101 protein-coding genes, 4 tRNA genes and 3 pseudogenes are annotated in these 111,371 nt (G+C 73.6%); 42 read left to right on the plus strand and 66 right to left on the minus strand.

Annotation, left to right across the window (positions count from 1 at the left end; translation table 11 throughout):
• The coding region (locus MA879_RS06995; protein ID WP_141843713.1) for an integrase core domain-containing protein at positions 1-132 on the plus strand (132 nt) is incomplete at its 5' end.
• Here the strand turns inward: MA879_RS06995 and MA879_RS07000 are convergent.
• Together MA879_RS07000 and MA879_RS07005 are read right to left on the minus strand one after the other, a co-directional pair.
• Positions 129-786, minus strand: a pseudogene (locus MA879_RS07000) (helix-turn-helix domain-containing protein). The gene MA879_RS06995 and the pseudogene MA879_RS07000 overlap by 4 nt on opposite strands.
• A 140-nt stretch (positions 787-926) precedes the next feature.
• Positions 927-1,559: a maleylpyruvate isomerase family mycothiol-dependent enzyme gene (locus MA879_RS07005; protein ID WP_248124458.1), complete on the minus strand. Its 633-nt coding sequence runs from the start codon at positions 1,557-1,559 to the stop codon at positions 927-929.
• 62 nt (positions 1,560-1,621) lie between these two features.
• Between MA879_RS07005 and MA879_RS07010 the strand changes: the two genes are divergently transcribed.
• The gene (locus MA879_RS07010; protein ID WP_282447707.1) at positions 1,622-2,305 is read left to right on the plus strand and encodes a winged helix-turn-helix transcriptional regulator; all 684 of its coding nucleotides are present in this window, start codon (positions 1,622-1,624) and stop codon (positions 2,303-2,305) included.
• A 226-nt stretch (positions 2,306-2,531) separates the two neighbouring features.
• Here MA879_RS07010 and tuf read toward each other — a convergent pair whose 3' ends face one another.
• From tuf to rpsL, 4 genes are all read right to left on the minus strand, one after another.
• Complete coding sequence (gene tuf / locus MA879_RS07015) at positions 2,532-3,722, minus strand: elongation factor Tu (RefSeq protein ID WP_248124461.1); 1,191 nt, start codon at positions 3,720-3,722, stop codon at positions 2,532-2,534.
• Positions 3,723-3,914: 192 nt separating this feature from the next.
• A complete protein-coding gene (gene fusA, locus MA879_RS07020) occupies positions 3,915-6,029 on the minus strand; it encodes an elongation factor G (RefSeq protein ID WP_248124462.1) in 2,115 nt (704 codons plus the stop codon).
• Positions 6,030-6,149: 120 nt separating this feature from the next.
• Positions 6,150-6,620, minus strand: a complete 471-nt coding sequence (gene rpsG / locus MA879_RS07025; RefSeq protein ID WP_135028793.1) for a 30S ribosomal protein S7 — start codon at positions 6,618-6,620, stop codon at positions 6,150-6,152.
• Positions 6,620-6,994, minus strand: a complete 375-nt coding sequence (gene rpsL / locus MA879_RS07030) for a 30S ribosomal protein S12 (RefSeq protein WP_248124463.1) — start codon at positions 6,992-6,994, stop codon at positions 6,620-6,622. The genes rpsG and rpsL overlap by 1 nt, the downstream gene beginning before the upstream one ends.
• A gap of 254 nt (positions 6,995-7,248) precedes the next feature.
• Here rpsL and MA879_RS07035 point away from each other — a divergent pair, with 254 nt between their 5' ends.
• Positions 7,249-8,421, plus strand: coding sequence for a lipid II:glycine glycyltransferase FemX (locus MA879_RS07035; RefSeq protein ID WP_248124464.1), 1,173 nt, complete (start codon positions 7,249-7,251; stop codon positions 8,419-8,421).
• 78 nt (positions 8,422-8,499) lie between these two features.
• Here the strand turns inward: MA879_RS07035 and MA879_RS07040 are convergent, their stop codons facing one another.
• The 10 genes from MA879_RS07040 to MA879_RS07085 all read right to left on the minus strand — a co-directional run bounded on the left by MA879_RS07040 (position 8,500) and on the right by MA879_RS07085 (position 21,421).
• Entirely contained in the window at positions 8,500-12,396 is a 3,897-nt protein-coding gene (locus MA879_RS07040) for a DNA-directed RNA polymerase subunit beta' (protein ID WP_248124467.1), read from the minus strand.
• A gap of 59 nt (positions 12,397-12,455) precedes the next feature.
• Positions 12,456-15,962, minus strand: a complete 3,507-nt coding sequence (gene rpoB, locus MA879_RS07045; protein ID WP_248124470.1) for a DNA-directed RNA polymerase subunit beta — start codon at positions 15,960-15,962, stop codon at positions 12,456-12,458.
• Between the two features lie 164 nt (positions 15,963-16,126).
• On the minus strand, positions 16,127-17,335 hold the full coding sequence (locus tag MA879_RS07050; RefSeq protein WP_248124474.1) for an acyltransferase family protein: 1,209 nt from the start codon (positions 17,333-17,335) through the stop codon (positions 16,127-16,129).
• Between the two features lie 107 nt (positions 17,336-17,442).
• Positions 17,443-17,829: a 50S ribosomal protein L7/L12 gene (rplL, locus tag MA879_RS07055; RefSeq protein WP_248124477.1), complete on the minus strand. Its 387-nt coding sequence runs from the start codon at positions 17,827-17,829 to the stop codon at positions 17,443-17,445.
• 72 nt (positions 17,830-17,901) lie between these two features.
• Positions 17,902-18,423 (minus strand): 50S ribosomal protein L10, encoded by a 522-nt coding sequence (gene rplJ, locus MA879_RS07060; protein ID WP_248124480.1) that lies wholly within the window; start codon positions 18,421-18,423, stop codon positions 17,902-17,904.
• A gap of 329 nt (positions 18,424-18,752) precedes the next feature.
• Positions 18,753-19,460, minus strand: a complete 708-nt coding sequence (rplA, locus tag MA879_RS07065) for a 50S ribosomal protein L1 (RefSeq protein WP_248124483.1) — start codon at positions 19,458-19,460, stop codon at positions 18,753-18,755.
• 76 nt (positions 19,461-19,536) lie between these two features.
• A complete protein-coding gene (gene rplK, locus MA879_RS07070) occupies positions 19,537-19,968 on the minus strand; it encodes a 50S ribosomal protein L11 (protein WP_135028809.1) in 432 nt (143 codons plus the stop codon).
• Between the two features lie 131 nt (positions 19,969-20,099).
• On the minus strand, positions 20,100-20,930 hold the full coding sequence (gene nusG, locus MA879_RS07075; protein ID WP_248124485.1) for a transcription termination/antitermination protein NusG: 831 nt from the start codon (positions 20,928-20,930) through the stop codon (positions 20,100-20,102).
• 86 nt (positions 20,931-21,016) lie between these two features.
• Positions 21,017-21,268 carry a preprotein translocase subunit SecE gene (secE, locus tag MA879_RS07080; protein ID WP_248124720.1) on the minus strand — a complete coding sequence of 84 codons (252 nt, stop codon included), beginning with the start codon at positions 21,266-21,268 and terminating at the stop codon, positions 21,017-21,019.
• 80 nt (positions 21,269-21,348) lie between these two features.
• Positions 21,349-21,421 (minus strand) — tRNA-Trp (locus tag MA879_RS07085).
• Between the two features lie 167 nt (positions 21,422-21,588).
• On the opposite strand from MA879_RS07085, the gene MA879_RS07090 reads away from it, so the two are divergent.
• Both MA879_RS07090 and MA879_RS07095 read left to right on the plus strand, forming a co-directional pair.
• The gene (locus tag MA879_RS07090; protein ID WP_248124488.1) at positions 21,589-22,797 is read left to right on the plus strand and encodes a pyridoxal phosphate-dependent aminotransferase; all 1,209 of its coding nucleotides are present in this window, start codon (positions 21,589-21,591) and stop codon (positions 22,795-22,797) included.
• A 122-nt stretch (positions 22,798-22,919) separates the two neighbouring features.
• Positions 22,920-23,951, plus strand: coding sequence for a 6-phosphofructokinase (locus MA879_RS07095; protein ID WP_248124491.1), 1,032 nt, complete (start codon positions 22,920-22,922; stop codon positions 23,949-23,951).
• A 67-nt stretch (positions 23,952-24,018) separates the two neighbouring features.
• Here the strand turns inward: MA879_RS07095 and ygfZ are convergent, their stop codons facing one another.
• From ygfZ to MA879_RS07110, 3 genes are all read right to left on the minus strand, one after another.
• Positions 24,019-25,209: a CAF17-like 4Fe-4S cluster assembly/insertion protein YgfZ gene (gene ygfZ / locus MA879_RS07100; RefSeq protein ID WP_418001227.1), complete on the minus strand. Its 1,191-nt coding sequence runs from the start codon at positions 25,207-25,209 to the stop codon at positions 24,019-24,021.
• Positions 25,206-25,886 (minus strand): nitrobindin family protein, encoded by a 681-nt coding sequence (locus MA879_RS07105; RefSeq protein ID WP_248124494.1) that lies wholly within the window; start codon positions 25,884-25,886, stop codon positions 25,206-25,208. The genes ygfZ and MA879_RS07105 overlap by 4 nt, the downstream gene beginning before the upstream one ends.
• Before the next feature lie 185 nt (positions 25,887-26,071).
• Positions 26,072-26,878: a hypothetical protein gene (locus MA879_RS07110; protein WP_248124722.1), complete on the minus strand. Its 807-nt coding sequence runs from the start codon at positions 26,876-26,878 to the stop codon at positions 26,072-26,074.
• A gap of 94 nt (positions 26,879-26,972) precedes the next feature.
• On the opposite strand from MA879_RS07110, the gene MA879_RS07115 reads away from it, so the two are divergent.
• From MA879_RS07115 to asd, 12 genes are all read left to right on the plus strand, one after another.
• Positions 26,973-27,677 carry a winged helix-turn-helix domain-containing protein gene (locus MA879_RS07115; RefSeq protein WP_248124496.1) on the plus strand — a complete coding sequence of 235 codons (705 nt, stop codon included), beginning with the start codon at positions 26,973-26,975 and terminating at the stop codon, positions 27,675-27,677.
• A 9-nt stretch (positions 27,678-27,686) separates the two neighbouring features.
• Positions 27,687-28,622: a mycothiol synthase gene (gene mshD / locus MA879_RS07120; protein WP_248124498.1), complete on the plus strand. Its 936-nt coding sequence runs from the start codon at positions 27,687-27,689 to the stop codon at positions 28,620-28,622.
• Positions 28,623-28,723: 101 nt separating this feature from the next.
• Positions 28,724-29,737 carry an NUDIX hydrolase gene (locus MA879_RS07125; RefSeq protein ID WP_248124499.1) on the plus strand — a complete coding sequence of 338 codons (1,014 nt, stop codon included), beginning with the start codon at positions 28,724-28,726 and terminating at the stop codon, positions 29,735-29,737.
• 65 nt (positions 29,738-29,802) lie between these two features.
• Positions 29,803-30,159: a GNAT family N-acetyltransferase gene (locus MA879_RS07130; RefSeq protein WP_248124500.1), complete on the plus strand. Its 357-nt coding sequence runs from the start codon at positions 29,803-29,805 to the stop codon at positions 30,157-30,159.
• 108 nt (positions 30,160-30,267) lie between these two features.
• Positions 30,268-32,193, plus strand: coding sequence for a hypothetical protein (locus tag MA879_RS07135; protein WP_248124501.1), 1,926 nt, complete (start codon positions 30,268-30,270; stop codon positions 32,191-32,193).
• Positions 32,190-32,567 carry a GntR family transcriptional regulator gene (locus MA879_RS07140; protein ID WP_248124508.1) on the plus strand — a complete coding sequence of 126 codons (378 nt, stop codon included), beginning with the start codon at positions 32,190-32,192 and terminating at the stop codon, positions 32,565-32,567. Before MA879_RS07135 ends, MA879_RS07140 begins: the two co-directional genes overlap by 4 nt.
• Positions 32,568-32,650: 83 nt before the next feature.
• Positions 32,651-33,625 carry a hypothetical protein gene (locus tag MA879_RS07145; protein WP_248124510.1) on the plus strand — a complete coding sequence of 325 codons (975 nt, stop codon included), beginning with the start codon at positions 32,651-32,653 and terminating at the stop codon, positions 33,623-33,625.
• Positions 33,622-34,026, plus strand: a complete 405-nt coding sequence (locus MA879_RS07150) for a GntR family transcriptional regulator (protein WP_248124520.1) — start codon at positions 33,622-33,624, stop codon at positions 34,024-34,026. The genes MA879_RS07145 and MA879_RS07150 overlap by 4 nt, the downstream gene beginning before the upstream one ends.
• A 1-nt stretch (position 34,027) precedes the next feature.
• Positions 34,028-34,858 (plus strand): thymidylate synthase, encoded by an 831-nt coding sequence (locus MA879_RS07155; RefSeq protein ID WP_335342041.1) that lies wholly within the window; start codon positions 34,028-34,030, stop codon positions 34,856-34,858.
• Between the two features lie 38 nt (positions 34,859-34,896).
• Complete coding sequence (locus MA879_RS07160; RefSeq protein WP_248124522.1) at positions 34,897-35,421, plus strand: dihydrofolate reductase; 525 nt, start codon at positions 34,897-34,899, stop codon at positions 35,419-35,421.
• A complete protein-coding gene (locus tag MA879_RS07165; protein WP_248124525.1) occupies positions 35,418-35,639 on the plus strand; it encodes an NF038396 family protein in 222 nt (73 codons plus the stop codon). The genes MA879_RS07160 and MA879_RS07165 overlap by 4 nt, the downstream gene beginning before the upstream one ends.
• A 24-nt stretch (positions 35,640-35,663) precedes the next feature.
• Positions 35,664-36,839 (plus strand): aspartate-semialdehyde dehydrogenase, encoded by a 1,176-nt coding sequence (asd, locus tag MA879_RS07170; RefSeq protein WP_248124529.1) that lies wholly within the window; start codon positions 35,664-35,666, stop codon positions 36,837-36,839.
• A gap of 187 nt (positions 36,840-37,026) precedes the next feature.
• Here asd and MA879_RS07175 read toward each other — a convergent pair whose 3' ends face one another.
• The 7 genes from MA879_RS07175 to MA879_RS07205 all read right to left on the minus strand — a co-directional run bounded on the left by MA879_RS07175 (position 37,027) and on the right by MA879_RS07205 (position 41,931).
• Complete coding sequence (locus MA879_RS07175) at positions 37,027-38,175, minus strand: UDP-N-acetylmuramate dehydrogenase (protein WP_248124531.1); 1,149 nt, start codon at positions 38,173-38,175, stop codon at positions 37,027-37,029.
• Complete coding sequence (locus MA879_RS07180) at positions 38,172-38,684, minus strand: MaoC/PaaZ C-terminal domain-containing protein (protein WP_248124542.1); 513 nt, start codon at positions 38,682-38,684, stop codon at positions 38,172-38,174. Before MA879_RS07180 ends, MA879_RS07175 begins: the two co-directional genes overlap by 4 nt.
• Entirely contained in the window at positions 38,684-39,133 is a 450-nt protein-coding gene (locus MA879_RS07185; RefSeq protein ID WP_248124544.1) for an FAS1-like dehydratase domain-containing protein, read from the minus strand. The genes MA879_RS07180 and MA879_RS07185 overlap by 1 nt, the downstream gene beginning before the upstream one ends.
• A gap of 77 nt (positions 39,134-39,210) precedes the next feature.
• On the minus strand, positions 39,211-39,501 hold the full coding sequence (locus MA879_RS07190) for a DUF4337 domain-containing protein (RefSeq protein WP_248124546.1): 291 nt from the start codon (positions 39,499-39,501) through the stop codon (positions 39,211-39,213).
• An 89-nt stretch (positions 39,502-39,590) separates the two neighbouring features.
• Positions 39,591-39,664 (minus strand) — tRNA-Met (locus tag MA879_RS07195).
• Positions 39,665-39,722: 58 nt separating this feature from the next.
• A tRNA-Thr gene (locus MA879_RS07200) sits at positions 39,723-39,794 on the minus strand.
• Between the two features lie 109 nt (positions 39,795-39,903).
• Positions 39,904-41,931 (minus strand): DEAD/DEAH box helicase, encoded by a 2,028-nt coding sequence (locus MA879_RS07205; protein ID WP_248124555.1) that lies wholly within the window; start codon positions 41,929-41,931, stop codon positions 39,904-39,906.
• A 337-nt stretch (positions 41,932-42,268) separates the two neighbouring features.
• Between MA879_RS07205 and MA879_RS07210 the strand changes: the two genes are divergently transcribed.
• Positions 42,269-43,033, plus strand: a complete 765-nt coding sequence (locus MA879_RS07210; protein ID WP_248124558.1) for a hypothetical protein — start codon at positions 42,269-42,271, stop codon at positions 43,031-43,033.
• Positions 43,034-43,037: 4 nt separating this feature from the next.
• Here MA879_RS07210 and MA879_RS07215 read toward each other — a convergent pair whose 3' ends face one another.
• The 3 genes from MA879_RS07215 to MA879_RS07225 form a co-directional block, all read right to left on the minus strand.
• Positions 43,038-44,246, minus strand: a complete 1,209-nt coding sequence (locus MA879_RS07215; RefSeq protein ID WP_248124561.1) for an amidohydrolase — start codon at positions 44,244-44,246, stop codon at positions 43,038-43,040.
• Positions 44,247-44,372: 126 nt separating this feature from the next.
• Positions 44,373-45,584, minus strand: a complete 1,212-nt coding sequence (locus MA879_RS07220; RefSeq protein ID WP_248124564.1) for a cystathionine gamma-synthase — start codon at positions 45,582-45,584, stop codon at positions 44,373-44,375.
• Between the two features lie 21 nt (positions 45,585-45,605).
• On the minus strand, positions 45,606-47,102 hold the full coding sequence (locus tag MA879_RS07225) for a cystathionine beta-synthase (RefSeq protein ID WP_248124724.1): 1,497 nt from the start codon (positions 47,100-47,102) through the stop codon (positions 45,606-45,608).
• 151 nt (positions 47,103-47,253) lie between these two features.
• Between MA879_RS07225 and MA879_RS07230 the strand changes: the two genes are divergently transcribed.
• Complete coding sequence (locus tag MA879_RS07230) at positions 47,254-48,252, plus strand: DNA-3-methyladenine glycosylase family protein (RefSeq protein WP_248124567.1); 999 nt, start codon at positions 47,254-47,256, stop codon at positions 48,250-48,252.
• A 170-nt stretch (positions 48,253-48,422) separates the two neighbouring features.
• Positions 48,423-48,881, plus strand: coding sequence for a hypothetical protein (locus tag MA879_RS07235; RefSeq protein WP_248124570.1), 459 nt, complete (start codon positions 48,423-48,425; stop codon positions 48,879-48,881).
• A 43-nt stretch (positions 48,882-48,924) separates the two neighbouring features.
• Here the strand turns inward: MA879_RS07235 and MA879_RS07240 are convergent, their stop codons facing one another.
• On the minus strand, positions 48,925-49,929 hold the full coding sequence (locus MA879_RS07240) for an AMP-binding protein (protein ID WP_248124572.1): 1,005 nt from the start codon (positions 49,927-49,929) through the stop codon (positions 48,925-48,927).
• 175 nt (positions 49,930-50,104) lie between these two features.
• Positions 50,105-50,186 (minus strand) — tRNA-Tyr (locus tag MA879_RS07245).
• Positions 50,187-50,371: 185 nt separating this feature from the next.
• Here MA879_RS07245 and MA879_RS07250 point away from each other — a divergent pair.
• Together MA879_RS07250 and MA879_RS07255 are read left to right on the plus strand one after the other, a co-directional pair.
• A complete protein-coding gene (locus tag MA879_RS07250) occupies positions 50,372-50,860 on the plus strand; it encodes a YajQ family cyclic di-GMP-binding protein (protein ID WP_248124574.1) in 489 nt (162 codons plus the stop codon).
• A gap of 53 nt (positions 50,861-50,913) precedes the next feature.
• A complete protein-coding gene (locus MA879_RS07255; protein WP_248124576.1) occupies positions 50,914-51,423 on the plus strand; it encodes a hypothetical protein in 510 nt (169 codons plus the stop codon).
• Positions 51,424-51,550: 127 nt separating this feature from the next.
• Here MA879_RS07255 and MA879_RS07260 read toward each other — a convergent pair whose 3' ends face one another.
• On the minus strand, positions 51,551-52,963 hold the full coding sequence (locus MA879_RS07260) for an FAD-dependent oxidoreductase (RefSeq protein ID WP_248124586.1): 1,413 nt from the start codon (positions 52,961-52,963) through the stop codon (positions 51,551-51,553).
• 203 nt (positions 52,964-53,166) lie between these two features.
• On the opposite strand from MA879_RS07260, the gene rarD reads away from it, so the two are divergent.
• From rarD to MA879_RS07275, 3 genes are read left to right on the plus strand one after another with little or no spacing between them, the layout of a single operon-like run.
• On the plus strand, positions 53,167-54,183 hold the full coding sequence (rarD, locus tag MA879_RS07265; protein ID WP_248124589.1) for an EamA family transporter RarD: 1,017 nt from the start codon (positions 53,167-53,169) through the stop codon (positions 54,181-54,183).
• 9 nt (positions 54,184-54,192) lie between these two features.
• Positions 54,193-54,678, plus strand: a complete 486-nt coding sequence (locus tag MA879_RS07270; RefSeq protein WP_248124591.1) for a hypothetical protein — start codon at positions 54,193-54,195, stop codon at positions 54,676-54,678.
• The gene (locus tag MA879_RS07275; RefSeq protein WP_248124593.1) at positions 54,675-55,172 is read left to right on the plus strand and encodes an HIT family protein; all 498 of its coding nucleotides are present in this window, start codon (positions 54,675-54,677) and stop codon (positions 55,170-55,172) included. The genes MA879_RS07270 and MA879_RS07275 overlap by 4 nt, the downstream gene beginning before the upstream one ends.
• 23 nt (positions 55,173-55,195) lie before the next feature.
• Here the strand turns inward: MA879_RS07275 and MA879_RS07280 are convergent, their stop codons facing one another.
• From MA879_RS07280 to MA879_RS07310, 7 genes are all read right to left on the minus strand, one after another.
• Positions 55,196-56,239: an SH3 domain-containing protein gene (locus MA879_RS07280; protein WP_248124595.1), complete on the minus strand. Its 1,044-nt coding sequence runs from the start codon at positions 56,237-56,239 to the stop codon at positions 55,196-55,198.
• A gap of 28 nt (positions 56,240-56,267) precedes the next feature.
• Positions 56,268-57,332, minus strand: coding sequence for a polyprenyl synthetase family protein (locus MA879_RS07285; RefSeq protein WP_248124597.1), 1,065 nt, complete (start codon positions 57,330-57,332; stop codon positions 56,268-56,270).
• Positions 57,329-58,717: a geranylgeranyl reductase family protein gene (locus tag MA879_RS07290; protein ID WP_248124601.1), complete on the minus strand. Its 1,389-nt coding sequence runs from the start codon at positions 58,715-58,717 to the stop codon at positions 57,329-57,331. The genes MA879_RS07285 and MA879_RS07290 overlap by 4 nt, the downstream gene beginning before the upstream one ends.
• The gene (gene menD / locus MA879_RS07295; protein WP_248124604.1) at positions 58,714-60,570 is read right to left on the minus strand and encodes a 2-succinyl-5-enolpyruvyl-6-hydroxy-3-cyclohexene-1-carboxylic-acid synthase; all 1,857 of its coding nucleotides are present in this window, start codon (positions 60,568-60,570) and stop codon (positions 58,714-58,716) included. Before menD ends, MA879_RS07290 begins: the two co-directional genes overlap by 4 nt.
• A gap of 123 nt (positions 60,571-60,693) precedes the next feature.
• Positions 60,694-62,817 carry a PhoX family protein gene (locus tag MA879_RS07300; protein ID WP_248124607.1) on the minus strand — a complete coding sequence of 708 codons (2,124 nt, stop codon included), beginning with the start codon at positions 62,815-62,817 and terminating at the stop codon, positions 60,694-60,696.
• A gap of 205 nt (positions 62,818-63,022) precedes the next feature.
• On the minus strand, positions 63,023-64,102 hold the full coding sequence (locus tag MA879_RS07305; RefSeq protein WP_248124610.1) for an o-succinylbenzoate synthase: 1,080 nt from the start codon (positions 64,100-64,102) through the stop codon (positions 63,023-63,025).
• A 47-nt stretch (positions 64,103-64,149) separates the two neighbouring features.
• Entirely contained in the window at positions 64,150-64,797 is a 648-nt protein-coding gene (locus MA879_RS07310) for a hypothetical protein (RefSeq protein WP_248124612.1), read from the minus strand.
• A gap of 108 nt (positions 64,798-64,905) precedes the next feature.
• Between MA879_RS07310 and MA879_RS07315 the strand changes: the two genes are divergently transcribed.
• Positions 64,906-65,814 (plus strand): phosphatase PAP2 family protein, encoded by a 909-nt coding sequence (locus MA879_RS07315; protein ID WP_248124622.1) that lies wholly within the window; start codon positions 64,906-64,908, stop codon positions 65,812-65,814.
• 86 nt (positions 65,815-65,900) lie between these two features.
• Here MA879_RS07315 and MA879_RS07320 read toward each other — a convergent pair whose 3' ends face one another.
• The 3 genes from MA879_RS07320 to MA879_RS07330 are packed head-to-tail and all read right to left on the minus strand — an operon-like array spanning position 65,901 to position 69,695.
• Positions 65,901-67,424, minus strand: a complete 1,524-nt coding sequence (locus MA879_RS07320; RefSeq protein WP_248124623.1) for a dihydrolipoamide acetyltransferase family protein — start codon at positions 67,422-67,424, stop codon at positions 65,901-65,903.
• Entirely contained in the window at positions 67,421-68,485 is a 1,065-nt protein-coding gene (locus MA879_RS07325) for an alpha-ketoacid dehydrogenase subunit beta (protein WP_248124626.1), read from the minus strand. The genes MA879_RS07320 and MA879_RS07325 overlap by 4 nt, the downstream gene beginning before the upstream one ends.
• A gap of 1 nt (position 68,486) precedes the next feature.
• On the minus strand, positions 68,487-69,695 hold the full coding sequence (locus MA879_RS07330) for a thiamine pyrophosphate-dependent enzyme (RefSeq protein WP_248124629.1): 1,209 nt from the start codon (positions 69,693-69,695) through the stop codon (positions 68,487-68,489).
• Positions 69,696-69,907: 212 nt separating this feature from the next.
• On the opposite strand from MA879_RS07330, the gene MA879_RS07335 reads away from it, so the two are divergent.
• On the plus strand, positions 69,908-70,405 hold the full coding sequence (locus tag MA879_RS07335) for an Lrp/AsnC family transcriptional regulator (protein WP_248124632.1): 498 nt from the start codon (positions 69,908-69,910) through the stop codon (positions 70,403-70,405).
• A gap of 6 nt (positions 70,406-70,411) precedes the next feature.
• Here MA879_RS07335 and MA879_RS07340 read toward each other — a convergent pair whose 3' ends face one another.
• Positions 70,412-71,710, minus strand: coding sequence for an MFS transporter (locus MA879_RS07340; RefSeq protein ID WP_248124634.1), 1,299 nt, complete (start codon positions 71,708-71,710; stop codon positions 70,412-70,414).
• Between the two features lie 68 nt (positions 71,711-71,778).
• Between MA879_RS07340 and MA879_RS07345 the strand changes: the two genes are divergently transcribed.
• Both MA879_RS07345 and MA879_RS07350 read left to right on the plus strand, forming a co-directional pair.
• On the plus strand, positions 71,779-73,281 hold the full coding sequence (locus MA879_RS07345; RefSeq protein ID WP_248124637.1) for an NCS2 family permease: 1,503 nt from the start codon (positions 71,779-71,781) through the stop codon (positions 73,279-73,281).
• A gap of 44 nt (positions 73,282-73,325) precedes the next feature.
• Positions 73,326-75,662, plus strand: a complete 2,337-nt coding sequence (locus tag MA879_RS07350; protein WP_248124639.1) for a S9 family peptidase — start codon at positions 73,326-73,328, stop codon at positions 75,660-75,662.
• A 28-nt stretch (positions 75,663-75,690) separates the two neighbouring features.
• Here the strand turns inward: MA879_RS07350 and MA879_RS07355 are convergent, their stop codons facing one another.
• Positions 75,691-77,589 (minus strand): glycoside hydrolase family 15 protein, encoded by a 1,899-nt coding sequence (locus tag MA879_RS07355; RefSeq protein ID WP_248124641.1) that lies wholly within the window; start codon positions 77,587-77,589, stop codon positions 75,691-75,693.
• A 169-nt stretch (positions 77,590-77,758) separates the two neighbouring features.
• Between MA879_RS07355 and MA879_RS07360 the strand changes: the two genes are divergently transcribed.
• From MA879_RS07360 to MA879_RS07375, 4 genes and pseudogenes are all read left to right on the plus strand, one after another.
• Positions 77,759-79,213, plus strand: a complete 1,455-nt coding sequence (locus MA879_RS07360) for a glucose-6-phosphate dehydrogenase (protein ID WP_248124645.1) — start codon at positions 77,759-77,761, stop codon at positions 79,211-79,213.
• Positions 79,214-79,261: 48 nt separating this feature from the next.
• Positions 79,262-80,245: a 1,4-dihydroxy-2-naphthoyl-CoA synthase gene (locus tag MA879_RS07365; RefSeq protein ID WP_248124648.1), complete on the plus strand. Its 984-nt coding sequence runs from the start codon at positions 79,262-79,264 to the stop codon at positions 80,243-80,245.
• Positions 80,246-80,276: 31 nt separating this feature from the next.
• Positions 80,277-81,842, plus strand: coding sequence for an aspartate:alanine exchanger family transporter (locus MA879_RS07370; RefSeq protein WP_248124651.1), 1,566 nt, complete (start codon positions 80,277-80,279; stop codon positions 81,840-81,842).
• A gap of 95 nt (positions 81,843-81,937) precedes the next feature.
• Positions 81,938-82,495 (plus strand): annotated as a pseudogene (locus tag MA879_RS07375) (enoyl-CoA hydratase-related protein); the annotation flags it as partial.
• On the opposite strand, the gene MA879_RS07380 reads toward MA879_RS07375, so the two are convergent.
• Entirely contained in the window at positions 82,483-83,112 is a 630-nt protein-coding gene (locus MA879_RS07380; protein ID WP_248124661.1) for a GNAT family N-acetyltransferase, read from the minus strand. The pseudogene MA879_RS07375 and the gene MA879_RS07380 overlap by 13 nt on opposite strands.
• 43 nt (positions 83,113-83,155) lie before the next feature.
• On the opposite strand from MA879_RS07380, the gene MA879_RS07385 reads away from it, so the two are divergent.
• Together MA879_RS07385 and MA879_RS07390 are read left to right on the plus strand one after the other, a co-directional pair.
• Complete coding sequence (locus tag MA879_RS07385) at positions 83,156-84,337, plus strand: AMP-binding protein (protein WP_248124662.1); 1,182 nt, start codon at positions 83,156-83,158, stop codon at positions 84,335-84,337.
• A gap of 127 nt (positions 84,338-84,464) precedes the next feature.
• Complete coding sequence (locus MA879_RS07390) at positions 84,465-85,337, plus strand: 1,4-dihydroxy-2-naphthoate polyprenyltransferase (RefSeq protein ID WP_248124664.1); 873 nt, start codon at positions 84,465-84,467, stop codon at positions 85,335-85,337.
• Between the two features lie 52 nt (positions 85,338-85,389).
• On the opposite strand, the gene MA879_RS07395 is transcribed toward MA879_RS07390, so the two are convergent.
• Positions 85,390-85,665 (minus strand): DUF4229 domain-containing protein, encoded by a 276-nt coding sequence (locus tag MA879_RS07395; RefSeq protein WP_248124667.1) that lies wholly within the window; start codon positions 85,663-85,665, stop codon positions 85,390-85,392.
• A gap of 73 nt (positions 85,666-85,738) precedes the next feature.
• On the opposite strand from MA879_RS07395, the gene MA879_RS07400 reads away from it, so the two are divergent.
• Positions 85,739-86,140, plus strand: a complete 402-nt coding sequence (locus MA879_RS07400) for a PLDc N-terminal domain-containing protein (protein ID WP_248124669.1) — start codon at positions 85,739-85,741, stop codon at positions 86,138-86,140.
• 170 nt (positions 86,141-86,310) lie between these two features.
• Here MA879_RS07400 and ccsB read toward each other — a convergent pair whose 3' ends face one another.
• The 5 genes from ccsB to MA879_RS07425 all read right to left on the minus strand — a co-directional run bounded on the left by ccsB (position 86,311) and on the right by MA879_RS07425 (position 91,305).
• The gene (gene ccsB, locus MA879_RS07405; RefSeq protein ID WP_248124671.1) at positions 86,311-87,414 is read right to left on the minus strand and encodes a c-type cytochrome biogenesis protein CcsB; all 1,104 of its coding nucleotides are present in this window, start codon (positions 87,412-87,414) and stop codon (positions 86,311-86,313) included.
• A gap of 14 nt (positions 87,415-87,428) precedes the next feature.
• On the minus strand, positions 87,429-89,111 hold the full coding sequence (gene resB / locus MA879_RS07410) for a cytochrome c biogenesis protein ResB (RefSeq protein ID WP_135029727.1): 1,683 nt from the start codon (positions 89,109-89,111) through the stop codon (positions 87,429-87,431).
• Complete coding sequence (locus MA879_RS07415; RefSeq protein ID WP_248124673.1) at positions 89,093-89,851, minus strand: cytochrome c biogenesis CcdA family protein; 759 nt, start codon at positions 89,849-89,851, stop codon at positions 89,093-89,095. The genes resB and MA879_RS07415 overlap by 19 nt, the downstream gene beginning before the upstream one ends.
• An 11-nt stretch (positions 89,852-89,862) precedes the next feature.
• Complete coding sequence (locus tag MA879_RS07420) at positions 89,863-90,474, minus strand: TlpA family protein disulfide reductase (RefSeq protein WP_248124674.1); 612 nt, start codon at positions 90,472-90,474, stop codon at positions 89,863-89,865.
• 156 nt (positions 90,475-90,630) lie between these two features.
• Positions 90,631-91,305, minus strand: a complete 675-nt coding sequence (locus MA879_RS07425; RefSeq protein WP_135029733.1) for a histidine phosphatase family protein — start codon at positions 91,303-91,305, stop codon at positions 90,631-90,633.
• 65 nt (positions 91,306-91,370) lie between these two features.
• Between MA879_RS07425 and MA879_RS07430 the strand changes: the two genes are divergently transcribed.
• Positions 91,371-92,096, plus strand: coding sequence for a hypothetical protein (locus tag MA879_RS07430; protein WP_135029735.1), 726 nt, complete (start codon positions 91,371-91,373; stop codon positions 92,094-92,096).
• An 18-nt stretch (positions 92,097-92,114) separates the two neighbouring features.
• Here MA879_RS07430 and MA879_RS07435 read toward each other — a convergent pair whose 3' ends face one another.
• The 3 genes from MA879_RS07435 to MA879_RS07445 form a co-directional block, all read right to left on the minus strand.
• A complete protein-coding gene (locus MA879_RS07435) occupies positions 92,115-92,384 on the minus strand; it encodes a glutaredoxin family protein (protein ID WP_248124675.1) in 270 nt (89 codons plus the stop codon).
• Positions 92,385-92,505: 121 nt separating this feature from the next.
• A complete protein-coding gene (locus MA879_RS07440) occupies positions 92,506-92,604 on the minus strand; it encodes a 30S ribosomal protein bS22 (RefSeq protein WP_003792170.1) in 99 nt (32 codons plus the stop codon).
• 175 nt (positions 92,605-92,779) lie between these two features.
• Complete coding sequence (locus MA879_RS07445) at positions 92,780-93,940, minus strand: acetoin utilization protein AcuC (RefSeq protein ID WP_248124725.1); 1,161 nt, start codon at positions 93,938-93,940, stop codon at positions 92,780-92,782.
• A 273-nt stretch (positions 93,941-94,213) separates the two neighbouring features.
• On the opposite strand from MA879_RS07445, the gene MA879_RS07450 reads away from it, so the two are divergent.
• Positions 94,214-95,596 carry a TrkH family potassium uptake protein gene (locus tag MA879_RS07450; RefSeq protein ID WP_248124676.1) on the plus strand — a complete coding sequence of 461 codons (1,383 nt, stop codon included), beginning with the start codon at positions 94,214-94,216 and terminating at the stop codon, positions 95,594-95,596.
• On the plus strand, positions 95,589-96,263 hold the full coding sequence (locus tag MA879_RS07455; protein ID WP_248124679.1) for a potassium channel family protein: 675 nt from the start codon (positions 95,589-95,591) through the stop codon (positions 96,261-96,263). The genes MA879_RS07450 and MA879_RS07455 overlap by 8 nt, the downstream gene beginning before the upstream one ends.
• Here MA879_RS07455 and MA879_RS12660 read toward each other — a convergent pair.
• Both MA879_RS12660 and MA879_RS07460 read right to left on the minus strand, forming a co-directional pair.
• Positions 96,166-96,429 (minus strand): hypothetical protein, encoded by a 264-nt coding sequence (locus tag MA879_RS12660; RefSeq protein WP_470365345.1) that lies wholly within the window; start codon positions 96,427-96,429, stop codon positions 96,166-96,168. The genes MA879_RS07455 and MA879_RS12660 overlap by 98 nt on opposite strands.
• Positions 96,430-96,453: 24 nt before the next feature.
• Positions 96,454-96,819, minus strand: coding sequence for a hypothetical protein (locus MA879_RS07460; protein ID WP_248124681.1), 366 nt, complete (start codon positions 96,817-96,819; stop codon positions 96,454-96,456).
• A gap of 149 nt (positions 96,820-96,968) precedes the next feature.
• On the opposite strand from MA879_RS07460, the gene MA879_RS07465 reads away from it, so the two are divergent.
• Complete coding sequence (locus MA879_RS07465; RefSeq protein WP_248124689.1) at positions 96,969-97,304, plus strand: hypothetical protein; 336 nt, start codon at positions 96,969-96,971, stop codon at positions 97,302-97,304.
• A 156-nt stretch (positions 97,305-97,460) separates the two neighbouring features.
• On the opposite strand, the gene proC is transcribed toward MA879_RS07465, so the two are convergent.
• From proC to trhO, 6 genes are all read right to left on the minus strand, one after another.
• The gene (gene proC / locus MA879_RS07470) at positions 97,461-98,303 is read right to left on the minus strand and encodes a pyrroline-5-carboxylate reductase (protein ID WP_248124694.1); all 843 of its coding nucleotides are present in this window, start codon (positions 98,301-98,303) and stop codon (positions 97,461-97,463) included.
• Between the two features lie 52 nt (positions 98,304-98,355).
• Positions 98,356-99,183, minus strand: a complete 828-nt coding sequence (locus MA879_RS07475; RefSeq protein ID WP_248124727.1) for a sugar phosphate isomerase/epimerase family protein — start codon at positions 99,181-99,183, stop codon at positions 98,356-98,358.
• A gap of 70 nt (positions 99,184-99,253) precedes the next feature.
• Entirely contained in the window at positions 99,254-100,276 is a 1,023-nt protein-coding gene (locus MA879_RS07480; RefSeq protein ID WP_248124697.1) for a Ppx/GppA family phosphatase, read from the minus strand.
• Between the two features lie 4 nt (positions 100,277-100,280).
• Entirely contained in the window at positions 100,281-103,136 is a 2,856-nt protein-coding gene (topA, locus tag MA879_RS07485; RefSeq protein WP_248124703.1) for a type I DNA topoisomerase, read from the minus strand.
• Positions 103,137-103,414: 278 nt separating this feature from the next.
• The gene (locus MA879_RS07490; protein ID WP_248124706.1) at positions 103,415-105,055 is read right to left on the minus strand and encodes a DUF7059 domain-containing protein; all 1,641 of its coding nucleotides are present in this window, start codon (positions 105,053-105,055) and stop codon (positions 103,415-103,417) included.
• The gene (gene trhO / locus MA879_RS07495; protein ID WP_248124710.1) at positions 105,052-105,981 is read right to left on the minus strand and encodes an oxygen-dependent tRNA uridine(34) hydroxylase TrhO; all 930 of its coding nucleotides are present in this window, start codon (positions 105,979-105,981) and stop codon (positions 105,052-105,054) included. The genes MA879_RS07490 and trhO overlap by 4 nt, the downstream gene beginning before the upstream one ends.
• 97 nt (positions 105,982-106,078) lie before the next feature.
• On the opposite strand from trhO, the gene MA879_RS07500 reads away from it, so the two are divergent.
• Both MA879_RS07500 and MA879_RS07505 read left to right on the plus strand, forming a co-directional pair.
• Positions 106,079-106,858: a GNAT family N-acetyltransferase gene (locus MA879_RS07500; RefSeq protein WP_248124713.1), complete on the plus strand. Its 780-nt coding sequence runs from the start codon at positions 106,079-106,081 to the stop codon at positions 106,856-106,858.
• A 167-nt stretch (positions 106,859-107,025) separates the two neighbouring features.
• Positions 107,026-109,455 (plus strand): DEAD/DEAH box helicase, encoded by a 2,430-nt coding sequence (locus MA879_RS07505; protein ID WP_248124729.1) that lies wholly within the window; start codon positions 107,026-107,028, stop codon positions 109,453-109,455.
• Here the strand turns inward: MA879_RS07505 and MA879_RS07510 are convergent.
• From MA879_RS07510 to MA879_RS07525, 4 genes and pseudogenes are all read right to left on the minus strand, one after another.
• The gene (locus MA879_RS07510; protein ID WP_135029761.1) at positions 109,377-109,784 is read right to left on the minus strand and encodes an Rv3654c family TadE-like protein; all 408 of its coding nucleotides are present in this window, start codon (positions 109,782-109,784) and stop codon (positions 109,377-109,379) included. The two genes, MA879_RS07505 and MA879_RS07510, sit on opposite strands and share 79 nt — an antisense overlap.
• Positions 109,781-110,248 (minus strand): TadE family type IV pilus minor pilin, encoded by a 468-nt coding sequence (locus tag MA879_RS07515; protein ID WP_248124716.1) that lies wholly within the window; start codon positions 110,246-110,248, stop codon positions 109,781-109,783. Before MA879_RS07515 ends, MA879_RS07510 begins: the two co-directional genes overlap by 4 nt.
• Positions 110,241-110,474, minus strand: a complete 234-nt coding sequence (locus MA879_RS07520) for a DUF4244 domain-containing protein (protein ID WP_248124719.1) — start codon at positions 110,472-110,474, stop codon at positions 110,241-110,243. Before MA879_RS07520 ends, MA879_RS07515 begins: the two co-directional genes overlap by 8 nt.
• 189 nt (positions 110,475-110,663) lie before the next feature.
• Positions 110,664-111,371, minus strand: a pseudogene (locus tag MA879_RS07525) (type II secretion system F family protein); the annotation flags it as partial.

The raw sequence follows: 111,371 nt of genomic DNA on the forward strand, positions 1-111,371 counted from the left end.
GCTCGGCGTGAGGCGCTGGCCGTGTGGGTGAACCACTACAACTACCATCGGCCTCATACCTCCTGCGGGGACGCCCCTCCGGCCTCGTTGGCCCCGGCCCGAGTCAACAACGTCATGACCTCTTACACCTAGGTGCACTGACCGGAGACGTTCATTGATCGTGAGATGGGCGGCCGGTTCCCGCAGGCCGTGCCCGGGCGGTGCTCGTTGTCCTGGTGGAGCCAGTCAGCCGGGGCGCCGCGGGGGTCTGGCCACAGGAGCGATCGGCAGGAGCGGCCGCTGTCCGACACGACTCGTTCGATGGTGACGCCGCGTTCAGCGAACCAGTCGACGGGTCGGTGCAGGACGGCGACGGCTGTGACGGCTGTCTCGTCGTCATGGACCTGGATGTATGCCACACGGGAGTGGCCGTCGATGACGGTGTGGACGAACGCGTACCCGAGCTTGGGGTTGTGCCACGTGCCCTTCGGCTTGCCCGGGGCGGCGGCGCGGTTGCGTTCTCCTTGGCGGCGGCCGACGTGGCGCCAGGCGCCGCCGTCGGAGATGTTCCCGAGCTTCTTCACGTCCACGTGCACCAAAGAGCCGGGGTGGGGTGCTCGTGCCGGCGGACGGGTTCACCGGTGGCGCGGTCGACGTGAGACAGCCGGTCGAGCCGCGCGGTCGTGAGGTTGCGCTGGACCGTGGACGGCCGATCCACCGCTTCACCGTCGGCCAGGACACGTGGAAGCGGGCGGCTGCCTCGCTGATCGGCCAGCCGTCATCCACGACGAGCTGTGCGACGAGCATGCGGTGCCGTGGTGTCAGCGCGGCGTTCGCGTGCAGGTGCGACGAGGTCGGAATCAGCCCCCGAAGCCCTGACTCAAGGCATCTCAGGTCGCGGGTCGAGGCTGACCGTTCTTGGTCGACAGAACGCCACATCGCATCCATCAGGAGGCTTCTCCGAGACGTGAAACCAGGATGGGGACGCCGTCGCCGGCAAGCTGCCCGAGGTGACTGGATCGCCCGGCCATGGTCATCACGAGTGCGAGGGTGGGACCCACGACCTCTGGCCCACCGCCGTGCTCGAAGGTGCCATCGGTGGCCCGCAGGTGCAGTCCCGACGAGAGGGTCTTACTGCTGACGGCGAAGTCGCGGCTCGCGTAGAAGCGGGCGACCTGCGTCGCAGCGACGATGTCGACGGCGGTCGGGATGTTGAGGGGGTGCCGGATGTCCTCACCGTGAACGAGGGCTTCTCCGAGGTAGGCAGCCAAGTCTTTGGAGGGGGCCACGGTGGAAGTGATGACCGCCCGAAACCGTGCCAGGGTCTCAGCAGGGTCTTTCCCCAAGTGCTCACGAAGCCGTCGCTCATTGTGAACCGCAGGCCGAAACCCGGCGAGAACGATGCTTCGCAACCACGCACGTTGGCTGGTCGACGCCGCAGCCGTCAGGTGAGCCACGACGTGCTCGACATCCCAACCCGGACAGAGACTCGGGCGTGCCCAGTCGCTTGCCGCCAGGCCCTCGAGGTCGTCTGCCAGCCCTTGGCGTGCTCGGTGCGTCAGGGCCATCAGATCAGTCATCACCGCTCCTTGCTACCGCTTCGGTAGTGACGACACTATACTTTCCGTAGTAGGAGGCGTCAATGGGAGAACGACGGACATATGGGTCCTACAACGACGGGTGCGCCGCAGCCCACGCGCTGGATCTGATCGGGAACCGCTGGACGATGATCATCGTGCGCGAGCTGTTGCTCGGCCCCAAGCGCTTCAAGGACCTCCAACGGGACGTCATGGGGATCGGGCCGACGATCCTGACGCGCCGCCTCAGCGACCTGGTCGCGACGGGCGTCGCGACCAAGAGGGGGATCCACGGACTCGAGGGCGAGTTCTACGAACTCACCTCCTGGGGGTACGAACTCGAGCACGTGAACAATGCCCTGGCCGAGTGGGCGGTCACCTCACCCTCCCTGCCCTGGGAGGCCGACATGAGCCCGGACACTCTGATCCTGACCATGCGCGCCCACGCCCAAGCGCGCCCTGACCTCGTCACAAGGCCCGTGACGGTCGCTCTGCACCTGACCGACTCGCGTCAAGCCACGCCTGGCGATGCCGTCACTTACCTCGCTTGCCTGTCACCCCACGAGACCACGATCATCCGCATGAACCCCCCGGACGTCACCACGGCCGTCCTGACTGCGGGGACCCGAGCCCTGAAAGCAGTCATCCTGGGCCAGGCCGAGTACACGTCCACCGCTCCCGGCATCCTCACCACTGGCGACCCGACGGGCGTGCAATGGCTCCTCGCGGCCACGCGACTCCGCCCCTGAAGACTGTTCGGCTGACGGCCGCACACAACCAGGCCGACGACCTCCCGCCGCTCCAATCCTCCCCTCGCGCCACCATGACCGATGAGGCGCACGCCGGCCGCTCAATCAACGTCTCCGGTCAGAACACCGAGGCGCTCCCCGGACGCACGAAGGCCCCCGCCGGACGGCGGGGGCCTTCGAACGCGTCGGCCGCGAGGCCGGACGCGATCACGCGGTGATCAGAGGGTCACTTGGTGATCTTGGTGACGCGGCCGGAGCCCACGGTGCGGCCACCCTCGCGGATGGCGAAGCCGAGGCCCTCCTCCATGGCGATCGGCTGGATGAGCTCGACCGACATCTCGGTGGTGTCGCCGGGCATGACCATCTCGGTGCCCTCGGGCAGCGTGATGACGCCGGTGACGTCGGTGGTGCGGAAGTAGAACTGCGGACGGTAGTTCGAGTAGAACGGGTTGTGACGGCCGCCCTCGTCCTTGGAGAGGATGTAGACGTTCGCCTCGAAGCCGGTGTGCGGGGTGATCGAGCCCGGGGCCACGATGACCTGGCCGCGCTCGACGTCGTCACGCTTCAGACCGCGCAGCAGCAGGCCGCAGTTCTCGCCGGCCCAGGCCTCGTCGAGCTGCTTGTGGAACATCTCGATGCCGGTCACGGTGGTCTTCTGCAGGTCGCGGATGCCCACGATCTCGACCTCGGAGTTGATGGCCAGGGTGCCGCGCTCGGCGCGGCCGGTCACCACGGTGCCACGGCCGGTGATCGTGAAGACGTCCTCGATCGGCATGAGGAACGGCTTGTCCTTGTCACGCACGGGATCCGGGATGTACTCGTCCACGGCGTCCATCAGGTCCTCGACGGACTTGACCCACTCGGCGTCGCCCTCGAGGGCCTTCAGGCCGGAGGTGCGGACGACCGGGGCGTCGTCACCGTCGAACTCCTGGGAGGACAGCAGCTCGCGGACCTCCATCTCGACGAGCTCGAGGAGCTCCTCGTCCTCGACCATGTCGGCCTTGTTCAGGGCCACCAGCAGGGCGGGCACGCCGACCTGGCGGGCGAGCAGCACGTGCTCGCGGGTCTGGGCCATGGGGCCGTCGGTGGCGGCGACCACGAGGATGGCGCCGTCCATCTGGGCCGCACCGGTGATCATGTTCTTGATGTAGTCGGCGTGACCGGGGGCGTCCACGTGGGCGTAGTGACGCTTCTCGGTCTGGTACTCCACGTGGGAGATGTTGATGGTGATGCCGCGCTGACGCTCCTCCGGGGCGGAGTCGATCGACGCGAAGTCACGCTTCTCGTTGAGGTCCGGGTACTTGTCGTACAGGACCTTCGAGATGGCGGCGGTGAGGGTGGTCTTGCCGTGGTCAACGTGGCCGATGGTGCCGATGTTGACGTGCGGCTTCGTCCGCTCGAACTTTGCCTTTGCCACAGTTCCTCCTAAAGAACGTGTTTCCTCGTCACGAAGAGTGCTCAGCCGCGCGAGCGTGCTGACAACCTGGACGAGTCTACTTGCCTGATGCGGGGTTGGGGAAATCCCGGCCGGTCGTCCCGGCCAGGGTGCCCCGCCCGGACGCACGCGGCGCCCGGGCGGGGCATGTCGTTCAGCGAGGGGACCCGGGGGTCACTCGCCCTGGGACTTCTGGATGATCTCGTCGGCCACGTTCTTCGGGACCTCGGAGTAGGAGTGGAACGTCATCGAGTAGACCGCGCGACCCTGGGTGCGGGAGCGCAGGTCGCCGATGTAGCCGAACATCTCCGACAGCGGCACGAGGGCGTTGACCACCTTCACGCCGGTGGCGTCCTCCATGGACTGGATCTGACCGCGGCGGGAGTTCAGGTCGCCGACGACGTCGCCCATGAACTCCTCGGGGGTGCGGACCTCCACGGCCATCAGCGGCTCGAGGATGACCGGAGACGCCTTCTTCACGCCCTCCTTGAACGCCTGCGAGCCGGCGATCTTGAACGCCATCTCGGAGGAGTCGACGTCGTGGTACGCGCCGTCGAGCAGCGTGGCCTTCACGCCCACCAGGGGGTAGCCGGCGAGCACGCCGAACTGCATGGCGTCCTGGATTCCGGCGTCCACCGAGGGGATGTACTCGCGCGGGACGCGACCGCCGGTGACGGCGTTCTCGAACTCGTAGATCTCGCCGTCCGCGGTGTCCAGGGGCTCGAAGGAGAGCTGGACCTTCGCGAACTGGCCGGAGCCGCCCGTCTGCTTCTTGTGCGTGTAGTCGACCTTGTCGACCTTGCGCTTGATGGTCTCACGGTAGGCCACCTGGGGCTTGCCCACGTTGGCCTCGACGCGGAACTCGCGGCGCATGCGGTCGACGAACACATCGAGGTGCAGCTCGCCCATGCCGCCGATCTCGGTCTGACCGGTCTCCTCGTTGAGGTTGACCCGGAACGTCGGGTCCTCGGCGACGAGCTTCTGGATGGCGGTGGAGAGCTTCTCCTGGTCGCCCTTGGACTTCGGCTCGATGGCCACGGAGATCACGGGCTCCGGGAAGGTCATCGACTCGAGGATGATCGGCTCGTTCGGGTTGCACAGCGTGTCACCCGTGGTGGTGTCCTTGAGGCCGATCACGGCGTAGATGTGGCCCGCCACGACCTCCTCGACCGGGTTCTCCTTGTTGGCGTGCATCTGGAAGAGCTTGCCGATCCGCTCCTTCTTGCCCTTGGTGGCGTTGAGGATCTGCGCGCCGGACTCGAGGCGGCCGGAGTACACGCGGATGAAGGTCAGCGTGCCGAAGAACGGGTGCGAGGCGATCTTGAAGGCCAGCGCGGAGAACGGGGCCTCCTTCGAGGGCTCGCGCTCCAGCTCCTGCTCCTCGTCGCCCACGGCGTGGCCCTTGACGGCGCCGGCGTCGAGCGGGTTCGGGAGGTAGGCCACGACGGCGTCGAGCATGGGCTGCACGCCGCGGTTCTTGAACGCAGAGCCGCAGAACACCGGGTAGGCCTCGGCGTTCACCGTCAGGTGGCGCACCCCGGCGGCGATCTCCTCCTCGGAGAGCTCCTCGCCCTCGAGGTACTTCTCCATGAGCTCCTCGGAGGTGTCTGCGACGGCCTCGATGAGCTCGGTGCGGTACTGCTCGGCCTTCTCAGCGAGCTCCGCCGGGATGTCCTGGATCTCGTACTCGGCGCCCATGGTCACGTCGCCCTTGGCGTCGCCCGGCCACACGAAGGCCTTCATGGTCAGCAGGTCGACGACGCCGACGAAGTCGTTCTCGGCGCCGATCGGCAGCTGCATCACGAGGGGCTTGGCGCCGAGACGCTTCACGATCGTGTCCACGGTGAAGTAGAAGTCCGCGCCGAGCTTGTCCATCTTGTTGACGAAGCAGATGCGGGGGACGTTGTACTTGTCCGCCTGGCGCCACACCGTCTCCGACTGGGGCTCCACGCCCTCCTTGCCGTCGAACACGGCCACGGCACCGTCCAGCACGCGCAGGGAGCGCTCCACCTCGACCGTGAAGTCGACGTGGCCGGGGGTGTCGATGATGTTGATCTGGTTGTTCTTCCAGAAGCAGGTCACCGCGGCGGACGTGATGGTGATGCCGCGCTCCTTCTCCTGCTCCATCCAGTCGGTGGTCGACGCGCCGTCGTGGGTCTCGCCCAGCTTGTGGTTGACACCCGTGTAGAACAGGATGCGCTCGGTGGTGGTGGTCTTGCCGGCATCGATGTGGGCCATGATGCCGATGTTGCGGACCTTGTTCAGGTCGGTCAGCACGTCCTGTGCCACGGTGTCTCCCTTGGTCGGAGTGGTCGTGTGGGGGTCTCGAGGGACGGAGGCGGACGGCGCGCGCCCCGGAGGCGCGCGCCTGCGGCCCGGACCGCGCTCACGCGGTCCGGGCCGACGGGATCACCAGCGGTAGTGGGCGAAGGCCTTGTTGGCCTCGGCCATCTTGTGGGTGTCCTCGCGGCGCTTCACGGCGCCGCCCAGGCCGTTCGAGGCGTCCAGGATCTCGTTCATCAGACGCTCGGTCATGGTCTTCTCCCGGCGGGCCTTCGAGAAGCCGACCAGCCAGCGCAGGGCGAGCGCCGTGGCGCGGCCCGGCTTGACCTCGACGGGCACCTGGTAGGTGGCGCCGCCGACGCGGCGGGACTTGACCTCGAGGGCCGGCTTGATGTTATCCATGGCCTTCTTGAGCGTGGCCACGGGATCGGCGCCGTTCTTGGCACGGGCGCCCTCGAGCGCGCCGTACACGATGCGCTCGGCGGTGGACTTCTTGCCGTCGATCAGCACCTTGTTGATCAGCTGCGTGACCAGGGGCGAGCCGTAGACGGGATCGACGACGAGGGGGCGCTTGGGGGCAGGACCCTTACGAGGCATTACTTCTTCTCCTTCTTGGCGCCGTAGCGGGAGCGGGCCTGGCCGCGGTTCTTCACGCCCTGGGTGTCCAGCACGCCGCGCACGATCTTGTAGCGCACGCCGGGCAGGTCCTTCACGCGGCCGCCGCGGACGAGCACGATCGAGTGCTCCTGCAGATTGTGGCCCTCGCCCGGGATGTACGCGGTGACCTCGACGCCACCGTTGAGGCGGACGCGGGCGACCTTGCGCAGCGCGGAGTTCGGCTTCTTCGGGGTCGTGGTGTACACACGGGTGCACACGCCACGACGCATGGGGTTGCCCTGCAGTGCAGGGGCCTTGGTCTTGACGACCTTGGGTGAGCGGCCCTTGCGGACCAGCTGCTGAATCGTAGGCACTCTCCAGCCTTCCTTGTCGTGATCGCTGACGGGGTGCGCCGACCCGGGGGCCGGCGCTGCTCGTTCCTCGACTCTGCGGAGGCCCGCGGACCCGTCCGAGAGGAGCAATGGACCGCAGGCGTGCAAAAGTGTGGCATCTGTCGCGCAACAACCCCGCGACCGGACCGGGTCCACTCTGCCACTTGGAAAAACAATCCCGCCCAGCATAGCACACGGCCCCGGACCGTCCCGGACCACGGCGTAGAGTGGGCGCCGTGACTGACACCTCCCCCGACGCCACGCCCCTGCCCTCCCCCTCACCCGTGACGGTCCGCGCGATCACCGAGGCCGAGCACGTGGAGGTCCTGCGCCGCCATCCGGGGGCCTCGTTCCTGCAGAACCCCGCCTGGCAGCGGGTGAAGACCGACTGGTCCGGCCAGTCGCTCGGCTTCGAGCAGGACGGCCGCCTCGTCGGCGCCGCACTCGTGCTCGGCCGCCGCCTGCCCGTGCCGGGGCGCACCCCCTTCCTGGGCCGCGCCTTCCTCGCGTACGTCGCCGAGGGCCCCGTCCTCGACGAGGGGGTCGACGTCGTCGCCGCCCTGACCGTCCTGGTGGCCGAGCTCCACGCTCAGGGCGCATTCCTGGTGCGCGTCGCGCCGCCCGGCGTGGTCCGCCGGTGGGACGCGGACACCGTGCGCAAGTCCCTCACCGACCCGCAGCACCGCATGCTCACCGACCTGCCCGCGGCGGAGGAGGACCCGGCGGCGGTCGAGCTCGAGGAACGCCTGCGGGAGGCCGGCTGGATCGCCCCCGAGATCCTCCCCGGGTTCTCCGCGGGTCAGCCGATGTTCCAGGCGCGCATCCCCCTCGAGAGCCTTGACGAGGAGTCCGTCCTCGCCCGCATGTCCGGCTCGAGCCGCAAGCGCACCCGCCGCTCGATGCGCAACGACCTCGACGTGGTCACCGCCGGGCCGGAACGCCTGGACGAGTGGGACGACCTCCAGCACGAGACCGCCACGCGCGATCGGTTCACCGGGCGCCCGAAGGAGTACTTCGAGCGCGTCCTGGCCGAGCTGGGCGGCTCGGAGCTGGCCGACGTGACGTACTACCTCGCCGAGTTCGAGGGAGATCCCGTGGCTGCGGCGTTCCACTTCCGCCAGGGCCACGTGTGCTGGCGCCCCTACTCGGCGTCCTCGCAGAAGGAGCGCAAGCGAGATGCTCCCCGCCTGCTGGAGTTCGAGCAGATCCGTGCAGGTCTCGCCGACGGCTGCCACTGGCTGGACCTCGGCGGCGTCCCCGGGTCCGTGGACGGCGAGGACCGCATCACCGGTCTCACCGAGTTCAAGACCACGCAGGGCGCGGACATCGTCCAGACGCACGGTGAGTGGGACTTCCCCCTGCACAAGGTCCTGACCCACGCCTTCACCCTGTACATGTCGCGCCGCTGAGCGGCCCCGACGCACGCACGCCGCGGCCCCCGCCGGAGTCATCCGACGGGGGCCGCGTCGTGTGCGGGACCGGACAGGTCAGGCGCGGAAGTCGCCGCCCCGGCCGTAGTCGTCCAGGGAGACCGCGTGGAACTCCGCCTCCCCGAGCGGCTGGTCCAGGCCCGGGTAGTCGAAGTCGGCGAAGCCCACCGGGGAGGCGAACAGCGAGGCCTTGGCCTCCTCCGTGGGCTCCACAGCCGTCTGGGTGTAGCGGTCCAGGCCGGTGCCGGCCGGGATCAGCTTGCCGATGATCACGTTCTCCTTCAGGCCCAGCAGCGGGTCCGACTTGCCCTCCATGGCCGCCTGCGTCAGGACGCGGGTGGTCTCCTGGAAGGACGCGGCGGACAGCCACGAGTCGGTGGCGAGCGAGGCCTTGGTGATGCCCATGAGCTCGTCACGGCCGGAGGCCGGCTGCCTGCCCTCGGCGACGGCGGCACGGTTGGCCGCCACGAAGCGGGCGCGGTCCGTGAGCTCACCGGGCAGCAGATCGGTCTCACCGGACTCGATCACGGTGATCCGGCGCAGCATCTGCCGGACGATGACCTCCACGTGCTTGTCGTGGATGCCCACGCCCTGCGACTGGTACACGTCCTGCACCTCCTCGACGAGGAAGCGCTGGGCGGCCCGCGGGCCGAGCACGCGCAGGACCTGCTTCGGGTCCACGGCACCGGCCACGAGCTGCGTGCCCACGGCCACGTGCTCCCCGTCCTGCACGAGCAGGCGGGCGCGGCGCAGGACCGGGTACGCGATCTCCTCGGAGCCGTCGTCCGGCGTGAGGATCAGGCGGATCGAGGCGTCGGTGTCCTCGATGGTGACCCGGCCGGCCACCTCGGAGATCGGGGCCACGCCCTTCGGGGTGCGTGCCTCGAAGAGCTCCTGGATGCGGGGCAGACCCTGGGTGATGTCGTCCGCCGAGGCCACACCGCCGGTGTGGAAGGTGCGCATGGTGAGCTGGGTGCCCGGCTCGCCGATGGACTGCGCGGCGATGATGCCCACGGCCTCGCCGATGTCCACCAGCTGGCCGGTGGCCATCGAGCGGCCGTAGCACTTGGCGCACGTGCCGACGGCGGAGTCGCAGGTGAGCACGGAGCGCACCTTGATCTCCGCGACCCCCGCGGCCACCAGCTCGCCGATGAGCACGTCGCCCACGTCCGCGCCGGCCGAGGCCAGCACGGTGCCGTCCTCGCGGGTGACGTCCTGGGCCAGCGTGCGGGCGAAGGCCGAGTTCTCGACCTGCTCGTGCGTCTGCAGCTCGCCGTCCGCGTTCGGCTCGGCGATGGTCACGGCCAGGCCGCGGCCGGTGCCGCAGTCCTCCTCGCGGACGATCACGTCCTGGGACACGTCCACGAGGCGACGGGTGAGGTAGCCCGAGTTCGCCGTCTTGAGCGCGGTGTCCGCGAGGCCCTTGCGGGCGCCGTGGGTGGCGGAGAAGTACTCGAGCACCGACAGGCCCTCACGGTACGAGGACTTGATCGGGCGCGGGATGATCTCGCCCTTCGGGTTGGCCACCAGGCCACGGATGCCCGCGATCTGACGGACCTGCAGCCAGTTGCCTCGGGCGCCGGAGGACACCATGCGATTGATGGTGTTGAGCTCCGAGAGCCCGTCCTTCATGGCCGCGGCGACCTCGTCGGTGGCCTTGTTCCAGATGTCGATCAGCTCAGAGCGGCGCTCGTCGTCGGCGATCAGGCCCTTGTCGTACTGGGCCTGCACGCGCTGCGCCTGCTCCTCGTACCCCTGCATGATCGAGGCCTTGTCGAAGTCGGACGTGATGTCCGAGATCGCCACGGTCACACCGGACCAGGTGCCCCAGTGGAAGCCCGCATCCTTGAGGTTGTCGAGCGTCTGGGCGGTGACCACCATCGGGTAGCGCTCGGCGAGGTCGTTGACCAGCTGGCCGAGGGTGCCCTTGGTCGCCTGGCCGTCCAGCCACGGGTAGTCCGCCGGCAGCAGCTCGTTGAAGAGCACCTTGCCCAGAGTGGTCTCGATCGGGGCCAGCATGCCCTCGGTCCAGCCCTCCGGGGCCGGCACCGCCTCCGAGGGCACGAAGCCCTCGACGCCGATGGTCACCGGGGCGTTCAGGTGCAGCTCGCCCGCGTCGAAGGCCATGATCGCCTCGGCCACGGTGGCGTACGCGTTGCCCGCGCCCGTCTCGTCCTGGCGCACCGTGGTGAGGTGGTTCAGGCCGATGATCATGTCCTGGGCCGGGACGGCCACGGCACGGCCGTCGGACGGCTTCAGGATGTTGTGGCTCGAGAGCATGAGCAGCCGGGCCTCGGCCTGCGCCTCCGGGGAGAGCGGCAGGTGCACGGCCATCTGGTCGCCGTCGAAGTCCGCGTTGAACGCCGAGCACACGAGCGGGTGCAGCTGCAGGGCCTTGCCCTCCACCAGCTGCGGCTCGAACGCCTGGATGCCGAGGCGGTGCAGGGTGGGGGCGCGGTTCAGCAGCACGGGGTGCTCGGAGATGACCTCCTCGAGCACATCCCACACCTGAGGCCGGAAGCGCTCCACCATGCGCTTGGCGGACTTCACGTTCTGCGCGTGGTTGAGGTCCACCAGGCGCTTCATGACGAACGGCTTGAACAGCTCGAGCGCCATCTGCTTGGGCAGACCGCACTGGTGCAGCTTGAGCTGCGGGCCCACCACGATCACGGAGCGGCCCGAGTAGTCCACACGCTTGCCCAGCAGGTTCTGACGGAAGCGGCCCTGCTTGCCCTTGAGCATGTCGGACAGGGACTTCAGCGGACGGTTGCCCGGGCCGGTCACCGGCCGGCCGCGACGGCCGTTGTCGAACAGCGAGTCCACGGCCTCCTGCAGCATGCGCTTCTCGTTGTTCACGATGATCTCGGGCGCGCCGAGGTCGAGCAGCCGCTTCAGGCGGTTGTTGCGGTTGATCACGCGGCGGTACAGGTCGTTCAGGTCGGAGGTCGCGAAGCGGCCGCCGTCCAGCTGGACCATCGGGCGCAGCTCCGGCGGGATCACCGGGACGGCGTCCAGCACCATGCCCTCGGGCGAGTTCACGGTGGTCAGGAACGCGTTGACGACCTTCAGCCGCTTCAGGGCGCGGGTCTTGCGCTGGCCCTTGCCGGTCTTGATGGTCTCGCGCAGCAGCTCGGACTCGGCCTCGAGGTCGAAGGTCTGCAGGCGACGCTGGATCGCCTCCGCACCCATGGAGCCCTCGAAGTAGGCGCCGAACTTGTCCCGCATGGCGCGGTACAGGCCCTCATCGCCCTCGAGGTCGGCGACCTTGAGGTTCTTGAAGCGGTCCCAGACCTGCTCCTTGCGGTCCAGCTCCGCGTCCGCACGCTTGCGGATCTGCGCCATGGTCTTGTCCGCGGCGTCGCGGGCCTTCTTCTTCTCCGCGGCCTTGGCACCCTCGGCCTCGAGCTTGGCGAGGTCCTTCTCGAGGTCGGCGGCCACGGCGGCGATGTCGGCGTCGCGCTGGTCGGCCAGGACACGGGTCTCCTGGTCGTGCTCGGCCTGCAGGTTGGGCAGGTCGCGATGGCGGGCCTCGTCGTCGACGGAGGTGATCATGTACGCCGCGAAGTAGATGACCTTCTCGAGGTCCTTCGGGGCGAGGTCCAGCAGGTACCCCAGGCGCGAGGGCACACCCTTGAAGTACCAGATGTGGGTGACGGGGGCGGCGAGCTCGATGTGGCCCATGCGGTCACGGCGCACCTTCGAGCGCGTCACCTCCACGCCGCAGCGCTCGCAGATGATCCCCTTGAAGCGCACACGCTTGTACTTGCCGCACGCGCACTCCCAGTCCCGGGTGGGGCCGAAGATCTTCTCGCAGAAGAGCCCGTCCTTCTCCGGCTTCAGGGTGCGGTAGTTGATGGTCTCGGGCTTCTTGACCTCGCCGTAGGACCAGCGGCGGATGTCCTCCGCCGTGGCCAGGCCGATGCGCATCAGGCCGAAAGAGTTGTCAGTGGTCATGCTCCGGTGAACTCCTTGGTTCCGTGGTTCTCAGAGGACGTCTGGGGGAGGGAGGAGGATCAGACCTCTTCGACCGAGCTCGGCTCGGCGTGGGACAGGTCGATGCCGAGCTCCTCGGCTGCGCGGTACGACTCGTCCTCCGCGTCGCGCATCTCGATGGTCTGGCCGTCGGCGGAGAGGACCTCCACGTTCAGGCACAGGGACTGCATCTCCTTGATGAGCACCTTGAAGGACTCCGGCACGCCCGGCTCGGGGATGTTCTCGCCCTTGACGATGGCCTCGTAGACCTTCACGCGGCCATGGATGTCATCCGACTTGATGGTCAGCAGCTCCTGGAGGGTGAACGCGGCGCCGTACGCCTCGAGCGCCCACACCTCCATCTCGCCGAAGCGCTGGCCGCCGAACTGGGCCTTTCCGCCCAGCGGCTGCTGCGTGATCATCGAGTACGGGCCCGTGGACCGCGCGTGGATCTTGTCGTCCACCAGGTGGTGCAGCTTGAGCATGTACATGTAGCCCACGGACACCGGGTCCGGGAACGGCTCGCCGGAGCGGCCGTCGAACAGCTGCGCCTTGCCGGTGGTGCCCATGAGGCGGTCGCCGTCGCGGGTCACGTTCACGTGGCCCAGCAGGCCGGTGATCTCGTGCGCCTCCGCCCCGTCGAACACCGGCGTGGCCACGTTGACCGGACCGGACTGCCGGGGGAAGTCCGGCAGGTCCTTGATCCACTCGGGCTCACCCTCGATGTCCCAGCCGCGGGAGGCAGCCCAGCCGAGGTGGATCTCCATGACCTGACCGAGGTTCATGCGGCCGGGCACGCCGAGCGGGTTGAGCACGACGTCGACCGGGGTGCCGTCCGCCAGGAACGGCATGTCCTCGAGCGGGAGGATCTTGGAGATGACGCCCTTGTTGCCGTGGCGGCCGGCCATCTTGTCACCGTCGGTGATCTTGCGCTTCTGGGCCACGTACACGCGGACGAGCTGGTTGACGCCCGGGGGCAGGTCGTCGTCCTCGTCGCGGTCGAAGATCCGCACGCCGATCACAGTGCCGGACTCGCCGTGGGGCACCTTCAGGGACGTGTCGCGCACCTCACGGGACTTCTCACCGAAGATGGCGCGCAACAGGCGCTCCTCCGGGGTCAGCTCCGTCTCGCCCTTCGGGGTCACGCGGCCCACCAGGACGTCGCCGGCCTCCACCTCGGCGCCGATGTGGATGATGCCGCGCTCGTCGAGCTGGGACAGCACCTCCTCCGACACGTTCGGGATGTCCCGGGTGATCTCCTCGGCGCCCAGCTTGGTGTCACGGGCGTCCACCTCATGCTCCTCGATGTGGATCGAGGTCAGCACGTCCTCCGAGACCATGCGCTGGGACAGGATGATCGCGTCCTCGTAGTTCAGGCCCTCCCAGGGCATGAACGCCACGAGCAGGTTCTTGCCGAGCGCGAGCTCGCCGTTGTCCGTCGCGGGGCCATCGGCGATCACCGAGAGGCGCTCCACGCGGTCGCCCTCGGAGACGCGCACACGCTGGTTGTACGCGTTGCCCTGGTTGGAGCGGGAGAACTTCAGGATCGGGTAGTGCGTGGTGGTGCCGTCGTCGTTCATGACGGTCACCAGGTCCGCAGCCACCTCGGTCACGACGCCGGGCTCGGTGGCGGTGACGGAGTCGCCCGCGTCCACGGCCACGTACTTCTCCATGCCCGTGCCCACGTACGGGGCCTGGGACTGCAGCAGGGGCACGGCCTGACGCTGCATGTTCGCGCCCATGAGCGCGCGGTTGGCGTCGTCGTGCTCGAGGAACGGGATCAGGGCCGTCGCGGCCGACACCATCTGGCGCGGGGACACGTCCATGTAGTCGATGTCATCGACGGTGGACAGCACGGGCTCGCCGCCGCCGCCGCGCTGGCGGCAGAGCACAAGCTCCTCGACGAAGCGGCCGTCCTCATCCACCGGGGCGTTGGCCTGGGCGATCTGGAAGCCCAGCTCGTCGTCGGCAGTCAGGTAGTCGACGTCGTCGGTCACCCGGCCGTCCACCACACGCCGGTACGGGGTCTCGATGAAGCCGAACGGGTTGATCCGCCCGAAGGTCGCCAACGAGCCGATGAGGCCGATGTTCGGGCCTTCCGGGGTCTCGATGGGGCACATGCGGCCGTAGTGCGACGGGTGGACGTCGCGGACCTCCATGCCGGCGCGGTCGCGGGACAGGCCGCCCGGGCCGAGCGCGGACAGGCGGCGCTTGTGCGTCAGCCCGGCCAGCGGGTTGTTCTGATCCATGAACTGCGACAGCTGGGAGGTGCCGAAGAACTCCTTGATCGCCGCCACCACCGGGCGGATGTTGATCAGGGTCTGCGGGGTGATCGCCTCGACGTCCTGCGTGGTCATGCGCTCGCGCACGACGCGCTCCATGCGGGACAGGCCGGTGCGGATCTGGTTCTCGATCAGCTCGCCCACGGCGCGGATGCGGCGGTTGCCGAAGTGGTCGATGTCGTCGACCTCGACGCGCACGTCGACCTTCTCGCCGTCGCGGGTGCCCCGGATGGTGGACTCGCCGGCGTGCAGCGCGGCGATGAAGTGCACCATCTGGACGATGTCGTCCTCGGTGAGCACGGAGGCGTTCGGATCGCCCAGGTGCACGTCCACGCCCAGCTTGCGGTTGAGCTTGTAGCGGCCCACCTTGGCGAGGTCGTAGCGCTTGGGCGTGAAGTAGAGGTTGTTCAGCAGGGTCTGCGCGGCGTCGACGGCGGCGGGCTCGCCCGGGCGCAGCTTGCGGTAGATGTCCAGCAGCGCCTCGTTCTGGTCGGCGGTGCCGTCCTTCTCGAGGGTGGCGCGGATGGAGTCGTAGTGGCCGAACTCCTCGAGGATGCGGGACTCGGACCAGCCCATGGCCTTGAGCAGCACGGTCACCGGCTGCTTGCGCTTGCGGTCGAGGCGCACGCCGACCTGATCGCGCTTGTCCACCTCGAGCTCGAACCACGCGCCGCGGGAGGGGATGATCTTCGCGGAGAAGATCTCCTTGTCCGAGGTCTTGTCCGGGGTCCGCTCGAAGTAGGCGCCCGGGGAGCGCACCAGCTGCGAGACGACCACGCGCTCGGTGCCGTTGATGATGAACGTGCCGTTGCGGGTCATGAGCGGGAAGTCGCCCATGAACACCGTCTGCTGCTTGATCTCGCCGGTCGTGTTGTTCATGAACTCGGCCTTGACGTACAGCGGGGCGGAGTAGGTCGCGTCGCGGTCCTTGCACTCCTCCTCCGTCATCTTCGCGTCGGCGAACTCCGGATCGGAGAAGGACAGGGACATGGTGCCCTGGAAGTCCTCGATCGGGGAGATCTCCTCGAAGATGTCCGTGAGGCCGGACGTGACCGAGACCGAGTGGTCGTCGGCCGCGACGGCGGCGTCCACGCGGGCCATCCAGCGCTCGTTGCCGATCAGGCGGTCGAACGACTCCGTCTGCAGCGCCAGCAGATCCGGCACGTCGAGCGGCTCATGGATCTTGGCGAAGGAGATGCGCCCGGCCGAGGCGGCGGAGCGGGGGGAGACGGCAGCGGTTTCGTTGGAGGTGCTCGAGGCGACCACGTAGGATCCTTCCACAGGACTGCAGGGTTCCGGTCAGCCTCCCCCGCTGCGTCGGGCAACGGGACCGGGCCCACCGCTATATGAAGGCCGCGCAGTCCCTCCCATGGCACCCGTTTCCGGGCACGATGGGACAGGGGAGGTGCAAAGATCCATCCTAACCCAACTCATACCGCGCGTCCACCCGCCCCATCAGATGGGCCGGGCGGTGGAGTCGGGACCCCGGGCCGCAGCGGGTCCGCCCCGAGGCCGGGGACCCGTTCGAACAGCCGACTGGCACCCTCCCGCAGGCGCGGCCCCAGCGGCCGCTCCACCCACCGGTGCACGAACGCTGACCAGACCAGGACGAGCGCGAGCGTCACGATCAGGGTCGGCCGCGGTCCCAGGATCGGGGTCAGACGTCCGATGAGCCACCAGCCCCACAGCTGATGGTGGAGGTACAGCGGATAGGTCAGCGCCCCGGCCGCGGCCGCCCCGGGGACGTGCCAGCGGGCCGCCGGGCCCACGGTCGCCACCGCCACCCAGACCACCATCGCGGTCCCGACGCCGGCCACGACCCACCACGGCACGACCAGGCCGGTGGTGGCCATGGTCTCCCGCACCTGGATCCGCGTGCTCCAGGCGACCGCCAGGACGGCGGTCACTGCGACAGCCGCCCACCGCGTCGGGGTGCCGCCGTGCCGGTGGACGAGGAACAGCGCGATCCCGACCGCGAACAGCGCCGAGTACTCCGGGAACAGCCAATGCGACACGGTGGACAACGCCTGCGCGTGCCCACGGGCGGCCCACCACAGGGCCGTCCCGAACGACGGCCACAGGACCGCGAAGGCCAGGAGGCGGACCGGCGTCGTCCATCTCAGCAGCAGGAGGGCGAGCACCGTGGCGTAGAACTTCAGCTCGATCCAGAGGGTCCAGTAGACGCCGTCGAGGTGCGGTTGGCCGCCGCCCAGGGCGCCCTGGAGCATCGTGAGGTTCGTCAGGATCTGCACCGGGCTGCGTCCCTCCCCCGCCTCCGGCCACAGGACGAACAGCAGCAGCCCTGCGAGGAGCACTGCCACCCAGTACGCCGGGTACAGCCGACCCACGCGCGAGCCCAGGTAGCGGGCGGGACTCCGCCCCAACGCCGAGAGCAGGATCACGAAGCCCGAGACCATGAAGAACAGCTGCACCCCGAGCGAGCCCAGGCTGGAGAGCCGGCCGAGCACGGGCCAGATCTCCAGCGCCACAGTGTCCCCGCCGTCCCACTCGCCGTGGTGCCAGGACGTCCAGTGGTACAGGACCACGGCGAGGGCGGCGGCGAAGCGCGTGGCGTCGAGGGCCTGCAGACGGGATCCAGGACGACGCGGCGTCGCGGGAGCGGTCGGGGCGCAGGTCATCGCGGGCCTTCCGTGGCTGGATCAGGACGGGTGGACGCGCCGCGACCCCCGTGCCGCCGAGGCGGGACGGGGGTCGCGGACGAGGGGTGCGGCTCAGGCCGCGCGCATCACTTCAGGGTGACGGTCGCGCCGGCGCCCTCGAGCTGCTCCTTGGCCTTCTCGGCGGTCTCCTTGTTGACGCCCTCGAGGACCGGCTTGGGGGCGCCGTCGACGAGGTCCTTGGCCTCCTTCAGGCCGAGGGAGGTGAGGGCGCGCACCTCCTTGATGACGCCGATCTTCTTGTCGCCGGCGGACTCGAGGACGACGTCGAACTCGTCCTTCTCCTCGGCGGCCTCGGCGGCACCGCCGGCGGGGGCGCCGGCAGCGGCCATCGCCACGGGGGCGGCGGCGGTGACGTCGAACTTCTCCTCGAACGCCTTGATGAACTCGGACAGCTCGATGAGGGTCAGCTCCTCGAACGCGGCGAGCAGCTCTTCGGTGGTCAGCTTGGCCATGATGGCTCCTTTACGTGTACGACGTGGGTACGTGTGGAAGTGGGTGGGCCGTGCAGCCCGGGTGGGGCTGCGTCAGGCAGCCTGGTCCTGCTGGGCTCGCAGGGCCTCGACCGTGCGCGCGGTCTTGGACAGCGGGGCCTGGAACAGGGCGGCGGCCTTGGACATGCTGCCCTTCATCGCGCCGGCGAACTTGGCCAGCAGCACCTCGCGGGACTCGAGGTCCGCGAGCTGCTTGATGCCGGCCTCGTCCAGGGGCTGGCCGTCCATGTAGCCGCCCTTGAGCACGAGCCTCTCGTGGTCCTTGGCGAAGTCACGCAGCGCCTTCGCGACGCTGACCGGGTCACCGGTCACGAACGCGATCGCGGTCGGACCGGTGAGGTGGGCCTCGAGGCCCTCCACACCGGCGTCCTTCGCAGCGATCTCGGCGAGCGTGTTCTTCGCCACGGCGTAGGTCGCATCCTGACGGAGGGAGTCACGGAGCTCCTTGAGCTCGGACACCGTCAGGCCACGGTATTCCGTCAGGACAGCGGCGCTCGAGCTGCGGAACAGGTCCGCCAGCTCGGCCACCGCCGACTCCTTCGCGGACGTCGCCATGGCACTCCTCTCGGTGGTTCGGGGGGACCGCCCGACCCCCGACAACGAGAAACGCCCCGTGCAGGTGCACGGGGCGCGGCATGACGGCCCGGTCCTGACGGACGGGCGCATGAGGCTCAGCATCACCTGCGCGGGCCGCCTCCGTCGGGAGGGCCTTCGACGGTGCTCCCGCGCGTGGGCAGGGGTCACCGTGACCGGCGGTCTTCGGTCCGACCAGCATACCCTCCCCCGACCCCGGCCGCAAACCGGACGACGGCCGGCCTCCTCCCGCGTGGGAGGGGACCGGCCGTCGTCGGCGGTCAGGCGACCGCGGCGGGCTCCGGGGAGGCTCAGGCCTCGTCGCCCTTGGGGGCCACGGCGTTGGGGTCCATCGGGACGCCCGGGCCGAAGGTGGTGGCCACGGTGGCCTTCGAGATGTAACGGCCCTTGGACGAGGCGGGCTTCAGGCGAAGCACCTCCTCGAGCGCGGCGGCGTAGTTCTCGATCAGCTGCTTGGCCTCGAAGGAGGTCTTGCCGATGATGAAGTGCAGATTCGCGTGCTTGTCGACGCGGAAGTCGATCTTGCCGCCCTTGATGTCGGCCACGGCCTTGGCCACGTCCGGGGTCACGGTGCCGGTCTTGGGGTTCGGCATCAGGTTGCGGGGGCCGAGCACCTTGCCCAGACGGCCGACCTTGCCCATGAGCTCCGGGGAGGCCACGGCGGCGTCGAAGTCCACCCAGCCCTCGGAGATCCGGGCGATCAGGTCGTCGTCGCCCACGACGTCCGCGCCGGCGGCGCGGGCGGCCTCGGCGCGGTCACCGGTGGCGAACACGACGACGCGGGCGGTCTTGCCGGTGCCGTGGGGCAGGCTCACGGAGCCGCGCACCATCTGGTCGGCCTTGCGGGGGTCCACCGACAGGCGGAGGGCGACCTCCACGGTGGCGTCGGTCTTCGAGGGGTTGGTCTCCTTGGCGAGGGCGATCGCCTCGGACGGGGAGTACAGCGTGTCCCCGATCGCGGCCTTGGCCGCCTTGTATGCCTTGCTGCGCTGTGCCATCTGCTCTGTTCTCCTTGTGCAGTCGTGGTCTCTCGGGCCGCGCTCGGCCCTGCCACTGGATGGGGGTGGGGGGGCGTCAGCCCTCGACGGTGATGCCCATGGAGCGGGCGGTGCCGGCGATGATCTTGGCGGCGGCCTGGACGTCGTTGGCGTTCAGGTCCTCCATCTTCGACTGGGCGATCTCCTCGCACTGGGCCTGGGTCAGCGTGCCGACCTTGGCGGTGTGCGGGGTGGCGGAGCCCTTCTGGACGCCCGCGGCCTTCTTGATGAGCTCGACGGCCGGCGGGGTCTTGGTGATGAACGTGAACGAGCGGTCCTCGTACACGGTGATCTCGACCGGGATGACGTTGCCGCGCTGGGCCTCTGTGGCGGCGTTGTAGGCCTTGCAGAACTCCATGATGTTCACGCCGTGCTGGCCGAGGGCCGGGCCGATGGGCGGGGCCGGGTTGGCCGCGCCGGCCTGGATCTGAAGCTTGATCAGACCGGCGACCTTCTTCTTGGGAGCCATGAGTGGATCCTTCTCTCACTGGGGGACCCGCGGCGCAGGAGCGCACCGTGGGCGGGGGCCGCCGTGGCGCGGCGGCCGGGACCGCTCCCCCGCCGGCAGGCGGCCGGCAGGAGGCGGAAGACTGGGCGTCCTCAGATGACCTTGGTCACCTGGCTGAAGGACAGGGTCACGGGCGTCTCGCGCTCGAAGATCGAGACGAGCACCACGAGCTGCTGGGCCTCCGGCTTGATCTCAGAGATCGTGGCCGGGAGCGTCTCGAACGGGCCGTCGTTCACCGTGACGGTCTCGCCGACCTCGAAGTCGACGTGGATCGCGGGCGCGGTCGGGACTCCGGACTCGGCGGTGGCCTGCGGGGCGAGGCCCGCCTTCTCCGCCTCGCGGGCGGCCTGCTGGATCACGGACGGGGCGAGCATGTCGTACACCTCGTCGAGCGTCAGCGGCTGCGGGTGGTGGGCGTCGTTGCCCACGAAGCCGGTGACGCCGGAGGTGTGGCGCACGACGCCCCACGAGGCGTCGTCGAGGTCCATGCGCACGAGGACGTAGCCGGGGATGCGGACACGGCTGACGATCTTGCGCGTGGTGTTCTTGATCTCCACGACCTCCTCCATGGGGACCTCGATCTCGTAGATCGCGTCCTCCATGTCCTGGGTCTGGACACGGGCCTCGAGGTTCGTCTTCACGCGCTTCTCGTAGCCGGCGTAGGTGTGGACGACGTACCAGTCGCCGGGCTGGCGGCGCAGACGGGTGCGCAGCTCCTCGCCGGCGTCGACGGCGGCGGTCTCCTCGGCGGCCGGGGCATCCTCACCCGCCACGGCCTCGGCGAGTGCCTCCTCGAGCTGCTCCTCGGCGTCCTCGGCGCTCACGGCCTCGGTCTGACCCTCGGCGATCGCGAGGTCGGCCTCCTGCACGGTGGTGTCAGTCGACTCCTCGACGTCCTGACGATCCAGTTCCTGCTCGGACACGACTTCCTGCTTTCTGCTGACGGGGTGCGGACTGCCCGGGGCGGGCCGATGCGGACGTGCACCGCCGCTCCCGCCGGCCGGGCCGCTCAGACGGAACCCGTGCCGAACAGCAGGCCGGCGAGGGTGCCGAACAGCCAGTCCAGGCCCATGACCAAGAGGATCATGACGGCCACGAAGGCGAGAACGACGCCTGTCATGCGGATCAGCTCCTCGCTGGTGGGCGTGACCACCTTGCGGAGCTCGTCGACCACCTGACGCAGGAACAGCACGATCCGACCGAAGGGCCCACGCCTCCGAGATTCAGGCTCGGGAGTCGAGCTCCCGCGGGTCGCCGCCATCTCAGTCACGTGGCCTCACTCGATCGGATCGCCGGAACGCTCTGCACGTCCAGTGCCGGACCGACAGGTCCGGCACTGAGCAGGGCAGACAGGACTCGAACCTGCAACCTGCGGTTTTGGAGACCGCTGCGCTACCAATTGCGCCACTACCCTAGGTGCCCGCCGATCCGCCCGGATCCGCCCGGGCCCGATCTCGCGGTACCGAGGATCCAGAGTACGCCATCCCCGCCGGACGTGTCGAACACGGCGCCGCTCAGTAGGCTGGGACGCGCGGGCGGCGCCGCCCGCGCGCCAGTCCGCCCCCGACGAAGAAGGTCCCCATGGCTGCCCCCGCCCACCGCGTGTCCGCCCGGCTCTCCGCCATCGCCCCCTCGGCGACCCTCGCCGTCGACGCCAAGGCCAAGGCCCTCAAGGCGGAGGGCCGGCCGGTGATCGGCTTCGGGGCCGGCGAGCCCGACTTCCCCACCCCGGACTACATCGTCGAGGCCGCCGTCCAGGCCGCCCGTGACCCGCGCAACCACCGCTACTCCCCCGCCGCCGGCCTGCCCGAGCTGCGGGAGGCCGTGGCCGCCAAGACCCTCCGCGACTCCGGCGTGGCCCTGGAGGCCGCCCAGGTGCTGGTCACCAACGGTGGCAAGCAGGCCGTCTACAACACGTTCGCCGCCCTCCTCGACCCGCAGGACGAGGTGCTGGTCCCCTCCCCGTTCTGGACCACGTACCCCGAGGCGATCCGGCTCGCCGGCGGCGTGCCCGTGGACGTGTTCGCCGGCCCCGACACGGGCTACAAGGTGAGTGTGGAGCAGCTCGAGGCCGCCCGCACCGAGCACACCAAGGTGCTCCTCTTCGTGTCCCCCTCCAACCCCACCGGCGCCGTCTACTCGCCCGAGGAGACCCGGGCGATCGGCGAGTGGGCCCTCGAGCACGGCCTCTGGGTGGTCACGGACGAGATCTACGAGCACCTCACGTACGACGGCATGCCCTTCACCTCGATCGTGGCGGCCGTGCCCGGGCTCGCGGACCAGGCCGTCATCCTGAACGGCGTCGCGAAGACCTACGCCATGACGGGCTGGCGCGTGGGCTGGATGGCCGGGCCCGTGGACGTCATCACGGCCGCCGCCAACCTCCAGTCCCACGCCACCTCGAACGTCGCCAACGTCTCCCAGCGGGCCGCACTGGCCGCCGTCGCCGGCCCCCTGGACGCCGTGGACGAGATGAAGACCGCGTTCGACCGCCGCCGCCGCGCCATGGTGGAGGGACTGAACCGGGTCCCGGGGTTCTCCTGCCCGACGCCGGAGGGCGCCTTCTACGCGTACGTGGACGCGCGCGAGGCACTGGGGCGGACCTACCGCGGGGGCGTCACCCCCGCGACCTCCGCCGAGCTGGCGGCGTTCATCCTCGAGCAGGCGGAGGTCGCCGTCGTGCCCGGCGAGGCGTTCGGCCCGTCCGGCTACCTCCGCCTGTCCTACGCCCTGGGCGACGACGACCTCGCCGAGGGCGTCCAGCGGATCGAGGCCCTGCTCTCGGAGTGACCGGGACCCCGGGTGCGGGGCGGGCGCACGAGACCTGACGGCCCCGCGCCCGGCCTGGCTAGGGTGGGGCGCGGGCGGCCCTCAGCCCCCCTCCCCCGCACCCGCAACCAGGAGGAACACCCATGCGCGTCGGACTGCTCACCTCGGGCGGCGACTGCCCCGGCCTGAACGCCGTGATCCGAGCGGCCGTGCTCCACGGCATCAAGACCCATGACATGGAGATGGTGGGCGTCCGCAACGGCTGGGCCGGCATCATCCACAAGGACGTCGAGGAGCTGCCCCGCACCCGCGTCCGCGGTCTCGCCCGCACCGGCGGCACCATCCTGGGAACGTCCCGCACCCACCCGTACGACGCCGACGGCGGCGGCCCGGAGAACCTGCGGCGCAACCTCACGGAGCTGGAGATCGACGCCGTCATCGCCATCGGCGGTGAAGGCACCCTGGCCGGGGCGAACCGCCTGGCCCAGGACGGCCTGCCGGTGGTGGGCGTCCCGAAGACGATCGACAACGACCTGCAGGGCACCGACTACACGTTCGGCTTCGACACCGCCGTGCAGATCGCCACGGACTCGATGGACCGGCTGCGCACCACGGGCGAGTCCCATCACCGCTGCATGGTGGCCGAGGTCATGGGCCGACACGTGGGCTGGATCGCCCTGCACTCCGGCATGGCCGCGGGAGCCCACGCGATCCTCATCCCCGAGGTGCGCACCCCCATGGAGCAGGTGGCCGAGTGGGTCACCCAGGTGCACGACAAGGGCCGCTCGCCGCTCGTGGTGGTGGCGGAGGGCTTCGTCCCCGAGGGCCACGACGATCCGCTGTCCGACGCCGGAGTGGAGGCCTCGGGCCGTCCGCGGCTCGGCGGGATCGGCGAGTGGGTGACCCGGGAGATCGAGACCATGACCGGGATCGAGACCCGCAACACCGTGCTGGGCCACATCCAGCGCGGAGGCGCGCCGACCGCCACCGACCGCGTGCTGTCCACGCGCTTCGGCATGGGGGCCGTGGACCTCGTGGCGGAACGGCGCTGGGGCCAGATGGTGGCCGCGAACGGCACGGAGATCATCTCGATCCCCATGCGCGCCGCGCTCAGGGGCCTCAAGTCCGTCCCGCAGGCGCGCTACGACGAGGCGAAGGTCCTCTTCGGCCGCTGAACGGCGGCCCCGTCGCGCCCGGACGGAGCGCGCCGGCGACGGCCCCCGGCCGGTCCGGCGTCGGAGTTCAGGCGCGGCCGGAGAGGCCGCGGGGGCGTCCGACGACCTGTCCGGCCTCGGGTGACACCAGCGGCGCCTGGGCCGCCGCGATCCACGCCGGCTCGCCGGCCTGAGCGGCGTCCTCCCGGACGAGCAGCTCCGCCATCACGGGCACCGCGCGCTTGAGCAGGGCCAGGGCCAGAGCGCCGGCCTCATGATGCTGGGCCGCGCTGGTGACGGCCCCGACCGGACGGGCCCGCTCCCGGGCCTCCGTGGTGTCCGGGTCCGGTCGCACGATCACGGACGCGCCGTGAGCCGGCAGCGCGTGGGAGGAGCCGTCCAGCAGCAGCTGGGTGAGCCGGCGCGGCGGACGGCCGAGGTTGTGGACCCGCGCCACGGTCTCCTGGCCGCGGTAGCACCCCTTCTCCAGGTGCACGGCGGTGCGGAGGAGGTCCAGCTCGTGGGGGATGGTGCGCTCGTCGCCGTCGACGGCGGGGCGGGGACGGCCCGCCTCGATCCGCAGCGCCTCGGCGGCCAGGGCACCGGCGAGGCCCCACCCGGCCAGCTCCCCCGTGCCGAGGCGTCCGACGGTCTCCACCAGGTCGGCGTGCGTGACCAGATACTCCCGCCAGGACCAGTCGGCGCCGGGATGGGCGGCGGGGTCGGGGTCCGCGGTGTATGCCCAGCCGCCGGCGTCGATGTGCGGCCAGGGGTCCACCCAGACGGTGCGGTCCTCCCACCCCGGCACGGGGGCCGTGGCGCCGACGACGGCGACGGCGCCCGAGTGGTCCCGCAGCGTCACCCGATGGGAGAAGACCATGGACCGCAGCCACGACGCCAGTGTGGCGGCGTGGGCTGCGTCGGCGATCAACCAGGTGGCGGCGCCGTCCTCGAGCAGATGCACCGCGGCCTCGATGCGGCCGTTGGCGTCCAGGAGGAGGGTCTCGGTGCTGGAGCCCGCCGAGCGTCCCGCGAGGTGCTGGCTGCCGAGCGTGTGCAGCCAGGTCAGCCGGTCCGGGCCGGACACCGAGAGGACCGCCCGAGTGGACAGGTCCACGAGGGATCGGCCGCGGGCGAGGGAACGCTGCTCCGGCAGCGGGCGGCCGTAGTGGGCAGCCACGCCTGCGTCCTGGCCCTCGGCCTCGACGGCGCCGTGGGCAGGCCCCCCCGGGGCGGCGGCCGGGCCGTCCAGCAGCGGGCTGCGCCGGGGGCCCCTCACGAGGACTGCTCCGGGCTCTGCCCGCGCTCTCCCCGGGGACGGGGCGCACCCGGGGCGAGCCGGCCCTCCGACGGATCCGGCATGCGGTCGAGGATCGCGGAGGCGTGCGCGTCCAGGGGGCCGGTCTCGGCGGGCGAGGAGTCCCACCGCCAGAAGAGCTGGCCGTTGACCAGGCCCGCCATGCGGGTGGCGCGGGCGTACTCGCCGGCGGCGGAGCCGCGCAGGAGGGAGTCGGCGACGATCTGCACCTGGGGGCCCTTGATCCGTCCGTAGTACAGCTCCGCAAGGGACCCGGGGTGGGTGATCGTGGCCGTGATGCGGAAGGCGTCGTCCCCGCCGCGCAGCCCCTCGACGTCCTCGGCGGAGCGGTAGGCGGGCACGATCCCGGCCGGAACCATGCCCGGGCCCACATCACCGTCCTGCCGGGGCCGGTCCACCTGCCAGAAGCCGGACTCCACCGTGAGCGGGCGCAGCAGGGTGCCGTCCGCCTCGCACAGCCAGGACTCGGCCCGGTACTCGAGGAAGGGCAGGCCGTGCTCGGCGAAGTCGACGCGCTGGTAGAAGATCTCGGTCCCCTCCGTGCCGTCGCCGAGACGGCCCTGCCCCTCCCAGCTGCCGATCAGCCAGGACAGCGGGGCGAGCTCGGGTGTGAGGTCGTACGGGAGTTCAGTGGCCATGGGAGATCACGGCGCGGCCCCGCGGGGCCGCGCTGCTCAGCGCTGGCCCTTGAAGAGGCCACCGATGACGACGGCCGCGACCGCCGCCATGCCGAGGCCGGCGAGGACGACGAGGCAGAGGAAGAAGATCTCGAGAGCGACAAGGGAGTCCATGGCCCGCATCCTACCCGCCGGGCGACGGCGGGTCAGGCCAGGAAGCCCAGCATGACGTGGCCCACGACCCCTGCCGCGCCGACCGGCGCCATCGCGAGGGCGTAGCCCGCGCGTCGGGGCCGCAGCGTGGTGCCCACGGGCCGGTCCTCCGGCCGGGGCCGGCTGGTGGGCGCCGTGGCGGCGGTCAGCGCCACGAGGGTGGCTGCTCCCAGTGCCGCCACCAGGTGGACGGCGGCCACCCCGGTGGACGCCCCGACGAGCACGGAGACCAGCCACGCGACGAGCCCGCTGGAGGGGATCATCACGAGCGCCAGCGCGCGGGGACGGCCCTGCATCCACGGGGTCAGCCCGACGAGCGCCGTGCCGGCGACCGCGAGCGCGAGCGTCACCGTCAGGCCGGCGACGCGCGGCACCTCGGCATAGCGGGCCAGCGGCACCCAGCAGGCGGCGCACAGGCACAGCAGCACGCCGCCCATGGTGGCGACGGTGGACTCGAGCCGAAGTGGGCGGCCCGTGCCGCGCACGAGCTGGACCACGAAGGCGGCCATGGTGCCCCACGCCATCAGGACGGCCAACGGCTCGAACAGCGCCCAGGACTGCCGCAGGCCGTCGTCGCCACGGGGCCAGGCGAGCATGACCGCGACCCCCAGCACGCCCGCCGTGAACAGGGTGGCACTCAGGGACACGCGGGCCGGCGCGCCCATCTGCCGGGGCCATCCCCAGGCGATGACGGCGATCACGGCCACGACGGCGACGGCGGCGGGAGCGGGGCCCAGCAGCGCCGCCCCGCCGAGCACGAGGGCGGCGAGGGCGGCGCTCAGGGCCATGGTCAGACGCATCACGACCTCCATCCTGCCAGGGCACCGAACGAGGCTATGCTCGGCGACGACGCCCACGCGCGTCGTGGAGCCGTGGACCGGGGAGAGGAGCGGGATGACCCGTCTGCTCATGCTCACCCGGGCGGCCCGCGCCGTCGAGGTGCTGCCCGCCCTCGACCTGCTCACCCACGAGGTGCGCGTGGCGCAGCCCCGCGCCGCCCTGGTCCCCGCCCATCCCGATGTCGAGGCGGTCCTCCTCGACGCCACCGCGGCCCTGGCGGACGCGCGGACGGTGGCCCGGGACGTGTCCACGCTGTGCCCGCAGGTGCCCGTCCTGGCCGTCCTGACCGAGGGGGCCCTGACGGCGGTCGGACCGGAGTGGTCCCTGGCCGACGTCGTGCTGGCCTCCGCCGGACCCGCCGAGGTGGATGCCCGCATCCGACTCCTGCGCGTCCCCGGCGCGGGCCCGGCCCCGGCCCCGGACGACCGGCCCTTGACGGCGGGCGGTCTCGAGGTGGACGCGGCAGGCTATCGGGCCCGCGTGGACGGGCGCTCCCTGAACCTGACCTTCCGGGAGTTCGAGCTGCTCAAGCACCTCGTGCAGAGTCCCGGCCGGGTGTTCACGCGGGAGCAGCTGCTCCAGGAGGTGTGGGGCTACGACTACTTCGGGGGCACCCGCACCGTGGACGTGCATGTGCGACGTCTGCGCGCCAAGCTCGGCGCAGATCACGAGCAGCTGATCGTGACGGTCCGCAACGTGGGCTACCGGTTCGCCCCGCGGGGCGATGCCGGCGAGGCCGCGGCCGGCTCCCCCACCTAGGCTGTCGGCATGCCTGAGACCTCCGCCTCCCCCGCCGTGCACGTCCCGCGCCCCGACGAGACCCCGGCCGTCCTGGCCCTCGCCGACCGGGCCCACGCCGCGGACGGGCACCCGCCGCTGAACGACCAGACCCGTGCCGTGCTCGCCCGGGGCGGCCAGCGCTGGTGGGGGGTCACCCGCGACGCCGACGGGACGCTGACGGGGGCGGCCGCCCTGGTGCCCGAGGCGGCGGAGGACGGGCCCGGCGTCGTGGAGCTGGCCGTGGACCCGGCGCACCGGCGTGCGGGACTGGGGGGCGCGCTCGCCGCGGCCGCCGCCCGAGCCGTCCGGGAGCGCGACGAGGGTGCGGAGACCAGTGCGTGGGCGCACGGGGACCTGCCCGGGTCCGGGACGCTGGCCCGACGGCACGGTCTGGCTCCGGTGCGAGAGCTGCGGCGGATGCGGATCGACGCGGGCGGGCTCACCGCCCTGCCGCCGGCCGCGCTGCCGGCGGGCGTGCGGATCCGGCCGTTCACGCCGGGTCGGGACGAGGGGACGTGGCTGGAGGTCAACGCCGCCGCCTTCGCCGACCACCCGGAGCAGGGCTCCCTGACCCGCGAGGACCTCGAGGCCCGCATGGCCCAACCGTGGTTCTCGGCGGAGGGGCTGCTGCTGGCCGAAGAGGAGGACGGCACGGCCCTGGGCTACCACTGGACCAAGGTCACCGACGACGCCGGCGGGGAGCTGGAGGGCGAGGTGTACGCCGTGGGGGTGGCCCCGGCCGCGCAGGGACGCGGGCTCGGACGGACGCTCACTCTGGCCGGGCTGCACCACATGGCGGAGCGGTCGGTGGCCGGCGTCGACCTGTACGTGGACGCGGACAACGTCCCGGCCGTGCGGCTGTACGACTCCCTGGGCTTCGTGGTCGCCGCGGCGGACGTCCAGTACCGGCGCGCGGCGAGATGACCCCCCGGTAGGCGGGGGCGGGATCGCCGACCACGCCCGATATCCTTGTCCCGCCCCTCCCCGGCGCCGGCCGGGACCCGCGCTGGAGGAACCGCTCGCTGATGCCCACCGACTCCCCTGACCGCACGGCCGCCTGGTCCACGCACGACCGCGCCGTGACCGGTCCCGCCGCCGAGGTCCTGGCCGCCGGCATGCTCCCCTGGCGGCAGGGCGCCGACGGGCTCCAGGTCATGGTGATCCACCGCCCCCGCTACGACGACTGGTCCTGGCCGAAGGGCAAGCTGGACCCGGGTGAGACCCTGCCCGAGTGCGCGGTGCGTGAGCTCGCGGAGGAGGTGCGCCTCGACCTGCGGCCGGGCGTCCCCCTGGCGGTCACCGCGTACACCCTGCCCACCCGCAAGGGCAGGGGGGAGCAGTCCAAGGAGGTCTGGTACTGGGCCGCCGAGGTGGTGGGGCAGCGGGCCGTGCCGGACGGGGACGAAGTGGACGAGGCCCGCTGGGTGTCCCCGGACGCGGCGCGGCGCATGCTGACGAACGAGTCGGACGCGGAGCCCCTCGACGTCCTCGTGGACCTGCACCGACGCGGCCGGCTGCGCACCACTCCCCTGCTGGTGCTGCGCCATGCCAAGGCCAAACCCCGATCCTCATGGTCGCGGGCCGAGCAGGAGCGTCCGCTGGCCGCCACCGGACGACGCCAGGCGCTGGCGGTCCGGGACCTGGTGGGCGTGTGGGCGCCCGAGCGCCTCGTCTCCTCGCCCTGGAGACGCTGCGTGGAGACCCTCGCCCCGGTGGTGAAGGACACCCGCCTGCCGCTGAAGACGAGGTCCGCGTTCACCGAGACGACGGCACGGGAGAAGCCCAAGAAGACCCGGCGCGCCATGCGCGATCTGCTCAGCCGCCGCCAGCCGCTCGTCGTGTGCGTGCACCGGCCCGTGATCCCCGTGCTCCTGGCCGAGATCGACGGATGGGCGGCCCGGCCGGCCGGTGACGTGCTGCGGGCCCTGCCCCGCGAGGACCCCCACCTGCGACCCGGCGGCGTGCTGGTGCTCCACCAGGCCGTCGACGCGGACGGTGCGGTGGTGGCCGTCGAGGTCTACGACCCCTGGGACGACTGACGCCCGGCCCCGCGGCCGGTCCCGGGGGCGTTGAGCGCGTGCGACCCCGCCCCTAGGCTCGGGTCATGGACACCGCATCGACGCAGCAGCCCGAGAAGATCGTCCACGAGCGCCTCGCCGTGACCCGCGACCCCGACCGCGGCCGGTTCGAGATGCGCCAGGACAGCCGTTTCATCGGCTTCCTCGGGTACACCCAGGAGGAGGTCCCCGCGGCCGGCGGCGGCGAGGACGAGACCGTGGTCCGCCTGCAGCACACCATCATCGACGAGGCCCACAGCCGCCAGGGCTACGCGCGCGCCCTGGTGACGATCGTGCTGGACCGGCTGCGCGCCGAGGGCGAGTACATCTCCCCCGAGTGCTCGTACGTCGAGGACTACCTGCGCCGCTACCCCGAGTACCGGGACATGGTGCGCGAGATCTGAGCCGCTCCACGGGTGGCGCTGTGACCCCCCTCTTCTCTTTGTACTGAGCGGGCGGTACATTCGGCGACACCGGACGCCGTCGGTGTCCCCGTCCCCGGAGGCGCCCGCATGTTCAGCGTCAGTCCCCTCGAAGCCCTCGTCCTGCTCGCGCCCGTCGGCCTCGGGCTCGCCGTCCTCTATGCCCTGCTGCGCTGGTTCGCCTGGACCCCGCGCGGCGTCAGTCCGGTGGGCTCGGCGCGCGTCCACGGCCTCGTGGTGGCGCTCATCGCCTTCCTGGTGAGCTGCTCCCCGCAGCAGGAGCCCGCCGACGGCGTCCTCGACGCCGGCGTCGACCGGCCGGCGCCGGACGGCCCGGGGGCCGTGGTGCTGGACCCGGCGGTCACCCGCGTGGCCGGGGTCGAGGCCCTGCCGTTCCCCGAGCCGGCGCTCTGGCCCCTCCTGGCAGCCCTGGCTCCGGCGGGGCTGTTCCTGCTGGTCTGGTGGATCGGCCAGCACACGTGGCCCCGGTCCACGGGTCCCGTCCGGCAGGGACGCCTCACCGCGCTCGAACTCCGGGACGTCCTGCCCCGCGCATTGACGTGGACGTGCGCCGCGGCGACCCTCGCGTCCGCCGGCGCCGTCGCGGCCCTGGCGGCCTCCGGCCTGCCGGCCGTCCCCGCGCGGCGCATCACCATGGAGGTGGACGTCGCCCAGGCCGGGAACGCGCTCCCTGCGGGGCCGGCCGAGTGGCAGACCCAGGTGGTCGCCGTCGACGGCGCGCAGTCCGCCGCCGCGACGTCCGGGCTGCTCGCCGTGGTGCTCCTCGGGTGGGTGGCCGCGACGGCGCTGGCGGTTCGTGCCGTGCTGCGCCGTCCCGTCCTCGCGGGGCTGCACCCCGCCACGGACCTGGCCGTGCGGCGCGTGGCGGTCAACCGGATCCTGCGGACCGCCCTCGTGGCGGTCGTGGGCACCGGCCTCGGCGTCGTGTGGACGTGGGACCGCCTGGAGCGCACCGCCCGCGGCCACGCCCTCGACCCCACCGGGGAGCGATGGCCGGAGGCGTCCCAGGCGGTCGCCGGCGTCTCGACGTCGGTCTCCTCCCTCGCGCTCCCCGCCGTGGGACTGATGATCGTGACGCTGATCGCGGCCGCACTGTGGCGCTCCCCCGCACTGGCCGTCCTCGCCGAGGCCCCCGGCGTGGCCGGTGCCGACGGGCGGCCCTGGACGCCTGCCCCGTCCGCAGCCCCGGGCACGGCGCGGGCCGTCCGGGCGCTGCGGGATCGCGAGGGCATGACGGCGCTCTCCCTCACGCTCCTGAGCACCCTGGTCCTGTCCACGGGCGACTTCCCGCTGCCGGCCGAGGACGGCCCGGTGTCGCAGACGACGGCGGCAGCACTGGTCACGACGGGACCGTTCCTGCTGGGCATGGTCGTGCTGGCGGTCGCCGAGGCGCGCGTGCGCCGCGACCACGCCGCCCCCGTCCCCGCGGGCCCGGGAGTGAAGGCGGCGTCCCGGTGGCGCCGGGTCCTGCTGGCGCTGGCCGCCGTCGTGGCCGTGCCGGCGGCCGCATGGACGGCCCACCACCAGCTGCCCCTGGTCATCGGCCACGTCCAGGCGCGCGGGGTGGACGCGGCGGCCACCGCCGGCATGCTCCTGCCCGTGGCGGTGGTGACACTGCTCGCCCTCGCGGCCGCGCACGCGGCGGGGTGCCGCGGTCCGCTGACCCGGGCCGACGCCGTCGAGGACGCGGTGCTGCGCCGCTCGGCCGTGAACCGGTTCCTGGCCCTGGGCACCGGCGCCGTGGTCGCGTTCGCCGGTCAGGCCTGGCCGCTGCTGCACCACGCCCGTGTGCTGGCTGCCGGCTCGCCGGGATGGGCGACGGGCGAGACGTGGCAGCAGCCCTGGCTCCTGCTCGGGCTGGGCCTGCTCCTCGCCTTCCTGCCCGGGACGTCCGTGGACCCGCGCAGCGGCCGGACTGTGGGAGAGGAGCCGTCCCGGGCGGAGGTCGAGGCCCACCGGACGGACGAGCCCTCGGCGACGGAGTCGGCCGCATGACCGCAGACGCGGGGGCCGCGCTCGAGGTGGACCTGCGCTCCCCCGTCCCGCCGTTCGAGCAGCTGCGCGCGCAGATCGCCGACCGCGTGGCCCAGGGCGTCCTGACGCCCGGCACCCGCCTGCCCCCGGTCCGGTCGCTGGCCGCGGACCTGGGGCTGGCGGTCGGCACCGTGGCGCGGGCCTACAAGGAGCTGGAGGGCGACGGCGTCGTGGTGACCGCCGGGCGACGCGGGACCGTGGTGGCGCCGGCACCGCCGACCGCGAGCGCGGACGCGGTGGACGCCGCGGTGGCGCGTGCGGTGGCCCTCGCGCGCGGGGCCGGCTGGGACCGCAGTCGCGTGCTCGAGGCCGTGGAGCGGGCATGGGAGGGCTGAAGGGACCCCTGGCAGGTGTATCGGGGTATTGATACAGTGACACGCGTCGGGAGAGGCCCGACCCCGTCCTCCCAGAGGCCCGCATGACCGGATTCGCCCTCATCATCCTGCTCTCCGCCGCCGTCGCCGTGGTGGCCGTCTACGCGGTGATTCGCGCTACGACCGCCCTGCCCTCCGACATCCTGCGCGCCGTGCGGATCCACGGGCTCGTCACCGCCGTGGCCGCCCTGGTCTTCACGGTGTTCGCCGGCGGCCTCGACCAGCTGATCCACAGCACCATGCCCGCGGACCCGCACGCCGCACCGGCGGTGCACGCCGGCGGGTGGATGACCGACGAGGTGAACCTCTGGACCGCGTGGAGTCCGTGGCTGCCGGCCCTCGCGGGACCGCTCCTCGTGGCGGCCGTCCACGTGGTAGGACAGCTGACCTTCCCCGAGCCTCGCGGCGGGGTGCGGCGGGCGTCGCTGGCACCTCGGTCCGCCGGCAGGCTGGTGCCGCGAGGCCCCGCCGTCGGCGCTGTGGTGCTGACGGCGGCGCTGGTGGCGGTGCTCGCCGTGCTGGCCGCCGAGCCGAGCACGCCGATGCTCATCGAGCCGGAGGAGCAGTGGGGCGCCCCCGACCCGGATGTGCTCGCCCATCACGCCACCGCCGCGGGCGTCGAGCTGCTGCCCTGGTTCGCGCTGGCCTGGGCGGCCACCCTGGCGGCCGTCCTCGCCGGGGTGACCGCCACCGCTCGGCGGCGGGCCGTCGAGGGGCTCACCCCGGAGCAGGACCGGGCCGCCCGCGAGGTCGCCGCGCACCGGATGCTGCGCACGGGCCTGTGGATGCTGTGGCTGTTGATCGTCGCCGCCGCCAACGCGGTCATCGCCTCCCGCGCCGCCCGGGACGTCCTCGCCCGGTTCGTTCCGGACCACCCGTCCGCCCTGCCGCTGGGTGACACCGTCCGCGTGGTCGAGGCCCTCGGCGCCGCGGGCCCGTGGCTCACCCTCGCCGTCGTGGTGGGGCTGCTGCTCTGGCGGCCCCGGGCGCTGCGGGTGCTGCGGACGGACCGGCCGTGAGCGGCCCGGGCCCCACCCCGGCGCGTGAGCCGGCACTGGAGGTGGACCTGCGCTCGGCCGTGCCGCCGTTCGAGCAGATCCGGGCCGGCGTCACGGCCCTCGTGCAGGCCGGGCACCTGGCGCCGGGCGCCCCCCTGCCGTCGGTGCGCGCCCTGGCCCAAGACCTCGGGATCGCGCCGGGCACCGTGGCGCGCGCGTACCGACAGTTGGAGGCGGCCGGCGTCGTGCGGACCCTCCGCGGCCGCGGCACCCGCGTGGCGGACGCCCCGCCCACCCCCGCCGCGGACGAGGTGCGGGCGGCGCTGGCCCAGGCCGTGCGCGCCGCCGTCGCCGCAGGCTGGGACGCCGACCGGATCCACAGCGCGGTCCGGGAGGAGCTGGACGCCCGCCGTCCTGACTAGAGTGGCGCGGGTGAGCATCCCCACCCCCTACGAGGACCTCCTCGCCGACGTGATGGCCCACGGGGCCGTGACCGAGGACCGCACGGGCACTGGCACGCGCAGCGTGTTCGGCCGGCAGCTGCGCTTCGACCTCGCCGAGTCCTTCCCGCTGATCACCACCAAGCGGGTCCACTTCCGCTCTGTGGCCCTTGAGCTGCTGTGGTTCCTGCGCGGCGACTCCAACGTCCGGTGGCTGCAGGAGCGCGGCGTGAGCATCTGGGACGAGTGGGCGGACGAGGACGGCGAGCTGGGCCCCGTGTACGGCGTCCAGTGGCGCTCGTGGCCGACGCCGGACGGCGGGAGCGTCGACCAGATCGCGAAGGTCGTCGAGTCGCTGCGGACGACCCCGCACTCCCGCCGGCACATCGTGACCGCGTGGAACCCGGCCGAGGTGGACGAGATGGCCCTGCCGCCCTGCCATGCCCTCTTCCAGTTCCACGTCACCCCGGGCGAGGACGGCGCCCCCGGCCGCCTGTCCTGCCAGCTCTACCAGCGGTCGGCGGACCTCTTCCTCGGCGTACCGTTCAACATCGCCTCCTACGCCCTGCTCACCGTCATGATGGCGGAGCAGACGGGCCTGACCCCCGGTGAGCTGATCTGGACCGGCGGGGACTGCCACATCTACGCGAACCACGAGGACCAGGTGGGCGAGCAGCTCACGCGCGAGCCGTTCCCGTATCCGCGGCTGCGCCTGCGACGGACCCCGGCGACGGTCTTCGACTACGAGTACGAGGACATCGAGCTGGTCGACTACCGCCACCACCCGGCCATCGCGGCCCCGGTGGCCGTCTGATGGGCGCCCTCGACGCCGCGCCACGCCAGACCGTCGGTATGATCTGGGCGCAGACCCCCGATCGAGTCATCGGGCGGGACGGGACCATGCCGTGGCACCTGCCCGAGGACCTGGCCCACTTCAAGGAGCACACCCTCGGGCACCCCGTGATCATGGGTCGCCGCACGTGGGAGTCCTTCCCGGAGCGGTTCCGTCCCCTGCCCGGCCGGACGAACATCGTGGTCTCCCGCACCCTCACCGCACCGGTGGAGGACGGGCCCGACGGGCGGACCGCGGGCGCCGTCGTCGTCCCCGACTTCGGGGCGGCCCTGGCCGCCGCGGACGAGGCGGACGGCCTGGACCTGGTGTGGATCATCGGCGGGGCCAGCCTCTACGAGCAGGCCCTCGACGTGGCCACCCTCGCGGAGGTCACGGTGATCGACACCGAGGCCGAGGGCGACACCCACGCCCCCGTGCTGGACGAGCGGTGGCGCCTCACCGGGGCGGACCCGGAGCCGGGCGGCTGGCACACGGCCGCGAACGGGCTGCGGCATCGCTTCGAACGCTGGGAGAGGGACGCATGAACGACGGCGGTCCCGGCCTGCTCACCCCGCAGGCCCTGACGTTCCTGGCGCTCGTGGCGTTCCCGGTGCTCGCGTTCGCGTGCGCCGTGCTGGGCCTGATCCTCGTGCTGCAGGGGAAGACGGTGGGCGGTCTGGTGTTCCTGCTGGTCCTCACGCAGCTGTGCGCGCTGGGCGGTCTGCTCGCCTGGAACCGGCGGGAGAAGTCCCGCGGCCGCTGACGGGCGACCGGTAGCCTGGACGGCATGACTGACACCTTCTCCGCCGCCGTGACCGCCGCCGACCCGGCCGCCGTGCCCACCGTGGGCATCGTGGGCTGGCGCGGGATGGTGGGCTCCGTCCTGATGCAGCGCATGGCCGAGGAGGGCGACTTCGCGCGCATCCAGCCCGTCTTCTTCTCCACCTCCGCCGCGGGCGGCCCCGCTCCGACCTTCGGGGGCATGGCCGGGGACGCCGGCGCCCTGCAGGACGCGTTCGACGTCGACGTGCTGAAGAGCCTGCCGATCATCGTGACCGCCCAGGGCGGCGACTACACGAAGGACGTGTACCCGCGGCTGCGCGCGGCCGGATGGGACGGGATCTGGATCGACGCCGCCTCCACCCTGCGCATGGAGGACACCTCCGTGATCGTGCTGGACCCGGTGAACCGCTCCGTGATCGACGCGGCCCTGGCCGCCGGCGTGAAGGAGTTCATCGGCGGCAACTGCACCGTGTCCTGCATGCTCATGGGCCTGGGCGGGCTGTTCCGCGAGGGGCTCGTGGAGTGGGGCACCGCCATGACCTACCAGGCGGCCTCCGGCGGCGGCGCGCGCCACATGCGGGAGCTGTTGAACCAGTACGCTGCCCTGGGCGGGGTGGTGGCGGACGAGCTCGCCGACCCGTCCTCGGCGATCCTCGAGATCGACCGCAAGGTCACCGAGCTGCAGCGCTCCCCCGAGCTGGACGCGTCCCAGTTCGGGGTGCCGCTGGGCGGCTCGCTCATCCCGTGGATCGACGCCGACCTGGGCGACGGCGTCTCCCGGGAGGAGCAGAAGGCCTACGACGAGACCAACAAGGTGCTCGGCCTGGCCGGCGACCACCGCATCCTGTTCGACTCGCTCTGCGTGCGCGTGGGCGCCATGCGCTCGCACTCCCAGGCGCTGACGCTCAAGCTCACCCGGGACGTTCCGATCGACGAGATCACCGAGATCGTGGCGAACGGCACCGCGTGGGCGCAGGTGGTGCCGAACGAGAAGGAGGCCTCGATGCGGGGCCTCACCCCGGTGGCCGCCTCCGGCACGCTGCAGATCCCGGTGGGACGCCTGCGGAAGATGAAGATGGGCCCGGAGTACCTCTCGGCGTTCACGGTGGGCGACCAGCTGCTGTGGGGCGCCGCGGAGCCGCTGCGCCGCATGCTGATGATCGCCACCGGCAACCTCTGACCCCCCGTCGCCTTCGCTGACGTACCACGCGTGGCTCCGGCACTTTCGCTGACGCAACACGCGTGCCTCCGACGCCTCCGCTGATGCCGACCACGGCGACGGCCCGCTCCCGGAGGGATGCGGGCCGTCGACGTCAGCGAAAGAGGAATCCGCGCGCGTGTTGCGTCAGGGAAAACGAGGGGCGGGGTCAGAGGGCCGTGCCGATGATCATCGGCTCGTGGTGCAGGTCCACCCCGTAGCGTTCCTTCACCCCGTCCCGCACCGCGCGCGCGATCGTGAGGACGTCCTCCGTGGACGCGTCCCCTCGGTTGGTCACGGCGAGCGTGTGCTTCGTGGACAGCGACGCGCGGCCCCCGGCCAGGCCGGTGCCGTCCGGGCCGCGGCCGTCCACGTCCCCCTCCCGCGGTTCCGCATCCGGCAGGCCGAAGCCCTTGCCGAAGCCGGCGTGGTCGATCAGCCACGCGGCGGAGAGCTTCACGAGCTCCGTGCCGTCCTCGGCGGTGCCGGCCGCGAACGCCGGGGCGTCCTCCGGCAGGGACGCGCGCACGGCGGCCGGGACGATCGGGTTGGTGAAGTAGGAGCCGGTGGACCACGTGTCCCGGTCCGCCTCGTCCCACACCATGCCCTTGGACGCACGCAGCGCCAGCACCTGGCCCCGGACGGTCCGCAGGGCGGCGTGCGAGCCCTCCTCCACGCCGAGGGCACGGGCCAGCTGCGCGTAGCGCACGGGGGCCGTGGGCTCGGCGCCGGCGGCGGCGCGGCGCAGACGCAGGTCGATCGAGAGCACGATCCACCGCGGGCTCGGGGCGCCGCCCTCCACCATCGAGCGCTTGATGATCGAGTCGCGGTACCCGAAGCGCAGCTCGTCCGCGCTCAGCTCCACCACGGCCCCGCCCCCGGGCGCCTCCCGGTCCCACGCGCGCAGGGACACGAGCACCTGGGACACGTCCGCCCCGTACGCCCCGACGTTCTGGACGGGGGTGGCGCCCGCGGATCCGGGGATCCCGGAGAGGGCCTCGACACCGCCGAGGCCCTGCTCCACGGTCCAGGCCACGGCCTCGTCCCACACGTGGCCGGCGGCCACGCGGACGAGGACGTCGCCTGCGTCCTCGCGGAGCACCTCGATCCCGCCGAACGCCAGACGCACGACGATGCCGTCGAAGCCGGCGTCCGCCATCAGCGTGTTGGAGCCGCCCCCGAGGACGAACAGGAGATCGCCGGCGGCGTCCGCGGCACGCACGGCCTCGACGGCCTCCGCCTCGGTGCGGGCGGTCACCCACACGCGGGCGGGCCCGCCGACGCGAGTGGTGGTGTGGTCGGCCAGGCGCTCGCTCATGCGCGCTCCTCCTCGGTCTTCTGGGGTGCCGCCAGGCGCACCACGGCCTGCGCCTTCGTCAGCACACGGGGCCTGTCCTGTGCGGGGTCGTTCACGGTGAGGTCGATCCGCACGGTCCCGGCGGCGGCGTCCACCGCACCCACGGCGCCGGAGACCTCCAGAACGGCACCGGGCGCGGGGGCGCCGTCCTCGCTGATGCGGCCCGTGGTGTCCTCGACGGGGACCATGGCGGTGAAGCGGGTCTGGTAGTCGACGACGGCGCCCGGGTCCCCCGCCCAGTCGGTCACGAGCTGCACGGCGACGCCCATGGTGAGCATGCCGTGGGCGATCACGCCGGGCAGGCCGACGGACTCGGCGAAGGCCTGGTTCCAGTGGATGGGGTTGTGGTCCCCCGAGGCGGCGGCATAGGCGACCAGGTCCGCGCGGGTCAGCGGGACGCGGCGGGAGCCGATGGCCTGCCCCTTCTCCAGCTCGGCCAAGACGGGGCGCACGGCGGTGGGCTCGCCCATCAGGACTCCTCTCCCCGGACCAGCAGGGTGGACGTGACGTCGGCGACGGGGGCGCCGTCGGCGTCGGTGATCTCCGTGACGGTGGTGACCATGCGGTTCCCGCCGAGCTCCTTGACCGCGTGGATGCGGACGGTGCCGGTCAGCTCGTCCCCCGCGACGATCGGGCGGTGGTGGACGAAGCGCTCGTCCGCGTGGACCACGCGGGAGAAGTCGATCCCCGCCTCGGGGTCCGCCACCACGGCCGCCTCGGCGCGCTGGGCCACCACGACGGCGAACGTGGGGGGCGCGACGACGTCGGCGTGCCCGAGAGCGCGGGCGGCCGCGACGTCGTGGTGCGCCGGGTGAACGGCCTGCACGGCGGCCGCGAACGCACGCACGGCCTCCCGGCCGACCTGGTACGGCGGCGCGGGCGGATAGGTGCGCCCGGGGAGGGTCTGGGGGTCGCTCACGCGTGCTCCTGGATCTCGAGGGGGCCGCCGACCCGTGCGGCGGGCGGGGTCCCAGCCTATCGGGCGGGCCGGACGCGTCAGCGGGACCGTCCTCGTTCCCCCTCGGCCTGCCGGCGCCCGGCCTCCCGCAGGCGCACGGTCTGCGCGCTCAGATGCATCAGCACGCCGACGGCGAGGACCACCAGCGCCGTCCAGGACAGCGGCAGCCGCCCCGTCAGCGCGCCCACCACGGACAACACGATGCCGATCAGCAACAGGGCGGAACCGGCGAGCACCATGCGGCGGTACAGCGGGCTGCCGTTCTCCCACGGGGAGACGAATCCGGGGCGCGGCTCGGAAGGGGCCGGTCGGCGGGAGGGGCGGGGCATGAGGACCAGTCTAGGGAAGGGCCACGCCACCCCGCGGTCCGGGGACGACGAAGGCCCGGACCGAGCGGTCCGGGCCTTCGTCTGGTGGGTAGCGGCGGAGGGACTCGATCCCTCGACCTCACGATTATGAGTCGTGCGCTCTAACCAGCTGAGCTACGCCGCCACGGCATGAGAACGCCCGCGCTCGCGGCGCACGCCGAGAGAACGGGCTCTCATGTCAGAGCCCCGACCGGGAATCGATCCCGGGACCTCCATCTTACCAAGATGGCGCTCTACCACTGAGCTATCGGGGCAACGAGGTAAGACTGTACACCGCGTTCCACCCATGTGCAAAATCGGCGCCGTGGCGGCCGCGCCGCCCTCGTAGGCGGCCGCCACGGCCTCGATCACCCGGGCAGCGGGTCAGCGGCGCGGGCCGCGGTCCCGGCGGTCCTCCGCGCCCCAGCGCGGCTTGCGCCCGGCGCCGTGCCCGCCCCGGTCGGAGCGGAACCCGCCCCGGTCCTCGCGGTCCTTGCGGAACCCGCCGCGCTCCTCGCGGTCCTTCCGGAACCCGCCGCGCTCCTTGCGGAACCCGCCGCGCTCGCCGTCGTGGCCGCCGTCCCGCTCCTGACGGGTGGGGCGGCCGGTGTCCTTGCGCAGCCCCAGCCGGCGGCCGCCGACCTCGGTGTTCGCCGCGGCCTCCAGCTGGGCGGGGGTCAGGTCGGCCGGCAGCTCGACGAGCGAGTGGTTGCCGCGCAGGTCGATCGCGCCGATCGCGGAGGCCGGCAGGCCCACCTCGTTGGCGAGGGCGCCCACGATGTTGCCGGGCCGCACGCGGTCCTGGTGGCCCACGGCGATCCAATACGTCGCGTTGCCCGCGGCCGGCTCGCGGCGCGGGCCCCGGGAGCCGCGACCGTCGCCGTCGCGGTCGGGGCGGTCCGCACGATCGCCGCGCCCGCTGCGCTCGGGACGGTCGTCGCGGTCGCGGCGACCGCGGCCGCCGCCCTGCGGGATCTCCTGGTCCTGGGTGAGCAGCGGACGGCCGCCCTGGGCCATCAGGGCCAGGGCCGCGGCGGCCCGTGCGGCGCTGACGCCGTGCTCGTCCACGTACTCCGTCACGAGCCCCTCGAAGGTGTCGAGATCGCCGCGATCGGCCTCCTCGAGGGTCCGGGCGATCGAGGCGAGCACGGCCTTCTGTCGGGCCTGGTTGACCTGCGCCACGGTGGGCACCTGCATCTCCTCCACCGACTGGCGGGTGGTGCGCTCGATCTGCTTGAGCAGGAATCGCTCCCGCGGGGTCATGAACAGCACCGCGTCACCGGTGCGGCCGGCGCGGCCGGTGCGGCCGATGCGGTGCACGTAGGACTCGGCGTCCTGCGGGATGTCGTAGTTCACCACGTGGGAGATGCGCTCCACGTCGAGGCCGCGGGCGGCGACGTCGGTGGCCACCAGGATGTCGACGCGCCCGGACTTGAGGTCCTCCACGGTCTTCTCGCGCTGCTTCTGCGCGACGTCACCGGAGATGGCGACCGCGGAGAAGCCCGCCTGGTTCAGGCGCTGGGCGAGCTCGTCCGTGCCGGCGCGGGTGCGCACGAACGCGATGACGCCCTCGTGGTCCTCGGTCTCGAGGATGCGCGTCATGGCCTCGAACTTCCACTGGTGCGCGATCTGCACGTACCGCTGCCGGATGTTGGTGCCGGTGGTGGACTGGCGGGCCATCGCCACCTCCTCCGGGTCGTTCAGGTACTGCGCGGAGATGCGGCGGATGGCCGGGGGCATGGTGGCGGAGAACAGCGCGGTCTGCTTGCCCTTCGGGGTCTGCGCGAGGATCTTGTCCACCTCCTCCGCGAAGCCCATGCGCAGCATCTCGTCCGCCTCGTCCAGGACGAGGGTCTGCAGCTGGGACAGGTCGAGGGAGCCGCGCTCGATGTGGTCGATCACGCGGCCGGGGGTGCCGACGATGACCTGGGCGCCGCGACGCAGGGCCGAGAGCTGCGGGCCGTACGGCGAGCCGCCGTAGACGGCCAGCACGGAGACGTCGTCGAGGTGCTTGGCGTAGGTGTCGAAGGCCTCGGCCACCTGCAGCGCCAGCTCGCGGGTGGGGGCCAGCGCCAGGATCTGCGGGGCGCCGGAGCGTCCGTTCACGTCCTGGAGCTCGGCGAGGCGGGACAGGGCCGGCAGCGCGAACGCGCCGGTCTTGCCCGTGCCGGTCTGTGCCAGGCCGACGACGTCGCGGCCCTCCAGCAGCAGCGGGATCGTCGCCTCCTGGATGGGCGAGGGGCGCTCGTAGCCGAGGTCCTCGACGGCGGCCAGCACCCGGGCGTCCAGGCCGAGCGCGAGGAAGGTGGGACCGGCCGGCTCGGTGGTCTCGACGTCGGCCTCCGCCTCGGTCTCGAGGAGCTCGGGGTCCTGCACGGGGGCGGGGGTGGTGGTCGCGTTCTGGATCGTCATGACGTCCTCCTGGGGATGCGCAGGCGCGCTCCAGGGCGACGGTCGCGGGTCGTCGTCGTGGGGCGCGGGGGCTGCTGGGAATGGGTGGACCGTCCAGCCGGAGAACCCCCGCGGGCCGCGACGTTCGCGACCCCTCACACACATCTGCACGACATCTGCATCCATCGGCGTGGCTCACGCGTCCACGCTCTCCAACACAGGGGGAAATGACCGGATCCGGTCCGTCCAGTCTACGCGACGTCCCGTCTCCCCCGGCCCGCGCCGGGTGTGCGCTCGCCCACCCCGCCGCGCGCGGCGCCCCGGGCGTCGCGGGCGGCGTGCCCGCTAGGCTCGGGCCGTGCCAGAGAACAGCAGCGACCGCATCGCCCGCGCCGCCGGACGCGCCGCCCGGGCCTTCCGCGAGAACCAGTCGTCCGAGCGCGCCGCGCACGAGCGGCGGACCCCGACCGCCGACCGACCGGGCCTGAAGGACCGCGCCGCCCGCGCCGCCGATCGGGTCCGGCCCGTGGGCGAGCGAGTGGGCCACGCCGCCGGGGAGGCGGGACGCACCTTCCGGGAGGGTCAGGCCCGGGACGCCGAGCGCCTCGCGGAGGTGCGGACCCGGGTCCGCGACGAGGACGAGGCCCTGCGGGCGCAGCGCCGGGCCGACCGGGAGCGCGCCCTCGACGAGCGCGACGCGGCGGAGGCCGGCCGCGTGCACCCCCTGCTGCGCCTGACCCGTGTGTGGTGGCTGGCCGTGGGCCTGCTGCTGGCCGTCCTGGGCGGGACGTTCATGGCCAACGGGGTCCGGGCGGAGGCCCGCGGCGGCAAGGTCATCGACCCGCTCACCGGCCTGGAGTCCGTCGGCCCGCTCGGCGGCGCCACGGGCCAGTACACCCTCGGCGGCGTGCTGATCGCCCTCGCCCTGGTCACCCTGTGGGGCTGGATCGGGCTCCTGCGCCGCCGCCGCTCCGCGATCTCCACCCTCACCACGATCGCGGTGGTGCTGGCGATCCCCGCCGTGACCCGGCCCAATGTGCTGTTCCTCGTGCTGGGCCTGGTCATGGCGCTCGGCGCGGCGCTCCTCTGGCTGCCGCCCGTGCGCACCCGCGTGCGCCGCTGAGCGCTCAGTCCTCCACGGGGCGGGTCGGCGCGACGACGGGCCGGTGGGCGTCGACGTCGTACTCCATGACCTGACGCCCGCCGATCCACACGCGCAGGGCGCGCTGCATGACGTCCAGCGGGTCGCCGCTCCACAGGACCAGGTCCGCATCCTTGCCGGCCTCGAGGGATCCGAGACGGCTCTCGAGGCCGAGCACCTTCGCAGGGTTGATCGTGATGGCGCGCAGCGCGGTGTCCCGGTCCAGGCCCTCCTTCACCGCGAGCGCGGCCTGGTAGACGAGGAAGTCGATCGGGATCACCGGGTGGTCGGTGATGATGCTGATCTCCACACCGGCACGGGCCAGGCGGCCGGGGTTTCGGAGGGAGCGCCCGCGCAGCTCCGGCTTCGACTTGGTGGTGAACAGCGGGCCGATCAGCACGGGCACGCCCCGCTCGGCGAGCACGTCCGCGATCGGGTGGGCCTCGGTGCCGTGGTCCAGGACGAGGTCGTAGCCGAACTCGTCGGCCAGGCGCAGGGCGGTGGCGACGTCGTCGGTGCGGTGGCAGTGCTGGCGCCACGGGATCTTCTTCTCCAGCACCAGGGCGAGGGCCTCCATGTGGGGGTCCCGCGTGAAGGGCCTGTCCTCGGCCTCGGCCTCGGCGCGGCGGGCCATGTACCCCTGGGCCTGCTGGAACGCCTGGCGGATCACCAGCGCGGTGCCCAGGCGGGTGGAGGGGGTCCTGCCCTTCTCCTTGTAGACGTTCTTGGGGTTCTCGCCCAGGGCGGACTTCAGGCCGGAGGGGCTGCGCAGGACCATCTCGTCCACGGTGCGGCCGTGGGTGTGCAGGGCCACGGCCTGCCCGCCGATCGGGTTGCCGGAGCCGGGGTTCACGTTGACGGTGGTGACACCGCCGGCGAGGGCATCCCGCCAGCCGGGCTCGTTCGGGTCCACCGCGTCGATGGCCCGCACGCCCGCCATGACCGGGTCCGTCATCTCGTTGACGTCCGCGGTGGCGCCGACCTCACCCTCGGCGTGCATGCCGAGGTGGACGTGCGCGTCCACGAAGCCGGGCAGCAGCCACCGGCCCTCGCAGTCGATCGCCTCGGCTCCGGCAGGGGCCTCGACGTCCGGGCCGAGGGCGATGATCTTCCCGTCCTCCACGATCAGGGTGCCGTCGAAGGGCTCGGCGGTGACGGGGACGACGTGGGCGTTGAGGTAGGCGGTGATGCTCATCACTCCACCGTACGCGGCCGGGACCACCCCGGGCACGCGCCGCTGTGACGCGAATGGGGGCGTTTTCCGTCACCTCCGGAACCGGATGCCGACGGAGAACGCCTCCAAAGTTCCCGCGGGGAGGGGTCAGAGCGCGCCGATCGCCCGGTCCAGGTCCGCGATCAGGTCCGCGGCGTCCTCGATGCCCACGGACAGGCGCACGAGGTCGTCCGGGACGGCCAGCTCGGTGCCGGCCACGGAGGCGTGGGTCATCTCCGCCGGGTAGTTCATGAGCGACTCGATGCCGCCCAGCGACTCGGCCAGCTGGAACAGGCGGGTGCCCTCGGCGACCCGCTTGGCCGCCGCCGCACCGCCCGTGAAGCGGACGGAGACCATGCCGCCGAAGCCGCGCATCTGGGTCTTCGCCAGCTCGTGGCCGGGGTGGTCCGGCAGGCCCGGGTACAGCACCTGGTCGACGCCGGCCCGGCCGGTGAGCCACTCGGCGATCGCCTGGGCGTTGGCCTGGTGGCGGTCCATGCGCACGCCGAGCGTCTTGAGCCCGCGCGTGGTGAGGTAGGCGTCGAGCGGGCCGTTGACGGCGCCGGCGGCGAACTGCTGGAACTTCACCTTCTCGGCCAGCTCCGCGTCCGGGATGACGAGCGCCCCGCCGATCACGTCCGAGTGGCCGCCGATGTACTTGGTGGTGGAGTGCACCACCACGTCCGCGCCGAGGCCGATCGGGTTCTGCAGATACGGCGTGGCGAAGGTGTTGTCCACCACCAGCAGGGCGCCGTGGGTGCGCGCCACGTCCGCCACCGCGGCGATGTCCGAGACCTTCATCATGGGGTTGGACGGGGTCTCCAGCCACACCATCACGGGCCCCTCCCCCGCGGCCTTCTCCACGGCGGCGGCCACCCGGTCCGTCTCGGCCATGTCCACCACGGCATGCCGCACGCCCCAGGGCGCCAGGACCGTGGAGATCAGCCGGTAGGAGCCGCCGTAGACGTCGTTGCCCAGCACGATGGTCATCCCCGGCGCGCCGGCGCCCATGATGAGCGCGGTCTCCGCGGCCAGACCGGAGGCGAACGTGAGGCCCGCGGCCTTCGGCGTGCCGTCCTGGCCCACCCCGGCCTCGAGGGCGGCGAGCTGCTCCTGCAGCGCGTCGCGCGTGGGGTTCGTGCCGCGGCCGTAGTCGTAGCCGCGACGCAGCTCGCCGATGGCCCTGGGCGCGTAGGTGCTGGAGATGTGCAGCGGGGGCACCACGGCCCCGTACACCTCGTCCAGGTGCTGCCCGGCGTGCACGGCGCGGGTGCCGAAGCCCGGGACGTGCGGGTGGTCCTGCTGGGGGTTCTCGCTCATGGGGTCCATCCTCTCGCTGTCTCAGGCGGTCACGTAGGCCAGGACGTCGTGCAGGGTCACCACGCCCTGGACCACGCCGGCGTCCATCACCAGGAGGGTGCGCTCCTCCTGCAGGCGGAGGGCGGCGGCCCGCAGGCCGGTGCGGGCGCCGACGCCGGGCAGTGCCGGCTCCATGGCCTCGCCCACGGGGGTGTCCGGGGTGATGCGCCCGGTCGCCAGTCCGGCCGCCAGCGCGGCGGCGGACACGGTGCCGCGCACCTCGCCCACCCGCAGGTCGTGGCGGGGCGCGGCGACCACCGGCAGGGCGTCCACGCCGTACCGGTTCAGGGTGGCGACGGCGTCGGCCGCCGTGGTCTGCGGCGACGCGGTGACGAGGGTGGGCACGGAGCCGGGGAACAGGTCCTCCTTGTCCGCGAGCACGTCCGCGAGGGAGGCGTCCCAGCGGGAGCCGGCCGGCGTCGTCGTCGTGGGGACGGGACCGTCCGCGGCGGCGGGCGCGGCGGAGCGGGTGCGGCCGCGGGCCCACTCGGGCAGCAGGGTGGACCGCTCCGCCCGGTGGAAGCCGCGGTCGTCCATCCAGTCGTCGTTGAAGATCTTGGCGAGGTAGCCGCGCCCGGAGTCCGGCAGGACGATCACCATGACGTCGTCCGGGCCGAGGTCCCGGGCCGCTCGCAGGCCGGCCACCACGGCCATGCCGGAGGAGCCGCCCACCAGCAGCCCCTCCTCCGCGGCGAGGCGGCGGGTCATGGCGAACGCCTCGTCGTCCGAGACGGGGATGACCTCGTCCGGGACGGACGGGTCGTAGTTGCCCGGCCACATGTCCTCGCCCACGCCCTCCACGAAGTACGGGCGGCCGGTGCCCCCGGAGTACACGGAGCCCTCCGGGTCCGCTCCGATCACCCGCACGGGCCCGGAGGGACGGTCCGCGGAGACCTCCTTGAGGTACCGGCCGGCCCCCGTGATGGTGCCGCCGGTGCCGGCGCCGATCACCACGTGGGTCACGCGGCCGGCGGTGTCCTCCCAGATCTCGGGACCCGTGGTCTCGTAGTGGGAGTCCGGGGCGGCGGGGTTGAAGAACTGGTTGGGCTGGTACGCGCCGGGGATCTCCTGCTCGAGGCGGTTCGCCACCCCGTAGTAGGACTCCTCCGAGGCCGGGTCCACAGCGGTGGGGGTCACCACGATCTCCGCACCGTAGGCGGTGAGGACGTCCCGCTTCTCCTGGCCGACCTTGTCCGGGGTCACGAACACGGCCCGGTAGCCCTTCTGCTGCGCCACGATCGCCAGGCCCACGCCGGTGTTGCCGGAGGTGGGCTCCACCACGGTGCCGCCGGGGGCCAGCTTCCCGTCCCGCTCGGCGGCCTCGACCATGCGCAGCGCGATGCGGTCCTTCACGGATCCGCCGGGGTTCAGGTACTCCACCTTCACCAGGACGGTGGCCTGCACTCCCTCGGTGACGCGGTGGAGCTTCACGAGCGGGGTGCGCCCGATCAGGTCGAGGACGGTCTCGGCGCAGCGCAGCTCGCCGGGGGCGGAGGAGGTCGTGTCAGTCACGGTGGCCACGCTACGCGAGAGGGCGGACGCCCTACCCGGCTCGGGACACGGGAGGCCATGGGGGACCCGCTCACCGCGCGACGCTGCGACGTCCGGGACGCCGTGTACGGTGCGGCCCATGACCGTCCCCGACGCCGCGCGCCTGCTGGAGCCCCCCGGGCCCGTGGACGTGGCGCTCACGCTGCGCCCCCTCCAGCGCGGCGCGGCGGACCCCACGGTGCGGGCGGCCCCCGAGGGCGTGTGGCTGACCCGGCGGGAGCCGGACGGACACGGCGCGCCCCTTCCTGCCACCCTGCTGGTCGCCCCGCACGCCGGCGGCCGGGTGCTGGCCCGGGCGTGGGGCCCGGGCGCGGCGCTCGCCGTCGCCCGGGCGGAGCGGCTGCTGGGCCTGCACGACGACGGCTGGGCCGCCTTCGACGCCCTGCTCGCCTCCGGCTCGGGGCGGCCCGTGCTCCCGTGGCACGTGCGGGAGGCGCGCCGGCGCCGCCCCGGGCTGCGTCTGCCGGCCGGCGGTCAGCTGGCCCGCCAGCTGATGACGGTGGTCCTCGAGCAGAAGGTCACCCACGAGCAGGCGCGGCACGGCTGGCGCACCCTCGTGCGCCTGGCCCACCGGATCGAGGACGCCACGCCGCCCGGACCCGCCCCGGCGGGGATGCTCCTGCCGCCGACCCCGGAGGCCGTGCTGCGGGTGCCGTCCTGGGACTGGCACGCGCGCGCGTGGGTGCAGCCGGCCCAGTCGAGGGCGGTCCTGGAGGTGGCCCGCCGCGCGTCGTCCCTGGACCGCCTCGGGGAGGCGACGCCGCCCGGAGACGCGGCCGCGGCCGCGCGCCTCGCCCGGACGCTGCTGCGGGTGCCCGGGATCGGGCCGTGGACGGCCGCCGAGGCCCTGCAGCGCAGCCACGGCGCCGCGGACCTGGTGTCCGTGGGTGACTACCACCTGGCCCAGTTCGTGGGGCAGGTGCTCACGGGCCGGCGCACGGACGACGCCGGCATGCTGCGGCTCCTGGCGCCCTGGACCGGGCACCGCCAGCGGCTGGTGCGGCTGATCGGACTCTCGGGTGAGCGCAAGCAGGCGTTCGGTCCGAAGCTGGCCCCCGCGGACCACCGGCGGATCTGAGCGCGGCTCCTGCACAGGTGCCCGGACGCCCCCGCCCGTCCCCCGCGCGCCGTCCGCCCGCCCCGCCGGCACCCGCCGTGCGGGAGCGTGGGTCCCGGCCGCCCCGACCGGGACGGCCATCGCCCGCCGGACCGGACGGGTCCGGCGTCGTCTCCCCCTGGAGGACCGCCATGACCGCCCAGCACCACCCCGTCCCCACGGCCAATGCCGCCGAGCCCCACGGACCGGGGACACCCGCCACGCTGCGCCCCGGTGAGCGCGGCTCCGTGCTCGTGCTCTCCCCGCCCGGCTCCGCGGAGGAGGGCATGGGCCACGCGGTCGCGTGGATCACGGCCTTCGAGCAGGACTGCGGCCTCGTGCTGGACCCCGACGCCACGAGCCTGTACGCGGTGGCGGAGGTGTCCGCACTGGTCCTCGAGGAGCCGGACGAGACGGACGAGGGGATCGCCGCGCACCTGGACTTCGTGCTGGCGGACGGGGTGTGGCACCACCGCGGCGCCTGCCCGCCCGCACCGCAGGGGTCGTCCGCGAGCGCGTGGGCCTGGCACGTGCACCGGCTGCAGCGGGCGGCCGCGCCCGGCAGCCTCGGGACGGCGTGGGACGTGTACCCGCTGCCGGCCGCGCACTGAGGGCGGCGGCGCACGGGCTCGACGATGGCCGGGTCCAGGATCTTCATCTCCACGTGGGGCATGGACCGTCCGACGGTCTGCGTTCGCCGCTCTCGGTCACCGACCGCAGCGCGGCGGCCGGGTCGAACGAGCGCGGGGGGAGGATGGAGGCCGCACCGTGCGAGACCGCTGCGATCAGACCGATCACCATGCCGAAGCAGTGGAAGAACGGCACGGGGATGACCACGCCGTCCTCCTCGGTGCACCGCAGGGGCCGGCCGATGTGGAACCCGTTGTTGAGCACGTTGCGGTGGGTGAGGGTGACGCCCTTGGGGAACCCCGTGGTGCCGGAGGTGTACTGCAGGGTGACCGGGTCGTCGGGGCCGGCCGCCGCCTCACGCGCGGTCAGCTCCTCGTCGCTCACCCCGGCGCCCGCGGCCAGGAAGGCGGCCCACGCCGTCTCGGTCGCGGGCTCGCCCGGTCGGCCGGCGACGACGGCGTCCCCGCCCGGTCCGTCACCCTCGGGCCCGTCCGTGGCCGGCCCGCCGACCGGCACGGCGTCCGCGTCGGCGGGCAGCAGGACGAGCTGCCGCAGCGCGGGAGCGCCCTCCCGGGCCACCTGCCGGGCGATCTGCGGCGGGTCCGTGCGCGCATCCGGGCACGCGACCACGAGGCCGCGCATGACGCACTGCTCCACCACGGGGGTGAGCTCGTGCGCCCGGTAGGCGGGGTTGAGCTCGACCAGGATGACGCCGGCCCGCGCGGCGCCGTAGAGCAGGGTGGCCCACTCGGCCACGTTGGGGCTCCACCTGCCCAGTCGATCGCCCCGCTCGTAGCCGGCGGCGATCAGCGCCTTCGCCACGCCGCGTGACGCCTCGGCCAGCTGGGTGTACGTCCACCGGCGGCCGGTGGACCGCTCGTCGAGGGCCACGGCGCTCGGGAACCGCTCGGCGGTGGCGTCCAGGTTCAGAGCGAGGGTCTCGTCCAGCAGGTCGATGTCCTGCGGACCGGCGGTGTCGGACTCGGCGGCGGGCATGTCCGGAGCGGACGCGTCCACGGTGGGGCTCACGGTGACCTCCTGCACCGGGTGGCCGGACCCACTCCGTGTGGCGCGGATCACAGCCGGTGACCGTCGGTGAGCTCACCCGAGACGACCCTCCGCGCCCAGCCCCTCCCCGGGATCAGACCTCCCGGGCATGCGGAAGGCCCCGGGACCGTGTCCGGTCCCGGGGCCTTCGCTCCTGTGGCAGATGAGGGATTCGAACCCCCGTAGGCAGTGCCAGCTGATTTACAGTCAGCCCCCTTTGGCCGCTCGGGTAATCTGCCGGGCTGCCGCGTCGGCCTCCCATGTGGATCACACGGTCAACCGATCAGGCGAGAGTCGACTGTACAGCACGGCCGCGCCCGGCCGCCACTTGCGGAAGCGGTGACCGTCGCGGAGCCCTCCGCCCGGGCCCGCCGCGCCGGATAGGCTGGCCCGAGCATCCCGAGCCCCGAGACCAGGAGGACCCATGGCCAGCGATTCCACGTTCGACGTCGTCAGCAAGGTGGACAAGCAGGAGGTCTCCAACGCCCTGAACCAGGCGCAGAAGGAGATCGCTCAGCGCTACGACTTCAAGGGCGTCGGCGCCGAGATCGACTTCTCCGGCGAGAAGATCCTCATGAAGGCCTCCTCCGAGGAGCGCGTGAAGGCCGTGCTGGACGTGTTCGAGTCCAAGCTCGTCAAGCGCGGCATCTCCCTGAAGTCCCTCGACGTGGGCGAGCCCTACGCCTCCGGCAAGGAGACCCGCCTCGAGGCGTCCATCAAGGAGGGCATCGACCAGCCCACCGCCAAGAAGATCACCAAGCTGATCCGCGACGAAGCGCCCAAGTCCGTCAAGGCCGTGATCCAGGGCGACGAGCTGCGCGTGTCCTCCAAGTCCCGCGACGAGCTGCAGGAGACCATCGCCCTCCTGAAGACGTTCGAGGACGCCGACCTGCAGTTCATCAACTTCCGCTGATCCGTCCCGCCCCTCGCGTCCGCCCGGCGGGCGCAGCCGACCGAGGAGTCCGCATGCTCTACCTGATCGACCCGCGCGGCGCCGTGTGGCAGTCCGCCGACTACACGCTCGCCAAGGCCGTGGCCCGGCAGCGCGTGGACGGCCGTCCCGTGGACGACCTGCCCCTGGCCACGGCCCGCCTCGAGATCGACGCCGCCGACGCCCTCGACCTGGCCCTGCGCCACGGCCTGGCCGCCCCGCGCGGGATCCTGCTGGACGGCAGCTGGGTCAGCCAGGTGCTCAAGCCGGCCACGCTCAAGGCCCAGCGCTCGAACCAGGACGCCACCGCGGCGCAACTCGAGCCCGTCGAGCGGTACACCGAGGGGGAGCCGGTCAAGCGGCACCACCGGGACGTCGTCCGCGAGGGCGCCCCGCGCGCCCTGGACAAGCGGATCGAGCAGGCCGAGAAGGACGCCCGCGACGCGCTCCAGGCGGCCCCGCGCCGCGAGCTGATCACCCATTGGCGCGGGCTGGGCGGCACGCTGCCGGAGACGATCGTCGCGGACCTCGACGACGCCGAGTGATCGGCCTCTGACGGCCACACCGACGCGCGCCGTGCGGGCCGACGCCGACCGGAACGCCCGACGGCCCCTCACCTCCGTGCGGAGGTGAGGGGCCGCCGTCGTGCCGGGGCGCGATCCGCCGGACAGCTCAGGCCAGGCCGGCGCCGGTCCGGGAGATGCGGGTCATCTCGTCCCGGTCCACGACCTTGACGCGCTCGCGCTCGACCGGGCCCGCCTCGGTGGCGGCGGCGCCGAGGGACTTCTCGTGGGAGTCCAGGGCGTGCCAGCCCTCCCACGTGGTGTACTCGACACCGCGCTCGTCCAGGAGTGCGAGGATCGCGTCCTCGGACGGCTCCTGCGCGGTGTAGAGACCGGGCTCGTCCTCGATCAGGTGCTTGATGGTCTCGAGCGAGTCGCCCTTCGTGGAGCCGATCAGCCCCACGGGGCCGCGCTTGATCCAGCCGGAGGTGTAGAGGCCCGGCACCGGCTGGCCGGCTGCGTCGAGCACGCGCCCCTCCGCATTCGGGATCACGCCGCGGACGGCGTCGAACTCCACACCCTCCACGGGCGAGCCGAAGTAGCCCACCGCCCGGTAGACCGCCTGCACCGGGTAGTCCACGGTCTCCTCCGTCGGGCGGACCCCACCGGAGCCGTCCAGCTCCATCCGACGCATCCGCAGACCGTCCACCCGGCCGTCCCCGTCCTCGTCCAGGAACTCCTCCGGGGCCTGGAGGAAGTGCAGATGCAGCCGGCGGGAGGCGCTCTGCTGGCGGTCCTCCTGCTCCATGAGCCAGTTGGTCAGCGTGCCGACCATGGTGCGGACCTGGTTGTTCTCCTCGATGGCCTGCTCGGAGGCGGCGTCGAAGTCGAAGTCCTCCTCGTAGAGCACGATGTCCACGTCGCGGGAGTGGGCCAGCTCGCGCAGCTCGAGCGGGGTGAACTTGATCTGCGCGGGGCCGCGGCGGCCGAACACGTGCACGTCCGTCACCGGCGAGGCCTTGAGCGCCTGGTACACATTGTCCGGGATCTCGGTGGGCAGCAGGTCGTCCGCGTGCTTGGAGAGGATGCGGGCCACGTCCAGGGCCACATTGCCGTTGCCGATCACGGCCACGGACTGCGCATCCAGCGTCCACTCGCGCGGCACGTCCGGGTGTCCGTCGTACCAGGAGGCGAAGTCGGCGCCGCCGAAGGAGCCCTCCAGCTCGACGCCGGGCACGTCCAGGGCCGCGTCGCGCACGGCGCCGGTGGTGAAGACGACGACGTCGTAGAGGCGCCGCAGGTCCTCGAGGGACACGGTGGTGCCCACGTCCACGTTGCCGAGGAAACGGATGTCCCCGCGGTCCATGACCTTGTGCAGGGCGTTCACGATGCCCTTGATCCGCGGGTGGTCCGGGGCCACGCCGTACCGGATCAAGCCGAACGGGGCCGGGTAGCGGTCGAACAGGTCGATGCTGACCCGGAACTCCCGCTCCTCCTTGGTGAGGATGTCCGCGGTGTAGACACCGGCGGGGCCGGCGCCGACGACGGCGATGCGCAGCGGGCGGTCAGGGCGTTCGGTCACAGCGAGGGTGTCCTTCCAACGGCGGTCGAGGAGGCAGGACGGGGTGGGCACACGGCCACGAGGCGCGGGGCCGGGCACGGGCCCGTCCGGTCCTGGGATTCAGCCCCCGAGTCTACCGGCGCGCCCGCGCGAGCCGCCGTGAGTCCGCTCACCGCGCAGGCGCCCGGCCCGGGGAGTCGGCGCACCGGGCCTACCCTGGTCCGGTGATCCGCCGCTCCTCCTCCGCCTCAGCCACCCCCACCTCCCCGGTGCCCGCCTCCCCGGACACCGGTGCACTGCCCACCGTGCGCCCGAACGAGTCCGGCTCCTCTCCCGCTGGGCTGGCCTCCGGACTGGGCGCCTACCTGATCTGGGGACTGCTGCCGCTGTACATGGCCGCCCTGGACCCGGCGTCGGCGGTGGAGATCGTGGTGGTGCGGATCGGCTTCTCCCTCCTGTTCTGCCTGGTCCTGCTCGCACTCATGCGGCGCCTGCCGGAGCTCGTCACCGCGCTGCGCACACCGCGCCGGTGGGGCACCACCGGCCTGGCGGCGGCCCTGATCGGAGTCAACTGGTTCCTCTACGCCCTGTCCGTGACCAGCGGGAACGTGCTCCAAGCCTCCCTCGGCTACTTCATGAACCCCCTGGTCAACGTCCTGCTCGGCGTGCTGCTGCTCGGAGAGCGGCTGCGCCGGCTCCAGTGGGTCGCCGTCGCCGTGGCCGTCACCGCGGTCCTCGTCATGGCGCTGGCGCTCGGTGAGGTGCCGTGGATCTCGCTGGGGCTCGCGTGCACATTCGGGCTGTACGGGTTCGTGAAGAAGCGCTTCCCCGTGCCGGTGCACTCAGTGACCGCCATGACGGCGGAGACCGTGGCGCTCGCGCCCGTCTTCGTGGTGGGCACCGCGCTGCTCGCGCAGGCCGGGAGCCTCACCACGGTCACGGAGGGCCCGGGGCACTTCTGGCTCATGGCCGCCTCGGGCATCCTCACGGCGCTGCCCCTGATCCTCTTCTCCGCGGCGGCGAAGGAGCTCACGCTCACCACGCTGGGCATGCTCCAGTACACGGCCCCGATGCTCCAGTTCCTGGTGGCCGTGCTGGTCCTCGGGGAGCACATGCCCGCCGCCCGGTGGATCGGCTTCGGGCTGATCTGGCTCTCACTAATCGTGTTCTCGGCGGACCAGCTCCACGAGGGGCGGCTGCGCCGTCGGGCGGGCCGGGCCGCGGCCCGAGCCCACGCCTAGACTGGCCCCATGCCCCCCAAGCCCCCCGCCCCCGTGTACCTGCCCGCGTTCCAGAAGCTCGTGCCGGACCTGCTGGGCGAGCCCTGGCAGGAGGACGACGGCCTGGCCGACGCCGACATCGACGCCCGCCTGGCCGCCTCCCCCGCCGCCGCGCAGCTGGACGGGCAGCTCGTGCTCCCCACCGCGCTGCGGGAGTTCTACCGGGCCCTGGGCAACTGCGGTGACCTGCTGGAGACGGACCACTACGTCTGGGACCCGGACGACCTCGAGGTCAGGGACGGGTTCCTGATGTTCCTCGAGGACGCCGGGGAGACCGTGGTGTGGGGCCTGCCGGTGGCGAACCTGGCCCTGCCGGACCCGCTGGTGCACCGCCGCTCCACCGGGGCCGAGGCCGAGGACGGCGAGTGGGAGGACGAGGGCGGCACGTTCAGCGAGTTCGTCACGGACCTGCTCGTGTGGTCCTTCGAGGCCGACGACGAGGCCGCGGACCGATGACCGCCGCCTCCGGACGGATCTCCCACGCCCCCGAGGGGTACGTGTGCCCGTTCTGCGGCCTGGTGGCCGGGGACACCTCCGACCCGCGCAACCGCTGCGAGCCGGAGGACACGGTCTACCAGGACGAGGACGTGATCGTGCTGATCGCCGCGGACGGGTTCGGGGACCACGAGGGCCACGCCATGGTATGCCCGGCCGAGCACTACGAGAACCTGTACGACCTGCCCTCCCGGGTGCTGCAGCGCATCGCCCTGACCGCCAAGCAGGTGGCGCTGGCCATGAAGGAGACGTGGGCGCCGGACGGGGTGTCCACCCGCCAGCACAACGAGCCCGCCGGCAACCAGCACGTATGGCATTACCACCTGCACGTCTTCCCGCGGTTCGAGGAGGACCTGCTCTACCGGCAGCTGCGCCACGCCGTGGCGCCCGAGGTCAGGGCCGCGAAGGCCCGCGAGCTCGCCGCGGTCCTCGACATGGGGCCCACCCGGATCTGACTCCGCACGGGCCCTGCGGGGCCTCAGCGCCGGCGGGTGACGCCGGCCGCGTCCAGGGGGGCCCGCAGGACGCCCGCGAGGTCGTAGTCGTGGTGGCCGAGCCCGTCGAGCACGTCCAACCGGGCCCGCGTGAACCCCCGGTCGGCGTAGAACCGGTGGCCCGCCGTCGCCGCCCCCAGGGCCGACCAGGTCTGCGGGTACGTCTCCCCCGCGGTGTCCTCGGACCCCACCACCCACGTGGCCCGCAGGGCCCGGAACGCGGGGGTCAGCCGGGTCTCGCTGTACGTGGCGGGGACGCCGCCCCCGGCCAGGATCACGGCGCCGCCACCGGCGAAGCCCCACGCGTCCTGCTCCTGCGCCATGAGGCTGATGGTGATGATCTCCGCGCCGCCGGAGTAGCCGTAGAGCCACTGCCGGTCCGCGGCCAGCCGGTACGTCCGGTTCATGTGCGCCGCGAAGGCCCGGAAGTAGGCGGAGGTCCGCGCCTTGTCCTTCCACCACGTGTACCCGAGGCCGCTGCGGTAGACGTCCGGCGTGTCGACGGCAATGCACACCAGGTTGCGGCGGTTCGCCTCGGCCGCGACGTCCGCGAGGGGGGCGGCGGCGGGGTTGTGCATTCGGGAGGTGGAGCGGGTGAAGTAGTCGCCGTCCAGGTAGAAGAGGACTCCGACCGGCGTCGACCAGTCGATGCCGTCCGCCCACACGTGGTAGACGGAGGACTGGTCGCCGTACGTGAACGTCCGGTGCAGCGCCGTGGACGCGAGGGCACGCGTGTCCGCCGGCGCCACCGGCACCGTCGGCGTCAGGGGCCTGAGGTAGTCGTCCGCGATCCAGCCGGTCCGGCCCTGCCACGCCACCTCGACCCAGGCGCCGGAGGTCCGGCCGGTGCGGGCCACGTCCTCGCCCGCCGGGACGACGACGATCCGGACCGCGGACCAGGACGGGGTGGCGCGGAGGTACACGGCCAGGGTGGTCGTCGCGGACGTGGCCGCGGCGGCCACGGCAGGCAGGGCGCAGGCGACGGCGGCGGCCCCGGTGATGAGCGAACGGCGGGAGGTGAGGGTCATCGTCGGGGCCCTTTCGGTGCGGGGAGGCTCAGGCGGTGCGGGCGACCACGTAGTCCGCGAACGCCGCGAGCGCGTCCTTCACCACGGAGTCCGGAAGCGGTGTCAGCGCGGCCTGGGCGTCCTCGGCCCAGCGGCGGGTGAGCACCCTGGCCTCGGCGAAGGCCGGGTGCGCGGTGAGGGCGGCGACAGCGGCGGCCAGCTGTTCATCCGTGTCCAGCGGTCCCTCGACGAGGGCGAGCACGCGGCGGGCCTCCTCGGCCTCCGGCCCTTCCCCGGCGGCCGCGCGGCCGACGAGGATCGTGCTGAGGGTGGGCACGCGCTCGCGCAGGTCGGTCCCCGGCGTCTTGCCGAGTTCGTCCGCCGTGCTCGTGAGGTCGATCAGGTCGTCGGCCAGCTGGAATGCCAGGCCCACCTTCTCGCCGTAGTCGGCCATGACCTGCACGGCGGACTCGTCCGCGCCGCCCAGGAACGCGCCGAGCACGCCCGCTGCGGAGATGAGGGAGCCGGTCTTGCCGCCGAGGACGCGGTAGTAGTGCTCCAGCGGGTCCTCGTCCTCAGCGGGACCGCGCGTCTCCCACAGCTGGCCCTGCACGAGGCGCTCGAACGTCTCCGCCTGGACGCCCACGGGGCGGGGACCGAGCTCGGACATGAACCGGGAGGCCCGGGCGAAGATGAGGTCACCGGCCAGGATGGCCTGGGAGTTGCCCCACAGCCGGTGCGCCGCGGGCGCGCCCCGGCGCACCGGGGCCTCGTCCATCACGTCGTCGTGGTACAGGGTGGCCAGGTGCGTCAGCTCCATGACGACGGCGGCCTGCCGCACCTGCGGGCCGACCTCTCCGACCTCGCCGGTGGTCAGGCCGGGGTCCCCCAGCAGCGAGGCGAGGACCGTCAGGACCGGCCGGACGCGCTTGCCGCCGGCGGCGGCCAGGTGGCGTGTGGCCGTCTGTGAGAACGCGTCGTCGAAGGCCAGGGCCTCGGTCAGCTGCTCCTCGACCCGCTCGAGCGCCGTGAGGACGGACTCAAGCACCCGGCCGTGCTCGGCCAGGGGGTCGAATCCGGGGGGCAGGGCGAAGCCGGGCTCAGACGTGGTCACCGGTCAAGCCTACCCGGACGCGGTGCGTCGGCGGTGGTGAGGGAGGGCGTCACGGACTCCAGGATCCGCACCGCGCGGTCCACGGCGTCACCGCCGGCGGGGTCCACCACGTTGCCCATCACGCGGGCCACGGTGCGCAGCAGCGGCGGCACCGCCATGCCCGTGGCCAGGGCCGCACGCATCACCCGTGGCTGGCCGATCAGCTGCGCGAACCGGACGCCGAGCTGGAAGTGCGCGCCCCACAGGTGCTGCGTGATCACGGGGTACCGGGAGAGCACGGCGTCCGCGGCGGCGGAGGATCCGGCGCCCAGCGCCTCCACGGCCAGCTCCGCGGCGATCCGCGCGGCCTCCATGGCGAACCCGATGCCCTCGCCGTTGAACGGGGAGACCATGCCCGCGGCGTCGCCCACCAGCAGCATGCCGGGCACGTGCTGGGGGGTGCGGTTGAACGCCATGGGCAGGGCCGCCCCGAGGATCTTCGAGGTGCGGGTGTCCTCGGAGATCCCCCAGTCCTCGGTCAGCGCGCCGGACCACTGCCGCAGCAGCGCCCGGTAGTCGAGCCGGCCGAACATCGGGGAGGTGTCCAGGATGCCCAGGCCCACGTTGACGGTGCCGTCCGCGAGCGGGAACAGCCAGCCGTAGCCGGGCAGCGGGTTCCCGTCCTCGTCCGGCAGGCGCAGCCACGACTCCATCCACTCGCCGCGGTCCCCCCGCGGGCGGGGGACGGCGCCGTCCGGCCCCGTCGGCCCGGCGGTGTAGTAGGCCCGCACCGCCACGCCCATGGGGCGGTCCGTCCGGCGGTGCACGTCCATGGACACGGCGGCGCGAGCCGAGACCCCGTCGCACGCCAGCACGATCGGGGCGTGCCACGTGACGGTCTCCCCCGTCTTGCGGCCGTTCCCCCCGATCAGCTCGGCCGTGAGGCCGTCCACGCGCCCGGTCTCGTCCCGGGTGACACCCGTGACGGCGTGCCGCTCCAGCACCGTGGCCCCGCGCTCGCGGGCCGTGTCCGCCAGCAGCGCGTCGAGGTCCCGCCGGGTGCGGGTGAGGGCGTAGTCGGGCCAGCTCCGCGTCGTCGGCCAGGGCACGTCCACGGACCGCTCCCCCGCGCGCAGGCGCAGCCCGCGGATCACCTGCCAGCCGCCGTCGTCGCCGGGGCCGCCGCGGTGCTCGATCCCCAGCTGGCGCAGCTCCTGCACCGCCTGCGGGGTCAGCCCGTCCCCGCAGACCTTCTCGCGCGGGAACGCGGACTTCTCCAGCACGACGACGTCCAGGCCCGCCGCCGCCAGATGCGCCGCGGCCGTGGCTCCGGCGGGGCCGGCCCCGGAGATCAGCACGTCCGCGCGGCGGACGCGGCGGGGCTCGGGGGCGGGGTGCTCGGTCATGACTCCTCCTCGGTCAGCGCCAGGTCCTCCGGGTGGCACTCCGGCGCCGCCTCGAACGTGGCGGCGACGGCCTCGGCGATGGCGGCGGTGACCCCGGGGCGGTCCGCGCGGTCGCACCGGACCTCCACGAGGCGCCGGCCCCGGCCCGGGTCCGACAGCGTGTGCACGAGGCCCTCGCGCGTGGTCACGCGGACGTGCGCGATGCCGTGGGCGGCGGCCAGCGCGGCGAAGTCCACCGTGTGCGGGGTGCCGAAGAACCGCTCCACGGTCTCCGCCATGCCCTCGGCGCGCGCCACCTGGCCGTGCTCGAGCCCGGCGAAGATGGCGCCGCCGGCGTCGTTGACCACCACCACGTCCAGGTCGGGCTCCGGCTCGCCCGGTCCCTGCAGCAGGCCGCCGGAGTCGTGCAGGGCGGTGAGGTCCCCCACGAGGGCCACGGTGCGCCGGCCCGTGCCCAGGGCCACGCCGGCCGCGGTGGCGATCGTCCCGTCGATCCCCGCCAGCCCCCGGTTGGCGAACACCTGGACGTGCGGCGCCGCCGGCGGGCGCCAGGTCAGGTCCACGTCCCGGATGAGGGAGGACGAGCCGAGCACCAGCGGCCCGCGGGTCACCGCCGGAACCACGTGCGCCACGGACTGCGGGCTCAGTCCGTGGTCCCGGTCCCGGCGGGCCAGCACGTCCTCGAGGGCGGACTGCGCGCGCATGGACGCCCGCTGCCACGCGGCCAGCCAGCCGGGCCGGCCCTGGCCCGCGAACGCGGCCAGCTCGGCGGGGTCGGCGATCAGGCGCTCGGCGCGCCGGCCGGGCTCGAACCACGGCATCGGCTCGGGGGCGAACAGCGCGGTCTCCACGTCCGGGCGGCGCAGCAGGGCGGTGACGGGTCGGGTGAGGGTCGGCCGGCCGAACAGCACCACCCGCTCGATGCGCGACGCGAGCGGGTGGGCCTGGGGGCTCGCACCCCCGCCGGGGCCGAGCAGCAGCGGATAGGCGGCGATCGCGTTGACGCTGAACCGCGCGTCGGAGCTGGGCTCGGCCAGCAGCGGCAGCCCCAGGGACACCGCGAACGCGGCCGCCACCGGACCGGCCCCGTGGCACGCCAGCACCACGGTGCACCGGGCGTACCGGCGGGAGACGTCCAGCTCGGGCCCGCCTGAGAGGTCCATCCCCGGGGCGCGCCACGGCAGGCGCGGATCGGCGTCGGCGGCGTTCGCCACAGGCGCGACGGCGGCCATCTCCGCGAGCTGCTCCGCGTCCGGGACGAGCGGCTCACGGAAGCGCAGGTTCAGGTGCACGGGCCCGGTGGGGGCCTCGGCCACGGCGACGGCGTCCGCGGCGTCCGCGGCCGCGAACCCGTCCGCACGCAGCAGCGCACCCCGCACGGCGGAGGAGACGGCGCGCAGGTGGGCGGCCGTGCTCGCCCCCGGGGCGGGGTCCCCGTCCACGCACGCGGCGGCCCGCGTGTGCAGCGCGAACAGGCCCTCCTGCTCGGTGGTCTGGTTGGCGCCGGTGCCGTGCAGCTCGGCGGGCCGGTCGGCGGTGAGCGCCACGAGGCGCGTGCCCGCGTGGAAGGCCTCCATCACGGCCGGCAGCAGGTTCCCGACGGCGGTGCCCGAGGTGGTCAGGACCCCCACCGGACGCCCGGTGGACAGGGAGAGGCCGTGGGCGAGGAAGCCGGCGGAGCGCTCGTCGATCCGCACGTGCAGGCGCAGGCGCCCGGCACGCTCCTGCTCGGCGAGCGCGTAGACGAGCGGGGCGGAGCGGGAGCCGGGGCAGATCACGGCCTCCCGCATGCCGCCCTCGATCAGGGCGGCGGCCACGGTGCGGGCCAGGGCGGTCGAGTCGACGGAAGACATGGTGGTCGCCAGTCTAGGCGGGGCCCGACGTCACGATGTCCCGGGCAGACGGCCGAGCCCCCGCGTCATCGCCGCCGTGCAGGACGGCGATGACGCGGGGGCTCGGTCAGGCGTGGGTGCCGGTCAGTTCTTCGGACCCTTGCCCTTGCCGTGGCCGCCCTTGCCCTTGCCGGCCTTCTCCTTGCCGGAGCCCTTGCCGACGCCGTTGTTCCCGGTCACGTTGAAGACCTGGACGACGGACGGGCGCGGCGCGGCGACGTCGTCGCCCACCTGCACGGGGCCGGCCGGGTTCAGGAAGTCCGGGAAGGAGGACGTGTGGGCGCCCCACATGCCGTCTTCGCCCGGGTGCTGGACGTTCACGAACACGGAGTTGTCCCGGTCGTGGATGACCGGGCCGCAGGTCTCGGCGTCGCGGGGGACGGCGAGGAACTGCTGCACGCGGCCGCGCTCCGGGCCGTCCAGGGTGACCTTGTGGAGGGCGTCGGCGTAGCCGATGGTGCCCGGCTGGCCGTCGGTGGAGACCCAGAGGCTGCCCTCCGAGTCGAACGCCACGTTGTCCGGGCAGGAGATCGGGGAGACGAGCTCCTTCGGGTAGCCCGCGAAGTAGGCCGAGGAGGAGACCGCCGGGTCGCCGGCGAGCAGCAGGATGACCCAGTTGAACCGGGTGGCGGTGTGGTCGCCGCGGCGCTCGGTCAGCTCGATCACGTGGCCGTCGCGGTTGCCCACGATCGGGTTGGCCTCGTCGACCGCGGTGCGCTTGGTGTTGTTGGTCAGGGCCGCGTAGACCTTGCCGTTGACGGGGTTGGTCTCCACGTCCTCCGGGCGGTCCATGGCGGTGGCGCCCATCTTGTCCGCCGCCAGGCGGGTGAAGACGAGGACCTCCTCGAGGGACATGCCGGGCACATAGGACTTCTTGTGGGACGCGAGGGCGATCCACTCGCCCCAGCCGTCGAAGGCGCCGTCGGAGGGCAGGGTGCCGGTGCCGTCGATCTCGCGCTCCGGGGAGTCGCCGTGGAACTTGGCCGCGTAGAGCGTGCCCTCGTCCAGCAGGGACATGTTGTGCTTCTTGTCGCCCGCGCGGTACGTCTTGGCGGAGACGAACTTGTACAGGTAGTCGTGGCGCTCGTCGTCGCCGGAGTAGACCACGGCGTGGCCGGACCCGGAGAGGACCGCGGTGCCGGCCTCGTGCTTGAAGCGGCCCAGGAGGGTGTGCTTGACCGGAGTGGAGGTCGGGTCCTCCGGGTCCACCTCGACGATCCAGCCGAAGCGGTGGGCCTCGTTCTCGTAGCCCTCGTGGGTGAGGTCGAAGCGGTCGTAGTAGTTCTCCCACCCGCGGGAGGTCGGCTTGGTGCCGATGCCGTAGCGCTTCTCCTCCGCGGTCCCGCGGCCCGTGAAGTACTGGTTGAAGTTCTCCTCGCCGGAGAGGACGGTGCCCCACGGGGTGGTGCCGCCGGCGCAGTTGTTCAGGGTGCCGAGCACGCGGGTGCCGGTGGGGTCCTCCACCGTCTTCAGCAGGTCGCTGCCGGCGGCGGGGCCGGTGACGCGGAAGGGGGTGGTGCCGGTGATGCGGCGGTTGCGGCGGCCACCGCGCACGTACTCCCACTTGGCGCCCTTCCCGGTGCGCTCGAGGTCCACGATGGACAGGCCGTGGGACTGGATGCCGGCGTCGACGACGTCCTTGGGGTGGGAGGCGATGTACTCCGGGGAGAACATGATGTATTCGTTCGTGTACTCGTGGTTGGACACGAGGTAGCCGCGGCGGTCGTTGCCGCCGTCGGAGATCACGTTCAGGTAGTCGCAGTTGTAGCCGAACTGGGCCGCGGCGGAGGCGCCGGTCTGGTGCTCGATGTCGAACTCCGGGGAGTCGGCGAACAGCGGGTCGCCCCAGCGGATGATCGTGCCCCAGTCGTAGCCGGCGGGGACGGTGACGTCGTCCACGGTGCGCATCACGGGCGCGATGGGCTCGAAGTCCAGCTTGCCGCCGCCGCGGGGCGGGCGGCCGTTGTCCGCGAGGGCCTCGGGGGCCTGGGCCACCTGGCCGCCGATCACGACGGCCGCGGCCAGGCCGGTGCCGCCGGCGAGGGCGGCGCGGCGCGAGATGGCACGCTCGGCGACCTGCTGGAAGGTCTCGTTGCCGGAGGTGTTGGGGACGGGGTTCGAGCAGGCGTTGCCGCACTTGAGCTCGCAGGTGACGGCGGAGCGGTTGCCACGGGTGTGGCCGGCCATGGGCAGGAGGCGCTTGAACATTGGGGACGTCCTTCGAGGTGAGGGGGACGGCACACGGGGGCGGCGTGCCGACGACGGGTCGGGAGCCACGTCTCGGGGACCACCGTGGTGCACCCGAGGGAGCGTCCGACGGCCCGGAGGTGAACCGGAGCCGAACTCTGTCCGACCTGGGCGTTTCATCCCGGCGGCGTGCCCTATTGGGCGCAGCCGGGCCCCCGTTCCGGGCTCAGGCGGGCGCGCAGTCCGCGAGCACGGCGTGGGCCGCGCGCGCCCGTTCCGCCCACCACCGCTGGCCCGCAGCGTCCTGCCGGACCCGGGCCAGCAGGGCCGGATCCGGCTCCGGCGCCCGCTCCCCCGGGGCGGGCAGCGCCCCGCCGCGCGGGCGCCAGGGCGGGGAGATGACGTCGTCGGTGAACAGCGCCGCCGTGCCGAGCCCGCACGCGAAGGGCAGGGCGGGCAGGTGCGCCGCGAGCGCCGCCCCGCCGGCGATGCCCACGGAGGTGTCCAGCGCCGAGGAGACGACCGCGTCCAGTCCCGCCGCCTCGACGATCGCGGCGGCGCGGCGCACCCCGCCGAGGGGCTGGACCTTCACGACGATCAGGTCGGCTGCGTCCGCCTGGGCGACGGCGAGCGGGTCCGTCTCCTTGCGCACGGCCTCGTCCGCCGCGATCCGGGTGGCGACCCCGCGCTCGCGCAGCATCCGCCGCACCCGGCCCAGCTTCCGGATGCCCGGGACGGGCTGCTCGGCGTACTCGAGGCCCACGTCCCGCAGCTCGACGAGCATGGTCACGGCCTGGGCCACCGTCCACCCGCAGTTGGCGTCCACGCGCACCGCCGCGTCCGGCAGCAGCTCCCGCACCCGGCGCACCCGCGCCAGGTCCGCACTGTGGGACCCGGTGACCAGGCCGCCGCCGGAGCGGCGTTCGGCCACCTTCACCTTGACCGCGGTGATGCCCTCCCCGTACCGGGCCAGGACGCCCTCGACGTCGTCCGCGGAGACCGCGGGGACGGTCGCGTTGACCGGCACGGCGTCCCGCACGGGCGCGGGCCACCCCTGCCAGCCGGCCTCGATGGCCGCGGCGAGCCAGCGGGAGGCCTCGGCCGGGCCGTACTCCGGGAACGGGGAGAACTCGGCCCAGCCGGCGGGTCCGCGCAGCAGAAGCGCCTGCCGGACGTCCGTGCCCCGGAAGCGGACGGACATGGGCAGGGACACGGCCACGGCGTGCTCGAGCAGCTCCTCCACATCCGGCAGGGCGGGGCCGCCGGGCGCACCGGGCAGCGGGGGCAGGGCGGCGGCGGGGTCCATGCGGGCCAGTCTAGGAACGGCGCCCGCCGCGGGTCCCGATGGGCCGGTCAGCCCGCGGCCGGGTACCCGAGGGCGCGAGCCAGGGGCACAGCCCGTTCGGCGCTCCCCAGCACCCCCGTCAGACCACCCACCACGGCGTCCGTCACCTCGGGGCGCACGTGCCAGTCCGGGGTGAACGGCTCGTCCGCACCGGCCCAGGCGGCGCCCACCGCGCACAGGGCGAGCGTCATCTCCACGACGTCCGTGAACACGGGGACGGGCTCGTCCAGCCGGTCCTCCCAGCCCTCCTCGCCGGGGGCCATGAGCACGCGGCCCGTGGATGCCTGGTGGATGAACGGGTCGGCCCCCTGCGTGGCCACCACCGTCCAGTCCTCGTCCCAGTCGGCCAGGAGCGCCCCGGTGCGTCGGCTCCACCGGTACCCCGCCTGCTCGTCCCACAGCCGCTCGAGCGGGAACAGCAGGAAGGGCAGTCCCAGGGTGTCGATCTCCACCCATTCCGGGCCCACATGACGGTAGAAGTCGGCGAGGTCAGGGGCGAGCGGCTCCTCGGCCGCCCACTCGATGGGCTCCTGGCGCTGGACGGGTCCGAAGACCGAGAGCGCCGCGCGGGCCGTGGCGAGCGCCTGCGGGTCGAGGGCGATGCGGGCTCGCGCGTCGGCCGCACCGTGGCCGGGGGCGGGGTGATGACGGTCCATGAGGCCAGGCTAGGAGGGGCCACGCATCCGCGGGCCACGGGGGCGGGACGGTCCGGTGACCACCCGGTGAAGCCTGCATGACCGCGCCGCCTCCGCCAGAATGGGGGCATGGACCCCCACGACGCACGTGATCCCCACGGGAGGCCCCTGGCCGTGTCCGCGCGTCGTCCCGCCCGCCGCACGGAGCCCGTGTGGGCGCTGGCCGCCGTGTCCTGTGCGGCCGCGGTGGCCCTGCTCTATGCCGTCCTCGTGGCCAGCAGCGCCGGCCAGCTCCTCGAGTACCAGCTCTTCGCGGCGGTGGAGGACCGCTGGGGCGTCCCCGCGCAGGGCCTGGCCCCGCGCCTGGTCCGGCTGCTGCCGCCGGCACTCGCCGTGGCCGCGGGACTCGCCGCGCTGGCGTGCCTGCCCTCCCGGCGGACGCGGGGACGCGGGGTGCTGGCGCTCGTGGCCCTGGTGGGGGCCAACGTCACCACCCAGGTGCTCAAGCGCCTCCTGCCGCGCCCTGCACTGGAGAACGGGGTGCCATGGGCCGGCGGCAACTCCCTGCCCTCGGGCCACACCACGCTCGTGGCCGCCGCCGCGGCCACGGTGCTCCTGCTGGTGCCCGCCCGATGGCGGCCCGCCGCGGCCGTGGCCGGCGCGGCGGCCACGGCCTCCACCGGCGCCACGGCCTACCTCGAGGCATGGCACCGGCCCTCGGACATGGCGGCGGCCGTGGCGGTGGCCGGGCTGTGGGCCGTGCTCGTGGCTCCGTGGCGGCGCGGTCCCCGCGCCGATCGACGCCGGGCCTCGGGCGTGGAGCGGACAGTTGAGGGCCTGCTGTGGGCGGCCGGACTGGGCGGTCTCGCGGTCGGCGGGGTGCTGCTCGCGCTGACCCTGTCGGCGCCCGCCGTGACCGCCGCAGCACACCCGCTGGCGGCCACCGGCGGGGTGCTGCTCAGCGCCTCCCCCGCGGCCGTCCTGGCGGGCCTGCTGCTGACCCTGCTGCGCCGCGTGGACGCCCGCCGCCCGCGCTGAGACCCCCGGACGCACGGCGGCCCCGCCGGCGGAGGGCCGGCGGGGCCACGGCGCGGCACGCGCGGACCGGGCGCGCCCGGACCGGATCAGATCCGGGCGAGGGCCGCCGTCGGATCGTTCAGGCAGCCCGCCACGAAGGTGAGGAACGCGCTCGCGGTGGCGCCGTCGGTCACGCGGTGGTCGAACGAGACGGTCATCTCCGCGACCTTGCGCACCACGATCCGCCCGTCGACCACCCACGGGCGGTCCATGATCCGGCCGATTCCGAGCATGCCCACCTCGGGGTGGTTGAGGATCGGCGTGGCGCCGTCCGTGCCCAGCGGCCCGTAGTTGTTCAGCGTGAACGTGCCGCGGGTCAGCTCGGCCGGGGCAGACCTGCCCTCGCGCGCCCGGGCGATGGTCTCGCCGATCGCGCGGGTGAGCTCCTCGGCGGACAGACGCTCGGCGTGCTCGACGGACGGCACCATCAGGCCCCGGTCCGTCTGCACGGCCAGGCCGAGGTGGACGCCGTCGAACTCCACGACCTCCTCGCGGCCGTCCTCGGCGCGCTCGATGCGGGCGGCCATGACGGGGTGCCGCTGCAGGCCCGCGAGCGTGAAGCGCGCGATCAGGGCCAGCAGTGACGGCACGTTCTCCGGGTCCTTCGCCTTGAGCTGCGAGCGCAGCTCGAGCAGGCCGGTGACGTCCACGTCCAGCCACGCGGTGACGTCCGGGACCACGGTCCGGGAGCGCACCATCTGGTCCGCGATCACGCGGCGCACGCCCGTCAGCGGGGTGCGCGAGGCCACGGTGAGTCCCGAGCGGGTGTCCGTCCCGCCCACATCGGCGGTGGCCGCGGGGGCGGCCGAGCCCGCGGAGGCCGCCACGGGGGACGGGGCCGCGGCTGCGTCCTGCGCCGCCGACGCCGCGGGCGACGCCGGTGCGCCCACCCCGCCCTCGGCCGCGGCCAGCACGTCCGCTCGGGTGATCAGGCCGTCCGGGCCGGTGCCGGTCAGGGCGGCCACGTCCACACCGCGCTCGCGCGCCAGCTTGCGGACGATCGGCGAGCTCACCCGCGGGGCGCGGACGGTGCCGACGGCCGGGGCGGAGGCGGCCGGCGTCGTCGCTGCCGTGCGGCGGCCGCGTCTGGACGGGCGGGTGCGGCCCTTGGCGCCATGGCCGGAGGTGCCGTAGCCGATCAGGACGCTGCCGGAGGCCTCCTCGTCGGAGCCGGCCACGTCGCCGTCGCCGCCGCGGGCCTTGTCCGGGGCGGGCTGGGTGGTGCCGGGCTCCATGACGCCGGCGCGCTCCTCCTCGCGGTAGGACAGGGCGCCGGGCTTCTCGGCGGTGGGCTCGGCGGGCGTCTCGGCCGAGCCGGCGGCGTCGGCCGAGTCCGCAGCGCCGACCGTGATCAGGGGCTCGCCCACGATCATCGTCTCGCCCTCGGCGCCGTGCAGCGTGAGCACGGTGCCCGCGTAGGGGCAGGGCACCTCCACGAGGGCCTTGGCGGTCTCCACCTCGGCGATCGGCTGGTCGACGGCGACCTCGTCGCCCTCGGCCACGAGCCAGCGGACGAGGTCGGCCTCGGTGAGGCCCTCGCCCAGGTCCGGGAGGGTGAACGTGCTGCTCATGCGCGGGCCTCCTCGGCGGCGGGGGCCTCGGCGTCGAGGTCCCAGTTCAGGTCGTCGATCGCGTCCAGGATGCGGTCCACGGACGGCAGGTGGTGCTCCTCCAGCTTCGGCGCCGGGTAGGGGATGTCCCAGCCGGTCACGCGGCCCACGGGGGCGGCGAGGGAGTGGAAGCAGCGCTGCTGGATGCGGGCCACCAGCTCGGAGGCCACGGAGGCGAAGCCCTGCGGCTCGGCGACCACCACGGCGCGGCCGGTCGTGGCCACCGACGCGGCCATGGTGTCCTCGTCGAGCGGGTTCACGGTGCGCAGGTCCACGACCTCCACCGAGTACCCCTCCTCCGCCGCGGCGTCCGCGGCGGCCAGGCACGTCGGCACGGACGGGCCGTAGGAGACCAGGGTGACGTCCGTGCCCGGACGGACGACGGCGGCGCGCGCCCAGGCCTCGCCGTGCTCGGCCTTGGACTCGACCCGGGCCCACTGCTGCTCGAACTCGGCGCGCAGCTCGTCCAGGTCCAGGTCCGCCTTGGTCCAGTACATCTTCTTGGGCTCCATGAAGATCACCGGGTCGTCCAGGCGGATCGCCGAGCGGAGCATGAGGTAGGCGTCCTTGACGGAGGCCGGGGTGTACACCTTCAGGCCGGGGGTGTGGGCGTAGTAGGACTCGGAGGAGTCGCAGTGGTGCTCCACGCCGCCGATGCCGCCGCCGTACGGGATGCGGATGGTCAGCGGCATGGGCGCGGCGCCCTTGGTGCGGTTGCGCATCTTGGCCGCGTGGGAGGCGATCTGCTCGAACGCCGGGTAGGCGAACGCGTCGAACTGCATCTCCATGACGGGACGGGCGCCGCCGAGCGCCATGCCCACGCCGAGGCCCGCGATGCCGGACTCCGCGAGCGGGGTGTCGAAGCAGCGGTCCTCGCCGAAGCGCTTCGTGAGGCCGTCGGTGATGCGGAAGACGCCGCCGAGGGTGCCGACGTCCTCGCCGAACACCACCACCATGGGGTCGGCCGCCATCTCGTCGGCCAGGGCCGCGTTGAGCGCGGCCGCGAAGGTCAGTGCCGCCATCTCAGGCCTCCTGGTTCTCGGAACGGGACAGCTCCTCGGCCAGCTGCGCGCGCTGGGCGGCGAGCTGCGGGGTCTGCACGGTGTACACGTGGTCGAAGAGCTCGAGCGGGTCCAGGTCGGCCTCCGCGTTCATGGCGTCGCGCAGGGACGCGGCCACGTCGTCGGCGTCCTTGCGGTAGCGCTCGGCGAGCTCCTCGGTGAGGGCGCCGATGGAGGTCAGGTACGCGGTCATGCGCCGCAGCGGGTCGCGGGCCTCCCACTCGGCCACTTCGGCGGCCTCGCGGTAGCGCGTGGCGTCGTCGGCGTTGGTATGGGACTGCATGCGGTAGGTGTCCGCCTCCACGAGGAGGGGGCCCTTGCCCTCGCGGCACAGGTCCACAGCTCGGCCGAGCACGGCCAGCAGGGCGGCGAGGTCGTTGCCGTCCACGCGCTCGCCGGCCAGGCCGTAGCCCACCGCCTTGTGCGCCAGCGACGGCGCCGCGGACTGCTTCGCGAAGGGCACGGAGATCGCGTACTTGTTGTTCTGCACGAAGAAGACCACCGGCAGCTGGAACACCGCGGCGAAGTTCAGGGCCTCGTGGAAGTCGCCCTCGGAGGTGCCGCCGTCGCCCACCATGGCCAGGGTGACGACGTCCTCGCCGCGCAGGCGGGCGGCCTTGGCCATGCCCACGGCGTGCAGCATCTGCGTGGTCAGCGGCGTCGACTGCACCGAGACGCGGTGCTCCTTCGGGTCGTACCCCTGATGCCACGTGCCCTGGTAGGCGACCATGACCTGCAGCGGGTCCACGCCGCGGGTCAGCACGGCCACGGTGTCCCGGTAGGTGGGGAACAACCAGTCGTCCTCGCCCAGGCACATGGCGGCGGCGACCTCGGAGGCCTCCTGCCCGTGCGAGGACGGGTAGACGGCCATGCGGCCCTGGCGCACGAGCGCGTAGGCCTGGTCGTTGACGCGGCGGCCGATCACGAGATGGCGGTAGGCCGCCAGCAGCTCCTCGTCCGAGGGCAGCGGGTACTCGTGCCCCGGGGAGGTGCCCTGCTCGTCGACGGGCAGGACCGAGCCGTCCTCGGAGATCAGCTGGATGCGGCGGGCGGCCGGGAGCAGGTACTCCTCGAGGGAGATGCCGAACGCGGCGGCGGCGGCCGCCCGCGTGCCGGCGTCCGGAACGGGGATGCCATCGCCCGCGGGCGCGGCGGGGCTGGTGCGGGTCATGGGTGTCCTCTCGATCTGTGAGCACCAGTGTGCAGCGAGGCCGCCACTTCGTCACCGCATATAGGATGATCGCCGGACAGGATGCCCGTGCAGGGTGTCCTGGAAAGACATCCTGCCGAGGTGACCCGGGTCACGAGGACGGTGCATCGGCTCCCGCGGAGCCCTCCCCTCCCCGCCGGGCCCCGTTCCGGCCCGACCCGGAGGTGACCGCCGTGGCCCCGTCCCCCCTCGACCGCGTGGACCGCGCGATCGTCCGCGAGCTCTCCCAGGACGGCCGCCTGTCCGTGGCGGCGCTCGCCGAGCGCGTGCACGTCTCCCGCGCGCACTGCTACTCCCGCCTGAACCGCCTGCAGGACACGGGCGTGATCACGGGCTTCTCCGCGCGCGTGGACCCCGTCAAGACCGGCTTCACGGCCTCCGCCCACGTGATGCTCAAGCTGCGCCAGCACGACTGGCGCGAGCTGCGGGCCACCCTGCTGGCCATCCCCGAGGTGTGGCACGTGTCCCTCGTGGGCGGGAACATGGACGTCATCCTCCTGGTCCGGGCGAAGGACACCGCGGACCTGCGGCACGTGATCTTCGAACGGCTCCAGCCGCTGCCGGCCGTGGTGGACACGCAGACCTACATGATCTTCGACGACCACGCCTCCGGGCAGACCCTCCCGCCCGAGCCCTCGGACGACCCGACGCGCGGCGCCGCGGCGGGCTGAGCCGGCTCAGCACCGCCCCAGGGGCGTCGGGTCGTCTACCGGGCCCGGCCCCCGGGGCAGCACCCGCGCGAACACCGCGGCGCCGCCGGCGCACACCGCCGCCATGGCCCCGACGCTGACGCCCAGGCCCGCCGCGGCGGTCACCGCGGAGACCAGCAGCGGGCCGGTGAGCATGCCCGCATCCGCCATGGAGCGCCACAGCCCCAGGAACTCCGGGCGCGCATCCGGCGGGGAGAAGTCCGCCCCCAGGGTCATCACGATCCCGGCGCCGAACCCGTTGCCCACGCCCAGCAGCAGCGCCGCGGCGGCGAACCCCACCGGCTCCGACGTCAGGGACACGGCGAGGAATCCGGCGCCGAGCAGCGTCAGGCAGGGCACGGCCACGGCCCGGCGCCCGTGCCGGTCCATGAGCCGGCCGGAGGGGTAGAACAGCAGCAGGTCCGCGGCCCCGGCGATCCCGAACACGAGCGAGGCCGCCGCCGGAGACATCCCCAGGTGCGCCGCCCACAGCGGGATGACCGCGTTGCGGGCCGCCCGCGCCGCGGACACGGCCACCACGCCGAACCCCGCGGTCGCCAGCACGCCGCGGCGTGCCCGGCCCACGTCCGTCAGGCGGGGCCGGCGGCGGGCGGGCCCGTCCGGGGCGGAGGCGCCGTCCGGGACGGCGGGGGCGCCGTCGTCGGGGACGGTCAGCTCCCGGATCCGCACGCACAGGACGGTGCCGGCGGCCATCATGGCGGTGGCGGCGGCGAACGCGCCGCTGAGCCCCAGCAGCGCCTGCAGCGCGGCCCCCAGGAACGGGCCCAGGAAGACGCCGATCCGGATGGTCCCCCCGAGCGTGGACATCGCGCGGGCGCGGTGCGTGGCCGGGACGGCCACGGCCAGGTAGGACTGCCGGGCGAGGTTGAACCCGGCCCCCGCGGCGCCCACCGTGAGCACCCCGGCCAGCAGGGCGGCGAGGCGCACCGGGTCGTCCACGCCCTCGGCCCGGACGCCGCCGGCCGTCAGCGGGGCGGTGGCCGCCCAGGCCAAGCCCGCGCCCAGGGTGCCCAGCACCGCAGACAGCACCATGGTCCGCCGCTCCCCCGCCCGCGCCGCGAGGAGGGAGGCCGGCGTGTTGGCCAGCAGCGAGCCGAGCCCCACGAGCACGACGACGGCGGCCGCCTGCGCCGCCCCGAGCCCCAGGGCGAGCGCGGCGGAGGCGATGGCGGGCGTCATCGCGCCCAGCCCCACCGCGTACACGGTCGAGGGGGCGTAGATCTGGACGGCGTCGGCGAGGGCCGCGGGCAGGCGAGGACGGTTCATCCCGGCCGAGTCTGCCGCACGCCGACCCGGACGGCGCATGGGGCCCCGCCCTCACTAGGCTGGGCGGCATGTCTTCCCGCACCGCAGGGGCCCCCGCACCGGGGCCCTCCTCCCAGGACGTCCGCACGCCCGCCGCCCGCTCCCGGCTCGACCGGTACTTCGCCATCACGGAGCGCGGCTCGACCCCCGACCAGGAGGTGCGCGGCGGCATCGCCACCTTCCTGGCCATGAGCTACATCGTGGTGCTCAACCCGCTGATCCTCTCGGGCCCGGACGCGACGGGCGCCACCCTGGGGATCCCGCGCGTCGCCGCCGCCACGGCGCTCGTGGCCGCGGTGGCCTCGATCGCGATGGGCCTGTGGTCCCGGCACCCCTTCGCCCTGGCCACCGGACTGGGCGTGAACGCGTTCGTCGCCATCACCGTGGCCACCACGCCGGGCCTGACCTGGCCGGACGTCATGGGCCTCGTGGTGCTCGCGGGCCTCGTGATGGTCCTCCTCGTGGCCACCGGCTTCCGGACGGCCGTGTTCAACGCCGTGCCGGACGGGCTCAAGACGGGGATCGTCGTCGGCATCGGCCTGTTCATCGCCCTGATCGGCCTGGTCAACGCCGGATTCGTGCGTCGACTGCCGGACGCGGCGGGGACCACCGTGCCGGTGGGCCTGGGCACGGGCGGGGAGCTGGCCGGCTGGCCCGTGCTCGTGTTCATCGTGGGCCTGCTGCTCACCTCGGTCCTCGTGATCCGCGGCGTGCGCGGGGCCATCCTCATCGGGATCGTGGTGGCCACCGTGCTCGCCAACGTCCTCGAGGCGGTCTTCCACATCGGCCCGTCCGTGGCGGCGGACGGCACCGTCAACCCGCACGGCTGGTCCCTCGTGGCCCCGTCCCTCCCGGCGTGGACCGCCCCGGACCTGTCCCTGCTCGGCGAGGTGTCCCTGCTCGGCGCGGTGGAGAAGCTGGGCTGGCTGATGGCCTCCCTGCTGGTCTTCGCGATCCTGCTGTCCGTGTTCTTCGACGCCATGGGCTCGATGGTGGGCCTGGCCCGCGAGGCCGGCTCCATGCGCGAGGACGGCACCATCCCCCACCAGGACCGCGTGCTCATGATGGACGCCCTGGCCGTGACCGCCGGCGGTGCCGCGTCCGTGTCCGCCGGGCAGATCTACGTGGAGTCCGGCACGGGCATCGGCGAGGGCGCCCGCACCGGCCTGGCCTCCGTGGTGACGGGCCTGCTGTTCGTGGTGGCCCTCTTCCTCTCCCCCTTCGTGTACCTCGTGCCCTTCGAGGCCGTGGCGCCCGCGCTCGTGGTGGTGGGCTTCATGATGTGCTCGCAGGTGGTCCACGTGGACTGGAGCGACTGGGGCGTGGCCCTGCCCGCGTTCCTGACGTTCATCCTCATGCCGTTCACGTACTCGATCGCCAACGGGATCGGCGCCGGCATGATCGCCTACGCCGTGATCCGCACCGGCCAGGGCCGCGCGAAGGAGGTCCACCCGCTGCTGTGGGTGGTGGCCGCCGCGTTCGTGCTGTTCTTCGGCATGGGCGTGTTCCGCGGTCTGCTCGGCCTCGACTGACCCCGGGCCGGTGACGTGTCCGCCCACTGTGGTGGGATAGGCGCATGACCGAGACCACCCCGCACGACGACGCCGCCACCGCCCCCGCCACGCCGGGCACCTCCCTCACGTCGCCGGCGCCCGTCCCGCCGACGGCCGCCGCGGTGCCCACCGAGCGCCTGTTCCACGGGGACGCGTTCACGGACGACTTCGAGTGGCTGCGCGCCAAGGAGGACCGGGCGGTCCTGGACCACCTCCACGCGGAGAACGCGTATGCCGAGGCCGTCACGGCGGACCAGGCGGGTCTGCGCGCGGCGATCTACGGGGAGATCAAGGCCCACACGGTGGAGACGGACCAGTCCGTGCCCGCCCGCCGGGACGACTGGTGGTACTTCGTGCGCACCCGGGAGGGCGCCGACTACGGCATCCACTGCCGCGTCCCCGCCCAGGACACCGGGGACGTCGAGGCGGACTGGACCCCGCCCGTCGTGTCGGCGGACCAGGACCTGCCGGGCGAGCAGGTCATCCTGGACGGCAACGTGGAGGCCGAGGGCCACCCGTTCTTCTCCCTCGGGGGGATGCACCTCAGCCCGGACGCCGCTCTGGCCGCTTACGCGGTGGACACCACCGGCGACGAGCGGTACACCCTGCGCATCCGAGACATCGCCACGGGCCGGGACCTGCCGGACACGGTGCCGGGCATCGCGCCGGGCGTGCGCTTCGACCGCTCCGGCACCCGGGTGTTCTACACCGTGTGGGACGAGACCTGGCGGCCCTACCAGGTGCGGGTGCACGTGCTCGGCACGGACGCCGCGCAGGACGAGGTCCTCTTCCAGGAGGACGACCCGGGCATGTGGACCGGGTTCGAGGGCACCGCCGACCGCACGCAGCTGCTGATCGGCGTCGGCAACTCCGAGGTCTCCGAGACGTGGGCCCTGGACCTGCCCGAGGATGCCGGGTCCCCCCTGCCCACCCCGCGCCTGCTGATCGGGCGGGACGCCCGCATGCTGGCCGACGTCGAGCCCCTCGACCTGGACGGCGAGCGCGTGCTGCTGGTCGTCCACGACCGCCGGGCCGACGGCACGAAGGCCCCGAACTCACTGCTGTCCGTGGTGCGGGAGGCGGACGTGTCCGACCGCGCCGCGTGGCGCACCGTGGTGCCGCACTCGGAGACCGTGCGCGTGGACGGCGTCATGGTCACCCGCACGCACGTGGCGCTCGCGGTGCGCCGGGAGACCACGCCGCGCGTGCTCGTCGCGCCGCTGGACGGGCTGCGGACCGTCCTCGCGGCGCCGGCCCCCGCGTCGTCCGCGGACGACGGCGGCGCCGCCTCCGCCGGCGCCCTCGCCTGGTCCGAGCCGGCCTTCGACGAGGAGCTCTACACGTGCCGCCTGGCGCCCGTGAGCCAGGACTCCCCGTTCCTGCGCCTGACGTACGTCTCCTGGACCACGCCGGCGCGGGTGCTGGACGTCGTCGCGGCCACGGGCGAGGTGCGCCTGCGCCGAGAGGTGGAGGTGCCCGGCTTCGACCGGGACCTCTACGTGGCCGAGCGGTGGTGGGCCCCGGCCTCGGAGCCGAGCTCGATCACGGGTGAGGCCGTGCGGATCCCGCTGACCGTGATCCGGCGGCGGGACGTGGCGCAGGACGGCACCGCGCCGGCCGTGGTGTACGGCTACGGCTCGTACGAGATGTCCATGGACCCGGTGTTCGGGGTCGCGCGGCTGTCCCTGCTGGACCGCGGCGTCGTGTACGTGGTGGCGCACGTGCGCGGCGGCGGCGAGCTGGGCCGGGCCTGGTACGAGGACGGCAAGAAGGCCGCCAAGCACCACTCGTTCACGGACTTCGTGGACGCCACGCGGTTCGTCGCGGACTCCGGCTGGGTAGACCCGGCGCGGATCGCGGCCACGGGCGGCTCGGCCGGCGGCCTGCTCATGGGCGCCGTGCTGAACCGCGCCCCAGAGCTGTACCGGGCGTGCCTGGCGGTGGTGCCGTTCGTGGACGCGCTGACCTCCATCCTGGACCCGGAGCTGCCGCTGTCGGCACTCGAGTGGGAGGAATGGGGCAACCCGATCGAGGACCCGGCGGTGTACGCGGCCATGAAGGCGTACACCCCGTACGAGAACGTGCGCGCCGTGGAGTACCCCGCGATCGCCGCGGTGACGAGCCTGCACGACACCCGCGTGCTCTACGTGGAGCCGGCCAAGTGGGTGGCCCAGCTGCGGCGGACGGTGACGAGCGACCAGGCCACGCCCCTGGCCGAGGGCGGCGCCCCGATCCTGCTGCGCACCGAGATGGACGGCGGCCACGGCGGCGCGTCCGGCCGGTACCAGGGCTGGGAGGACACCGCGTGGGAGTACGCGTTCCTGCTGACCGCGCTGGGGGCGACCCGCCGCACGGTGTGACGGGGGCGGGGTGTTCGCCCAGAACCGGTCAGTCTCCGGCCTCCCCGGCCCCGCCGGCCGCACGGACCTGGGCCAGCGCGTCGGCAGCGCGCAGCAGCCCCAGGTGGCTGAACGCCTGGGGGAAGTTGCCCGCCATGCGGTCCTGGCCGTCGTCGTACTCCTCGGCCATGAGGTCGAGGTCGTTCGCGCACGCGTCGAGCCGCTCCATGAGGGCGTCGGCGTCGTCCAGGCGGCCGGTGCGCGCGTACTGCTCAACGAGCCAGAAGGCGCACGCGAGGAACGGCGCCTCATCACCGGGCAGCCCGTCGGAGCCGTCCGGGCGGTAGCGCAGCACCAGGCCGGTGTCCGTGACGAGCTCCTCCTCGATCCGCCGTACGGTGGCGAGCATGCGCGGGTCGTCCGGGGGCAGGAAACCGGTGTGGGGGATCTGGAGGAGGGAGGCGTCCACCGCGTCCGAGCCGTAGGTCTGGGTGAAGTGGCCGTCCGCGTGCACGCCGCGGGTGAGGATCTCCTCCCGCAGCTCGTCCCGGTGGCGCTCCCACGCCGCGGTCTCCGCCTCCGTGGCGGGCACGCCGTGGGTGGCCACGGCGTGCAGCGCGCGGTCCAGCGCGGCCCACATCTTGACGCGGCCGTGCGTGAAGAAGGCAGGCTCCCCGCGCATCTCCCACAGCCCGTGGTCCGGGTCCTCCCGGTGCGCCACGACGCGCTCCACCAGCCGCTTCTGCAGCGGCCAGGACCACTCGTCCTCGGGAACGCCGGCGTCCCGGAGGGCGCACAGCGCCATCATGACCGTGCCGATGACGTCCGCCTGCCACTGGGCCGCGGCGCCGTTGCCCACGCGCACGGGACGGGAGTCCGCATGGCCGGGGAGGTGCTCGAGCTCGCGCTCGGGCATGTGGCGCTCCCCCGAGAGCGTGTACATGATCTGCACCTCGTGGGGCTCCCCCGCGATGGCGCGCAGCAGCCAGTCGCGCCAGGCCGTCGCCCCCTCCACGTGTCCGTGCGCGAGCAGGGCCTCCAGGGCGAGCGCGGTGTCCCGCAGCCACACATAGCGGTAGTCCCAGTTCCGGACCCCGCCGATGTCCTCCGGCAGGCTCGTGGTCGGGGCCGCCACGATGCCGCCCGTGGCCCGGTGCGTGAGCCCCTTGAGCACGAGGAGGGATCGCTGGACCCGATCGGCGAGCGGGTCGTCCGCCCGCGGGGCCTCTCGGGTCGACTCCTCCAGCCAGCCGCGCCACGTGCGCACGGTGGCCTCCAGCACGTCCTCGGCGCGGGGCGCGGAGGGGGCCATGCCCCACGCCGGGTACCAGGTCAGGCACCACTGGGCGGACTCCCCGGCGACCAGCTCCGTCGTGCCCTCGTGATGCCCGTCCACCGGCTCCAGGTCCGGCCCGTGCACCGCGAGCGCGTCCCCGCCGGCGACGACGGCCAGGAACGACTCCCCGTCTGCGTCCTCCTGACGCGAGACCCACGGCTCGACCTCGCCGTAGTCGAGGCGGGCGACCACGGACTGCGTCACGCGCACGCGTCCCGCGAGGCAGCGGACCAGCCGCATGACGTCGGCCCGCGCCGCCGCCTCGGACGCCCCGGTCCCGTCGGGGCCGCCGTCGTCCCCCTGGGCGTCCCCCACGCCGTCCGCGTCCATGAGCGGCATGAAGTCCAGCACCTCGGCCACCCCGGACGGCGAACGCCAGAGGGTGCGCAGCACGAGGGTGCCCGGCAGGTAGGCGCGCTCCGCGACCTCGCCGTCCTCGATCCCCAGGCCCCACTCGCCGTGCTCCCGCGTGCCGAGGAGCGAGGTGAACACCGAGGCCGAGTCGAAGCGGGGCAGGCACAGCCACGTGATCGCCCCCTCCCTGGACACCAGTGCCCCGCTGAGCTGGTGGGACAGGAAGGCGTGGTCGTCGATGCGGGGCTGGGCGCTCATGCTGGGCAGTCCATCACCCCGGGGGGAGGCGGGGCCAGTCGGGGGCGCGGCGTGGACCCACGACGACGTCACCGGGAGAATGGCGTGGCCGGCCGGGCCCCTCCCGGCCGCCGCCCGCGCACCCGCCCCGCTCCCCCGTTCCGTCTGCCCGCCCCGTCCAGGAGGACCCATGCCCGACGTCCAGAACCCCTGCCCCACCGGAGCATCCCCGGCACCCGACGACGACCGGGCCGCCGCGTCCGTGGCGCTCGTGATCGTGGGCGCGACCGGTGACCTGACCCGACGGCTCCTGCTGCCGGGGCTGGCCCGGGCCCTCACGGTCCACGACCTGCCGGAGGTGACCCTGGTGGGCTCGGCCCACTCGGACGGCCATTCGCTCGAGGAGTGGCGCGGCGTCATCGAGGAGGCCGTGGGAGAGACGGATCTGGACGCCGACGCACGGGCGGGCCTCGTCGAGCGCGCCGCCTGGCGCACCGCCGACGCCTCGGACCCCGAGGACCTGGGCGCCCTGCTCGTCGCCGCCCGCGAGGCCGCCGGGGAGGAGGCCGTCGTCGTGCTGTACCTGGCGCTGGACCCGGACCTCGCCGCCGAGGCGTGCGCGGCGCTCGAGCAGGTGGAGGACCGCCCGAAGGGGCTGCGCATCGTGCTGGAGAAGCCGTTCGGCTCGGACCAGCGGTCGGCGCGCGAGCTCAACGCGCTGCTGGGGCGGATCGCCGGGGAGGAGGACGTGTTCCGCGTGGACCACTTCCTCAGGGAGTCGATGGTCTCGGGCCTGCTCACCCTGCGCACCGCCAACCGCGTGCTGGAGCGCGTGTGGAGCGCGGCCGACGTCGAGCACGTGGACATCGTGGCGGACGAGTCCCTGGCCCTGGAGGGGCGCGCCGGGTTCTATGACGGCACCGGGGCTCTCGAGGACATGCTCCAGTCCCACCTGCTGCAGGTGCTGGCCATGGTGGCCCTGGAGCCCCCGCGGCGTCTCACCCCGGACGCCCTGCAGGACGCCGTCGTCGAGGTGCTGCGGGCCACGCGCGTGCGCGACGACGACGCGGTCGCCTCCTCGCGCCGGGCCCGGTACACCGCCGGGACGGTGGGAGGCCAGGACGTGCCCGACTACGTCGCCGAGGAGGGCGTGGACCCGGAGAACGGGGCCGAGACGCTCGCCGAGGTGGAGCTGGAGGTCCGGACCGACCGGTGGGCGGGCGTGCCGTTCCGGCTGCGGTCCGGCAAGGCGCTGGAGCCGCGCCGCTGGGAGGTCGTGCTCTCGCTGCGGCCGCCCGAGGGGGTGCCCGCGGGGCTGGAGGCGGCCGCGGGGCGGGAGCGGATCGTGGTGGGACTGGACCCGCGGGCCCTGCGGGTGGAGCTGGCCGTGGACGGGCCGGACACCCCGTTCGTCGCGGAGCGCAACGTGCTCGCGTCGGACCTGGCCGAGGAGGACGTGGACGCGTACGGCGAGGTGATGCGCGGCGTGCTCACCGGGGATCGGATGCTCTCGGTGCGAGGCGACGCCGCGGAGGAGTGCTGGCGCATCCTCGCCCCCGTGATCGAGGCGTGGGACGCGGGGCGGGTGCCCCTCGACGAGTACGCCGCCGGGTCCTCGGGACCGGAGGACTGGCCGGAGAGGTGATCCGCGGGAGTGACCGTGGGTCGCACGGCGGGCCTAGACTCGGGCCCCATGAGCACCCCGCAGCCCGACGCCGCGCGCCCCGACCGCGACCGCCTGCCCGAGCAGGTCTCCGACATCTTCGACCCCACGCGCTGGCGCGTGGTCGAGGGCTTCGACTTCGAGGACCTGACCTACCACCGCCAGGTGGAGCGCGACGCCGACGGCCGCTGGGTACGCGACCTGCCCACGGTGCGCATCGCCTTCGACCGCCCCGAGGTCCGCAACGCGTTCCGGCCCGGCACCGTGGACGAGCTCTACCGCGCTCTCGACCACGCCCGCATGACCCCGGACGTGGGCACGGTGCTGCTCACCGGCAACGGCCCCTCCCCCAAGGACGGCGGCCACGCGTTCTGCTCCGGCGGGGACCAGCGCATCCGCGGCCGCGACGGCTACCGCTACGCCGAGGGGGAGACGGCCGAGACCATCGACCCGGCCCGCGCCGGACGCCTCCACATCCTCGAGGTCCAGCGCCTGATGCGCACCTCCCCCAAGGCGATCATCGCCGTCGTGAACGGCTGGGCGGCCGGCGGCGGCCACTCGCTCCACGTGGTCGCGGACCTGACCCTGGCCTCCCGCGAGCACGGGAGGTTCAAGCAGACGGACGCCACCGTGGGCTCCTTCGACGCCGGCTACGGCTCAGCCCTGCTCGCCCGGCAGGTGGGCCAGAAGCGGGCGCGGGAGATCTTCTTCACGGCGCGCGAGTACTCGGCCGAGGAGATGGTGGCCATGGGCGCCGTCAACGAGGCCGTGGACCACGAGCGCCTCGAGGAGGTCGCCCTCGAGTACGCCGCGGACATCAACCGTCAGTCCCCGCAGGCCATCCGCATGCTCAAGTTCGCGTTCAACCTGCCCGACGACGGCATGGCCGGCCAGCAGGTCTTCGCCGGCGAGGCCACGCGCATGGCCTACATGACGGACGAGGCCGTGGAGGGCCGGGACGCGTTCCTGCAGAAGCGCGACCCGGACTGGTCCGCCTTCCCGTACCACTTCTGACCGACCACCACGGCAGGACGGAGACCCGCCCATGCTCGCACTGCTCAACGACCAGCCCATCCTCGTCCTCATGGCCACCGTCGCCCTGGGCGCCGCCGTCGGCACCATCCCCCTGGGCAAGATCCGCCTCGGCGCCTCGGGAGCCCTGTTCGTGGGCCTGCTCGTCGGGGCGGTGCTGCCCGACGTCGGCGACCGGCTGGCCCTGTTCCAGAGCTTCGGCCTGGCCCTGTTCGCCTACCTGATCGGGCTCGGCGCCGGCAAGGTGTTCTTCCGGGACCTGCGCCGCAACCTGCCCCTGATGCTGGCCGCCGTCGTCGTGGTGATCCTCACCGCCTTCACGGTGCGCCCGCTGGCCGGGCTGCTCAACCTGGACCTGCCGACGGCGATCGGCGTGTGGACGGGTTCGCTCACCGCGACGCCGGCGATGGCGCTGGCGAACCAGCTCACCGGCGGGCAGGCCCCGGCCGTGGGCTACGGGCTGTCCTACCTGGTGGGCGTGGTCGGCACCATCATCGCGATCACCCTGCTCGCCGCCCGCCCGTGGAGCAGTTCCCCGCGCGATCCGGCGCCGGTGACCGACGGCAAGCTGCGCTTCACCGCCGCGGCCGCCACCTCCGCCCTCACCGTGCGGGAGATCCCGGGGATCTCCGAGGGGCTGGTGCGCGTGGTGGCGCTGCGCCGCGGCGGCGTGGCCCGGATCGCCGGTTCCGCCGACCGGATCGAACCCGGGGACGAGGTCGTCCTGGACGGCACGGAGAAGAACATCGACGCGGCCGTGCAGGCCTTCGGCCGCCGCACCGACGCCGACCCGGCGCGGGTGATGAACCCGCTGCAGACCTCCATGGTCATCGTCACGGCCCGCGCCCTGGCCGATCGCCGCCTGGGCACGCTGTCCCTGCGCGAGCGCTTCGGCACCGACGTCGCCCGGCTGCGGCGGGACGACGTCGAGTCGCTGGCCACCCCACAGACCGAGCTCAAGGTCGGCGACCGGGTGCTCATCGTGACCACCGCGCCGCGGATGGAGGCGGTGCGCGACTTCTTCGGCAACTCGACCCGGGGGCTCTCGGACCTGGACTGGATCTCCCTGGGCACGGGCATGGCGCTGGGCTACCTGCTGGGCATGGTGACGATCCCGCTTCCGGGCGGGGCCTCCTTCTCCCTCGGCCCGGCGGCCGGGTGCATCCTCGTCGGCCTCGTCCTCGGTGCGATCGGCCGAACGGGGCCCACGGTGTGGGAGCCGTCCACGGAGATCGCGCTGACGCTGCGGCAGTTCGGCCTCATGCTCTTCCTGGGCGTGGTGGGCCTGGCCGCCGGCCCGGCGTTCATCGAGACGGTGTTCACCCGGGTCGGCGGGCTGGCCATCCTGATGTCCGCCGTGCTCACCGCGCTGACCGCGGCCCTGCTCATCGCCGCGGCACGGCTGCTGGGGCAGTCCGTGGACCGCACCTACGGGGCGCTGGCGGGCATCACGGGCCAGCCGGCGATCCTGGACTACGCGCTCTCCCGGTCCACCGACGCCCGCGTGACCGAGGGGTACGCCCAGCTGTTCGCACTGATCATGGTGGTCAAGATCGCCACCGTGCCGTTCATGCTCTGACCGGCCGGGCGGATCCGGTCCGCCGGGCGGGTCCGTCCGACCGTCGGGCCTCCTACACTCGGGGCCATGCCCGCCACCGCCGACGCCCTCGCCCGCGCCACGGACGCCTCCACATCCTCGAGGTCCAGCGCCTGATGCGCACCTCCCCCAAGGCGATCATCGTCGTCGTGAACGGGTGGGCCGCCGGCGGCGGGCACTCGCTGCACGTGGTCGCCGACCTCACGCTCGCCTCCCGCCAGCACGGGAAGTTCAAGCAGACCGACGCCACCGTGGGCTCCTTCGACGCCGGCTACGGCTCAGCCCTGCTCGCCCGGCAGGTGGGCCAGAAGCGGGCGCGGGAGATCTTCTTCGCCGCCCGCGAGTACTCGGCCAAGCAGATGGTCGAGATGGGCGCCGTCAACGAGGCCGTGGACCACGAGCGCCTCGAGGATGTCGCGCTGGAGTATGCGGCGGACATCAACGCGCAGTCCCCGCAGGCCATCCGCATGCTCAAGTTCGCGTTCAACCTGCCCGACGACGGCATGGCCGGCCAGCAGGTCTTCGCCGGCGAGGCCACGCGCATGGCCTACATGACGGACGAGGCCGTGGAGGGCCGGGACGCGTTCCTGCAGAAGCGCGACCCGGACTGGACGCCGTTCCCTTACTCCTTCTGAGCCCGGCGCCCCACGCGGAACTCGAGGCCCTTCCTCACTGCGGGCCACTCCGCGGCGACGACGGAGTAGACCACCGTGTCCCGCACGTAGCCGTTGCGCTGTGCCTGCTGGCGCAGCACCCCGTCCCGCTTGGCACCGAGCCGCTCGATCGCCGCGCGGGACTGCATGTTCATCCAGTCCGTGCGGAACTCGACGGCCGCGACGCCCCAGACCTCGAAGGCGTGGCCGAGCAGGAGCAGCTTGGCATCGGCGTTCGTCCCCGTGCCGGAGGCGGAGGCCGCGTTCCAGGTGCTGCCGACCTCCACGCGGGGCACGGAACGGTCGATGTTCATGAACGTCGTCATGCCGATGACCCGCCCGTCGGAGAGCCGACGGGTGGCGAAGGGGACCATGGACCCGGCCTCCTGCAGGGCCAGGCGACGGTCGATCTCCGCGGCCATGCCCTCGGGGGTGGGCACGGCGGTGTACCAGAGCTCCCACTGCCGGCCGTCCTGCACCGCCTCGACGAGCTCGTCATGGTGGTCGTGGCTCAGCGGCTCCAGCCGGACGAGGCGGCCGGTGAGCGTGACGGGGCCGATCTTGGCGGCGGGCGTGGTGGCGGTGTCCGGGGCGGTCATTCGTGAAGCCTAGAGCGTCCCCGCCCACGATTACCGTGGTCTCATGCCGCTGACCCCCGACGCCCTGGCCACTGCCCGCTCCGCCCTCGCCGCGGCCTTCGACGGCGGCGCCCCCGTCGAGCTGACCGCCGACGGCGCCGCGCTCCCCCGACCCGAGGCCCGCGACCCGCGCCGCTGCGGCGACCCGGACGCCGTCGCCGTGGTGCGCACCTCCGGGTCCACGGGCACGCCGAAGCGGATCGTCCTGACCGGTGCGGCCCTGCGCGCCGCGGCCGCGGCCACGGCCCGGCGGCTCGGCGGCGAGGGGGCGTGGCTGCTGGCCCTCGGCGTGCACTACGTGGCCGGGCTCGCCGTGCTCTCCCGCTCGATCGCGGCCGGGACCGCACCCGCGGCCCTGCCGCCGGGCCCGTTCACGCCCGCGGCGTTCGCCACCGGGGCGGCCGCCCTGCCCGACGACGCCGGCCCCCGGCTCGTCTCGCTCGTCCCCACCCAGCTCGCCCGCCTCCTCGCGGCCGACGCCGACCCGGCCGGGCGGGCGGCCCTGCGCTCCTTCGACCGCGTGCTCGTGGGCGGCACCCGGCTCGATCCCGCACTGCGGGCCGCGGCCGAGGCGGCGGGGGTGCGCCTCACCGCCACCTACGGCATGGCCGAGACGTGCGGCGGCTGCGTCTACGACGGCGTGCCGCTGCCCGGCGTCGCCGTCGCGGTGGCCCCGGACGACCCCGACGCCCCGCCGCGCGTGCGCCTGGCCGGGCCCATGGTGGCGGCCGGCTACCTCGACGACCCCGCCCGCACCGCCGCCCACTTCGTCACCGCCGCGGACGGCGCCCGCGCCTTCCTGACCGAGGACACGGGCGTCCTCTCCCCCACCGACGACGGCGGCGTGCGGCTGGCCGTGACCGGTCGCCTGGACGACGTCGTCATCACGGGCGGGGTGAAGGTGTCCGCGGCGGCGGTGACCGCGGTGCTCGAGGCGCACCCGGGCGTCGCGGCGGCCCACGTGGCCGGCGTGCCGGATCCCGAGTGGGGCGCCCGGCTGTGCGCCGCCGTCGTGCCCGCCCACCCGGCCGCGGCCCCCGACGAGGCCGTCCTGCGCGCCCACGTGCGCGCGGCGCTGGGTGCGGCCGCGGTGCCCAAGACGTGGCTCGTCCTCGAGGCCCTGCCCCTGCTCTCCACCGGCAAGACCGACCGGCAGGCCCTGGCCGCCCGGTTCACCGCCGGCTGAGCGCCGCCCCGCCCGCGTGGGAGAATGACCCGGGCCCGGCCGACGTCGGGCCCCGGCCGCGCGCCGCCGTCGACCCGGCCCGCCGCGCGCCGCTGCCCACCCCGCTCCCCAGGAGGAACCCCCGCCCATGGCCGCCACGCTCTCCCAGTGGGTCGCCGCCGCGCGCCCGCGCACGCTGCCCATGGCGATCGCCCCCGTGATCGTCGGTTCGGCCGCCGCCGCGGAGCTCGGCTCCTTCCACCTCGGCGCGGCGCTGCTGGCCCTCGTGGTGTCGCTCGCGCTGCAGATCGGCGTGAACTACGCCAACGACTACTCGGACGGCATCCGCGGCACCGACGACGAGCGTGTCGGCCCCTTCCGGCTCACCGTCTCCGGGCTCGTGCCCGCGGCCCGGGTGAAGCAGGCGGCCTTCGCGTTCTTCGGCCTCGCCGGGCTGGCCGGCCTGGGACTCGTCCTGCTCTCGGGGCACTGGTGGTTCCTGCTGGTCGGCGTCGCCTGCGTGCTGGCCGCGTGGTTCTACACCGGCGGGAAGCGGCCGTACGGGTACCTCGGCCTCGGCGAGGTGTTCGTGTTCGTGTTCTTCGGGCTGGTGGCCGTCCTCGGCACCACGTACACCCAGGCCGACGCCGTCAGCGGCCTGGCCTGGGCCGGCGCGATCGGCTGCGGGCTGATCTCCACGGCCCTGCTCATGGCCAACAACATCCGGGACATCCCCACGGACCGCGAGGTCGGGAAGATGACGCTGGCCGCCCGCCTGGGCGACGGACCCGCGCGGGCGTCCTACGGCGTCATGCTGGCCGTCGCCCTGCTGCTGCCGCTGTTCTGGGTGGCGGTGCACCCGGGGCTGCTGCTCGTGCCGATCGGCGGCCTGCACGCGATCCGGCCGATCCGCACGGTGCTGCGCGCCGACGACCGCCGGGCCCTGATCCCGGTGCTGCGTGAGACCGGCGTGATCGGGATCGTCTACGCGATGGCGTTTACGCTCGGCGCACTGCTCTGAGCCGCACGGGATGAGGGCGGTGGCGGCATCCGCGCCGTCGCCCCCGCGGGGCTCACTCGCGGAACCGGCCCTCGGTGTAGGCGTCCTCGGCGTCCGCGTCGGCGGTCTCGGTGCGGCCTCGGCGGCCCTGGCGGCCCTCCCACGCGTCCTGCAGGTCCCGGGAGGCGCCCAGGCGCAGCCGCGTGAGGAACAGGTAGGACACCGCGAAGGTGAGGATCGTGGCGACGACGAGGGCCACGAGCATCCCGAGGTTCGTCAGGTAGTAGACGGCCGCCCAGATCAGGAAGAACAGGACCACGCGGACCAGGCCGTAGAGGAACAGACGCATGGGCCCAGTCTAGAAGCGAAGCCCCAGCAGACCCGACGCCGCCCCAGCCGTCGTCCCCTCCTAGACTGGAGCGATGGGTCGGTTCATCATCCCGGCGGCGATCGTGCTCGTCGGCCTCACGCTCTACGCGCTCTTCGAGGCGCTGCTCACCCCTGCGCACCAGGTGCGCTCGATGCCCAAGTGGGCCTGGGTCCTCACGGTGCTCCTGCTCCCGTTGGTCGGCCCGCTGCTGTGGCTGATCCTCGGCAGGCGGCGCGCCCCCCGCGCCGCCGGAGGGCCCGCCCCGGCTCGCCCCTCCTCCCCTGACGACGACGAGGAGTTCCTGCGCTCCCTGCGCGTCCAGCGGCGGCAGGCCGAGCGGGAGAAGGAGCTCGAGGCGCGTGAGCGCGAGCTGCGGGCGCGCGAGGAGGAGCTGCGCCGACGTCGTGAGCGGGGCGAGGAGCCGGAGCCCGAGGGCGGCGACACGCCTTCCTGACCCTCCCCCCGCGCATCCCCGCGCCCGCCCAGCGCTCCGGCGACATGCCAGCGGCCCTGACCCGCTGGAATGTCGCGGCGGCGCTGGGCGCCCGGGAGGGCGGGCACACAAGGGCCCCGCCGGAGACGCTCCGGCGGGGCCCGCGTGCGTGCGGGCGTGCGCCCGGCGGGTCAGCTCGGCAGGCCGGCGTAGGAGTGCAGGCCGGGGAAGTACGTGTTGACGATCGTGTAGTTGAACACGATGCACAGGAGGCCCACGATGCTCAGCCAGGCGGCGCGGGCGCCGGTCCAGCCGCGGGTGGCGCGGGCGTGCAGGTAGGCCGCGTAGACCACCCAGATGACGAAGGTCCAGACCTCCTTCGTGTCCCAGTTCCAGTAGCGGCCCCACGCGGCGTCTGCCCAGATGGCGCCGGCGATCAGGGTGAAGGTCCACATCACGAAGCCGACCGCGTTGATGCGGTAGGACCAGTTCTCCAAGGCACGGGCCGAGGGGACGAGACGCAGGAAGGACCACGTCCGCTCCCCCGCGGCGGCCTTCAGCTCGGCGCGGTCCTGCAGCAGCTGCAGGGCGGACATCGCGGCGGTGAGGGTGAACAGCGCGGTGGCGAGCACGGCGATGGACACGTGGATCACGAGCCACGGGGACTGCAGCGGCGGCTGCAGGTGGCCCACCGGCGTCGGGAAGCCCATGGTGGCCGCGCACATCATGGCCACGACGAGGCCGGTGACGAACGTGCCGACGAAGCGCAGGTCCTTGCGGATCAGGAACGCCAGGTAGACGGTCGTGATCAGCACGGCGCCGGTGGTCATGAACTCGTAGAGGTTGCCCCACGGCACCCGGTGCGCGGCCAGGCCGCGGGCCACGACGGCGAACGCGTGCAGCGCCCAGCCGATCGCGAGCACGGCGACGGCCACGTTGGCCACCGGGCGCCGCCCGTTGCCGGTGTAGTCCATGTCCTCGTCCACGAGGTCCACGGTGCCGACGGACGCGCCCGCGGATCCCGCGGCGCCGCGGACGGGCGTGCCGGTCCCGGACACGCCGACGGCGGTCGCGCCCCCTGCGCCCACCGCGGCGAGCTCCCGCTCCCGCGCCGGGGCGTGGACGGCGGCCTCGGCGTGGCCCTCCCGGGCCAGCTCGTCCTCGAGGCGGCGGATGGTGGCCGAGGACGTGGCCATGTCGATCGCGAACAGGATGAACGAGACCGCGTACACGAGGGCGGCGATCAGCATGAACAGGTCGCTGTAGTACGCGAGCTGCTCGTTCACAGGAGTCATGGGGTTGAACACTGTCAGTCTCCAGATCGGGGGGTCGCGGGGGTCGTCTCACCAGTGTCCGCCTGGGCGGCGGCCACCGGCCACATCTTCTCCATGGTCTCGCGCAGGGCCACGTGCTCCTCGCGCAGGCCGAACTCCTCACCGCGGGCCAGGAGTGCGTACTCCACCCGGGTGCGGCCGTCCGGATCGGTCCGCCCGCGCACCCACACGCGGCGGCGGCGGGTGAACAGGCTGATCGCGAGCCCGGCCAGGGCGGTGAGGGCGAAGAACCCGACGCCCCACTTCCCCGGGTCGTGGTGGATGTCCAGGCCGACGTAGCGGCGCACGCCGTCGAAGCTGATGGAGCCCTTGCCCTCGGGGAGCTCGTACGTCTCCCCCAGGCCCAGCCGGATGCCGCCGTTGGCGTTCGTGCGGCTGTTCAGCTCGGTGAGCGTGGACGTGTCCAGGACGTACACGTTCTGGGGCACGCCCGCGTCCAGGCCGAGGTCGCCGTGGTAGGAGTTCAGGATCAGCGCGGGGTTCAGCAGCTCGGGGTCCACGGAGATCTCGACGCCGGAGCCGGTGGGGTCGTCCGCCGCGGGCATGAACTGACCGACGAAGCCGAGCTGGTCCGGCCGCGCGTCGGGCACCTTGAGGACGGCCAGGGAGTTGAAGTTCTGGTCGGTGACGCGCGTGACCACGGGCCCCTGGAAGGCCACCTCCCCGTCACCGTCCCGGACGGTGACCACGGGCGCGTAGCCGTTGCCCACGAGGTACACCTTGGCGCCGTCCACCTCGATCGGGTGGTTCACCTTGAGGATCCGCTCCTCGGGCTCGGCCCCGGCGCCCGCGCGGACCTGCATGACGGCCGTGTAGTCCAGGGGCTGGCCGTAGTGGGTGAGGGACTGGCGCTCGAACTCGGCCTCGAAGGACTCCAGGGTCAGGGAGAACGGCTGCAGGTCCTCGGCGTCGAAGTACATGCCGGGGGTGAAGGAGTCGTAGGAGACGAGGTTGTTGGCGAAGCCCTCCCCCTCCACGATGATCTTCTGCCCCGTGTACTTCGTCATGGAGCCGTAGGCCATGAACACGAGCACCCCGATCAGGGAGAGGTGGAACAGGATGTTCCCGATCTCGCGCAGGTAGCCGCGCTCGGCCCCGACGGAGGCGCCGCCCTCCTCCGGGCGGAACTGGACGCGGTAGCGCTTCTTCCTCAGCCACCCCTGGGCCTGACGGACGGCCTCCTCGGGCGCGGGTCCGCCGTCCTCCAGGACGACGACGCCGGACTCCGGCAGGCGACCCAGGTTCCGCGGGGTTCGTGCCGGGGGCTGCCGCAGGGCGCGGGCGTGCTTCACGGCGCGCGGGAGCACGCAGCCCACGAGCGAGATGAACAGCAGCAGGTAGATGGCCGAGAACCAGGCGGACGAGTAGACGTCGAAGAACTGGGCCCTGTCCAGGACCGGACCCCAGACGGGGTTGTCCTCGATCCACCGGTCCACGGCCTCGGGGCCGGCGCGGCGCTGGGGCACGAGCGAGCCGGGCACGGCGGCCACGGCCAGCAGCAGCAGGAGCAGCAGCGCGGTGCGCATGCTGGTCAGCTGCGTCCAGGCCCAGCGCAGCATGCCGCGCGCGCCGAGCGCGGGCAGGGCGACGTCGTCGCGCGCGCGGGCGCGGGTGGAGCCGGTGGGGGCGGGCTTCGTGCTCACAGGGGCATCACCCATTCGTTCTGGAACCAGGACTGCAGGCGGACCATCCACTCGGTCCACAGGCCGGTGACCATGGCCAGGCCGAGCAGGATCAGGACCGCGCCACCGCCCACCATGACGGCGCGGCGGTGCCGCCGGAAGAACCCGAGGGCGCGCATGCCGCGCTCGATCCCGAAGGAGATGAGCACGAACGGCAGACCCAGGCCCAGGCAGTACATCCCGGCCAGCAGGGCGGCGCGGGCCACGGCGGAGGAGTCCTGCGTGTAGGACAGGGCGAACACGGCCGCGAGCGTGGGACCGATGCACGGGGCCCAGCCGAGGCCGAACGTCATCCCGAGCAGGGGCGCCCCGGCCAGTCCGGCGGCGGGCCGCACGTGCAGCTTGCGCTCGGTCTGCAGTCCGCGCAGCCCGCCCATGAACACCACGCCCATGACGATCACGAGGACGCCGAGCAGCCGGGTCACCCAGGACAGGTCCCGCAGGATCCGGAACGCGAGCTCGGCGAAGAGGATGTTCATCACCATGACCACCGCGGTGAACCCGAGCACGAACAGGACGGCGCCGAGGACCACGCGGCCGCGCCGCGGCGTGTCGAGGGCGGCGCCGCCGAGGCCGGACACGTAGCCCAGATAGCCGGGCACGAGCGGCAGCACGCACGGGGAGAGGAAGGAGATCAGGCCGGCGAGCAGGGCGATGGGCGCGGCGGCCAGCAGCGAGCCGTCCAGCGCGATCTCCGCGAAGGGGTTGTCCTGCATCCGGGCGGGCCTCAGGACTCCGCGACCACGGTGTCCAGCAGGGCGGCGAGGGTGCCCTCCTGGACGGCGCCGAGGACGCGGGCGGCCACCCGGCCCTGCCGGTCGAGCACGAGGGTCGAGGGCACCGCCTGCGGGGGGACGTAGTCGGTCATAGCCAGCAGGACGTCCCCCGAGGCGTCCTCCACCGAGGGGTACGGGATGTCGAAGGTGCGCTCGAACGCCTGGGCCGTGGTGGCGGTGTCCCGGACGTTCACACCCAGGAAGCGCACGCCCTGCGGGGCGAACCGCTCGTGCAGCGACACCAGGTGGGGGGCCTCCACGCGGCACGGGGCGCACGCGGCGTACCAGAAGTTCAACAGGGCGGGCTCGCCGCGCAGGTCCGCGCCGCTGACGGGGGTGCCGTCGAACAGCTCCGCGGTGAACCCCACCGGCGTGCCGCGCTCGGCCGGGGCGAACTCCGCCACGGAGCCGTCCCCGGCGATGTAGTTCTTCCCGCCGGCGTTGCCGGCCTGGCGCGCGAGGGAGTCGTCGCCGCCCGAGCAGGCGGCCAGCAGGGGGGCCAGGGAGGCCGCGGACAGTCCGGTGAGGACGACGCGGCGGGAGGGACGGGACGGAAGGGACATGACGCGGGCGCTCCGGGGACGGGGACGGCGGGGTGAGCAGGGTGGACGGGGTCTTCGCGAGTCTACGCGGCGGGACTCCGCCTGATGGAACCCTGGGTGCCGCCGGAGACTCCCCCTCGGCACCGGAGGCCCCTCCCCCGTCGGAGGGGCGGACGCTCAGGCCCCGGGCAGGGAGGAGGCGTCCTTGAGCAGCGCGCGGTTGGGCTCGTGGTACTCGACGCGCGGCAGGGCCCGGCCCTCCTCGTAGACCAACGAGGTCACGGAGGTCAGCGAGCACTCCCGCGAGCGCGGGTCGTGGGCCAGCGGACGCCCCTCCACGGCCAGGCGGGTGACCCAGATGGGCAGCTGGTGGGACACCAGGACGGCCTCCGCACCGGGCCCGCCGGCCTCGAGCGCCTCGTCCTTGACCCGGTCCGCGGTCGCGAGCATGCGGGCGGCCTGCTGCCGGTAGGGCTCGCCCCACGAGGGGGTCAGGGGGTTGCGCAGCAGCGGCCACAGCCGCGGGGAGCGCTTGAGCGTGGCGGCGACGTCGGACATCCCCTCGAAGGCGTTCTCCGCCTCGATCACGTCCGCCTCGGTGCGCAGCGGCCGGTCCAGGGCCTCGGCGATCGGGGCGGCGGTCTGCTGGGCGCGCAGCAGCGGGGAGGCGGCCACGATCTCCGGCCGACGGCCCTGCTCGTCCGCCCGGCGCGCGAACCACGCGGCCACGTCCACGGCCATGCGCCGGCCCAGCTCGGACAGGCCGAAGCCGTCCAGGCGGCCGTAGAGCACGCGCTCCGGGTTGTGGACTTCTCCGTGGCGGACGAGGTGCACCGTGGCGAGGGTCTGCATGGGCCCAGTCTTCCAGACCGCCCCGCCCGGTACCGTGGGCGCCAGAGCACCGACCGAGGAGGACCATGTCCGGCACGCCCCAGCACGACCCCCGCGACCGCAGCCCCTACGGCGCCGACCCGCACGCCGGGTCCGCGCCCCGCTGGCCGGACGCGGACGCCCAGAGCCCCTACGGCCGTCCCCCGGTCGACGCCGGCGCGCCCGGGGCCCAGGCCCCGCAGTGGACCGGGGTGCCCGGGCAGCAGCCGGGTCAGGAGGCCCTCCCGCAGTGGTCCGGGCACCCGGCGCCCGCGACGCCGCGCCGCCCGGGCTCCATCACGGCCGCCTTCTGGCTCATCCTCTCGGCCGGGTCCCTGTTCCTGCTCACCACGCTGCTGGCCGGGCTGTCCCTGCTCACCGAGCCCGGCCGCCAGGCGCTCACCCAGGCGATGGAGCAGTCCTATCGGGACGTGGGCCTGACCGACGCCCAGATCCAGCAGTACCGGGAGCTCGTCCCCACCCTCCTGCCGGTGATGACGGGGGTGACCATCGCCCTGGGCGTGCTGGCCTTCCTCGTCTACCTGTGGATCGCCCTCAAGATCCGCGGCGGCTCGCGCGCGGCCCGCACGGTCGGCACCGTGCTCGCGGTGCTCTCCGTGCTGATGCTGGCTGTCAACCTCGTCCTCGGGTCGTTCAACCCGCTCGAGCTGCTGTGGGTGGCCCTCGGCGCGGTCGGCGTCGGGATGGCCTACCGCAAGGACGCCACCGAGTACCTGCGGCTCAAGGCCTGGGAGCGCGCCGCCCGCCGCTGACGGGCGCGACCGCCGGCCTCAGGACCGCGGCGCGTCGAGCAGGCGGGCGAGCCGGGCGGGGTCCACGCGCCAGAAGTCGCGCTGGACCCCGTCCACGAACAGGACCGGGACCTCCTCCGCGTAGGCCTCCAGCAGGTCCGGGTGGGCGGCGCCGTCGACCCTCTCCCACGCCTGCCCCCGCGGGGCGCACACCCCCTCGACGGCGGACTCGGCGTCCGCGCAGAGGTGACATCCCGGCTTCACCAGAAGCTGGACGCGGGCGTCGGAGGCGGGGGGCGCGGGGAGCATGCGGCCATCCTAGGCCTGCTCCCCCGCCCGACGGCGGCGCCCCTGCGCCCCGGACACACGACGTGGCCGTCCGCCCCGATGGGGGCGGACGGCCACGTCGGTCGCTCTCAGGGAGCGGGCGTCACTTCTTGTTGCGACGCTGGTGGCGGGTCTTGCGAAGCAGCTTGCGGTGCTTCTTCTTCGCCATGCGCTTGCGGCGCTTCTTGATGACAGATCCCATGGGGACTCCTTCGTCGGGGTGAGGGTCGGCGGGGCGTGGGGACCGCGGATGTCCGGGTCCTCCGGTCACGCCGACCCGCATTCCACCGGGTGTGGAACGCCTGAAAACGTTCCCGGCCACACTACCGGTCGCCGCGGGCCCGCGTCGAACCGCGGCCTCGACCGGCCCGGGGCCGTCAGTCGAACCAGGGGTCGAGCCCGTGCAGGGGGAAGACCTCGCGGCGGGTGGCCATGACGGTCTGGTCCACGGGGTCGGCGGGGTCGTAGCCCACCTCCCACGAGCGCCACCACACGTCCGCGTCCTCGCCCATGACGGCGGGGATGCGCTCCTCGTCATCGCCCACGAACAGGGACATGTCCCCCGTGAGGTCCTCCTCGCCCAGACGCCGCACGTGCTCTCGCCAGGCCTCAGGGATCGGCGTGGACAGCGGCACCGGCTGGCCGGTGACGACGCCGACCAGGTGCGTCCACGCGCGCGGCACCACGCGCAGCGGGTTGTAGCCGCCGCCGCCGGTGGCCACCCACCGGCCGTGGGCGAACCGGTCAGCCCAGTCGCCGAGGTCGAAGGCCAGCTGGCGCTGACCGTCCACGGACAGGCGAAGGTCCGCCAGGGGGTCCGTCGCGTGCGAGTCGCAGCCGTGCTGGGTGACGAGCACGTCCGGGGCGAACGCCTCGAGCAGCTGCGGGACCACGGCGTGGGCGGCCCGCAGGAAGCCGGCGTCGCCGGTGCGCGGGGGCAGGGCCACGTTCACCGCGGTGCCGGCCGCGTCCGGGCCGCCGGTCTCGTTGGCGAAGCCGGTGCCGGGGAACAGGCTGATGCCCGTCTCATGCAGGGAGATCGTCATGACGCGGGGGTCGTCGTAGAAGATCGCCTGCGTGCCGTCCCCGTGGTGGGCGTCCACGTCCACGTAGGCCACGCGCTCGGCGCCCAGGTCCAACAGGCGCTGGATCGCCAGGGCGCAGTCGTTGTAGATGCAGAACCCGGAGGCCCTGTCCCGCGCCGCGTGGTGCATGCCGCCGGAGAAGTTCACGGCGCGCGTCACCTCTCCGGACCAGACGGCCTCGGCGGCGGCGCGGGTGCCGCCGGCGATCCGCGCCGCGGACTCGTGCAGGTCGGGGAACGTGGGGCAGTCCTCGGAGCCCAGACCGTGCGCCTCGTCCACGGCGGCGTCCTCGCGCGACGCGGCCCGCACGGCCTCGATGAACTCCGGGGAGTGGACCGTCGCCAGCTCCTCGTCCGTGGCCACGGGGGGCTGGAGGACGCGCACGTGCTCCGCGTCCAGCAGGCCGAGGGCATCCGAGAGCCGGTGCGTCAGGTCCAGGCGCAGCGGCGCCATCGGGTGGTGCGCGCTGAAGCGGTACTTCAGCAGGCTGGGATCCCACACCACTGCGGTGGGTGCAGGCTGGACGGTGTCGGACGTGGCTGCGGTCACGCTCCAGGGTAGATCCGTCCACCGCCCCGGGGGCAACCCGGCGCCGGATGGGTCCCCTCCGAGACGCGCGGCGCCACGACGCCGCGGCCCGGGCCCCGCGCCCCGGGGGATACTGGATCCGGCCCGCCGGGCCGAGACGGGGCCCCGCCCCGGCGACCACCCATCAGGAGGATCTCCATGGCCCCCGCCCCCGCGTCCGCGCTCCGGCGCGCGAGCGGCGCGGTGACCGCCGTCGCTGCCGGCTCCCCCGCCCGCGCGGCCCTGTCCGCCTTCGCCCTCGGAGCCCTGCTCTTCACGGCGCTGCTGACGCTGCCCATCGCCGCGGCGGACGGGCGCGCCACGCCCCTGCACGACGCGATGTTCACCGCCGTCTCCGCGTTCTCCGTGACAGGGCTGACCACGGTGGACACCTCCACCCACTGGTCGTTCTGGGGGCACCTGATCCTGCTGGCCGCGATGCAGATCGGCGGCCTGGGCATCCTGTCCATGGCCTCCCTGCTGACCCTCGCCGTGTCCCGGCACCTCGGCCTGCGCACCAAGCTCGCCACTCAGGAGGCCGGCATGACCACCGGCAACATGGGCGAGGTGGGCCGGCTGCTGCGGGTCGTGGTGGTCACCGTGCTCACGTGCGAGGCCGCGCTGGCGGTGGTCCTCGTGCCGCAGTTCGCGGGGCTCTCCGGCTCCTGGGCCACGGGCCTGTGGCAGGGCGTCTTCTACTCGGTGAGCGCGTTCAACAATGCCGGCTTCGCCCTGCACGCCGGCGGCGGCATCGCGGAGCTCGCGGGGCAGCCGGTGATCGTCACCGTGATCGCGGTCGGCGTGTTCGCCGGCGCCCTGGGCTTCCCCGTGGTGATGGTGCTGCTGGACAAGGGCTGGCGGTTCCGCTCCTGGAACCTGCACACCAAGCTCACCGTGGAGGTGACCGTCCTCCTGCTGGTGCTCGGCGCCGTCGGCCTTTTCCTCTTCGAGGCGGACAACCCGGCCACGCACGGGGGCATGGGGGTGGGTCAGCGCATCGCGCACGCGCTGTTCGGCTCCGTGATGACGCGCTCGGGCGGGTTCGCGATCGACGACACCGACAGCCACAGCCCCGAGTCCCTGCTGCTGATGGACGCCCTCATGTTCGTGGGCGGCGGGTCGGCCTCCACCGCCGGCGGCATCAAGGTGACGACGCTGGCCGTGATGTTCCTGGCCATCGTGGCCGAGGCCCGCGGTGACAAGGAGGTCACGGTGCACGGCCGCACGATCTCCCAGGAGACCCTCCGCGTGGCCATCTCCGTGCTGGCCCTGGGGTCGACGCTCGTGCTGCTGGCCACGATCGTCCTCGTCTCCATCACCGGCGAGTCCCTGCAGCGGCCCCTGTTCGAGGTGATCTCCGCGTTCGGCACCTGCGGGCTGTCCGTGGGGGTGTCCGCCGAGGCGCCGCCGGCCGGGAAGTACCTGCTGACCGCCCTGATGTTCGCCGGGCGCGTTGGTACGATCACGTTCGCCGCGGCCCTGGCCCTGCGCCAGCGCCGCGTGCTCTACCGCTACCCCGTCGAGAGGCCGATCCTTGGCTGACCAGCAGCGCATCGATCCGAACGCACCCGTGCTCGTGATCGGCCTCGGGCGCTTCGGCGCCGCCACGGCCGAGGAGCTCGTCGCACAGGGCCGCGAGGTGCTCGCCGTCGAGCGGGACCCCGTCCTCGTGCAGCGCTTCGCGCCCGTCCTCACCCACATCGTGGAGGCGGACGCCACGGACCCGGAGGCCCTGCGCCAGCTGGGCGCGCAGGACTTCGCGATGGCCGTGGTGGGCGTGGGCACCTCGATCGAGGCGTCCGTGCTGATCACCGCCAACCTCGTGGACCTGGAGATCCCCCACATCTGGGTCAAGGCCATCTCCGACGCGCACGGCACGATCCTGCAGCGGATCGGCGCGCAGCACATCATCTTCCCGGAGAAGGACGCCGGGGTGCGTGCGGCGCACCTGGTGAACGGGCGCATGCTGGACTTCATCGAGTTCGACGACGACTTCGCCATCGTGAAGATGTTCCCGCCGTCCGAGACGGTGGGCTTCACCCTGGCCGAGTCGGATGTGCGCCGGAAGTACGGCGTGACGATCGTGGGGGTGAAGACCCCCGGCGAGGACTTCACCTACGCCCGCGCAGACACCCGGGTGGGCCCGCGCGACACCCTGATCGTCTCCGGCCACACGGACCTGATCGACCGGTTCGCCGCGCGGCCCTGAGGCCGGGAGCCGGGGAGGCGGTCACCCGCCGGGATAGGGCGACGACGGCGGCACCCGCCGCCCCACCGAGCAGTGCGGCCAGGACATCGTCGACTGTTGCCGCCCGCCCGCTGTTCCCAAGCCACTGCGCCGCCTCGATCGCGAGGGCGAGGGCGCCGCAGGCCAGGGCGGTCCTCCGAACGCCCCACGCTCAGGTCGCCGCGATCAGCACGCCGCCAACCCCGAACATCGCCACGTTCGCCAACCGTTCCAGGACGGCGATCCCGCCCAGGCCCGGTCCTTCGGTGAGCACGGCGCGGAACGGGATCAGGTCCGCGCGGGGCCGTCCGTCGTCGAGCCCGGACACCCCGGCCGAGACGACTCCGGGCAGAAGTGTCAGCAGGAGCATCCCCGAGAGCCAGCAGCCGAGGAGCCACAGGGCCGCCACCCGGCCTGCGGGCCAGGCGGCCACAGTCACGCTCCGACTCCGAAGTATCAGCACGCCGGCGCCCCAGAGGGCGGCCACGACGGCCAGCAGCGGGGCGAGATTGAGGAGGGCGTGGATCCAGGAGCGCATGGGGGGATGCTAACGGGCAGCACAGCGTGCTCGCCGTCTCCCTCGATCGTGGGGGCATGATCATGATGCTCTTCGGCCCGCCGGCGGTTGGGAAGACGACCGTGAGGTGCACCGTCGCCGCGTCCGACTCTCGGCTGTTCCACAATCACATGACTATCGAGCCGTTGCTCGAGGTCTTCGTGCGCGGCACGGAGCCGTTCAACGTGCTTGCGGACGAGTTCCCGATCCGCGTGCTCGCGGAGGCCGCCCGTGCCGGAGTGGACCTCGTGTTCACCCTCGTCTGGAACGGGACCGACCCGGACGACGTCGCGCATCTTAGGTGCTGCGTGGCGGCCGCCGGCGGCGACGCGGCCTGCATGGAGCTGCGCGCGGGTATGACTACCCGCCTGCGTCGCAACCGCACGGAGGAACACCTGGCTCACAAGCCGTCCAAGCGGGATCTCGAGTGGTCCGAGGCCAACGTCCGCGAGATGGAGGCCGGGTAGGTCATGACCATCGCGGACGGCTCGGGCGCGGCGGCGGAGCTGCTCGGTGCCCACCCCCACCTGGTGCTGGACACGGAGACCCGAACGGCCGAGAAGAGCGCCGACGCCGTGCTGGAGTGGCTGCGCCCACCCGGGGTCGCCGCACGCCGCCGGACGTCAGCCCGCGAGCTCCTCGCCCATCTCCCGGTCGCGGGCGGCAGCGGCGTCCATGGCCTCGGCCACGAGCCGCTCGAACCCGCCCTCCTGCAGCGTGGCCACCGCGCGCTCGGTGGTGCCGTTCGGGCTCATCACGGCCCGGCGCAGCGTCTCCGCCCGCTCCTCCCCCTGGACCAGCATGGTGCCGGCGCCCTTCACGGTGGCCGCGGCCATGGCCTCTGCGGCCTGGGGCGGCAGGCCCAGATGGCCGGCGTGCGCGGCGATCGCCTCGGCGAGCAGGAACACGTAGGCGGGGGCCGAGCCCGCAGCCGCCACGACGGCGGACAGCTGCTCCTCCGTCACCGGCACCACCAGGCCCGAGCCGGAGAACAGGGACTCCACGAGCGCGCGCTGCTCCTCGGTGACACCCGCGGCGGGTGCCACGCCGACCACGCCGCAGCCCACGGTGAGCGGCGTGTTCGGCATGGTGCGCACGAGCGGCTGGCCCGCCGGCAGAGCCGCGGCGATGGTCTCCGCACGCACGCCGGCGGCCACCGACACCACGACCGTCTCTGGGCGCAGGGCCGGGGCGATCTGCCGGGCGGTGGCCACGATGTCCTTGGGCTTGACGCCGAGCAACACCACGTCCGCCTCCCGCACCGCGGTGAGGTTGGCGTCGGGGTCCTCCTCGGACGAGTGCACGGTCACGCCGTGCTTCGCCGCCCGCTCCTGCGCCGAGTCGGCGCTGCGGGTCGTGGCGGAGATACGGTCCGGCGTCGTGACGGAGGCGGCGAGCAGGCCGGTGAGGATGGCGCCGGTCATGGAGCCGAGGCCGAGGATCGCGAGGCGGGGCTGGGAGGTCATGGTCGGTCCTTTCCGTGGGGGTCCGTGGGAGGGGCGACGGCGGCCGCCCGGGTCAGTCGTCGCGCCCGCCGAGGTGCTCGCGAGCGAAAGCCAGGGAGGCGGCGAGCTTCTCCTCGCGCTCGCCGGCGTAGGTCACACCGCGGGTGCCGACCTCCACGCACACCGAGCCGGCCAGTCCCTCACGGCCCAGGAACCGCAGGGACTCGGCCACGTTCTGGGTGCCCTCGCCGGGGACGAGGTGGGCGTCCTTGGTGCCGTCCACGCCGTCGGTGAGGTGCACGTGGCGCAGGCGCCGGCCCAGGCCCCGGACGTTCGCCAGCGAGTCCTCACGGGCGATCGCCGCATGGGAGAAGTCCCACGTGACGTGCTCGTACGGCTCGGGCACGGGGTCCCAGTGCGGCAGGTACATCGTCAGCTCGCGGCCGCGGGCGCGCCACGGGTACATGTTCTCCACCGCGATCACCACGCCCGTCTCCACCATGATCTCGGCGATGCGCCGGGCGAACTGGGACGCGTACCCGCCCTGCCAGCGGAACGGCGGGTGGGCCACCACGGTGCGGGCGCCCACCGCGCGGGCGAGCTCCACGGAGCGCTCGATCTTGGACCAGGCCGTGCCCCACACCTGCTGCGTGAACAGCAGGGTGGGCGCGTGGATCGAGTCGATCCGCATGCCGGTGCGCTCCGCGAGCGTGGTCAGACGGTCCGCGTCCTGGCTGTACGCGTTGTGGGTGACCATCACCTCCACGCCGTCGTAACCGAGGTCCTGGGCCAGGGCGAACACGTCCTGCGTGCCCAGCGGGAACACCGAGGAGGAGGACAGGGTCACGGGGATGTCCGTGCCGCGGCGGACCTCCGGGGTCAGGTGCTCGGTCGAGACCATCGGCGGGGCGAGCCGCGGCTCCCCGGGCAGACGCGCGTGGGAGCCGGCGCCCGACGTCGGCACGGTCATCTCAGCGCACTCCCAGGCGCAGGCCCGGCAGCAGCGAGTCCGTGTTGAGGTTGATGTGGCCGACCCCGCGGCCGCCGTCCCGCGTGAGGTGGCCCTCGAGCATGAGGGCGTCGAGCCGGTTGAGGATCAGGCCCTCGCGCAGCGCCCACGGGCAGATCTCCAGCTGGGCCACGCCGAACGTGCGCATCGCGGCCAGCGCGACGACGGCGCCCGCCAGCACCTGGGGCGCGCGGACCTCGGAGACACCGGGCAGCTCGGCCCGCTCGTCCCACGTCATGGCGGCCAGGCGATTGACCCACAGCTGCAGGTCGTCGGCGCGCAGGTGGCGCTTCACGTGCGGGCCCGCCGCGGACGGGGCGGCGCCCGTGAGGCGGGCGAGGGACCGGAACGTCTTGGACGTGGCGGTGACGGCGAGCGGGGCCTCCGTGGGAGGGAACCGGGTGAACGCCTCCTCGAGGCGCGCCTCCACGTGCTTGCGCAGCCGCTTGACGCCCTTGGGGCTGGGCGGGTCGTCCGGCAGCCACTCGCGGGTGAGCCGGCCCGCCCCCAGGGGCAGGGAGACGGCATGGCTGGGCAGCTCGTCCTGGCCGTAGGCGATCTCGAAGGAGCCGCCACCGATGTCGAAGTTCAGGATCGAGCCGGTGCCCCACCCCTGCCAGCGGCGCACCGCGAAGTACGTCATCGCGGCCTCCTGCTCGCCGGAGAGCTCCATGAGGTGGACCCCGGTCTCCGCCTCCACGCGGGCCAGCACCGCGGGCCCGTTGGCGGCCTCGCGGATGGCGGAGGTGCAGAAGGAGATCATGTCCTCCGCCTCGTGCTCTTCGGCGAAGGCCACGGCCTCGCCGATGAACCCGACCAGCTCGTCCTGGCCCTCGGTGCTGATCGCGCCGTCGTCGTCCAGGAAGAGGATCAGCGGCAGGGAGCGCTTGTGGTCGGCGTACGGGGTCGGCCGGGCGCCCGCGTGCGCCTCCACTAGGAGCAGGTGCACGGTGTTGGACCCGATGTCCAGGACGCCGAGGCGCACGCGCTCAGCCCTTCTTCCGGGCGGCCGGCTTCGCGGCAGTGGTCTTCTTGGCGGCGGTGTTCTTCGCGGCCGGCTTCCGGGCCGGGGCCTTCTTCGTGGCCGGGCCCTTGGCGCGCTTGTCCGCGAGCAGCTGGTAGGCCTCCTCCGCCGTGAGCTCCTCGGGCTGGCGGCCGCGCGGGACGGTGATGTTGGTGACGCCGTCCGTGATGTACGGGCCGAAGCGGCCCTCCTTCACGGTGACCTTCTTGCCGGAGACCGGGTCCTCGCCGAACTCGGCCAGCGGCGGCTTGGCGGCCCCGCGGCCACGCTGCTTCGGCTGGGCGTAGATCTCGAGGGCCTGCTCCTGCGTGATGCTGAAGATCTGGTCCTCGGACTCGAGCGAGCGCGAGTCCGAGCCCTTCTTCAGGTAGGGCCCGAAGCGCCCGTTCTGGGCGGTGATGACCTCGCCCTCGGCGTCCGCGCCCACGACGCGCGGCAGGGACATCAGCTGCAGCGCCTGCTCGAGGGTCACGGTGTCCACGGACATGCTCGTGAAGAGGGAGCCGGTGCGGGGCTTCTCCTTGGCCGGCTTCTTCTTCGGCTTGGGCTTGCCGTTCTTGTAGTACTCGGTGGGCTGCGCGTCGAGCCAGGCCTGCAGCTCCTCCTCGGTCATCTCGGGGATGACCTCGGTGACGTAGGGCCCGTAGCGCCCATCCTTGGCGACGACGGTCCGGCCCGTCTCCGGGTCCGTGCCGAGCTCGCGCTCGGAGGGCTGGGCGGTGGCGAACAGCTCCTCGGCCTTGGCCGGCGTCAGCTCGTCCGGGGCCAGGTCCTCGGGGACGTTGGCGCGCTCCGGCGCGGTGCCCTCCGGGGCCCCTTCGGGGAGGCGGCGCTCGAGGTACGGGCCGTACTGGCCCACGCGCAGCGTGATGTCCTCGGTGACGGGCAGGGAGTTGACGGCCCGGGCGTCGATCTCGCCGAGGTTCTCCACGACGTTCTTGAGCCCCTCCACGCCCCGCTCGGTCTGCTCGGCGGGGGCGCCGAAGTAGAACGTCTGCAGCCAGGCCTCACGGGCCAGCTCGCCGGCGGCGATGCGGTCCAGGTCGTCCTCCATGCGGGCCGTGAAGTCGTAGTCGACGTACGTGGCGAAGTGGTCCTCGAGCAGGCCGATCACGGCGAACGCGGTCCAGGACGGCACCAGGGCGTTGCCGCGCTTGGTCACGTAGCCGCGGTCCATGATCGTGGAGATCGTGGGCGCGTAGGTGGACGGGCGGCCGATCTCGCGGCGCTCCAGCTCGGCGACGATCGAGGCCTCCGTGTAGCGCGCCGGCGGGGAGGTCTCGTGCCCGGTCGGCTCGATCGGGGCGCCCGTGAGGGTCTCCCCCTCCCCGACCTGCGGCAGGCGGCGGCCCACGGAGTCCTTGTCCTCCGCGTCCTCCTTCTCCACGTCCCGGCCCTCCTCGTAGGCGTCGAGGAAGCCCTTGAACGTGATCACGGTGCCGGAGGCGGCGAACTGGGCCGTCCGGCCGTCCTCGGCCGTGGCGGAGAAGCGCAGCGTGGCGGTGTAGCCCTTGGCGTCGGCCATCTGCGACGCCACGGTGCGCTTCCAGATCAGCTCGTAGAGCCGGAACTCGTCCGGCCGCAGCTCGGCCTTGACCTGCGCGGGCGTGCGGAAGGCGTCGCCCGCCGGGCGGATGGCCTCGTGGGCCTCCTGTGCGTTCTCGGAGCGCTTGGCGTAGACGCGGGGCTTGTCCGGCACGGACGCCGCGCCGTAGAGCTCGGTGGCCTGCGTCCGGGCGGCGCCGATCGCCTCCTGGGAGAGGTTCACCGAGTCCGTGCGCATGTAGGTGATGTAGCCGTTCTCGTACAGGCGCTGGGCCACCTGCATGGACACCCGCGAGCTCATGCGCAGCTTGCGGGAGGCCTCCTGCTGGAGCGTGGAGGTGGTGAACGGGGCCGCCGGCCGCCGGGTGTACGGCTTGTCCTCCACGGCATCCACCGTGAAGTCCTTGCCGGCCAGGCCCGCGGCCAGCGACGACGCCGCCGCCTCGTCCAGGTGCGTCACCTTGCCGGCGGCGGAGTCCTTGAGCGCGCCGGCGTCCGTGAAGTCGCGGCCGGTGGCCACGCGGGAGCCGTCCACCGTGCTGAGGCGGGCCGTGAACGAGCTGCCCACGGCGTCCGCGGCCTGCGCGCCCTCGGCCACCGTGAAGGTGCCCTCCACACCCCAGTAGCGGGCGGAGACGAAGGCCATGCGCTCGCGCTCGCGCTCGACGACGAGGCGGGTGGCCACCGACTGCACGCGGCCCGCCGAGAGCCCGCGGGAGACCTTGCGCCACAGCACGGGCGAGAGCTCGTAGCCGAACAGGCGGTCCAGGATGCGGCGGGTCTCCTGCGCGTCCACGAGGTGGGTGTCCAGCTCGCGGATGTTCTCGAGGCCGCGGCGCACGCCCTCCTTGGTGATCTCGCCGAAGGTCATCCGGTACACGGGGACCTTGGGCTTGAGGGTGTCCAGCAGGTGCCACGCGATGGCCTCGCCCTCGCGGTCCGCATCGGTGGCGAGGTAGAGGGCGTCCGCGTCCTTAAGCTCGCGCTTGAGCTCGGTGACCTTCTTCTTCTTGTCCGGGTGCACCACGTAGTACGGCGTGAAGCCGTGGTCCGTGTCCACCGCGAACTTGCCGTAGGGACCCTTCTTCATGTCCGCCGGCAGGTCCGAGGGCTTGGGCAGGTCCCGGATGTGGCCCACGGACGAGTCCACCACCCAGCCGGAGCCCACCGCGTTCAGGTACTTCGCGATGGACTTGCTCTTGGCCGGGGACTCCACGATGACCAGCTTCTTGCCCTCGGGCGTGGAGCCGGTCCTGGACGCGGATGCAGGGGACAAGGGGGGTTCCTCCTCGGACGGGGATGGGCGGGACCGCCGACGACGGCGCCGCTCCGGCGCCCGTCATCCTACGGGCCGATCCCTCCACACTATCCACATCCGGCGGACGCCGTACGGCGCGGGGGTGCGGGCGGTGGACGACGGCGACGGGCCACGGGGCATCGCGAGCGTTGGGGTGGGCATGCATCGGAGCCGGGATGCATGCCCAGCCCAACGCTCGGCGAAGGGGCGGGGGGCAGGGCAGCGGGTGGATGCGACGGCGCACGGCCGGCGTCGCGTCAGGCCTCCACCAGGAACCCGTCCTCGTAGAGCTCGCGGATCGCCGCCAGCAGGCCGGCCCGGCCGGCCTCGTCGAACTCCAGCAGCGCGGCGACCGCGCCCACCAGCTGCCCCACGGACAGCTCGCCGTCGCTGGCCGAGAGGACGCCCGCCGTCGCGGTGTCCAGGCGCGCCACGCGCCGGAACCCGGAGCCCTGCCGGGCCAGGATCACCTCGGGGTGCTCGGCGCCGAACCGCTGGTGCCGCTCCTCGGTGACGTCCGCGGCGACCTCCAGGTGCAGGGCGCGCAGGGCGGCCAGTGCCGGGTCGCCGGGCGCCTCACCCGCGTCCGCGGTCGCCAGCCGGTCCCGGCGGGCGACGGCGGCGGCCCAGGCCCCGCCGATCGCGTCGTCGATCGGCTGGGTGAGCTCCTCCACCACGGTCCATGCCCGGCCCTGGGAGCCGTCCTCCACAGGACGCCTCAGCCACACGTGGCCGAAGCCGACGCCGGCGACGCCCCGGGCCGCGAAGTCCGCCAGGTAGCCCCGGTAGGCGGCCTCGTAGGCCGAGGGATCCAGCTCGAGCGAGGAGTCCTGCAGCCACGTCTCGGCGTAGCCGGCTGCGTCCTGGAGGTCGCGCTGCACGATCCAGGCCTGCATCCCCGGGGCCACCCAGGAGCGGGGGCGGGCGGCCCAGTCGGAGGCGGCGGGGCCGTCGTCGTCGGCCGTCGAGGTCGAGGCCGCCGCCGGGATCTCCCAGTTGGCGAGCAGGTGCGCGGTGCCACCGGGGGTCAGGTGCGCCGTAACCGCGGCGATGAACTCCGCGACGAGGCGGTCCCCCTCGCGGCCGCCGTCGCGGTAGACCATCACCGGCGCGTCCGGGTCGGTGCGCGGGGTGATCACGAACGGCGGGTTGGAGGCCACCAGGTCGAACCGGCGGCCGGCCACCGGCTCGAGCATGTCCCCGACGAGCAGCTCCACGCGCTCCTCCGGATGCTCGCGGTCCAGGCCGAGGACGTCCGCATTGAGCAGCAGGTTGAACCGGGTGAACTCGAGGCAGCGCGGGGCAAGATCCGTGGCGGTGACGTGCCGGGAGTGGGCGAGCAGGTGGAGGGTCTGGATGCCGCAGCCGGCGCCGACGTCCAGGGCGGTGTCCACGGGGCGGCGGTGCACGGCTCCGGCCAGGGTGAGCGAGGCACGGCCGACGCCGAGGACGTGCTCCGCCGGTAGGGGTCCGCGCCGCTGCAGGGCGGTCTGGTCCGAGGCCACCCACATCCGGCCGGGCTCGTCCGTCGCATAGGGCGAGAGGTCGCACGTGGCCCGGACGGCGCCCGCCGGGTCGCCGGGGCGGCCGTCGACGACGAGCCCGGCCTCCCGCAGCCCGGCCAGCCCCAGCGCGGGGACGGCTGCCGCGAGGTCCGCGGCGGGCACGGGGTCGCCCAGCATGAAGGCGCCGACGACTGCGGCCAGCGGGCGGTCCTCGGGCGCCACGCCGGCGGCGCGCACGGCACGGGCCGCCTCGGCGTGCTCGCGGTCCAGGGCGGTCACGGCCATCGGGCCCAGCAGGGCCTCGACGGCCTCGGAAGTGTACGGCAGGGCGGCGAGGTCCGCCGCGAGCGCGGCCCCCGTCGACGGGGTCAGGACGGGGGCGGGCAGGCTCATGCGGGGGTCCTCTCCAGGGCGTGGGTGGCGGCGCGGTCCGCGCACACGGGGCAGCGGTGCTCGGGGTGGGCGCCGACGCAGCCGGGGCAGCGGACCTCGAGGGTGGTGCAGGCGCTGTCGGCGCAGTTGGCCAGGCGGGAGGTGGGCCCGCCGCAGGTGACGCAGCGTCCGAGGGTGGCGGCGTCGTCGGTGAAGCGGACGGACAGGCGGCGGTCGAACACGGCGAGCTCGCCGTGCCACAGGCCGGCGTCCCCGAAGGCCTCCCCGTAGCGGACGATGCCGCCGTCGATCTGGTAGACCTCCGCGAACCCGCGGTCCTTGAGCAGCGCGGAGAGGACCTCGCAGCGCACCCCGCCCGTGCAGCAGGAGACCACCGGCGAGTCCCTGAGGTGGTCGAGGGCGCCGGAGTCGACGGCCGCGAGCAGGTCCCGCGTGGTGTGCGCCTCCGGGACCACGGCCCCCTCGAACCGGCCGATCTGCGCCTCCACCGTGTTCCGGCCGTCCAGGAACACGACCGGGCGATCGGTGCCCGCACGCTCGGCCACGAGGGCGTGGACGCCCTGCGGGGACAGGTGCTCGCCGGTGCCCACCACGCCGTGCTCGTCCACGCGGACGCGGCCCGGGGCGCCGAACGCCACGAGCTCCGGCCGCACCTTGACCGACAGACGCGGGAAGTCCTCGGCCGACCCGTCCGACCACTTCACGTCCAGGTCGGCGAACGCGGGGTGCTCGCGGGTGCCCTTCACGTAGGCCTTGACGGCGTCCACGGGCCCGCCGACCGTGCCGTTGATCCCCTGCGGGGACACGATGATCCGCCCGGTCAGACCGAGGGAGGCCGCGAGGGTGCGCTGCCAGAGCCGCACCGCCTCCGGGTCGGCGAGCGGGACGAAGCGGTAGTAGAGGACGATGCGGGAGACGGTGGTCATCGGCGTCGAGCCTAGTCGGCCGCGCACGGCTCCGAATGTGACGCGGCCCACGGGCAGACCGTGACCGGCGACCCCGCGGGGAAGTACGCTCGACGGCATGACGCAGAGCATCGACGACACCCTGGTGGGCACGTGGTTCGCCGCGTGGTCCCGCTCCCGCGGCTACGAGACCCGCACCGAGGACGGCCTGCGCTCGGCGCTGCGCCAGAAGTGGCCGGCCCGGCGCATCCCGGGCGGCTCCGGCCGGGCGACGCTCGACATCCCGATGACGTGGGAGCACATCCTGGTCGAGCCCGACGCCGCCGCCCTCGCCCCGGCCCTGCGCTCCCTGGAGGAGCAGCCGGACCGCCTGATCACGGTGTTCGGCGAGACCTCCGAGGACCTGACCGCGGCGGGCCTCCACAACGCCGCCGAACCGGAGCGGTTCATGACCGTGGCCCTGGACCCCGAGGTCCAGGACGTCGAGCTGCCGCTCCTGCCGGAGGGCTACGAGGCCCGCGTGGACGAGCCGGTGGAGGGCGCGCGGCGCCTGCGGCTCTACGCGACCGGGGACGCGTCCGCCGCCCCCGACGGCGAGGAGCAGCTCGCCGGCCTCGGCTGGGTCACCTTCGAGGGCGACACCGCCGTCTACGACCGCATCTGGACCTCTCCGCACTACCGCCGCCGCGGCCTCGGCAGCCTCCTCATGCGGTACCTGACCAGCGAGGCCCTCAGCGCCGACGCGGACCTCGAGCACGGCCTCCTCGTGGCCTCCCCGGACGGGCAGAAGCTCTACGGCCATCTCGGCTGGACCGACCTGGGCCCCGTCAGCCTCTGGACCCGCGCCGAGGACGACGAGGCCGCGGAGGCGGAGCACACCGGCACGATGGGGCGGTGACCCCCTCCCCCGACGACGGCGTCCCCTGGCCCGAGGGCGACCCGTGGGGCGAAGGGCCGGAGGTCGCCCCCGCGGGGGACACGCCCTGGCACGACGCCGGCCCCTGGGCGCCGCCCGCAGACCTCGCCGCGGCCTCCCCGGAGGCGCGCGGGGCGCTCGCGGCGGCGCTGGGCCGCCGGTCGTTGCCGGAGCAGGTCCGGCATGTCACCACGCTGCCGGCCCGGCAGGCGCGCACCGCGGCCTGGCCGGAGGGGACGCCCGAGGGGCTCGTGTGCGCCTTCGCGGCGCGCGGCGTCGAGGCGCCGTGGGAGCACCAGGTGGCGGGGGCGGCGTCGGCGCTGGCCGGGCGGCACACGGTGCTCGCCACGGGCACCGCCTCCGGGAAGTCGCTGGGCTACCAGCTGGCCGTGGGGACCACCCTGGCGGACGACCCCCGCGCCACCGCCCTGTACCTGGCGCCCACCAAGGCCCTCGCCGCGGACCAGCTGGCCTCGTGGCGCGCCCTCGAGCGGGACGGCGCCCACTGGCTGCGGGCCGCCCCGTACGACGGCGACACGGCCCCCCAGGACCGCATCTGGGCCCGGGAGCACGCGAACGTCCTGATGACGAACCCGGACATGCTGCACGTCGGGATCCTGCCCCACCACGAGCGCTGGGCGACGTTCCTGCGCCACCTGGCCTACGTGGTGGTCGACGAGTCCCACACCTACCGCGGCGTGTTCGGGTCCCAGGTGGGCATCCTGCTGCGGCGCCTGCGCCGGGTGGCCGCCCACTACCGGGGCGAGCGCCCCGCGGCGGTGTTCCTCGGGGCCTCGGCCACCTCGGCCGCGCCGGCGGAGCACTTCGCCACGCTGATCGGAGCGCCGGCCGTGGCCGTCACCGACGACGCCTCCCCGCACGGGGCCGTCCACGTGGCGTTCTGGGAGCCGGAGCTGACCGACCGGCGCGGGGAGAACGGCGCGCCCGTGCGGCGCTCCGCCACGGCCGCCGCCGCCGACCTGGTGACCGACCTCGCCCTGCAGCAGGTGCGCACGCTCGCGTTCATCAAGTCCCGTCGCGGCGCCGAGGTGATCGCGAGCACCGCCAAGCGCCAGCTCGAGGAGGTGGAGGCCGGCCTCGGAACGCGGATCGCCGCCTACCGCTCCGGGTACCTGCCGGAGGAGCGGCGCGCCCTCGAGGAGGCGCTGCGCTCGGGACGGCTGCTGGGGATGGCCTCGACGCCGGCGCTCGAGATGGGGATCGACATCGCCGGGCTCGACGCCGTGGTGGTGGCGGGCTGGCCGGGGACCCGCGCGTCGTTCTTCCAGCAGATCGGACGCGCCGGGCGCGGCGGACAGGACGCCCTGGCGTTCTTCGTGGCCTCGGACGACCCGCTGGACACGTTCGTGGTGGACCACCCGGAGGCCGTGTTCGACCTCGGCGTGGAGGACACCGTGCTGGATCCGGCCAACCCGCACCTGCTGGGCCCGCAGCTGTGCGCGGCCGCCGCGGAGCTGCCGCTGGCCCCGGACGCGCTCGCGTGGTTCGGGGATCCGGCGCGGGTGCGCGCGCTGCTGGACGTGCTCGTGGAGCAGGGGCTGCTGCGCCGCCGTCCGGCCGGGTGGTTCTGGACGCACGCCGAGCATGCCGCCGCCCTGGTGTCCCTGCGGGACGACGGCGGCGGGCCCATGGACATCGTGGACGTGGAGTCCGGCGCCCTGCTGGGCACCATGGACTCCCCCCAGACGCACTACCAGGCCCACCCGGGGGCCGTGTACGTCCACCAGGACCGCACGTTCCTGGTGGAGGAGCTGGACGAGGACGGGCACGCGGTGCTGGTGCGCCGGGCCTGGCCGGACTTCACCACGCAGGCCCGGGACGTCACGGAGGTGGAGATCGTGGCCGTGCACCGCCGGCTCGACGCGGCCGGATCCTCGCTGCGCTGGTGTCTCGGGGACCTGCAGGTGCGCACCCAGGTGATCTCCTTCCAGCGCAAGGCGCTGCTGTCCGGGGAGGTGCTGGGCGAGGAGCCCCTCGACCTGCCGGCCCGGGACCTGTTCACCTCCGGCGTGTGGTTCCAGGCCTCCTCGGACGAGCTGGTGGCCGCGGGGCTGACCATGGACCGGCTGCCCGGCGCCCTGCACGCGGCCGAGCACGCCATGATCGGCATGATGCCGCTCGTGGCCTCCAACGACCGCTGGGACATCGGCGGGGTGTCCATGGTCCTGCACCCGGACACCGGCTCCCCCGCGGTGTTCGTGTACGACGGCCGCCCCGGCGGGGCCGGGTTCGCCGAGCGCGGCTTCGCGCAGGCCCGCCGCTGGGTGGAGGCCACCGCCGGGGCGATCGCCGCGTGCGAGTGCGAGGACGGCTGCCCCTCCTGCGTGCAGTCGCCCAAGTGCGGCAACCGCAACAGCCCGCTGGACAAGGCCGGGGCCCTCACTGTGCTGCACTTCCTGACCGAGCGGTTCGACAGCCTCGCCGAGGTCCCGGTCGGCGTCCCGGACGTGACCGGGGCCGAAGGCCGGGCCACCGCTGATCACCCCGGCCCAGTGCCCGGGTGCGGGGCGCCGGCGACGGCGACCGCCTCTCCCGGCGGCAGCGGCACCGGGCCCTGACGCACCTCCACGGCCACGCGCATCGACCCGTCCTGACGGGCCGTGCACTCGGTGACGACGGCCCCGTTGCGCTCGGCCGTGTCCTCGGCGATGCCGCAGGGGTCGTGGTCGGACAGCCCACGGCGGGCGTCCGAGGCCGCGAGCGCGGCCAGGTCCGCGGCGCCGGAGGCCCGGGCGGAGACGACGGCGGCCTCCCCCACCGCCAGGACGGCGGCGAGCAGGCCCGCGGCCAGGAGCACCGTGCCCAGCACCGTGACGGATCCGGAGCCGGTGTCGTCCCGCCACGGCGGCCGGGGCCCGGTGGTGGCGACCTCGCCGGGGGCACTCATGAGCGCACCGGGAAGGGCGGCGGCTGCAGCGGGGCGGAGGCCTCGGCGCTCAGCAGCGCCCCGGCCAGGAACCCCGGGCCGGCGTGGGTGACGGTCACCGTGGCCCAGCCGTCGCCCGTCGCCAGGTGCACGTCCGCGCCGTCCCCGGCCATGCGGGCGGCGGCGGACCGGGCGGCGGCCTCCCCGTCCCCCCGGGCGAGCACCCGCGCGGCGGAGGCGGCGGCGTCCTGGTTGCGGACCTGCTGCACGGCGCCGGCGCCGGCCAGCAGCACCGCCACGAGCATCAGGACGGCCGCCGGCAGGAGCACGGCGTACTCGGCCGTGAGCGCGCCGCGGTCGCCGGCGAGGAGCCGCCGCCCGCCCGGTCGGCCCTCGCACCGGGTCCGGGAGCCGGGACGGCCGCCGCCGGTCCGTCCGCCACGGGGGCGGACGGACCGGCGGAGGGTGGAGCGGTCCTCAGTCACGGGTCAGCGCCTGGGAGACGAGGTCCACCAGCAGGCCCTGCACCTCGGAGCTGGTGAGGACCACGGCGAGCACGCCGGCGAAGCCGACCGCGGCGAGCGTGAGGATGCCGTACTCGGCGGTCTGCGCGCCGGTCTCGTCCGTGGCGGCCCCGGTCAGGGCGGCGGCGCGCTCGGCGCCGAGGGTGGTGGTGAGGGTCTGCTGCAGGGCGGTGGAGATCGGGGTCATGGGATTCCTCCTGGGTGTGGGGCCGGCTCGGTGGCCGTGCCTCGGTGTGATGGCTGCGTCCCGGGTGGGCCGCTGATCCCAGACTGGGCGGCCGGAGCGCCCGGCGGGTGAGCGGGGTGTGCGGCCGTGGACGACGCCCCGGGTGCCGGCACCCTGTGCAGGAGCGGACCGCCCTCACCGTCCCCGCGGTCAGCCGCCGCCGAGCAGCGCGAGAGCCATGGGCGCCACTCCCCAGCACACGAACGCCGGCAGCTGGCAGAGCCCGAGCGGGACCACGAGCCGCACCGCCAGCTCCTCCGCGGCGCGCTCGTCCGCGCGTCGCCCCGCCTGCCGCAGACCTGCTGCGGCGGCCGCGAGCGTCCCCTGCCCGGCCATGCCGGTGCGGTGCAGGGGGCGCAGCCGCTCGCCCAGGGTGCGCCAGGAGGGCCGGTCCGCGACCGGCTCCCACGCCTCGTCCCAGTCCGCGCCCCAGCGCAGCAGCGTGGTGACCACGCGCAGGTCCTGCGCGCCGGGCAGGCACACGGCGACGTCGTCGAGCGCCGCCGGCAGGGAGCGCCCCGCCCCCAGCAGGGCCGCCGCCACGTCCAGCACGACGGCGGGGTCCGCCTCGGACTCGTCTCCGGCGGCGCGGCGCACGGCCAGTCGCGTCCAGGCGCGGCCGGCCGCCGTGAGCGCGCCGCCGAGCACCAGGAGCATCCACCCGAGCGGGGTGGCCAGCAGCTCCACGGGACCCATGCCCAGCAGCCAGGCCAGGCCGAGGCCGCCCACGGGCAGCCAGGAGAGCAGCCGGGCGGTGGCCCGGGGTCCGGCCGCGGCGGACCGGCGCGCCCGCGCGGCGTCCAGCCCGGCCTCGAGCGCGTCGGCCAGGCGCACGGCCACCGCGGACGGGGCGGCCCC

Origin of the sequence: Micrococcus lacusdianchii, from assembly GCF_023155805.1 — a bacterium.
In the GTDB taxonomy this organism is placed as follows: Bacteria; Actinomycetota; Actinomycetes; order Actinomycetales; family Micrococcaceae; genus Micrococcus; species Micrococcus lacusdianchii.

What these genes read in the sequence shown, in the direction of transcription:
- MA879_RS07005 (WP_248124458.1), bottom strand. Translation starts at nt 1,559, where the DNA reads ATGACTGATCTGATGGCCCTGACGCACCGAGCACGCCAAGGGCTGGCA.
- MA879_RS07010 (WP_282447707.1), top strand. Translation starts at nt 1,622, where the DNA reads ATGGGAGAACGACGGACATATGGGTCCTACAACGACGGGTGCGCCGCA.
- rpsG (WP_135028793.1), bottom strand. Translation starts at nt 6,620, where the DNA reads ATGCCTCGTAAGGGTCCTGCCCCCAAGCGCCCCCTCGTCGTCGATCCC.
- MA879_RS07040 (WP_248124467.1), bottom strand. Translation starts at nt 12,396, where the DNA reads ATGACCACTGACAACTCTTTCGGCCTGATGCGCATCGGCCTGGCCACG.
- MA879_RS07050 (WP_248124474.1), bottom strand. Translation starts at nt 17,335, where the DNA reads ATGACCTGCGCCCCGACCGCTCCCGCGACGCCGCGTCGTCCTGGATCC.
- rplL (WP_248124477.1), bottom strand. Translation starts at nt 17,829, where the DNA reads ATGGCCAAGCTGACCACCGAAGAGCTGCTCGCCGCGTTCGAGGAGCTG.
- rplJ (WP_248124480.1), bottom strand. Translation starts at nt 18,423, where the DNA reads ATGGCGACGTCCGCGAAGGAGTCGGCGGTGGCCGAGCTGGCGGACCTG.
- rplA (WP_248124483.1), bottom strand. Translation starts at nt 19,460, where the DNA reads ATGGCACAGCGCAGCAAGGCATACAAGGCGGCCAAGGCCGCGATCGGG.
- rplK (WP_135028809.1), bottom strand. Translation starts at nt 19,968, where the DNA reads ATGGCTCCCAAGAAGAAGGTCGCCGGTCTGATCAAGCTTCAGATCCAG.
- secE (WP_248124720.1), bottom strand. Translation starts at nt 21,268, where the DNA reads ATGGCGGCGACCCGCGGGAGCTCGACTCCCGAGCCTGAATCTCGGAGG.
- MA879_RS07090 (WP_248124488.1), top strand. Translation starts at nt 21,589, where the DNA reads ATGGCTGCCCCCGCCCACCGCGTGTCCGCCCGGCTCTCCGCCATCGCC.
- MA879_RS07095 (WP_248124491.1), top strand. Translation starts at nt 22,920, where the DNA reads ATGCGCGTCGGACTGCTCACCTCGGGCGGCGACTGCCCCGGCCTGAAC.
- MA879_RS07105 (WP_248124494.1), bottom strand. Translation starts at nt 25,886, where the DNA reads ATGGCCACTGAACTCCCGTACGACCTCACACCCGAGCTCGCCCCGCTG.
- MA879_RS07110 (WP_248124722.1), bottom strand. Translation starts at nt 26,878, where the DNA reads ATGCGTCTGACCATGGCCCTGAGCGCCGCCCTCGCCGCCCTCGTGCTC.
- MA879_RS07115 (WP_248124496.1), top strand. Translation starts at nt 26,973, where the DNA reads ATGACCCGTCTGCTCATGCTCACCCGGGCGGCCCGCGCCGTCGAGGTG.
- mshD (WP_248124498.1), top strand. Translation starts at nt 27,687, where the DNA reads ATGCCTGAGACCTCCGCCTCCCCCGCCGTGCACGTCCCGCGCCCCGAC.
- MA879_RS07125 (WP_248124499.1), top strand. Translation starts at nt 28,724, where the DNA reads ATGCCCACCGACTCCCCTGACCGCACGGCCGCCTGGTCCACGCACGAC.
- MA879_RS07130 (WP_248124500.1), top strand. Translation starts at nt 29,803, where the DNA reads ATGGACACCGCATCGACGCAGCAGCCCGAGAAGATCGTCCACGAGCGC.
- MA879_RS07135 (WP_248124501.1), top strand. Translation starts at nt 30,268, where the DNA reads ATGTTCAGCGTCAGTCCCCTCGAAGCCCTCGTCCTGCTCGCGCCCGTC.
- MA879_RS07140 (WP_248124508.1), top strand. Translation starts at nt 32,190, where the DNA reads ATGACCGCAGACGCGGGGGCCGCGCTCGAGGTGGACCTGCGCTCCCCC.
- MA879_RS07145 (WP_248124510.1), top strand. Translation starts at nt 32,651, where the DNA reads ATGACCGGATTCGCCCTCATCATCCTGCTCTCCGCCGCCGTCGCCGTG.
- MA879_RS07160 (WP_248124522.1), top strand. Translation starts at nt 34,897, where the DNA reads ATGATCTGGGCGCAGACCCCCGATCGAGTCATCGGGCGGGACGGGACC.
- MA879_RS07165 (WP_248124525.1), top strand. Translation starts at nt 35,418, where the DNA reads ATGAACGACGGCGGTCCCGGCCTGCTCACCCCGCAGGCCCTGACGTTC.
- asd (WP_248124529.1), top strand. Translation starts at nt 35,664, where the DNA reads ATGACTGACACCTTCTCCGCCGCCGTGACCGCCGCCGACCCGGCCGCC.
- MA879_RS07175 (WP_248124531.1), bottom strand. Translation starts at nt 38,175, where the DNA reads ATGAGCGAGCGCCTGGCCGACCACACCACCACTCGCGTCGGCGGGCCC.
- MA879_RS07180 (WP_248124542.1), bottom strand. Translation starts at nt 38,684, where the DNA reads ATGGGCGAGCCCACCGCCGTGCGCCCCGTCTTGGCCGAGCTGGAGAAG.
- MA879_RS07190 (WP_248124546.1), bottom strand. Translation starts at nt 39,501, where the DNA reads ATGCCCCGCCCCTCCCGCCGACCGGCCCCTTCCGAGCCGCGCCCCGGA.
- MA879_RS07205 (WP_248124555.1), bottom strand. Translation starts at nt 41,931, where the DNA reads ATGACGATCCAGAACGCGACCACCACCCCCGCCCCCGTGCAGGACCCC.
- MA879_RS07215 (WP_248124561.1), bottom strand. Translation starts at nt 44,246, where the DNA reads ATGAGCATCACCGCCTACCTCAACGCCCACGTCGTCCCCGTCACCGCC.
- MA879_RS07220 (WP_248124564.1), bottom strand. Translation starts at nt 45,584, where the DNA reads ATGAGCGAGAACCCCCAGCAGGACCACCCGCACGTCCCGGGCTTCGGC.
- MA879_RS07230 (WP_248124567.1), top strand. Translation starts at nt 47,254, where the DNA reads ATGACCGTCCCCGACGCCGCGCGCCTGCTGGAGCCCCCCGGGCCCGTG.
- MA879_RS07235 (WP_248124570.1), top strand. Translation starts at nt 48,423, where the DNA reads ATGACCGCCCAGCACCACCCCGTCCCCACGGCCAATGCCGCCGAGCCC.
- MA879_RS07250 (WP_248124574.1), top strand. Translation starts at nt 50,372, where the DNA reads ATGGCCAGCGATTCCACGTTCGACGTCGTCAGCAAGGTGGACAAGCAG.
- MA879_RS07255 (WP_248124576.1), top strand. Translation starts at nt 50,914, where the DNA reads ATGCTCTACCTGATCGACCCGCGCGGCGCCGTGTGGCAGTCCGCCGAC.
- MA879_RS07270 (WP_248124591.1), top strand. Translation starts at nt 54,193, where the DNA reads ATGCCCCCCAAGCCCCCCGCCCCCGTGTACCTGCCCGCGTTCCAGAAG.
- MA879_RS07275 (WP_248124593.1), top strand. Translation starts at nt 54,675, where the DNA reads ATGACCGCCGCCTCCGGACGGATCTCCCACGCCCCCGAGGGGTACGTG.
- MA879_RS07280 (WP_248124595.1), bottom strand. Translation starts at nt 56,239, where the DNA reads ATGACCCTCACCTCCCGCCGTTCGCTCATCACCGGGGCCGCCGCCGTC.
- MA879_RS07290 (WP_248124601.1), bottom strand. Translation starts at nt 58,717, where the DNA reads ATGACCGAGCACCCCGCCCCCGAGCCCCGCCGCGTCCGCCGCGCGGAC.
- menD (WP_248124604.1), bottom strand. Translation starts at nt 60,570, where the DNA reads ATGTCTTCCGTCGACTCGACCGCCCTGGCCCGCACCGTGGCCGCCGCC.
- MA879_RS07300 (WP_248124607.1), bottom strand. Translation starts at nt 62,817, where the DNA reads ATGTTCAAGCGCCTCCTGCCCATGGCCGGCCACACCCGTGGCAACCGC.
- MA879_RS07305 (WP_248124610.1), bottom strand. Translation starts at nt 64,102, where the DNA reads ATGGACCCCGCCGCCGCCCTGCCCCCGCTGCCCGGTGCGCCCGGCGGC.
- MA879_RS07310 (WP_248124612.1), bottom strand. Translation starts at nt 64,797, where the DNA reads ATGGACCGTCATCACCCCGCCCCCGGCCACGGTGCGGCCGACGCGCGA.
- MA879_RS07315 (WP_248124622.1), top strand. Translation starts at nt 64,906, where the DNA reads ATGGACCCCCACGACGCACGTGATCCCCACGGGAGGCCCCTGGCCGTG.
- MA879_RS07320 (WP_248124623.1), bottom strand. Translation starts at nt 67,424, where the DNA reads ATGAGCAGCACGTTCACCCTCCCGGACCTGGGCGAGGGCCTCACCGAG.
- MA879_RS07325 (WP_248124626.1), bottom strand. Translation starts at nt 68,485, where the DNA reads ATGGCGGCACTGACCTTCGCGGCCGCGCTCAACGCGGCCCTGGCCGAC.
- MA879_RS07330 (WP_248124629.1), bottom strand. Translation starts at nt 69,695, where the DNA reads ATGACCCGCACCAGCCCCGCCGCGCCCGCGGGCGATGGCATCCCCGTT.
- MA879_RS07340 (WP_248124634.1), bottom strand. Translation starts at nt 71,710, where the DNA reads ATGAACCGTCCTCGCCTGCCCGCGGCCCTCGCCGACGCCGTCCAGATC.
- MA879_RS07345 (WP_248124637.1), top strand. Translation starts at nt 71,779, where the DNA reads ATGTCTTCCCGCACCGCAGGGGCCCCCGCACCGGGGCCCTCCTCCCAG.
- MA879_RS07350 (WP_248124639.1), top strand. Translation starts at nt 73,326, where the DNA reads ATGACCGAGACCACCCCGCACGACGACGCCGCCACCGCCCCCGCCACG.
- MA879_RS07355 (WP_248124641.1), bottom strand. Translation starts at nt 77,589, where the DNA reads ATGAGCGCCCAGCCCCGCATCGACGACCACGCCTTCCTGTCCCACCAG.
- MA879_RS07360 (WP_248124645.1), top strand. Translation starts at nt 77,759, where the DNA reads ATGCCCGACGTCCAGAACCCCTGCCCCACCGGAGCATCCCCGGCACCC.
- MA879_RS07365 (WP_248124648.1), top strand. Translation starts at nt 79,262, where the DNA reads ATGAGCACCCCGCAGCCCGACGCCGCGCGCCCCGACCGCGACCGCCTG.
- MA879_RS07370 (WP_248124651.1), top strand. Translation starts at nt 80,277, where the DNA reads ATGCTCGCACTGCTCAACGACCAGCCCATCCTCGTCCTCATGGCCACC.
- MA879_RS07380 (WP_248124661.1), bottom strand. Translation starts at nt 83,112, where the DNA reads ATGACCGCCCCGGACACCGCCACCACGCCCGCCGCCAAGATCGGCCCC.
- MA879_RS07385 (WP_248124662.1), top strand. Translation starts at nt 83,156, where the DNA reads ATGCCGCTGACCCCCGACGCCCTGGCCACTGCCCGCTCCGCCCTCGCC.
- MA879_RS07390 (WP_248124664.1), top strand. Translation starts at nt 84,465, where the DNA reads ATGGCCGCCACGCTCTCCCAGTGGGTCGCCGCCGCGCGCCCGCGCACG.
- MA879_RS07395 (WP_248124667.1), bottom strand. Translation starts at nt 85,665, where the DNA reads ATGCGTCTGTTCCTCTACGGCCTGGTCCGCGTGGTCCTGTTCTTCCTG.
- MA879_RS07400 (WP_248124669.1), top strand. Translation starts at nt 85,739, where the DNA reads ATGGGTCGGTTCATCATCCCGGCGGCGATCGTGCTCGTCGGCCTCACG.
- ccsB (WP_248124671.1), bottom strand. Translation starts at nt 87,414, where the DNA reads ATGACTCCTGTGAACGAGCAGCTCGCGTACTACAGCGACCTGTTCATG.
- resB (WP_135029727.1), bottom strand. Translation starts at nt 89,111, where the DNA reads ATGGGTGATGCCCCTGTGAGCACGAAGCCCGCCCCCACCGGCTCCACC.
- MA879_RS07415 (WP_248124673.1), bottom strand. Translation starts at nt 89,851, where the DNA reads ATGCAGGACAACCCCTTCGCGGAGATCGCGCTGGACGGCTCGCTGCTG.
- MA879_RS07420 (WP_248124674.1), bottom strand. Translation starts at nt 90,474, where the DNA reads ATGTCCCTTCCGTCCCGTCCCTCCCGCCGCGTCGTCCTCACCGGACTG.
- MA879_RS07425 (WP_135029733.1), bottom strand. Translation starts at nt 91,305, where the DNA reads ATGCAGACCCTCGCCACGGTGCACCTCGTCCGCCACGGAGAAGTCCAC.
- MA879_RS07430 (WP_135029735.1), top strand. Translation starts at nt 91,371, where the DNA reads ATGTCCGGCACGCCCCAGCACGACCCCCGCGACCGCAGCCCCTACGGC.
- MA879_RS07435 (WP_248124675.1), bottom strand. Translation starts at nt 92,384, where the DNA reads ATGCTCCCCGCGCCCCCCGCCTCCGACGCCCGCGTCCAGCTTCTGGTG.
- MA879_RS07440 (WP_003792170.1), bottom strand. Translation starts at nt 92,604, where the DNA reads ATGGGATCTGTCATCAAGAAGCGCCGCAAGCGCATGGCGAAGAAGAAG.
- MA879_RS07445 (WP_248124725.1), bottom strand. Translation starts at nt 93,940, where the DNA reads ATGGCGCCGCTGCGCCTGGACCTGACGCACCGGCTCTCGGATGCCCTC.
- MA879_RS07450 (WP_248124676.1), top strand. Translation starts at nt 94,214, where the DNA reads ATGGCCCCCGCCCCCGCGTCCGCGCTCCGGCGCGCGAGCGGCGCGGTG.
- MA879_RS07460 (WP_248124681.1), bottom strand. Translation starts at nt 96,819, where the DNA reads ATGCGCTCCTGGATCCACGCCCTCCTCAATCTCGCCCCGCTGCTGGCC.
- MA879_RS07465 (WP_248124689.1), top strand. Translation starts at nt 96,969, where the DNA reads ATGACTATCGAGCCGTTGCTCGAGGTCTTCGTGCGCGGCACGGAGCCG.
- proC (WP_248124694.1), bottom strand. Translation starts at nt 98,303, where the DNA reads ATGACCTCCCAGCCCCGCCTCGCGATCCTCGGCCTCGGCTCCATGACC.
- MA879_RS07475 (WP_248124727.1), bottom strand. Translation starts at nt 99,183, where the DNA reads ATGGTCTCGACCGAGCACCTGACCCCGGAGGTCCGCCGCGGCACGGAC.
- MA879_RS07490 (WP_248124706.1), bottom strand. Translation starts at nt 105,055, where the DNA reads ATGAGCCTGCCCGCCCCCGTCCTGACCCCGTCGACGGGGGCCGCGCTC.
- trhO (WP_248124710.1), bottom strand. Translation starts at nt 105,981, where the DNA reads ATGACCACCGTCTCCCGCATCGTCCTCTACTACCGCTTCGTCCCGCTC.
- MA879_RS07500 (WP_248124713.1), top strand. Translation starts at nt 106,079, where the DNA reads ATGACGCAGAGCATCGACGACACCCTGGTGGGCACGTGGTTCGCCGCG.
- MA879_RS07510 (WP_135029761.1), bottom strand. Translation starts at nt 109,784, where the DNA reads ATGAGTGCCCCCGGCGAGGTCGCCACCACCGGGCCCCGGCCGCCGTGG.
- MA879_RS07520 (WP_248124719.1), bottom strand. Translation starts at nt 110,474, where the DNA reads ATGACCCCGATCTCCACCGCCCTGCAGCAGACCCTCACCACCACCCTC.